The organism is Gracilimonas halophila (assembly GCF_042684365.1).
Taxonomy (GTDB): Bacteria; Bacteroidota; Rhodothermia; order Balneolales; family Balneolaceae; genus Gracilimonas; species Gracilimonas halophila.
The window spans coordinates 1-115343 of sequence record NZ_JBHULI010000022.1 but is presented as its reverse complement, the minus strand read 5'-3'; the positions used below and the strand labels follow the sequence as shown (position 1 = coordinate 115343).

At 42.6% G+C, this 115343-nt stretch carries 97 protein-coding genes and 3 tRNA genes (1 of these 100 running past the window's edge); 61 read left to right on the top strand and 39 right to left on the bottom strand.

Going from position 1 to position 115343, the window contains the following annotated elements; all coding sequences use genetic code 11:
• On the bottom strand, positions 1-178 hold the 5' end (the start) of the coding sequence (locus ACFSVN_RS05590) for a cryptochrome/photolyase family protein (protein ID WP_390299827.1). Its footprint begins 1391 nt before the window's first position; the window shows 178 of its 1569 coding nt (coding positions 1-178); the start codon lies at positions 176-178; the stop codon falls past the left edge of the window.
• Positions 179-288: 110 nt separating this feature from the next.
• Here ACFSVN_RS05590 and ACFSVN_RS05585 point away from each other — a divergent pair, with 110 nt between their 5' ends.
• From ACFSVN_RS05585 to ACFSVN_RS05560, 6 genes are all read left to right on the top strand, one after another.
• A complete protein-coding gene (locus ACFSVN_RS05585) occupies positions 289-666 on the top strand; it encodes a BlaI/MecI/CopY family transcriptional regulator (RefSeq protein WP_390299824.1) in 378 nt (125 codons plus the stop codon).
• A 1-nt stretch (position 667) separates the two neighbouring features.
• The gene (locus ACFSVN_RS05580; protein ID WP_390299821.1) at positions 668-2476 is read left to right on the top strand and encodes a TonB family protein; all 1809 of its coding nucleotides are present in this window, start codon (positions 668-670) and stop codon (positions 2474-2476) included.
• 127 nt (positions 2477-2603) lie between these two features.
• Positions 2604-2786, top strand: coding sequence for a PspC domain-containing protein (locus ACFSVN_RS05575; RefSeq protein WP_290876372.1), 183 nt, complete (start codon positions 2604-2606; stop codon positions 2784-2786).
• Positions 2787-2849: 63 nt separating this feature from the next.
• Complete coding sequence (locus ACFSVN_RS05570) at positions 2850-3704, top strand: Gfo/Idh/MocA family oxidoreductase (RefSeq protein WP_390299818.1); 855 nt, start codon at positions 2850-2852, stop codon at positions 3702-3704.
• Positions 3705-3802: 98 nt separating this feature from the next.
• Positions 3803-4153 carry a hypothetical protein gene (locus tag ACFSVN_RS05565; protein WP_390299815.1) on the top strand — a complete coding sequence of 117 codons (351 nt, stop codon included), beginning with the start codon at positions 3803-3805 and terminating at the stop codon, positions 4151-4153.
• Between the two features lie 62 nt (positions 4154-4215).
• Positions 4216-4371: a hypothetical protein gene (locus ACFSVN_RS05560; protein ID WP_390299812.1), complete on the top strand. Its 156-nt coding sequence runs from the start codon at positions 4216-4218 to the stop codon at positions 4369-4371.
• A 6-nt stretch (positions 4372-4377) separates the two neighbouring features.
• Here ACFSVN_RS05560 and ACFSVN_RS05555 read toward each other — a convergent pair whose 3' ends face one another.
• The 5 genes from ACFSVN_RS05555 to ACFSVN_RS05535 all read right to left on the bottom strand — a co-directional run bounded on the left by ACFSVN_RS05555 (position 4378) and on the right by ACFSVN_RS05535 (position 11111).
• Positions 4378-5232 carry an SDR family oxidoreductase gene (locus ACFSVN_RS05555; protein WP_390299809.1) on the bottom strand — a complete coding sequence of 285 codons (855 nt, stop codon included), beginning with the start codon at positions 5230-5232 and terminating at the stop codon, positions 4378-4380.
• 78 nt (positions 5233-5310) lie between these two features.
• Positions 5311-6489, bottom strand: a complete 1179-nt coding sequence (locus ACFSVN_RS05550) for a thiolase family protein (protein WP_390299806.1) — start codon at positions 6487-6489, stop codon at positions 5311-5313.
• Positions 6490-6522: 33 nt separating this feature from the next.
• Entirely contained in the window at positions 6523-6870 is a 348-nt protein-coding gene (locus ACFSVN_RS05545) for a four helix bundle protein (RefSeq protein WP_390299803.1), read from the bottom strand.
• A 34-nt stretch (positions 6871-6904) separates the two neighbouring features.
• Entirely contained in the window at positions 6905-9250 is a 2346-nt protein-coding gene (locus ACFSVN_RS05540; protein ID WP_390299800.1) for a 3-hydroxyacyl-CoA dehydrogenase/enoyl-CoA hydratase family protein, read from the bottom strand.
• Between the two features lie 73 nt (positions 9251-9323).
• On the bottom strand, positions 9324-11111 hold the full coding sequence (locus ACFSVN_RS05535) for an AMP-dependent synthetase/ligase (protein WP_390299798.1): 1788 nt from the start codon (positions 11109-11111) through the stop codon (positions 9324-9326).
• Between the two features lie 179 nt (positions 11112-11290).
• Between ACFSVN_RS05535 and ACFSVN_RS05530 the strand changes: the two genes are divergently transcribed.
• Positions 11291-11656, top strand: a complete 366-nt coding sequence (locus tag ACFSVN_RS05530) for a hotdog fold thioesterase (protein WP_390300156.1) — start codon at positions 11291-11293, stop codon at positions 11654-11656.
• Between the two features lie 60 nt (positions 11657-11716).
• Here the strand turns inward: ACFSVN_RS05530 and ACFSVN_RS05525 are convergent, their stop codons facing one another.
• From ACFSVN_RS05525 to hppD, 6 genes are all read right to left on the bottom strand, one after another.
• Positions 11717-13369, bottom strand: coding sequence for a class I adenylate-forming enzyme family protein (locus tag ACFSVN_RS05525; protein ID WP_390299795.1), 1653 nt, complete (start codon positions 13367-13369; stop codon positions 11717-11719).
• A gap of 98 nt (positions 13370-13467) precedes the next feature.
• On the bottom strand, positions 13468-14814 hold the full coding sequence (locus ACFSVN_RS05520; RefSeq protein WP_390299792.1) for a M24 family metallopeptidase: 1347 nt from the start codon (positions 14812-14814) through the stop codon (positions 13468-13470).
• Positions 14815-14963: 149 nt separating this feature from the next.
• On the bottom strand, positions 14964-16976 hold the full coding sequence (locus ACFSVN_RS05515; RefSeq protein ID WP_390299789.1) for an LVIVD repeat-containing protein: 2013 nt from the start codon (positions 16974-16976) through the stop codon (positions 14964-14966).
• 49 nt (positions 16977-17025) lie between these two features.
• Positions 17026-17754, bottom strand: a complete 729-nt coding sequence (locus ACFSVN_RS05510; RefSeq protein ID WP_390299786.1) for a DUF305 domain-containing protein — start codon at positions 17752-17754, stop codon at positions 17026-17028.
• Between the two features lie 205 nt (positions 17755-17959).
• Complete coding sequence (locus ACFSVN_RS05505) at positions 17960-19120, bottom strand: homogentisate 1,2-dioxygenase (protein WP_390299783.1); 1161 nt, start codon at positions 19118-19120, stop codon at positions 17960-17962.
• Between the two features lie 77 nt (positions 19121-19197).
• Positions 19198-20334, bottom strand: coding sequence for a 4-hydroxyphenylpyruvate dioxygenase (gene hppD / locus ACFSVN_RS05500; RefSeq protein WP_390299780.1), 1137 nt, complete (start codon positions 20332-20334; stop codon positions 19198-19200).
• A gap of 125 nt (positions 20335-20459) precedes the next feature.
• On the opposite strand from hppD, the gene paaA reads away from it, so the two are divergent.
• From paaA to ACFSVN_RS05375, 25 genes are all read left to right on the top strand, one after another.
• Positions 20460-21404, top strand: a complete 945-nt coding sequence (gene paaA / locus ACFSVN_RS05495; protein ID WP_390299777.1) for a 1,2-phenylacetyl-CoA epoxidase subunit PaaA — start codon at positions 20460-20462, stop codon at positions 21402-21404.
• 213 nt (positions 21405-21617) lie between these two features.
• Positions 21618-21917 (top strand): 1,2-phenylacetyl-CoA epoxidase subunit PaaB, encoded by a 300-nt coding sequence (gene paaB, locus ACFSVN_RS05490; RefSeq protein ID WP_390299774.1) that lies wholly within the window; start codon positions 21618-21620, stop codon positions 21915-21917.
• Between the two features lie 87 nt (positions 21918-22004).
• A complete protein-coding gene (gene paaC / locus ACFSVN_RS05485) occupies positions 22005-22790 on the top strand; it encodes a 1,2-phenylacetyl-CoA epoxidase subunit PaaC (RefSeq protein ID WP_390299771.1) in 786 nt (261 codons plus the stop codon).
• A gap of 74 nt (positions 22791-22864) precedes the next feature.
• Positions 22865-23374 (top strand): 1,2-phenylacetyl-CoA epoxidase subunit PaaD, encoded by a 510-nt coding sequence (gene paaD, locus ACFSVN_RS05480; protein WP_390299768.1) that lies wholly within the window; start codon positions 22865-22867, stop codon positions 23372-23374.
• A 373-nt stretch (positions 23375-23747) separates the two neighbouring features.
• On the top strand, positions 23748-24539 hold the full coding sequence (gene paaG / locus ACFSVN_RS05475) for a 2-(1,2-epoxy-1,2-dihydrophenyl)acetyl-CoA isomerase PaaG (RefSeq protein ID WP_390299765.1): 792 nt from the start codon (positions 23748-23750) through the stop codon (positions 24537-24539).
• A 169-nt stretch (positions 24540-24708) separates the two neighbouring features.
• On the top strand, positions 24709-25086 hold the full coding sequence (locus tag ACFSVN_RS05470) for a DUF4260 domain-containing protein (RefSeq protein ID WP_390299762.1): 378 nt from the start codon (positions 24709-24711) through the stop codon (positions 25084-25086).
• Between the two features lie 153 nt (positions 25087-25239).
• Positions 25240-26409, top strand: a complete 1170-nt coding sequence (locus ACFSVN_RS05465; RefSeq protein ID WP_390299759.1) for a 3-hydroxyacyl-CoA dehydrogenase NAD-binding domain-containing protein — start codon at positions 25240-25242, stop codon at positions 26407-26409.
• Between the two features lie 69 nt (positions 26410-26478).
• Positions 26479-26892 carry a PaaI family thioesterase gene (locus tag ACFSVN_RS05460; RefSeq protein WP_390299756.1) on the top strand — a complete coding sequence of 138 codons (414 nt, stop codon included), beginning with the start codon at positions 26479-26481 and terminating at the stop codon, positions 26890-26892.
• A gap of 39 nt (positions 26893-26931) precedes the next feature.
• Positions 26932-27282: a four helix bundle protein gene (locus ACFSVN_RS05455; RefSeq protein ID WP_390299753.1), complete on the top strand. Its 351-nt coding sequence runs from the start codon at positions 26932-26934 to the stop codon at positions 27280-27282.
• A gap of 19 nt (positions 27283-27301) precedes the next feature.
• A complete protein-coding gene (gene pcaF / locus ACFSVN_RS05450; RefSeq protein ID WP_390299749.1) occupies positions 27302-28516 on the top strand; it encodes a 3-oxoadipyl-CoA thiolase in 1215 nt (404 codons plus the stop codon).
• A 50-nt stretch (positions 28517-28566) separates the two neighbouring features.
• On the top strand, positions 28567-28941 hold the full coding sequence (locus ACFSVN_RS05445) for a four helix bundle protein (RefSeq protein WP_390299746.1): 375 nt from the start codon (positions 28567-28569) through the stop codon (positions 28939-28941).
• Between the two features lie 37 nt (positions 28942-28978).
• Positions 28979-29569, top strand: a complete 591-nt coding sequence (locus ACFSVN_RS05440) for an acyltransferase (protein WP_390299743.1) — start codon at positions 28979-28981, stop codon at positions 29567-29569.
• A gap of 89 nt (positions 29570-29658) precedes the next feature.
• Positions 29659-31701 (top strand): phenylacetic acid degradation bifunctional protein PaaZ, encoded by a 2043-nt coding sequence (gene paaZ / locus ACFSVN_RS05435; protein ID WP_390299740.1) that lies wholly within the window; start codon positions 29659-29661, stop codon positions 31699-31701.
• 39 nt (positions 31702-31740) lie between these two features.
• Complete coding sequence (locus tag ACFSVN_RS05430) at positions 31741-32508, top strand: enoyl-CoA hydratase/isomerase family protein (protein ID WP_390299737.1); 768 nt, start codon at positions 31741-31743, stop codon at positions 32506-32508.
• An 83-nt stretch (positions 32509-32591) separates the two neighbouring features.
• Positions 32592-35864 (top strand): amidohydrolase family protein, encoded by a 3273-nt coding sequence (locus ACFSVN_RS05425; protein ID WP_390299734.1) that lies wholly within the window; start codon positions 32592-32594, stop codon positions 35862-35864.
• Positions 35865-36020: 156 nt separating this feature from the next.
• Positions 36021-37601, top strand: a complete 1581-nt coding sequence (locus ACFSVN_RS05420; protein WP_390300154.1) for a DNA alkylation repair protein — start codon at positions 36021-36023, stop codon at positions 37599-37601.
• A 92-nt stretch (positions 37602-37693) separates the two neighbouring features.
• A complete protein-coding gene (locus ACFSVN_RS05415) occupies positions 37694-38386 on the top strand; it encodes an ABC transporter ATP-binding protein (protein WP_390299731.1) in 693 nt (230 codons plus the stop codon).
• A gap of 8 nt (positions 38387-38394) precedes the next feature.
• On the top strand, positions 38395-38769 hold the full coding sequence (locus tag ACFSVN_RS05410) for a hypothetical protein (RefSeq protein ID WP_390299728.1): 375 nt from the start codon (positions 38395-38397) through the stop codon (positions 38767-38769).
• 11 nt (positions 38770-38780) lie between these two features.
• Positions 38781-40313 (top strand): M20/M25/M40 family metallo-hydrolase, encoded by a 1533-nt coding sequence (locus ACFSVN_RS05405; RefSeq protein ID WP_390299725.1) that lies wholly within the window; start codon positions 38781-38783, stop codon positions 40311-40313.
• 162 nt (positions 40314-40475) lie between these two features.
• Positions 40476-40739: a hypothetical protein gene (locus tag ACFSVN_RS05400; RefSeq protein WP_390299722.1), complete on the top strand. Its 264-nt coding sequence runs from the start codon at positions 40476-40478 to the stop codon at positions 40737-40739.
• Positions 40736-41758, top strand: coding sequence for a serine hydrolase domain-containing protein (locus ACFSVN_RS05395; protein WP_390299719.1), 1023 nt, complete (start codon positions 40736-40738; stop codon positions 41756-41758). Before ACFSVN_RS05400 ends, ACFSVN_RS05395 begins: the two co-directional genes overlap by 4 nt.
• 181 nt (positions 41759-41939) lie before the next feature.
• Positions 41940-44402, top strand: coding sequence for an ABC transporter permease (locus ACFSVN_RS05390; protein WP_390299716.1), 2463 nt, complete (start codon positions 41940-41942; stop codon positions 44400-44402).
• 94 nt (positions 44403-44496) lie between these two features.
• Positions 44497-45831: an NfeD family protein gene (locus ACFSVN_RS05385; RefSeq protein WP_390299713.1), complete on the top strand. Its 1335-nt coding sequence runs from the start codon at positions 44497-44499 to the stop codon at positions 45829-45831.
• The gene (locus ACFSVN_RS05380) at positions 45818-46618 is read left to right on the top strand and encodes a slipin family protein (protein ID WP_390299710.1); all 801 of its coding nucleotides are present in this window, start codon (positions 45818-45820) and stop codon (positions 46616-46618) included. Before ACFSVN_RS05385 ends, ACFSVN_RS05380 begins: the two co-directional genes overlap by 14 nt.
• A 158-nt stretch (positions 46619-46776) precedes the next feature.
• Positions 46777-48474, top strand: a complete 1698-nt coding sequence (locus ACFSVN_RS05375) for a mechanosensitive ion channel family protein (RefSeq protein ID WP_390299708.1) — start codon at positions 46777-46779, stop codon at positions 48472-48474.
• Between the two features lie 18 nt (positions 48475-48492).
• Here ACFSVN_RS05375 and ACFSVN_RS05370 read toward each other — a convergent pair whose 3' ends face one another.
• The 3 genes from ACFSVN_RS05370 to ACFSVN_RS05360 all read right to left on the bottom strand — a co-directional run bounded on the left by ACFSVN_RS05370 (position 48493) and on the right by ACFSVN_RS05360 (position 54108).
• Positions 48493-48873, bottom strand: coding sequence for a response regulator (locus tag ACFSVN_RS05370; RefSeq protein WP_390299705.1), 381 nt, complete (start codon positions 48871-48873; stop codon positions 48493-48495).
• 130 nt (positions 48874-49003) lie between these two features.
• Positions 49004-51373 (bottom strand): penicillin acylase family protein, encoded by a 2370-nt coding sequence (locus ACFSVN_RS05365; protein ID WP_390299702.1) that lies wholly within the window; start codon positions 51371-51373, stop codon positions 49004-49006.
• Between the two features lie 215 nt (positions 51374-51588).
• On the bottom strand, positions 51589-54108 hold the full coding sequence (locus ACFSVN_RS05360; RefSeq protein ID WP_390299699.1) for a S9 family peptidase: 2520 nt from the start codon (positions 54106-54108) through the stop codon (positions 51589-51591).
• 546 nt (positions 54109-54654) lie between these two features.
• Here ACFSVN_RS05360 and ACFSVN_RS05355 point away from each other — a divergent pair.
• The 3 genes from ACFSVN_RS05355 to ACFSVN_RS05345 are packed head-to-tail and all read left to right on the top strand — an operon-like array spanning position 54655 to position 59725.
• Positions 54655-57687 carry a SusC/RagA family TonB-linked outer membrane protein gene (locus tag ACFSVN_RS05355; protein WP_390299696.1) on the top strand — a complete coding sequence of 1011 codons (3033 nt, stop codon included), beginning with the start codon at positions 54655-54657 and terminating at the stop codon, positions 57685-57687.
• A gap of 30 nt (positions 57688-57717) precedes the next feature.
• Positions 57718-59205, top strand: coding sequence for a RagB/SusD family nutrient uptake outer membrane protein (locus tag ACFSVN_RS05350; protein WP_390299693.1), 1488 nt, complete (start codon positions 57718-57720; stop codon positions 59203-59205).
• Positions 59206-59257: 52 nt separating this feature from the next.
• Positions 59258-59725 carry a hypothetical protein gene (locus ACFSVN_RS05345; protein ID WP_390299690.1) on the top strand — a complete coding sequence of 156 codons (468 nt, stop codon included), beginning with the start codon at positions 59258-59260 and terminating at the stop codon, positions 59723-59725.
• Positions 59726-59881: 156 nt separating this feature from the next.
• On the opposite strand, the gene ACFSVN_RS05340 is transcribed toward ACFSVN_RS05345, so the two are convergent.
• From ACFSVN_RS05340 to ACFSVN_RS05330, 3 genes are all read right to left on the bottom strand, one after another.
• A complete protein-coding gene (locus tag ACFSVN_RS05340) occupies positions 59882-60340 on the bottom strand; it encodes a BrxA/BrxB family bacilliredoxin (RefSeq protein ID WP_390299687.1) in 459 nt (152 codons plus the stop codon).
• Between the two features lie 107 nt (positions 60341-60447).
• The gene (locus tag ACFSVN_RS05335; protein WP_390299684.1) at positions 60448-60849 is read right to left on the bottom strand and encodes a four helix bundle protein; all 402 of its coding nucleotides are present in this window, start codon (positions 60847-60849) and stop codon (positions 60448-60450) included.
• 76 nt (positions 60850-60925) lie between these two features.
• Complete coding sequence (locus ACFSVN_RS05330) at positions 60926-61534, bottom strand: superoxide dismutase (protein ID WP_390299680.1); 609 nt, start codon at positions 61532-61534, stop codon at positions 60926-60928.
• Positions 61535-61765: 231 nt separating this feature from the next.
• On the opposite strand from ACFSVN_RS05330, the gene sthA reads away from it, so the two are divergent.
• Positions 61766-63226 carry a Si-specific NAD(P)(+) transhydrogenase gene (gene sthA, locus ACFSVN_RS05325; RefSeq protein ID WP_390299677.1) on the top strand — a complete coding sequence of 487 codons (1461 nt, stop codon included), beginning with the start codon at positions 61766-61768 and terminating at the stop codon, positions 63224-63226.
• Positions 63227-63379: 153 nt separating this feature from the next.
• Here the strand turns inward: sthA and ACFSVN_RS05320 are convergent, their stop codons facing one another.
• Positions 63380-64087 carry a DUF429 domain-containing protein gene (locus ACFSVN_RS05320; protein WP_390299674.1) on the bottom strand — a complete coding sequence of 236 codons (708 nt, stop codon included), beginning with the start codon at positions 64085-64087 and terminating at the stop codon, positions 63380-63382.
• Positions 64084-65868, bottom strand: a complete 1785-nt coding sequence (gene aspS / locus ACFSVN_RS05315; protein WP_390299671.1) for an aspartate--tRNA ligase — start codon at positions 65866-65868, stop codon at positions 64084-64086. The genes ACFSVN_RS05320 and aspS overlap by 4 nt, the downstream gene beginning before the upstream one ends.
• An 83-nt stretch (positions 65869-65951) precedes the next feature.
• On the opposite strand from aspS, the gene ACFSVN_RS05310 reads away from it, so the two are divergent.
• The 3 genes from ACFSVN_RS05310 (at position 65952) to ACFSVN_RS05300 (ending at position 70166) form a co-directional block, all read left to right on the top strand.
• Positions 65952-66383, top strand: coding sequence for a hypothetical protein (locus ACFSVN_RS05310; protein ID WP_390299668.1), 432 nt, complete (start codon positions 65952-65954; stop codon positions 66381-66383).
• Positions 66384-66667: 284 nt separating this feature from the next.
• Positions 66668-67321, top strand: coding sequence for a LuxR C-terminal-related transcriptional regulator (locus tag ACFSVN_RS05305; RefSeq protein ID WP_390299665.1), 654 nt, complete (start codon positions 66668-66670; stop codon positions 67319-67321).
• A 226-nt stretch (positions 67322-67547) separates the two neighbouring features.
• Entirely contained in the window at positions 67548-70166 is a 2619-nt protein-coding gene (locus ACFSVN_RS05300) for a T9SS type A sorting domain-containing protein (protein ID WP_390299662.1), read from the top strand.
• 1 nt (position 70167) lies between these two features.
• Here the strand turns inward: ACFSVN_RS05300 and ACFSVN_RS05295 are convergent, their stop codons facing one another.
• Together ACFSVN_RS05295 and ACFSVN_RS05290 are read right to left on the bottom strand one after the other, a co-directional pair.
• A complete protein-coding gene (locus ACFSVN_RS05295; RefSeq protein WP_390299659.1) occupies positions 70168-70791 on the bottom strand; it encodes a TM2 domain-containing protein in 624 nt (207 codons plus the stop codon).
• Between the two features lie 120 nt (positions 70792-70911).
• A tRNA-Met gene (locus ACFSVN_RS05290) sits at positions 70912-70985 on the bottom strand.
• A 139-nt stretch (positions 70986-71124) separates the two neighbouring features.
• On the opposite strand from ACFSVN_RS05290, the gene proS reads away from it, so the two are divergent.
• The 5 genes from proS (at position 71125) to ACFSVN_RS05265 (ending at position 76162) form a co-directional block, all read left to right on the top strand.
• Positions 71125-72591: a proline--tRNA ligase gene (gene proS / locus ACFSVN_RS05285; RefSeq protein ID WP_390299656.1), complete on the top strand. Its 1467-nt coding sequence runs from the start codon at positions 71125-71127 to the stop codon at positions 72589-72591.
• A gap of 71 nt (positions 72592-72662) precedes the next feature.
• Positions 72663-74210, top strand: a complete 1548-nt coding sequence (locus ACFSVN_RS05280; protein WP_390299653.1) for an NAD(P)H-hydrate epimerase — start codon at positions 72663-72665, stop codon at positions 74208-74210.
• The gene (locus tag ACFSVN_RS05275; protein ID WP_390299651.1) at positions 74211-74618 is read left to right on the top strand and encodes a VanZ family protein; all 408 of its coding nucleotides are present in this window, start codon (positions 74211-74213) and stop codon (positions 74616-74618) included.
• Between the two features lie 64 nt (positions 74619-74682).
• On the top strand, positions 74683-75327 hold the full coding sequence (locus ACFSVN_RS05270; RefSeq protein WP_390299648.1) for an energy transducer TonB: 645 nt from the start codon (positions 74683-74685) through the stop codon (positions 75325-75327).
• Positions 75328-75508: 181 nt separating this feature from the next.
• Positions 75509-76162, top strand: a complete 654-nt coding sequence (locus tag ACFSVN_RS05265; RefSeq protein ID WP_390299645.1) for an energy transducer TonB — start codon at positions 75509-75511, stop codon at positions 76160-76162.
• Positions 76163-76216: 54 nt separating this feature from the next.
• Here the strand turns inward: ACFSVN_RS05265 and ACFSVN_RS05260 are convergent, their stop codons facing one another.
• Both ACFSVN_RS05260 and ACFSVN_RS05255 read right to left on the bottom strand, forming a co-directional pair.
• Complete coding sequence (locus ACFSVN_RS05260; RefSeq protein ID WP_390299642.1) at positions 76217-76642, bottom strand: NUDIX hydrolase; 426 nt, start codon at positions 76640-76642, stop codon at positions 76217-76219.
• Positions 76635-76961, bottom strand: coding sequence for a DUF1844 domain-containing protein (locus ACFSVN_RS05255; protein WP_390299639.1), 327 nt, complete (start codon positions 76959-76961; stop codon positions 76635-76637). Before ACFSVN_RS05255 ends, ACFSVN_RS05260 begins: the two co-directional genes overlap by 8 nt.
• Positions 76962-77081: 120 nt before the next feature.
• On the opposite strand from ACFSVN_RS05255, the gene ACFSVN_RS05250 reads away from it, so the two are divergent.
• Together ACFSVN_RS05250 and serC are read left to right on the top strand one after the other, a co-directional pair.
• Positions 77082-78293, top strand: a complete 1212-nt coding sequence (locus ACFSVN_RS05250) for a DUF1015 domain-containing protein (RefSeq protein WP_390299636.1) — start codon at positions 77082-77084, stop codon at positions 78291-78293.
• 27 nt (positions 78294-78320) lie between these two features.
• Positions 78321-79400 carry a 3-phosphoserine/phosphohydroxythreonine transaminase gene (gene serC, locus ACFSVN_RS05245; RefSeq protein WP_390299633.1) on the top strand — a complete coding sequence of 360 codons (1080 nt, stop codon included), beginning with the start codon at positions 78321-78323 and terminating at the stop codon, positions 79398-79400.
• A gap of 16 nt (positions 79401-79416) precedes the next feature.
• On the opposite strand, the gene ACFSVN_RS05240 is transcribed toward serC, so the two are convergent.
• Positions 79417-80010, bottom strand: coding sequence for a rhomboid family intramembrane serine protease (locus ACFSVN_RS05240; RefSeq protein ID WP_390299630.1), 594 nt, complete (start codon positions 80008-80010; stop codon positions 79417-79419).
• Positions 80011-80091: 81 nt separating this feature from the next.
• Here ACFSVN_RS05240 and ACFSVN_RS05235 point away from each other — a divergent pair.
• Positions 80092-80164, top strand: a tRNA-Thr gene (locus tag ACFSVN_RS05235).
• 69 nt (positions 80165-80233) lie between these two features.
• On the opposite strand, the gene ACFSVN_RS05230 is transcribed toward ACFSVN_RS05235, so the two are convergent.
• The gene (locus ACFSVN_RS05230) at positions 80234-81922 is read right to left on the bottom strand and encodes a tail fiber domain-containing protein (protein ID WP_390299627.1); all 1689 of its coding nucleotides are present in this window, start codon (positions 81920-81922) and stop codon (positions 80234-80236) included.
• A gap of 16 nt (positions 81923-81938) precedes the next feature.
• Complete coding sequence (locus ACFSVN_RS05225; protein WP_390299625.1) at positions 81939-82451, bottom strand: T9SS type A sorting domain-containing protein; 513 nt, start codon at positions 82449-82451, stop codon at positions 81939-81941.
• A 337-nt stretch (positions 82452-82788) separates the two neighbouring features.
• On the opposite strand from ACFSVN_RS05225, the gene ACFSVN_RS05220 reads away from it, so the two are divergent.
• From ACFSVN_RS05220 to ACFSVN_RS05210, 3 genes are all read left to right on the top strand, one after another.
• The gene (locus ACFSVN_RS05220; RefSeq protein WP_390299622.1) at positions 82789-83445 is read left to right on the top strand and encodes a septal ring lytic transglycosylase RlpA family protein; all 657 of its coding nucleotides are present in this window, start codon (positions 82789-82791) and stop codon (positions 83443-83445) included.
• A 67-nt stretch (positions 83446-83512) separates the two neighbouring features.
• The gene (locus ACFSVN_RS05215; protein WP_390299620.1) at positions 83513-84991 is read left to right on the top strand and encodes a phytoene desaturase; all 1479 of its coding nucleotides are present in this window, start codon (positions 83513-83515) and stop codon (positions 84989-84991) included.
• Between the two features lie 103 nt (positions 84992-85094).
• Positions 85095-86189 (top strand): PAS domain-containing sensor histidine kinase, encoded by a 1095-nt coding sequence (locus tag ACFSVN_RS05210; RefSeq protein ID WP_390299618.1) that lies wholly within the window; start codon positions 85095-85097, stop codon positions 86187-86189.
• 37 nt (positions 86190-86226) lie between these two features.
• Here ACFSVN_RS05210 and ACFSVN_RS05205 read toward each other — a convergent pair whose 3' ends face one another.
• Positions 86227-88416: an acylase gene (locus tag ACFSVN_RS05205; protein WP_390299615.1), complete on the bottom strand. Its 2190-nt coding sequence runs from the start codon at positions 88414-88416 to the stop codon at positions 86227-86229.
• Positions 88417-88558: 142 nt separating this feature from the next.
• Between ACFSVN_RS05205 and ACFSVN_RS05200 the strand changes: the two genes are divergently transcribed.
• Positions 88559-88876 carry a hypothetical protein gene (locus ACFSVN_RS05200; RefSeq protein ID WP_390299612.1) on the top strand — a complete coding sequence of 106 codons (318 nt, stop codon included), beginning with the start codon at positions 88559-88561 and terminating at the stop codon, positions 88874-88876.
• A 72-nt stretch (positions 88877-88948) separates the two neighbouring features.
• Here ACFSVN_RS05200 and fsa read toward each other — a convergent pair whose 3' ends face one another.
• Positions 88949-89605, bottom strand: a complete 657-nt coding sequence (fsa, locus tag ACFSVN_RS05195; RefSeq protein WP_390299609.1) for a fructose-6-phosphate aldolase — start codon at positions 89603-89605, stop codon at positions 88949-88951.
• A 193-nt stretch (positions 89606-89798) separates the two neighbouring features.
• On the opposite strand from fsa, the gene ACFSVN_RS05190 reads away from it, so the two are divergent.
• The 10 genes from ACFSVN_RS05190 (at position 89799) to ACFSVN_RS05145 (ending at position 103695) form a co-directional block, all read left to right on the top strand.
• Entirely contained in the window at positions 89799-91169 is a 1371-nt protein-coding gene (locus tag ACFSVN_RS05190) for an efflux RND transporter periplasmic adaptor subunit (protein WP_390299606.1), read from the top strand.
• 8 nt (positions 91170-91177) lie between these two features.
• On the top strand, positions 91178-94306 hold the full coding sequence (locus ACFSVN_RS05185) for an efflux RND transporter permease subunit (RefSeq protein WP_390299603.1): 3129 nt from the start codon (positions 91178-91180) through the stop codon (positions 94304-94306).
• On the top strand, positions 94303-97494 hold the full coding sequence (locus tag ACFSVN_RS05180; RefSeq protein ID WP_390299600.1) for an efflux RND transporter permease subunit: 3192 nt from the start codon (positions 94303-94305) through the stop codon (positions 97492-97494). The genes ACFSVN_RS05185 and ACFSVN_RS05180 overlap by 4 nt, the downstream gene beginning before the upstream one ends.
• A gap of 117 nt (positions 97495-97611) precedes the next feature.
• Positions 97612-97932 carry a YtxH domain-containing protein gene (locus ACFSVN_RS05175; RefSeq protein WP_390299597.1) on the top strand — a complete coding sequence of 107 codons (321 nt, stop codon included), beginning with the start codon at positions 97612-97614 and terminating at the stop codon, positions 97930-97932.
• 127 nt (positions 97933-98059) lie between these two features.
• Complete coding sequence (locus tag ACFSVN_RS05170) at positions 98060-99349, top strand: aminotransferase class V-fold PLP-dependent enzyme (protein ID WP_390299594.1); 1290 nt, start codon at positions 98060-98062, stop codon at positions 99347-99349.
• Between the two features lie 45 nt (positions 99350-99394).
• A complete protein-coding gene (locus ACFSVN_RS05165) occupies positions 99395-99850 on the top strand; it encodes a Rid family detoxifying hydrolase (RefSeq protein WP_390299591.1) in 456 nt (151 codons plus the stop codon).
• Positions 99851-99856: 6 nt separating this feature from the next.
• On the top strand, positions 99857-100993 hold the full coding sequence (locus ACFSVN_RS05160; protein ID WP_390299588.1) for an amidohydrolase: 1137 nt from the start codon (positions 99857-99859) through the stop codon (positions 100991-100993).
• 63 nt (positions 100994-101056) lie between these two features.
• Positions 101057-101383, top strand: coding sequence for a rhodanese-like domain-containing protein (locus ACFSVN_RS05155; RefSeq protein ID WP_390299585.1), 327 nt, complete (start codon positions 101057-101059; stop codon positions 101381-101383).
• 162 nt (positions 101384-101545) lie between these two features.
• On the top strand, positions 101546-103090 hold the full coding sequence (locus tag ACFSVN_RS05150) for a M20/M25/M40 family metallo-hydrolase (protein ID WP_390299582.1): 1545 nt from the start codon (positions 101546-101548) through the stop codon (positions 103088-103090).
• A 266-nt stretch (positions 103091-103356) separates the two neighbouring features.
• Entirely contained in the window at positions 103357-103695 is a 339-nt protein-coding gene (locus tag ACFSVN_RS05145) for a DoxX family protein (protein ID WP_390300152.1), read from the top strand.
• Positions 103696-103815: 120 nt separating this feature from the next.
• Here the strand turns inward: ACFSVN_RS05145 and rpoC are convergent, their stop codons facing one another.
• From rpoC to ACFSVN_RS05095, 10 genes are all read right to left on the bottom strand, one after another.
• Positions 103816-108132, bottom strand: a complete 4317-nt coding sequence (gene rpoC, locus ACFSVN_RS05140; protein WP_390299579.1) for a DNA-directed RNA polymerase subunit beta' — start codon at positions 108130-108132, stop codon at positions 103816-103818.
• A gap of 30 nt (positions 108133-108162) precedes the next feature.
• Positions 108163-111978, bottom strand: a complete 3816-nt coding sequence (gene rpoB, locus ACFSVN_RS05135) for a DNA-directed RNA polymerase subunit beta (protein ID WP_390300150.1) — start codon at positions 111976-111978, stop codon at positions 108163-108165.
• A gap of 146 nt (positions 111979-112124) precedes the next feature.
• Complete coding sequence (rplL, locus tag ACFSVN_RS05130; protein ID WP_390299576.1) at positions 112125-112502, bottom strand: 50S ribosomal protein L7/L12; 378 nt, start codon at positions 112500-112502, stop codon at positions 112125-112127.
• Positions 112503-112553: 51 nt separating this feature from the next.
• Positions 112554-113075 (bottom strand): 50S ribosomal protein L10, encoded by a 522-nt coding sequence (gene rplJ, locus ACFSVN_RS05125; protein ID WP_390299573.1) that lies wholly within the window; start codon positions 113073-113075, stop codon positions 112554-112556.
• 16 nt (positions 113076-113091) lie between these two features.
• Positions 113092-113790, bottom strand: coding sequence for a 50S ribosomal protein L1 (gene rplA / locus ACFSVN_RS05120; RefSeq protein ID WP_390299571.1), 699 nt, complete (start codon positions 113788-113790; stop codon positions 113092-113094).
• 13 nt (positions 113791-113803) lie between these two features.
• Complete coding sequence (gene rplK, locus ACFSVN_RS05115) at positions 113804-114235, bottom strand: 50S ribosomal protein L11 (RefSeq protein WP_390299568.1); 432 nt, start codon at positions 114233-114235, stop codon at positions 113804-113806.
• A gap of 74 nt (positions 114236-114309) precedes the next feature.
• Complete coding sequence (gene nusG / locus ACFSVN_RS05110) at positions 114310-114867, bottom strand: transcription termination/antitermination protein NusG (RefSeq protein ID WP_390299565.1); 558 nt, start codon at positions 114865-114867, stop codon at positions 114310-114312.
• 2 nt (positions 114868-114869) lie between these two features.
• On the bottom strand, positions 114870-115052 hold the full coding sequence (secE, locus tag ACFSVN_RS05105) for a preprotein translocase subunit SecE (protein ID WP_103664885.1): 183 nt from the start codon (positions 115050-115052) through the stop codon (positions 114870-114872).
• A gap of 17 nt (positions 115053-115069) precedes the next feature.
• Positions 115070-115142: transfer RNA gene (locus tag ACFSVN_RS05100), tRNA-Trp, on the bottom strand.
• A 65-nt stretch (positions 115143-115207) separates the two neighbouring features.
• On the bottom strand, positions 115208-115343 hold a 136-nt coding region (locus ACFSVN_RS05095), incomplete at its 5' end, for an EF-Tu C-terminal domain-related protein (RefSeq protein ID WP_456237586.1).

The window sequence follows — 115343 nt, the reverse complement described above, 5'->3', positions numbered from 1 at the left end:
CATTTCCCTTGGCAGCTGATTCAATAAAAATGAGCAGGGGTTTTTCTTCCCGGACCCGGCTTGGCCAGGCATCAAGGTTCAACTGATCATGTAAAATGAATACGGCATTTTCATGTTCATTCAAACTTGGTTTAGAAATTTTGTCCTCGATATGTGATAGAAAAGTCTTTTTACTCATATCTATGAAATGAATTTTCAACAAAGAAGCGTTCCTGTGACCATATCAAAATATTTTCTTGGTTTTTAATTTAATACTATTATATTAGTACCAACTAATTCAGCTTTATTATGAGAAAATCACTGACACCACTTGGAGAATCGGAAATGGAAATCCTGCACCACGTGTGGGAATTAGGTGAAGCCACAGTAGCCCAGGTTAAAGAGCGCATCCTGAAAGAGCGCAAAGTTGCCTATACCACGGTCATGACTATTATGAAGAATTTGAATGACAAGGGGTACTTAAAGTATTACAAAGACGGAAATACTTTTGTGTACAGTGCCCGCAAAGATCCTCAGGAAGTGCAGTCCAGTTTGGTATCAGGACTGATAGACAAAGTATTTAAGGGATCAACCTCAGCCCTCGTACAGACATTGGTCAAGGGCGAGAACATCAGCGAAGACGAGCTGAAGGAATTACGAAATATGATCGATAATATGGAGGAATGAAATGTACGAAATCATTTACTATTTGAAAGAAATTGGGAACCTGAGCCTTGATGTATTTTGGTTTCCCATTATGGTATGGACCATCTGTTGTACAATCGCTTTTCTTGTCTTGAGAAACCGGGAGCGAATGAATCCTTTATTCCATTATCATCTTCGAACTGCAGCATTGCTTTCGTTACCCTTTGGGATCGGAGTATCTGCAATTATGAGTAGCATCCCAAATTGGTTTTCTTCTTCTAATATTGAAACGGCTTTTTTTGTGGTTCAGAATCCTATTGAGATAGTACCAGGAGGAAGTAATTCAGGAGCCGAAACGGTAGCCATTAACTGGATGGAACCGGCATTACTTATCGGCCTGGGCACACTGCTTATAGCGTTTATTTCAATTGGTATGATTGTGCGATTGATACGTAGTTATACAGCTCTTAAATCATTATACAAGAAACTTAACGTTAAGGATGCTCAGGAGATCTCAGCCCACATCCTACCCGGCATGTCTTCTGTAAAACTCGCTTTTCATGATCACCCGCTGGTTCCTTTTACCTTTGGGTGGAAACACCCCATCATAGTGCTTCCTAAGATCTTACAGAATGAACCCGAGAAACTTGAAATGGCATTACAGCATGAGCTTACTCACATCAAGCGGGGTGATTACCTATTGCAACTTGCCCTGGCTATGATCGAGTCCTTATTCTGGTTTCATCCTCTCATCCGTTATGGTAATAAAGAAATTGATACTTATCGTGAAATTTCCTGTGACCAGGAAGTACTTTCCAGATCCGACTTCTCCATAAAATCCTACGCCAATCTCTTGTATGAATTAGTTCCGCTTAACAACGGTGTAGGAAGGTTGTCAGTGAGTATGGCGGTCAAAAACTCAACCTTAAAAAAACGGATCAAGACCATGAAATATCACAAACTACATAAAGCGTCATTCCGGCAAAGCATCGCTTTCTTATTGCTGATGATCGTTGGAATTACCCTCCCCATTGCCTGCTCGGATTTACGCGGGACTGAAGATGTATCTAACGAAGAACTAGAAAACACTCAAATTATCATTCAGGATGCAAAACTTTCTGTAAATGGAGTTCCTTTGGATGATAAAAATTTAAAGAACGTCTCAGCCGGAGGCCTCGGATCAATAATAATCATGACTGGAGAATATGGGGCCTTTAATATAGCACCGCGACAGTTTGATGGAGCAATTAAAACAGGTAAAATTGCCGGGAATAAAATTTCCTTTAAGATCAATGAACTGAATGTAGAGTTAAATTCTTCATCAGAAATCTTGTCAGGCATTTCCAATTCTTCACTATGGGTTAAACATGTTCCCCCATTGGAAAGAGCTTCTAACACTTTTGGACCTATGCTTTTTGCTAATGAAAATGCCAATGCCCCAATGCCTCCAAGACCTCCAGCCGCACCAACAAAAGGATTTGATGAAGACCTTGGAGATTACTTTGTAGTGGTCGAAGAAATGCCCAAACTCATTGGCGGTATGGCTGGCCTTCATGCAAAATTAGAATATCCTCAAATGGCACGCCGAGCCGGTATTGAAGGCCGCGTAACTGTTCAGTTCATTGTGAATGAAAATGGGGATGTAGAAAATGCCCGGGTAGTTCGCGGAATTGGCGGCGGTGCCGATGAGGAGGCACTAAGGGTGGTTCAGCAATCGAAATTTGAACCGGGAATTCAACGGGGTAAGGCCGTGAGAGTTCAATATGCTATGTCAATCAATTTCAGACTTGAAGATTCAAATTATAGCTCAACCGAATCAACACCCCCACCTCCTCCTGAGGAAAACAATTAAATCAGAATCCTTACCTATTCAAAAGCGAAGCTTTAAGGGCTTCGCTTTTTTATTGAACTTTTTTGCAACATCTGTTTTTATATGGCGTACCAACACGGTAGATTATAATCAAACTAATTCTATCATCATGCCAGCTAAACTCAGAAAATCACGTACCGACAAAATGCTTGCAGGCGTTTGCGGAGGCTTTGCCGAATATCTTGGATGGGATGCTACCCTGGTTCGTATTATTTTTGCATTGATCCTTGTTTCAAGTTTTGGAACGGCTGTACTTGCTTATTTTATATTAGCTATTGTAATGCCTGACTAAGGCTACTCTTGTAAAATTCATCGCTCCTTAGCATCTTGAGCTCCAATCAATCATGGTTAGCTTATGAAAGTTGGAATTGTAGGAGATGCGAAACGTGCTGTAGCCTGGGAACAACATCTTCGGCCTCATCAGATTGTTCGCGAAGTAGAGCTTTGCCCTCACATACAAGAAGTTGGTGAAGTGGATGCTTGTTTCCTTGTCGATGAATCCGATCAAAACCTGGATATTTTATTGGAGGGTATTCGTCAGGGATTGAATTGCTTCCTTATCTCCAAGCAGCCTACCGATACAGCTAAATTAGAGAAGATATACCGTGCTACGAAGGAAGCAGGGGTTCATGTTCAATTTTCTCACTGGCCGACCTTAGCCCCTGCTACTCAATGGATGATGGATCGCATACACCGGCCTTCATTCTTAAGCATACGGAGAGCAATCAATTATACACAATTCATGAATTCAGAAGATGAATTCCGTCACTTCTGGATCGATGAACTCGGACTTTGTATGAAGTGGATGGATAGCGGCATTCATCATGCGGAAGCAAAACAAGTTTATCTTCAGGACACACATCCCGTGGCCATTCAAATATTCCTTCGTTTTGAAAATGGAGCTACAGCTAACATTAATATATATACGGGCGCATCCGAAAATAACCATCAACGTATTGCCTCTAACCGCCAGGAAATTTTGGAATGTAACGTACCTACCCAGGAGATCAGAATAGGACGGCTTAACTCCGGAGATCATCTGTTTTTTGAAAAACATGGTTTTGATCCGGCAAAATCTGCAGAAAAAGCAGCACTCATGTTTCTGAAATCTGTACAAATGAACCGGGAAACTTCCTATAACTCCTACGATGCCTACCAACTTTCATTACAAATAGATCAGTTGCAAAAACGGCTCTCACAGTTCCGTTGAGCGCAATGTTAACTTAATGTTAACTTTTAATTAACAATTCATTTACTTTCTCTTAACAATTCCTTAACATTGGGGTAGTCCAAACATGGAGAAATATTATGAAAACATTTATCTCAACAATTTTATTTGCACTGGTTTTAACAACCGGACTTTTTGCACAGCAAACTATCACCAATGAGAAACATCAGCGAATATTGACTAAAGTTGATGCCAATATTTACGATGTTCAGTTTTTGGATAAAGAAGGAAATGTGGTGCAGAAAGGTCAATATTGGAGAGATGGAGAGTCATTAAAACCACACGGGACATGGACATTGTTTGCCCTGAATTCAAATAAGGTAACCACTCGTTCCACTTTTGACAAGGGAGAGCAATTATCCGTAGAAACAATTATTGACGGAATGTTAGTCAGTGTTGACAAACAACAGCTTGTTGCCAAAAAACAATAAGCGAGAGAACTGACCACGATCTGCGAACACAAAAAAAGCACCAAAAAATAGGAGGTGCCACTATGAGAGCAAAATTATATGAAAAATATTACAAATTAGGATTTGATCACTACATCTTTAAGAACATCTTTGGGCTAAATAAGCCTGACAGAAATGTGAAACGTTTCTATTACGTAATTATCGCTACCGCAATGATGGTAGGATTCTTGATCTCTTAAAGATAGCTACTTAGCCTTCATGGCTTTGAATAACTTTTTCAGTTTACTTCGCGACATTAACCCGTCGATAAAATTAAACTGACCTGCCTGAAGCCTTTCACCTCCATCAATGACCACGCATTCACCGGTCATATACGAGGAAAGATCAGACATTAAAAATACTGCAAGATTGGCAAGCTCTTCGGGTTCGCCAACTCTTTTTAAGGGAATCTTTTCAATAAACTTCTTTTCCATAACCTTTTTAGGAACTAACCTTGACCAAGCACCCTCAGTTGGGAATGGTCCCGGAGCTATTGCATTCAATCGAATACCATATTCCGCCCATTCAAAGGCAAGCGACCTGGTCATGGCCAAAACTCCGGCCTTTCCGCAAGCAGATGGTAACACAAACGCACAACCTGTTCCTTCCGCATAGGTTGTTACCATATTGAGGATATTGCCTTCTTTCTTATTATCGATCAGGTAGTTGCCAAAAACATGGGTACAATTGAAGCTTCCGTGAAGCACAATATCTATGATGGCTTTAAAACCACCCGGGCTAAGATCTTCCGAGGCGGATAAAAAATTTCCTGCCGCATTATTTACCAAACCCTCCAAAGATCCAAAATCATCAATTATTTGTTCAAACATTGATGTTACTCCATCATAATCCCTGACATCACATTGATAGTATCGGGCTACAGCTCCATCTCTTTCTTTCTCGATCTCCTTTACCGCTTTCTCAAGCTTTTCTTCAGTTCTTCCACAAATGGCAATATCGGCGCCGGTATGTGCAAAAGCTTTGGCCATGGCTAAACCTAATCCACTTCCACCGCCGGTTATTAGTATAGTTTTACCTGATAGCGTGTCTTCTTTGAACATAATTTTTCCTGATGACGGAAGACAAAGACGACTGACCACAGACTATTGTGACTGGTCTTTCGTCAATTGTCATCCCAATTAAAGATTTTCAAATATTCCTGCGGCACCCATTCCTCCACCGATACACATTGTTACCAATCCATATTTGGATTTACGGGTTTTCATTTCATATAAGATCTGTGTGGTAAGTTTTGCACCGGTACAGCCCAGGGGATGCCCCATAGCGATCGCCCCTCCATTTACATTGGTGATCTGTTCGTCTAATCCCAGTTTCCGGATCACAGCCAAAGATTGTGAAGCAAAAGCTTCATTAAGCTCAATGAGATCAATATCCGATAATGTCAATCCTGCTTTACTCAGGACTTTTGGAACAGCTTCAATTGGGCCAATACCCATAATTTCAGGGGCAACTCCCGCCACTTGGAATCCGACATATCGAGCCATGGGTTCCAGGCCAAGTTTTTTCACCATCTCACCGCTCATGACTACAACACCTGCAGCAGCGTCATTCATCTGCGAAGAATTTCCGGCTGTAACACTACCACCGTTCTTAAACACCGGACGTAATCCGGACAAGGCTTCAACCGAAGTATCTGCCCGCGGACCTTCATCTTGTTTGAAGGTAAATGAGTTTTCAACTACTTCACCATCAGCGGTTACTTTCTTTTCATTCACTTCAACCGGGGTTATCTGCTCATCGAACTTACCTTCCTTCCAGGCATTGATCGCTCGCTGGTGACTTCGATATGCAAATTCATCCTGATCTTTCCGACCTACATCGTATTTATCAGCTACATTCTCTGCAGTAATTCCCATACTCACATAAACACCGGGTTTGTTATCAACCAAGTCAGGATTCGGCTGAACAGACATTCCCCCCATAGGTACTAAACTCATAGACTCCACTCCTCCGGCAATGATCACATCTGCTCCGCCTGCCATAATGCGCTCAGCCGCCATTGCAATGGTTTGCAACCCTGAAGAACAAAAGCGGTTTACAGTCACGCCGGGCACCGAGTCAGGCAATCCACCCAAGAGTGCAATTTGGCGCGCTACATTCAATCCTTGAGACGCCTCAGGGAATGCACACCCCATAATGACATCCTCAACCTTATCGGCTTCCAATCCATTTGTTCTTTTCAAAAGGTCTTTAACCACGGCTCCTCCCATTGAATCAGGGCGGGTAAACCGAAGCGATCCTTTATTAGCTTTCCCACAAGCGGTTCGTGCTGCTGCAACTATATAAGCTTCTCTCATAATAGTATTGAGTTTTGAGTAATGAGGTTTGAGTTACAATTTCTTCGAGAATGAATAGATCATTTTTTGAATTTGATCAATTTCTTCTGACAATTTTTTATGCGTTTGCTCATTTAAATAATCTAAATTTCTGGAGATCAACAATTGAGTTTCTAATTCATAAATAGAGCCATATGCAATATTCAGAAATCGTTTAAATTCTTTTTTACTTCCTCTTCCTGCCCCCTCAGCAATATTTGAAGGAACAGATACAGAGCATCTTCTTATCTGGGAAGTAATTCCATACTTCTCTTCTTTTGGAAATGATTTTGTTGCTGAATAAACTTCCGTAGCCAATGCTACAGATCTTTGCCAAATCTCTAAATTTTTATATTTATTCATTACAAACTCATTTCTCAATACTCACTACTAAAAACTAATTTCTAAGAGGTTTCCCCTTTTTCAACATGTGTTCCATCCTGGCTAAGGTTCTGTCGTCCCGTAGACACTCAAGGATGGCTTCCCTTTCTAATTTCAAGAGATAAGATTCCGGAACTTCCTGTTCTTCACTTAAATCACCACCTGCCAGTACATAAGCAACACGTTCTGCTACTACCTGATCGTAATCGGTAATAAACTTCCCTTCATGCATTACATGCAGCATTAATTTCATGGCAGCAAGAGCTGTTTTACCCAATACTTTGATTGGCGTTTCTGCGGGAGATCGGTACCCGGCCTGAACCAGGTTCAGTGCTTCTTCTTTTGCAGTTTTGATAAGCAGATCACGATTCATGACGATGGTATCGGAATTTCTGAGATAGCCCAGTTCTTTAGCCAGATGTGCACTTTCAGAGACTTTTGCCATTCCGATTCTTTTAAATACCTCGCGAATGAAAGGCAGCGGATCCGCTTCCCCCTCAAGTTTATTCATTGCACGCCGAAGTAATTCTGTAGTTCCTCCTCCGGCAGGGATCAACCCTACGCCTACTTCCACCAATCCCATATATAATTCATGGTGTGCAACCACTTTATCAGCATAGAGACAAAATTCTACACCGCCACCCAATGTTTTTCCAAATGGTGCTGCAACTATGGGGAAAGGAGCATATCGCAATGCGACTGCAGTTTTTTGGAAATTCTCAACTGCTTCAACCACACTGTCCCAATCATCATTTTGCTTAGCTGCCAATGCTTCTTTTAGATTCGCTCCAAAAGCAAAATTCTCAGCATCATGGCTGATCACTAAAGCGTTAAAATCCTTCTTAACTATATCGAGTGATCGATACAGAGATCTCACCAACTCTGCACCCAGAGTAGAATGAGGTGTGTGGAACTCAAATAATGCTACCCCATCACCCATATCATGAAGAGCGACGCTGTCATTTTCCAATATTGGTGTACGCTCTTTTCGAAGTTCCTCAACCTTTATCTCACTCTTAGCTTCCGGTGGAACTTCAGTCATAGATTTGGAGACCGGGTCATACACTTTTCCATTTTTGTAAAAGGAAGTGATCCCGGCATCCAACATTTCTTTAATGACATTCGGAACTTCTTTTCCTTCCCTTTCAATCCTATCAGCTGTTTCCTTAATGCCTAAAGCATCCCAGCGTTCAAACGGCCCCATTTCCCAATTAAAACCCGACTGCATGGCACGATCTATAGAAAGTGGTGAATCCGTTATTTCAGGAATCCTGTTTGCTGCATACATTAATAGGTCGCGATGTACGTTCCAGAGAAAATCACCGATCTTACTATCTGAATTCACCAGGAACTTGAGACGATCTGCCGTGTCTTTGATATCATTTGCCTCTTGCAAGACCGGGTCTTCCATCTTCTGCTGCGACTCATACTCAAACGTCTCTGAGTTGAGCACCAGATATTCCCCATCCTTCTTGGTATAAAATCCTTTACCGGCTTTATTTCCGATCATTCCCTCGTCTACCATTTTCTGGAATTCATCAGGTAGGTTGAAGGTCTCCTGCATTTCATCATCCGGAATGGAAGGGTTTAGGTTTTTTGCTACGTGATTGGTTACATCCAGTCCGGCCATATCAGCAGTCCGGAAAGTTGCTGCTTTAGAATAACCGGTAAGTGTTCCGGTTAGCAGGTCAATTTCTTCCGCCCGGAATTCATTATTAAAGAAATAGGGCATGATATTCGCAATGGAAAGTATCCCGACCCGGTTAGCGATGAAGTTAGGTGTGTCTTTACAAATCACCACTCCTTTGCCGAGCGTTTTTTCGCAGAAACGATGCATGAATTCTGTGACTTCATCCGAAGTAGATTCAGTTGGGATCACTTCCAACAACTTCATATACCGCGGGGGATTAAAGAAATGCGTTCCCAGAAAATGTGCTTTCAGCTCTTCACTGCAATCTTCTCCAATTTCGCTGATCGGAAGTCCTGAAGTGTTGGAACTCACGATCGTTTCCGGTTTTCGGATGTCATCAATACGAGACATCATGTCTTTCTTGATGTCCATTCTTTCGATGATCACCTCACAGATCCAGTCTGCATCCTTTAATTTATCAAAATCGTCTTCGAAATTTCCTATCTCAATTCGCTGGGCAAAATCAGGTTTCCCAAAAGGAGCAGGTTTCATTTTGGAGGCTTTTTGAAGGCTCTCTTCTGCCATTTTGTTAGGCCTGCCCTCATCATCTGATTTCAGATCGAGCAGAACCACATCGAGTCCTGCATTGATGCAATGGGCTGCAATTTGGCTTCCCATAACTCCTGAACCTAAAACTGCTACTTTCTTGATGGCATATTTTCCAGTACTCATTTCTAATCTCTTAATTTCGTGTTTGAATTATGACTCGTCTCTCTCCGTACTGATCAGTAAAATTCCGGAGAACTTATGTATCCTCATCGGCATAAATAGCATCGATCTGCTCTTTATATTTTTCATTGATCACATTTCGCTTCACCTTCAGTGTAGGAGTTATCTCTCCATCTTCAATGGTAAATTGATCTTCCAGAAGCTTAAACCTTTTTACTTTTTCCCATTTTGAAAGATCAGCATTTACCTTTTCCACTTCTTTTTCAATCCTTTTGATCACATACTCATTTTCAGTGATATTCTCCTCAGGAAATTCATATCCCTTAGTTTTGAATCTCTTCTTCATGTTTTCCCAATTCGGTACGATAAGCGCTCCACAAAATTTATGTTCACTGCCAACCACTACAGCTTGCTCTATGAAGCCACTGTTTACCAAGGCATTCTCTATTGGCTGAGGAGCTACATACTTTCCGGTAGATAATTTGAATAAAGATTTCTTTCGATCCGTCACAAAAAGCCAACCGTCCTCATCCAAATGACCGATATCGCCCGTGTGAAACCAACCTTCGCAGTCGATCGCTTCATCCGTCTTCTCAGGCATTTTGTAATATCCCTTCATGATATAGGGGCCTCTGGCCAAAATTTCGCCATCTTCGGCAATCTTGAGCTCTACATCGGTAATGGCCTTTCCGGAAGATCCGATCCTAAGCTCTCCTTTTGGAGGGCCCGTTAATACAGGTGAGGTTTCTGTAAGACCATATCCCAATCCGCAATAAATTCCGATCCCATTTATAAACCGAGCAATATTTGGTGAAAGTGCGGCTCCCCCTACATTAAATCCAACCATTCGTCCGCCGAATAATTCTCTTATCTTTGCGTACACCAGTTTATCAGCTATTTTCCATTTCCATTTAGCCGGAGGGTTTTCCGGGTCGTACTCTTCTGCCAAATTCACTGCCCAATAGTAAAGTTGTTTTTTAAGTCCGCTCATCTCCTGCCCTTTTACTTTGATACCGGTAACGATCTTCTCAAGCAATCGGGGAACTGTGACCAAGTAGATGGGTTTTACACTGGCAAAGTCATCACGAATATCTTCTACATCTTCGATATAATAAGGAGGGACACCTACATAAGCATATATATAGGATGCTGTCCGCTCAAACATATGGGCCAGTGGTAAGTAGGAAAGTACTTTTGGCGTTTCATAATCATCTGTATCAAATGGGAATATTTCATGTGCTGCCAGCGCGTTACTTGCAATATTATGGTGCGTAAGCATAACCCCTTTTGGCACTCCGGTGGTACCCGATGTATAAATAAGTGTAGCTAAGTCTTCAGGTTCAACCTCATTTCTGAGCTTCTCAAATAAAGCCGGGTCTTCCTCTCCTTTCTTATGTCCCAACTCAAGGATATCATCAAAAGTACGCAGCTTCTTATGATCAGAACCCAGGATCGAAATAATAGCCTTAACACTTTCAACCTCTTTAATAAGAGGCTTTATCTCTGCAAACACCTCATCATTTGAAACAAAATGAACTTTAGATTCTGAATTCTCCAGAATGTACTTGATCTGCTCTCCAGGCTGGGTTGTGTAGATAGGAACTACCGCGGCACCGACAGAAAGAATAGCCTGATCAATAACCAACCACTCTGTTGAATTCTCTGCGTGCAGAGAAACTTTATCTCCTTTCCGGACCCCTAATTCATACAGTCCAAGGGCAAGGTCTCTAACCATTTGTCTAAAGTCATCAATAGAAGTCTCGATCCATTCGCCGTCTCGCTTTACTGCAGAATAGATTCCCGTATGGTTTTTCTCGTAGCCTTGTTCAACAATTGATAAAATAGTGGTCGGTTCGTATTTCATAATATTTTCCTATCATGTTCACGGATATTGAATAAGATACACTTTCATCTTTCATTTGAAAGCGATTCCATACCTTTATTTTAATAACTTAACACCGTTAATCAAATTCAAGTTTTATGTTTGTTGATGATTCATTAAAAGAAAAAGCTAAAATCTACTTCAACTTTGAGCATAAGCACATGGGGCATGCTCTTGGGATAGAATTTGAGCATCTCTCAAAAGATAAAATTGTTGCAAACATGCCGGTGAATGAAAATTCTGTACAGCCATTTGGAGTATTGCATGGTGGAGCCTCAGTTGCATTAGCTGAAACATTGTGCTCAGTCGGTGGATGGTTTTTGCTCGAAGGTATGGACAAAACTGTGGTAGGAGTTGAGATCAATGCCAATCATATCCGGTCGGTGAAAATGGGAGGAAAAGTTACCGGGACCGCTAGGCCTATTAACACCGGGAGAAAGATACAGGTTTGGGAATGCGAAATACGGGATAAACGGGATAAGTTGGTTTGTACTTCGCGTTGTACGCTTGCGGTAGTGAATAGGTAATTTTAAATACAAAATGTTGAATGTTAAATGAGAGAGCTATTTAACATTCAACATTTAAAATTATTCATTTTTTTTAAACTGTATCTCTTTCCATTCGTCAAACAAATGCGCCACTTTGAGTCGCTGATACTTACCGGTGGAGGTTACCGGAAGTTCTTCCCCAAATACAACCACCTTGGGTGACTTTGAAAATGGCAGATGTGCCCGGAAATACTCTAAAATAGCTTCTTCGTCTTGCTCCGCTTCTTCTTTGAGCTGCACATACGCACCGACTTCCTCTCCGTACCAGTCGTTTTCAAATCCCACCGCAATTCCGGCTTTTACACCCGGGGCTTTATTGATCACTTCATCAATTTCCAATGGAGCCAGGTTAATGCCCCCGCGAATGATCAGCTCTTTCAGCCTTCCCGTAATGAAAAAGTAAGGATTACCCTCTTTGTCTTTTTTGATGAAGCCTTCATCCCCGCTTCGAAACCAGCCATTTTTAAATGCTGACTCATTCGCTTCCCTGTTATTGAAGTATCCTTTCATCACATTGACTCCGCGGATGATAATTTCTCCCCTTTCGCATTCCGGCAGGGAATTACCTTGTTCATCCTGAATGTCCATCTCGTTGGCAGAAACCGGGATTCCAATACTTGGATAGCTAAAATCCCGCATCCATTTATTGTGTTCTTTTTTGGGCTGATCTACCGGAATAAAGCAGGAATAGCATGTGGTTTCCGAAAGTCCATATCCATGAATGATGGGAATGCCGAATTTCTCCTCAAAGTTCTGAGCCACTTTCACTGTCAGCGGCCCCGCCCCGCAAATGATATGGCGAAACTGCTTCGATCCGGGAGCATCCTTTCCTTCATAGTAGTTGGTTAGATACTGCAGCAAGGTCGGCACTACACTAACGATATGAACCTGCTCTTCTTCAATGGCTTTGAAAAAACCTCCAGCACTGAACTTCTTATTCAACACCGTGGATCCGCCCACAAAAAACGGCGTGACCATGGTCACCACCGTGCCATTCACATGATGAATGGGTAAAACACACATCATTTTTGTTTGACCATCAATGTTATACCATTGACTGACCGCTCGGGCATCTTCCAGTAGATTACGCTGAGTTAAAACAACTCCTTTGGGGTTCCCGGTGGTACCGGAGGTAAATACGATCAGCGCTTCTGATTCAATATTGATCTTTGCTTCCCGTAGCTCGCCGTCTTGTGTGGAAAAAGAATCAACGGATTCATCACATATAACCACTTCTATGTTGCCAAGCTGTTCATTTTCGCCAATGACAGACTGAATTCGTTCTGCATATTCATCTCTGACCAGTACTAACTTCACTTCTGCGTTTTCCAGAATGTAGGTAATGCGATTATCATCTTCTCCAAGATTTACCGGCACCACCACCAATCCACAAAACCAGGCCGCAAAATAATGCACCACGGTATGCCAGTGGTTATGGGAAATAGTGGCAATTTTATCCCCTGGCTGGAGTCCTTTAGACTGATAAAATCTTGCTGTATTCAACACATACTCATAGAACCCACGATAGGTTATCTCTGTTCTATTCTGACTTTCATCCCTGTAGGTCAGATATACCTTTTCGGTCCCAATACCTCTTTTCAGTAGCTTTCTGAAATCTACATTCAAGTCAGGTAACGATTCAGAAATACTCCTTGCATGACTTATCTTTTCTTCTAAACTATTGAACTCCATTTTACTCTAACTGATTTTACAGATTATAGCAGATGCTCCCAAAAGATTTAAAAAGATATCAAGACCGTAGACTGTATTGCATTAACAGGTGGTCTACTTTACTGTTTAGCAGGCACACGAGGTACAGTCATGATCTCACGCTGTCGGCCATCAATATACCAGACACCAGTCTCATCAAAGAAAGCATCTTCTTCCAGCATAATGCGGATCTCTTTACCCCATTCTTCTATATAGGTGGCCGCATTCAATTCAATGGAATAAGCTGTGTTCAAATGTAGCGGGTAGTCACCATCTCCCGGCACGCCATCCTGGGCATCCCACATTCCTAATGTGGTTCCAGCAGCGTGACCGTGATATCCTAACGGATGAGTATAAATACTCGGCTTCAATCCCTCTTCAATGGCTTGTTCACGAGACATTTTAAGTACTTCATTCCCGGTACGTCCTTCTCTGAAATTGTTGGTAAATATATCCTGTACACGATTTCCATTTTCAAATGCTTTACGGAGATATTCGGGCACTTCTGTTTCACCGGGACGCAGTACATATGCGTGCTGCTGGGTATCTGTATTCAAGCGAAGGTATTTGATCCCGAAATCTACGTGCAGCAAGTCACCGGGAATGATGACATTCTCACCTGGACGACTATCAAAGGTTCTTAGATGATCAAAGGATTCCGGATCAGCTCGCTGAATAGATACACTGGGGTGAAACCATGTGATCAACTTCAGTTCCCTGATCTTCTCCCGATACCACCATACAACATCCTCGGTGGTTGTTACACCCGGTTGTATAACTTTATCCGAGAATCCTTCTGCAATGATATCATGTGCAATCCGGACAATTTGCGGATAGATCTGCATCTCTTTTTGAGTACGTGTTTCAAGCCAGCCTACTGCAAGCTTCTCAGCAGAGACCAAGCGGTTTGCATATTCTTCACCGATCGCAGCTTTCATTTCCTCGTGATCTGTAACAACTAAACCATCGGCATGCCCCCAGATCTCTGAAATATTTATTCCTATCTTTTCAGGGTCTCTTTCTTCTATGACCTCTGCCAGCCTTTTCCACTGATCAGGTTCTGATTCCGGGTCCCATGCTCTTTTAAACATTTCACCCACATCATATCTGGCTACAGCAAGTGTTTCTACTTTCCCATTTCCAAGATTATGCATTACCAAAATTGTTCTACGGCGAGCAGCATGCCATGTAGCAGGTAACAGCGTTTTGATCACAGGGTCTTCATTATATTCCCTTGAAACTACCACCCACATATCAATACCGGTACGTTCCATCAGACCCGGAAGTACATTTTGAACCTTATCTTTAAGCAGATCATCTATAACTTCAGCACGTTCTTTCATAGAAAGGATCTGCGGGTAATTTTGCCCAAAACTGTGAGTATACACTAATAAAAATAACAGAGGGAGAAGTAGAAGCTTTTTCATGTGAGCTGTTTATATATTAAAATTTTGGTCATGAATATGATTAGGAATCTTCAGAGGTGCAAGAGCTTATCAGATAAAGTCAGGAAAAAAAATCCTGCCCCGAAAAAACGGAGCAGGATTTAAATTTAACTCAGATTGTATGAATCCTGTTACATGGATGCCAGATCTCTCAGCGTTTGTGCCAAGGTTCGGACTTTCTCAGATTGTGAAGAAGAACGAGCTTTAGCTTCAATATTGCCGGCTAATTCATTCAACACATTCTTATTACCACGTTCAGCATTGCTGATACCTGCACGTAAAGACGCAATATCTGCATCACTTAATCCTTCATTTCTGTCAAGTTGATCCACATATGCTTTAGCTAAGGCAAAAGTAGTGGGCCATTCGAACTTTGGCTGTCCCTGAGCATTCAGGTAATCCAACTTAACTGTATTTGCAGCATCGATCTCGTTTTGAGTGATATATGGGCTTGGTTCTAATTCAAAAATATCCAACCCACGGGCTATCTCAGAGTTGATGATCAAACCATTGTACCAGTAAACTGACCAGCTTCCACCCATACCCATGCTTGTTGCATCTGTAGGTCCGCGATCATGAAAAGCAATCTCAACAGGGTTAGAGACATCTGTCCAGTCAAACACTGAGATACCTCCCTGATACCAAGACTGAACCATGATCTCACGACCAGGAACAGGAATCAAAGAACCATTGTGAGCCACACAATTTTCTAACTCAGTTTGTGGAGCAGAAAGCTTATAGTAGCTTTGGAATTCCATTTCTCTGTCATCATTAATAGTGAATAAAGCGTTTGCTCCCCACTCATAAGGATCTGTCTCGCGACACTTAGGCTGTCCGCCTCCGCCCCACTCATCCGTAAACAATACTTTTTTACCATCATTGCTGAAGGTAGCAGAGTGCCAGTATGAGAAGTTAGAATCTGCAACTGCATCAACACGTTTTGGATTTACCGGGTCAGTGATATCAAGTAAAAGTCCATAACCTTCACAAGCACCACCCGCCAATCCAATTTCAGGATACAATGTAATATCATGGCACTGGTTAGGGCCTCGTTCTTCAGCGTCATCACCGCCACCAAACATTTGAGCGATCATGTCGGGCAGTTGTTCTCTGAGCGCAGCGCTGTCAGCAGCAGTAGGTTCGCCGGTTTCGTTGCCTCGTTCTTGCATGACGTTACCCATCAACTGACTTACAAAACGATCAGGAAGCACACGTGGTGTTCCTCCAATTTCTACTATAAAAGCTCCACTTTCCTCAGCTTCCCGAACTCTTTCAAGGTCGGCAGGAGCAAGACCGTGAGTTGGAGGAGCTTTGAGGTCTTCAAAAATTCTCGGAGAGCTTGCAATCGCAGCTTCTTCGGGATTATCTAATGGCACCTTAATAACCTCTATTCTGAATAGAGATGAATTTGGATCATCTTCAGGCATTGCATTAACACATTCAGGCATTTCCTCAGCAGGACGTACAGGAGCAGAACCTGACACATAGATGTATACATTTTCATCATCTTCAGGGTCTTTTAATACAGAATGTGTGTGTGAACCGCGACATGTTTGCACATTTGCGATGTACTTGGGTTCTTCAATATTAGTAATATCAAAAATTCGAATACCGCGAAGTCTATCCTTACTTACTGCTGTTTGAACTCCTTCAGTACCACAGTCGAGGCGTCCGCCAAATCCTTCCCCGGAAACAAACATTAAGTTCCCGTAGACAGAAACATCACTTTGTGAGGCCGGGCATAAATAATCGACCACCAATTCCGGAGATCTTGGGTTTGACACATCCCAAACGATCACACCATTATAATTACCCTGAAAAGCATAATTATCTTTGAAAGCAAGGTCTGAATTGGTAACACCTACAAAATTTTCAGGTGGCGGAGTTTGAGAAAGCATATTCAGGTTCCAAATTGCTTCTTCAGCATCAAATAGTCCGGCTTTTAATCCTACCCTGGGATCCGGGCTTGGCGGTGTTACTTCCGTCATTGGCTTAGGCTCAATGGATGGAACTGTTGCTGAGGTATCATCCATCATAGAAGATGAAGAACACCCATAAGCACCCACTGCCAGAGCCAACATAAATAGTATTTTGAATGAGCCGGTAAAAGTAGCCGGGCTCTTAATTGTATCTGATTTCATCATAAATTTTAAGGGTTGGTTTCTGTTAAAATAAAATTTTTAATTTTTTTGGTTACTTGGATGCAGTCATTTCATCCAGCATAAGCTGCATACGTGCAATCTCTGTTTTTTGGTCCACCTGTATATCTGTGGCTAAACGGAAAGCGCCTTCATCCTGAGCTGCCCCATCAGTACTAAAAAGCTTTTCAACCATAGTTACGGCACCTTTATGGTGATCGATCATATATTTTAAATAAAGCCGATCAAACTCCTGGCCTTTGGCTTCTGATAACTCTTTGAGCTGAGCCGGAGATAACATTCCTGCCATGTTGGTATGATCCATTTTCATATGATCATCTCCCAGACCGTGTATCATGAGATTAAGACCTTCAATATGTACTTCGGGAACCGGTTGTTCACGGTCACGAAGCCACTTTTGCATAGATTTGATCTCATCTTTTTGGGCATTTATGATTCGGGCCGCTAAAACTTGAATTTGCGAACCGGCATTATTTTCGGGGGCCAGACGAGACATGATCAATGCTTGAGCATGATGAGCTATCATTCCTGTCATAAACTCAGCGTCAGCTTCTGTGAAGTTCATACGGGCACTGTCTTGCCGGGCCCAAAACAACTCCTCCAACTTATCATCTGCATCCGAAGTCTCTGTTATCTCTTCGCTATTTTGCTCTGTTGCCTTTTGGCTGCTCTTACAAGCCGACAACCCCGCTACTAAACAAAGAATCAATAATAACTTACTTCCTTTAAATAACATGTTACTTTTCAAATCTAAAATATCCATAACGTTTTTGTAATACACCAATCTTGAAATCTTTGATTTTATGATAAGAGCAAATTAAATGAAAAACCATTCCAAATATAACAGATGGTTAAATCACATGCTTGCTACGACTAATTCATGAATTTGTTGTACTTATTTAAAGCCACTTCAGATAACATATCTAAAATTTAACTAATGAAGACTAAACTCTATGTAAATCCTCTCCTCAGTCTTTGTCTTCCAACCAGGAATACGGATAGCTTGAATCATCTAATCGCATTGCATCTTCTGTGACATACATTGGGTGAAAGGTGTCGATCATTACGGCGTATTCATCCGTTTCTTCAGCCCCGATACTGGCTTCAGCTTTCCCGGGTTGAGGTCCGTGTGGAATACCCCCCGGATGCAGTGTGATATCTGCATATCCAATTCCTTCACGACTCATAAAATCCCCTTCCACATAATAGATCATCTCATCGGAGTCCACATTGGAGTGATTGTAAGGTGCCGGAATGGATTCGGGATGATAATCGAATTTACGCGGGCAAAAACTGCACACCACGTAATTGTGCCCTCTGAATGTTTGGTGAACCGGAGGCGGTTGGTGAATGCGTCCCGTAATAGGCTCAAAGTCTTTAATATTGAAAATCCATGGGTAGAGGTAACCGTCCCATCCTACTACATCGCAAGGATGATGATCGAAGGTATAATGATGGAAACGCCCTCCTTTTTTAATACGTACCTCGAACTCCCCTCCTTCCGGGAAGAATAATTGCTCGGATGGTAATCTGAAATCCCGCTCACAAAATGGTGAATTCTCCATAAACTGGCCCATTTCCGATAGATAACGTTTCGGGAAATCGACCGGCCCGGTGGAATCAGCAAAAAGAAAACGACCTTCATCGGTCTCAAAATTCATTTGGTAGGTTGTTCCGCGCGGAAGGAATATGTAATCACCATACCCAAAATCAAGGCGACCAAATACGGATTGAATGTGCCCTTCGCCTTCATGTATGAAGAGCAATTCATCGTGTTCTCCATTTCGGTAGAAATAATCCATGCTGTCGGTAGGGCGGGCTACACCGATCTGAATGTCATTGTTGAACATCAGCACTTTACGGCCTGAAACCGGATCCCCTCCGGCAGGAATATCCTTAGTCTTCAGCAAGCGGTGTCGAAGCATTTTCTCGTCCGCTTTCTTTACTTCATACTTAGCACCTTCCGCGATCTTGATCACCCGGGTTGGCATGTTGTGATGATACAACAGCGAACTATTTCCGTGGAAGCCCTCAGCTCCAAAAAGTTCTTCAGTGTACAATTCGCCATCCGGCCGGCGAAATATGGTATGGCGTTTGTGAGGGATCTTTCCTAATGCGTGATAGTACATATTTTTAAATTTTGAGTTTTAAATGTTAAATGGTTTTGTGGCCATTTAACATTCAACATTTAAGCATTTAAAATTAATCAGAGATTGCCTCTCAGGTCTTGTTCGCGTTCTATAGCTTCGAAAAGGGCTTTAAAATTTCCTTTTCCAAAACCACGGGCGCCTTTACGCTGAATGATCTCATAAAATAAAGTCGGCCGATCAACCACCGGCTTGGTGAATATCTGTAGCAGATATCCTTCATCATCACGATCCACTAAAATTCCCAGGTCTTCAAGTTTATCTACAGGCTCATCGATCTTTCCAACCCGATCTTCCAATTCCTCATAATACGTTGTCGGAACCTTTAGAAATTCTACACCCCGATCACGCAGTTTAGTTACGGTATCGATGATATCTCCGGTAAGCATAGCAACATGTTGCACTCCGGGACCTTCAAAGAAATCAAGGTATTCTTCGATCTGGGATTTTTTCTTCCCATCTGCAGGTTCGTTTATGGGAAATTTGATCATTCCTCGGCCACCGGCCATCACGCGACTCATTAAAGCAGAATATTCTGTAGAAATGTCTTTGTCGTCAAAGCTGATGTATTGAGTAAAACCAAGAACATCCCGATAGAAATCAACCCAGCGTTCCATCTGTCCCAGTTCCACATTTCCAACACAATGATCCACAAACTGAATGCCAACAGATTCTGATTTGACCAAGCTTTCTTTAGGCTGAAATCCGGGCATGAATAAACCATCATAACCGGAACGATCTATAAAAGAGTGGATAACATCCCCGTAGGTTTTGATCGCTGCCCTCCGGATAGTCCCATGTTCGTCTTTCATGTCATACGGTTCCGTAACCGGTTCAGCTCCACGTTTTACGGATTCGTTGAACGCACGATCCACATCCTCCACGTGCATGGCGATATCTTTAACTCCATCTCCGTGCTTATGCACAAATTTTGAGATCGGCGAGCTACTGTTTAACGGAGCCGATATTACAAACCGAATATTTCCCTGCTCCAGATAATACGAAGCCCGGTCCCTTACGCCCGTCTCTAATCCGGAGTAGGCCTTCAGTTCAAACCCAAAGGTGGTAATGTAGTAGTGTGCTGCTTGCTTGGCATTGCTTACATAATGCTCTACATAATCTACATCCTGAAGCCCAAGATGATCATCAAATTTTTCTTCTACGGGTCTTTTGAGGGTGTTTTCCAGTTCAGCCATTTTACTAATCCCTTTAATTTTTTATTCTCACTTAACCACTCAGAGATTTAATTAGATTTAAAGTATCTTCTGAATGATTGTAAATATCGATTTGTTTAATTTACAAAATAAAAAAGCGCTTCCATATGGAGAATCAAGAAAAGTTAAACGAATTTCAAGCTCGCATTGATGCGGGCGAAAAAATTGAACCTAAAGACTGGATGCCGGAACGGTATCGCCAGCAATTAATTAGGATGATGAGTCAGCATGCGCACTCTGAAATTGTGGGTATGCTACCCGAAGGTAACTGGATCGAGCGGGCTCCATCCCTGAAAAGAAAATTAGTGCTTTTGGCCAAGGTTCAGGATGAAGCCGGGCACGGACTTTATTTGTACAGTGCCACGGAAACGCTGGGTATTGAAAGAGATGAGCTCGTAGATCAGTATCTCTATGGCAGTGCCAAGTATTCAAGTATCTTCAATTATCCTACTATGACCTATGCTGACATCTGTGCTATCGGGTGGTTAGTGGATGGGGCTGCAATCGTAAATCAAACCATGCTTGCCCGCTCATCATATGGTCCGTATTCCCGAGCCAATGTCCGTATCTGTAAGGAAGAAAGTTTCCACAAGAAGCAAGGATATGAGATGCTCGCCAAAATGGCTGACGGCACCCCTGAGCAGCAAAAAATGGCTCAGGATTCTGTTAATCGCTGGTGGTGGCCAAGCCTGATGATGTTCGGGCCGCACGATTCTGATTCTCCAAACAGTGCTGAGCTCATTAAATGGCAAGTGAAATTAAAAACCAATGATGAACTGCGTCAGCATTTCGTTGATCGTATGGTAATGGAAGCCGAAGCCATTGGACTTACCCTTCCCGACCCGGATCTGGAATACAACGAAGAAACCGGACATTGGGATTTCGGTGATATCCCCTGGGATGAATTCTGGAATGTGGTAAAAGGTAACGGCATCATGAATCGCGAGCGAATGAAAGCAAGAAGAGCTGCCCATGAAAATGGCGAATGGGTTCGCGAAGCGGCTAATGCATACGCTCGAAAGAAAAAATTACAGCAAGAAAAAGCATCGTGACGATCCTCCCTGCAAGACGCAGCGAGCTGCACTTGCTGTCCCTCCGAAGGGACACAGGTTCTAGCCAATGGCTAATATCTTGATTTCATGAACAGAATATGAATTAACAAGAACCTGTCTCTCTTTGGAGAGAGACCGATTTCAGCTTTGCTGGAAATCAGAGAGAGGAAAGTGTTGGATACGAAATCAAATTCATAAATCGACAAAACATTCATGACAGATAACAATAAAGACAACTGGCCTCTCTGGGAGGTTTTCACACAACCGAAATCAGGAAAGCCCCACGAACATGCCGGAAGCCTTCACGCTGCCGACAAGGAAATGGCTTTGCAGAATGCGAGAGATACCTATGCCCGCAGAAATGAGGGCGTGAGCCTTTGGGTGGTAGAATCAAAACATATCACTGCTTCTACTCCGGAAGATATGGGTCCGTTCTTTGATCCTGCTAATGACAAGCCGTACCGGCACCCGCAGTTTTACAGTGTACCAAGAGCCGTTAAGAAGAGGTCTTAGTTATTGGTTAATGGTTATTCGTGATTGGGATCAACACTAATAATCATTACACAAATAACGATTAACAAAAAGTAATTGATTACAAGAATGACTGCTGAAACTAAAGAATTGACGAAAAAAGAAGCATTTCTAAATTATCTGCTCCGTCTTGCAGATGACCGACTCATTTTGGGGCAGCGAATGTCCGAATGGTGTGGGCACGGACCTCAGCTTGAAGAAGATCTGGCTATGGCCAATATGGCTTTAGACCTCATTGGGCATGCCACAACACTGTATGAATATGCTGCAGAGATCGAAGATGAAGGACATGATGAAGACTATTTTGCTTACTTCCGTGATGACCGCGATTTCACGAACCTCCAGCTATGTGAACTACCCAAAGGCGATTTCGGATTTACCATTGCCCGGCAATTTTTATTCAGTGCATTCAGTTATTTCCAATACGAAAGGCTGAAAGAGGCAAAGGACGAGCAATTTGCAGGAATGATCAATAAGCACCTGAAAGAGATCAAGTATCACCTTAGACATTCCCGCGAGTGGGTCCTTCGTTTGGGTGATGGAACTGAGGAAAGTCATAACAGAATTCAGGAATCATTCGATGAGCTCTGGATGTATACCGATGAACTTTTCTACATGGATGAAGTAGATGATCTCATGATTAAAGAAGGAATGGGTGTTGATTCATCAGAATTCAAAAAAGAATGGAAAAAATTGGTGGAAGAAACGTTATCAGAAGCGACACTTACGGTTCCCGATTGGGATCAATTTATGATGAGTGGCAGCCGAAATGGAATTCATACTGAGCATTTAGGTCACATGCTGGCACAAATGCAGTTTTTACGCCGCTCTCATCCAGATGCGGAGTGGAAGTAACTGAGTTTTGAGTGTTGAGAGTTTAGTTTTTAGTTACTCAAATCATCACTCAAAACAATAACTCACATGCTATAATGTCAACCATTCAACTACATACCGAACAGCAGATCTGGGACTTCCTGAGGGAAGTGACTGACCCTGAGATCCCGGTGCTCAACATCGTGGAGATGGGAATTGCCCGGAAAGTTGAAGTGGATAAAGCCGGTAAAGTTCTGGTTAAGATCACACCCACCTACTCCGGCTGTCCGGCTATGAATGCTATTGAAAAGCTGGTTAATGAAAAGTTAGAGGAGCGTGGGGTTGAAGAATTTAAGGTGAAGCTTGACTTCGCTGAAACATGGACCACCGACTGGATGACGGAGGAAGCTAAAGCCAAACTCAAAGACTATGGCATTGCTCCTCCAGAGAAAACGGAAGAAGAAGGGGATTTTCTGAAAAGCTTGTCCAGCACTAAAGTTATTCCCTGTCCTTTTTGTGAATCTTTTGAGACGAAATTGGTCAGTAAATTTGGTTCAACAGCTTGTAAGTCTCAATATTTTTGCGATAATTGTGATCAACCTTTTGAACACTTCAAATGTATTTAAAATGAGGGCACTATTAATCACCTGCCTTTTATTTATCTGCTCTACTACTGTACGAGCACAGTTTATAAAACCGCTTCCCCCTTCAACTTTGGACAGCCTGTCAACAGAAATTTCATTTATTCCTAACAATTTTCTAAGCTATAGTTTGGAAGTCAACATTCCTGAAAATTCAACCTTCGATCAAAAGTTCGACAAGACACTTAGAGTAACCGGGCGGCTACTAAAAGATATACTCCTCAGAAATAAGTTTGATGGTACCGGATTTTATCCATACACCAGCAGATTAAATGTTGACACCTACACAGTCACCCAATACAATTCTTTGTACCGGAACTACCCTTTTTCTTATTAACCGAAAACCTCCTGCTCCCTTATGAGTGATTCAATGATCCTATCTAACTTAGAAAACGGTGTTTTAACGATTTCTTTGAACCGACCTGATAAACTCAACAGCTTCAATTTCAAGATGGGTTCTCAGATAAAAGAAGCATTGATGGAGGCTGAATCAAGCCAGGATGTGCGGTGCGTACTTTTAACAGGAGTCGGGCGTGCTTTTTGTGCCGGGCAAGATCTCGCTGAAGCCACAGAAGTCTCAAATGACCCCGATCGCGATCTAAGTGAAATTGTACATCATACGTACCTGCCCATCATCAAAGGAATTCGGGAACTGGAGAAGCCGGTAGTTTGTGCTGTAAACGGAACTGCTGCCGGAGCCGGGGCAAATATAGCACTCGCTTGTGATATTGTAATTGCCAGTGAGGAAGCCAAGTTCATACAGTCCTTTTCACAGATTGGATTGATTCCCGACAGTGGTGGAACCTATATCTTACCAAGGCTGATCGGGCTGGCCCGCGCTACTGCTTTGACTTTTTTAGGTGAAAAGATCACCGCTAATGATGCCGTTGAAATGGGCCTGATCTGGAAGTCATATCCAGCTGATGAATTTATGAAAGAAGCCCAAGCTATTGCCTCAAAACTAGCTAAAATGCCTACCCGGGGATTTGGCCTAACCAAACGTGGATTCAACGCCGGCTTTTCAAACGATCTCGAATCTCAACTGAAACTGGAAGCTAACCTGCAGGCAGAGGCAGGAGAAACCCATGATTATAATGAAGGGGTTCAGGCTTTTTTAGAAAAACGGAAGCCGAAGTTCAAGGGTAATTAGGATCGCTGATTACACTGATTTTAGGATTTCACAGATGCTACAGATTATAAGTAACGAGTAGCTTCTAAATAAAATTTATCACCATTTGCTGTGTAATAAGCGAAATCTGTGATCAACTTTGCGCGCTCTTTTGCGTACTTGCAATTCCACATCAAAATTGTAACCCGTCATGAATATTGAACCCACGAAAAACCTCAGAACCCTTCTCACCCTCGAAGAATTAGCCCTTTTCATTGGCTCTGTCATTTTATTTGGTTTGATCACAGAATATAATTGGTGGATGTTCGCTTTGCTCTTCTTTCTACCGGATGTTTCTTTTGCGGCCTACTTTATCAATACAAAGGTCGGTTCTTGGGTTTACAACCTCCTTCACCATAAAGGAATCATGATCGGACTGATCTTAGCCGGATACTTTGCTGAAATGGAATGGTTGTTAACCGTAGGAATTGTGTTCCTTGGCCATGCTGCTTTTGATCGGGTTTTCGGGTACGGACTCAAATTTCCGGATGATTTCAAGCATACGCATCTTGGAAGAGTTGGAAACTAAATCTCATCCAATAATTTAATACTTTCTCTTAGCTAATTATTTTTCAGGCTATTAAAAGCTCTTGTTTCAAAAATTTAGAGCAATTTACAACGCATTCCATTTCAGATTCCTTATCTTGGAAGCGATTTTTCAGACGATAAACAAAGAAATTCTATGATATCTAATGAAGCTAAGATCGGCGTTGTTGGCGCCGGAACAATGGGAACAGGAATTGCTCAGGTAGCAGCTACCCAGGGACACCAAGTCTATTTATACGATGCCTATCCTCAACAACTAGAAAAATCCAAAGCTGGATTGAAAAGCATCCTTGCCCGACAGGTGGAAAAAGAACGAATGACCCAGGAGGAAGTGGATGGTATTCTGAATAGAATTGAATTCGTAGATAACATTACCAACTTTAGCGAATGCGGTTTTGTGATAGAAGCGATCGTTGAAGATCTGGCTGTTAAAAAAGACACTTTCGCCAGACTTGAAGGAATAGTTTCTAAAGATTGCGTTCTTGCTTCTAACACCTCTTCCCTTTCCATTGCAGCGATCTCATCAGCCCTTAAAAAACCAGAGCGTTTTTTAGGAGTACACTTTTTTAATCCCGCACCTTTAATGAAACTGGTAGAGATCATATCGGGGATTGCGACTGATGATAAGGTCTTTAATTCAACCAAAAAATTTATAAAAAGCTGGAATAAGATCACGGTTTCCGGTAAGGATACACCGGGATTTATCGTGAATCGTGTGGCCCGACCATTTTACGGAGAAGCCTTGCGTATTTTTGAAGAAGGCATTGCTGACGCCGCCACTATCGATTGGGCTATGAAAGAGATCGGAGGTTTCCGAATGGGGCCCTTTGAGCTGATGGATCTGATAGGTCACGATGTGAACTATGAAGTCACGAGCACGGTATTTGAGGCTTTTTATTATGATCCTCGGTTCAAACCATCCTTTGCACAAAAGCGAATGGTTGAAGCAGGATGGTTAGGGAGAAAATCAGGACGTGGATTTTATAATTATAACGATGACTCCAAGAATCCAGCTCCGGAAAAAGATCAAGAACTTGGACAAGAAATTTTTGACCGGATACTGACTATGCTGATCAACGAAGCTTGTGATGCTGTATTCATGAATATTGCCTCTACTGAGGATGTGGACCTTGCTATGCAGAACGGAGTTAATTACCCCAAAGGTTTGCTGAAATGGGCGGATGAGATCGGACTCAAGAATGTGCTTGACAGAATGACCGCACTGCAGGTTGAATATCGTGAAGATCGTTATCGGCCAAATCCATTATTGAAGAAAATGGTGGCAGATCAAAAGAGTTTTTATTAAAAGAAGTCAGAAATCAGAACTCACTTTAGAAAATTCTGACTACTGTATTCTGAGTTCACATATAGACATATGAGTAAAAAAAATCACCCCATCATCAACAACATGTTCCAAAACGACCCCTTCTCCCAATGGATGGGAATTGAGATCTTGGAATCTGAGCCCGGATATTGCAAACTTTGCATGAAAATCCGCGAAGAGATGACGAATGGTTTTGGAGTTTGTCATGGCGGAATTACATTCTCTTTTGCGGATAGTGCCCTCGCTTTTGCATCCAATTCCAGAGGTACCATTTCCCTTGCTCTGGAAAACAATATAAACTTTACAAAAAAAGTGAGTGTTGGTGATAAACTGATAGCTGAAACTGAAGAACTCCAAAATGGACGAACAATCGGTGTTTATAAAGTCCGCATTTCAAATCAGGATAACGAATTAGTAGCAGAGTTTAGAGGCACGGTTTACAGAACTGGTAAGTCACATCAATAGAGATGTAAGACTATAGATTAAAGACGAAAGATTTTAAGAATGCATAATTACAAGCAATTAGACGTTTGGGGAAAAGGAATTGAATTGGCAGTATCAATCTATGATCTGACTAGAAAATTTCCTGCTGAGGAAAAGTTTGGAATGGTGTCTCAAATGAGACGTTGCTCAGTCTCAGTCAGCTCTAATATAGCTGAAGGTGCTGGAAGAAACTCTGATAATGAATTTCGTCATTTCTTAAACATTTCTTTCGGCTCTTGCTCTGAACTTGAAACACAATTATTGATTAGCCAAAAGCTTGGTTATATATCTTCTGATCAACTTAAAACCATTTCGTCTGACTTATCAGAAATTCAAAAGATGATTTTTACTCTAATCAAAAAATTCTCTTAAATCTTTTATCTAACATCTCATGTCTAATAAACAAGCATATATCATAGACGGAATCAGAACTCCAATTGGAAAATTAAAAGGCGCACTGTCTTCGATCAGAGCCGATGACTTGGCTGCTATCCCGATCAAAGAACTTATTAAAAGAAACCCTGAGATCGACCTGGAAGCAATTGAGGATGTCATTTTTGGATGTGCAAATCAAGCCGGTGAAGACAACCGGAATGTGGCTCGTATGGCTTCACTTTTAGCCGGAATACCGGTCTCTGTACCGGGTGAAACAGTGAACCGATTGTGTGCCTCGGGAATGAGTGCCACAGTGAAAGCCTACCATGCCATCAAGGCGGGTGAAGGAGAGCTTTTTATTACTGGCGGAGTGGAACACATGACACGGGGACCGATCGTTTTAGGTAAGGGATCTTCTCCATATTCAGGCACCACGGAAATGCATGACTCTACCTTTGGATGGCGTTTTGTTAATCCAAAAATGGAAGAAATGTACGGTACCGATGGAATGGGTATGACAGCTGAAAATGTAGTTGAAATGCATAACATCAGCCGCGAAGATCAAGATAAGTTTGCGGCCTGGAGCCAACAAAAAGCCGGAGCCGCAAGAGACTCAGGCCGTCTTGCTAAAGAAATTATACCGGTAGAAATTCCCCGCAGAAAACAGGATCCATATCTGTTCGAGCATGATGAATTTATGCGTCCGGATACCACAGCTGAAGTATTAGCAAAATTACGTCCCGCTTTCAAAAAAGACGGTTCCGTAACAGCAGGTAATGCTTCCGGATTAAATGATGGCGCAGGTGCTTTGTTAGTTGCTTCGGATAAAGCAGTCAAGGATTTTGGCTTGAAACCTAAGGCAAGAATTTTGGCACATGCTGTGTCGGGAATTGAACCAAGAATTATGGGACTGGGCCCGGTGGAAGCAGCTCAAAAAGTATTGAAACGCGCCGGATTGAAATTGGCTGATATGGACGTCATTGAGTTAAATGAGGCCTTTGCAGGTCAATCTCTCGGCGTAACCCGAATGCTGGAAATGGATGATGCTGATCCACGGCTCAACCCTAACGGCGGTGCTATTGCATTGGGACACCCACTGGGAATGACCGGGCAACGATTGTTACAAACGGCCACGGTCGAACTTCACGAAAAAGAATCTCACAAATATGCGCTTTGCATGTTATGTGTTGGGGTTGGACAAGGAATGGCTGTTATTCTGGAGAAAGTGTAATGGTTTTTAGGAGATTAAGTTATTGAGTAATTAAGTAACTACGGCGGGTCATGTATAAACTATCTGAATTAGAATCGTGGAAATCTGCCCGGGAATTGAGACAAATGGTATCAACTTTGGTAAAGGATTTCCCTAAAGACGAAAAATTCAGATTAAAAGATCAGATCATTCGTTCTTCAAGATCCGTTCCGGCAAACATTGCAGAAGGATTTGGGAGGTATCATTATCAAGAGAACATTCAATTCTGCAGAATGGCTCGCGGTTCACTCTATGAAACACAAGAACACTTAATATGTGCACTTGATGAAGGATATATACAACAAAATGCCTTTGATGAACTTAACAACCAGATCTTGCATTGTTTGAAAATTTTAAATGGATATATCGCCTATTTGAAAAAATCAAAACAAGGCTCAAAGAAATGAGAACTAAATTTCTCAATAACTTAATCTCCTAATCTCCATGATCTACGAATTTAATAGATATAAACCTGTCATTCACGAAACGGCTTTTGTGCATCCCCAAGCAGCGGTAACGGGGAATGTGATTATCGGAAAGGATGTCTATATCGGTCCGGGAGCAGCTATTCGGGGCGATTGGGGTAAAGTCGTGATCAAGGATGGGTGTAATATTCAAGAGAACTGCACTATCCATATGTTTCCCGGAGTTACGGTTACTTTGGAGGAATCCGCTCATGTTGGACATGGTGCGATTATTCATGGAGCACATCTTGGTGAAAATTGCCTAATCGGGATGAATGCTGTAGTTATGGATAATGTGAAAGTCGGAAAAGAATCGATTATTGGAGCCTTAGCTTTTGTTCCTGAAGGGATGGAGGTTCCTGATCGAAAAGTAGTGGTTGGGAATCCGGCAAAGATCGTTAAAGATGTTACCGATGAAATGGCGGCATGGAAAACCAAGGGAACCGGTCTTTATCAAAAACTACCGAAAGAGTTACATGAGACCTTAAAAGAATGTGAGCCACTTAGAGAAGTTCCTGATGGTCGAAAAGATCAGGAAATGGGATATGAGACATGGGGAAGTAAGAAGTAAGAAGTAAGAAATCAGAATACAGAAAACAGGATTCAGATTAGAACATACTGAGTTCTGAACCCTGTTTTCCTTTATTTTAAGAAGAAAATATGATGAAAGTACAAAGCTTTATAAAAGGCGAATGGTTAACAGAAGGTAAAGAAACGGAGCTGCTCAGTGCGGTTACTGGTGAACCGGTTGCTCAAATGATTGAGGCTGATATTGATTACAAGTCAGCGCTCGAATATGCCCGAAAAGTTGGCGGGCCAAAACTTCGCGAGATGACCATCCATGAACGAGCGTTCAAGATCAAATTTCTTGGCCAATACCTGATGGAGCGCAAGGAGAAGTATTACGAGATCTCCACTCATACCGGGGCAACACGAGCTGATTCCTGGATCGATATTGAGGGCGGTATCATCACTGCTTTTGGGATCTCCAGTAAATCACGACGGCATCTATCTGACCTTCCGTGGCATGTAGAAGGTGACACCGAGCGCCTTTCCCGCAAGGGCTCTTTCATAGGGCAGCATATTTGTGTGCCCAAACATGGAGTGGCTGTTCACATCAATGCGTTCAATTTTCCGATCTGGGGCATGTTGGAGAAAATGGCTCCTGCTATCATCTCAGGAATGCCGGTTATCGTTAAACCATCTCCAGTTGGATCCTATCTCTCATGTGAAGTTTTTAAAGATATAATCGAGTCAGACATTCTTCCTGAAGGAGCGGTTCAGTTTATTGCTGCTGATAAACCAGGCGACCTGCTCGACCACTTAATAAGTCAGGATTCCGTAGCTTTTACCGGCTCAGCCCTGACCGGACAAAAACTGAAAGCCCATCCAAATATCATCGCCAATAATGTACAATTTAACCTGGAAGCTGATTCACTGAACTGCTCTATTCTTGGGGAAGATGTTACTCCAGACATGGAGGAATTCGATCTCTTCATCAAAGAAGTGGCGAGGGAGATGACCGTAAAAACCGGCCAGAAGTGTACGGCCATTCGCCGAACGATCGTTCCGGAACATCTGGAAGATGAAGTTATTGAAGCACTAAAAACCCGACTGGGGAAAACCACCATCGGTGATCCCGGAGAAAAAGAAACCCGAATGGGGCCATTGGCAAGTTCCCTTCAAGCCGAAAGATTTGAAGAACAGCTTCAACAACTTTCTGAAATCACCGAAACCGTTTATATGTCAAATGATGATCTAAATGGAGCTTACACGAATTCACGTGTATTGGTCTGTCATCAGCCCATGCAGGTAAATGAGGTTCACCGGCTTGAGGCATTTGGTCCAATGACCACCGTAATGCCCTACAAAAATACACAAGAAGCCATTGATATTGCCAACAAAGCCAACGGGTCGTTAGTGGGCTCTTTATTTACAGCTGATGATGAGCTTGCTCATAAAATCACCATGGGTTGTGCCCCCTATCACGGACGGTTTATGGTGATCAACAAAAATTCAGCTGAAGAATCGACCGGGCATGGATCACCGATTGCATCACTGGTCCACGGAGGTCCGGGGCATGCCGGCGGTGGTGAGGAATTGGGTGGTGCCCGCGCTGTACTGCATAATATGCAACGGATTGCCTTACAGGGATCTCCAACTACACTCCGGAATATAGTGAAGCAGCATATCAGTGGAGCTGAAACCACTGAATCGGACAAACATCCTTTCCAAAAATATTTTGAGGAATTGGAGGTCGGAGAAGCAATGACCACCAAGAAGCGTACCGTTACTGAAAAAGATGTTGAAGAATTTGCCGAATTGAGCGGAGATCACTTTTACGCCCATACAGATCCCAAAGCTGCGGCTCGGTCACTGTTTGGCAAGATCGTAGCCCACGGTTACTTCGTGCTTTCTGCAACGGCCGGTTTGTTTGTGGATCCGGATGAAGGTCCTGTGATGCTGAACTATGGTTTGGAGAATCTGCGGTTTGTAGCCCCTGTTTTCCCGGGTGATACTATTCAGGCTAAACTGATACTGAAAAGAAAAAATATCCGCCAGCAAAAGAAAGATGACAAATTCCCATTCGGTGTTGTGTATTGGGATGTAGAAGTAACGAATCAGGATGAGGTTTTGGTGGCAGAGTACACGATCCTCACTTTGATGAAGAGGAAGAATAAATTACCTATAGACGAAGTTTAGGAAATTTTAAATTTTGAATTTTAAATGTTGAATTAAGTAATGAGTGAACAAAACGGATCGGTAAATTTATCCATCGAAAATAATATTGGAACCATTGAATTCTTTCATCCCAAAGGAAATTCTCTGCCGGGAGCCATTCTTCGAAAGTTAGCGGAAACTATTACTTCTGCCGGCGATAACCAGGATATAAAAGTTGTCGTAATAAAAAGTCGTGGTGATGGCGCTTTTTGTGCCGGAGCTTCTTTTGATGAACTGATCGCAATTGATGACTATGAAACCGGAAAAGAGTTCTTCATGGGTTTTGCTCTTGTATTAAACGCAATGCGTACCTGCCCAAAATTGATCATCGTAAGAGTTCATGGTAAAACCGTAGGCGGTGGAGTAGGAATTGCTTCAGCCGGAGACTATACATTCGCCCATAAAGATGCCGCTGTTAAATTGAGTGAACTGGCATTGGGAATTGGCCCTTTTGTGGTTGGTCCTGCAGTAGAACGAAAAGTGGGGAAAAGTGCTTTTTCAACCATGTCTGTGGATGCTACCAATTGGTATGACTCCGAATTTGCTGAGCAAAAGGGGATGTTCAACAAAGTGCATGAAACTACAGAAGAATTAGACAGGTCCGTATCGGAACTTGCAGCTCAACTTGCGAAAAGCAGCCCTGAAGCTATGCGTGACCTGAAAGCTGTTCTATGGAAAGGAACTGAAGACTGGGATCTTCTTTTGGAACAAAGAGCTGAGATAAGTGGACGATTAGTACTCTCTGATTTTACTAAGAACTTTATCAGAAAGTTTAAAAGTAAAAGTTAGACTAAAGGGAATCTACAGACTCAGTATCACAATTAGTTTCAACAATTAGTATAATCCGTTGCAACCTAATTAATTTACTGCTTATGAAATTCTCTAGCTTATTCCTCGCATTTCTATTTGTTTCAACCACATTGTTTGCCCAAGATAAGTGGGATGTTTCAAACCCGGACTTGGGAGAGACCACAGACCTCACCATTACAACCGATGAGGGAACCTGGATGAATCTGGATGTAAGTCCTGATGGACAAAACATTGTATTCGACCTCTTAGGCGACATATTTATTATGCCTATCGCAGGTGGACAGGCAGAGCTATTACGTGGAGGCCTTGCCTATGAGATCCAGCCTCGATTCAGCCCTGATGGAACGCAGATCCTTTTTACAAGCGATGCCGGTGGCGGGGACAATATTTGGGTGATGGACCAGGACGGAAATAATGCCCGGCAAATTACTGATGAAAGTTTTAGGCTTCTAAATAATGCGGTTTGGACACCTGATGGAGAGTATATCATTGCTAAAAAACACTTTTCATCTACCCGCTCCTTAGGAGCCGGCGAGATATGGATGTACCATAAGAGCGGGGGAGCAGGAATTCAACTCGTAGAAAAAGCAAATGATCAACAGGATATCGGTGAGCCTTGGGTTTCTCCTGATGGTCGTTACATCTATTACAGCCAGGATGTATATCCCGGTGGTTTTTTCCAATACAATAAAGATCCCAATAGTCAGATCTATGTGATTCGTCGTTATGACCGTGAAACCGGGGAGATCGAAACAGTAACCGGAGGAAATGGAGGAGCAATCAGACCACAGATCTCTCCGGATGGTGAAACACTGGCCTTTGTACGAAGGGTAAGAACAAAGTCTGTACTGTTTTTAAGAGACCTCGATACTGGAAGAGAGTACCCGGTCTATGAAAACCTTAGCAAAGACATGCAGGAGGCTTGGGCTATTTTTGGACCTAATGCAAACTTCAACTGGATGCCCGACAATCAACACATCATCATTTGGGCCAACGGTAAAATCAATAAAATTGACACAGAAACCGGTGAATCTGAAGTTATTCCCTTTGAAGCAGAGTCCAGCCATGAGATTGCCAAAGCTGTTAGATTTCAGCAGGATATTGCCCCTGAAGAATTTCGTGTGAAAGCGGTTCGCCAGCTAAGAACCTCTCCTGATGGGCGAACACTGGTTTGGAGTGCAGCTGGTTATCTTTGGAGTAAAATGCTTCCGGACGGAACACCAAGAAGGATCACCAACTCAACTGATTTCGAATTTGAACCTTCCTTTTCCCCTGATGGCGAATCTATTGTATTTGTTTCATGGAGTGATGAGGATATGGGAGCGGTGAATGTGGTAGAATTAAATGAAAGCCCCCAGCCAGCTACCCCAAGAAAATTGACTGATGAGAAAGGGATCTACAGAGAACCTTCTTTCAGTACTGACGGCCGGACCATTGTTTTCAGAAAAGAAAGCGGAAACGGTCAACAAGGGTTTGTTCATACTTTAGATCCCGGAATTTACACGATTCCCGCAAATGGCGGTTCTGCAACAATGATAACTGATGAAGGAGCTCTCCCTAAATTCAGCCCCGATGGCGAGCGAATCTTTTACCAAACCGGTGGATATATTTTTGGTGCCATCAACAAATCCTATAAAAGTGTAGATCTTTCAGGAAACGATGAGCAAACTCATTTTACTTCCAGCTACGGACATGAGTTTGCCCCAAGCCCTGATGGTAAATGGATGGCTTTCTCAAACCTTCATAAGGTCTATCTTGCACCAATCCCAAAAGCCGGGAAAACGATCGAGCTAAATCCTAATACCCGTTCAATTCCTGTAAAACAGATTTCCTCTGAGGCCGGTTATCATATGCATTGGTCTGCTGAAAGTGATAAAGTTCACTGGACACTCGGCGAGGAATATTTCACCGTGAACCTGGAAGATACCTTTGAATTTGTTGAAGGCGCTCCTGATTCACTTCCCGAACCCCCAACCGAAGGTGTCAACCTGGAAATGGAGCTGGAAACCTATGTACCTGAAGGCATGATCGCTTTCACTAATGCCCGCATCATCACTATGAGAGGCGATACCGTTATTCAGAGTGGAACTGTGTTAGTAGATGGAAACCGAATTGCCGGGGTTGGGGAAAATGTGGAAATACCATCGAGCGCGAAAGTCATCGATGCTTCCGGAAAAACAATTATGCCCGGTATTGTTGATGTTCATGCCCATGTTGGTAATTTCAGATTGGGAATAAGTCCACAACAACAGTGGGAGTACTTTGCGAATCTGGCTTATGGTGTAACAACGGTTCATGACCCATCTTCAAACTCTGAGATGGTCTTTTCCCATTCCGAAGCCATCAAGGCCGGACATATGATAGGACCACGTGTATTCTCAACCGGAGTAATCCTCTATGGTGCTGATGGTTCTATTAAAACGGAGATCAACAGTTATGAAGATGCATTATTTGCTTTGAACCGAACCAAAGCGTGGGGTGCTTTTTCGGTGAAGAGTTATAATCAGCCCAGAAGAGAACAAAGACAGCAGGTGATCAAAGCAGCTAAAGAATTAGAAATGATGGTAATGCCGGAAGGTGGATCAACCTTCACCCATAATATGAGTATGATATTGGATGGGCATACCGGAATTGAACATAATGTTCCTGTTGTCCCTCTTTACAAGGATGTCCGCGAACTTTGGGCCGCCAGTGAAACCGGTTATACACCAACTCATGTGGTAAACTACGGAAGTATGAGTGGAGAGTATTACTGGTATCAGAAAACCAATGTTTGGGAAAACGACCGGCTCCTGACCTTTACTCCAAGAAGTGTGATCGATCCTCGTTCCCGTCATCGTACCATGATTCCTGATGAAGAATATGAAAGTGGACATATTTTGACTGCTGAGTCTGGAAAAATGCTAACAGATGCCGGAGTAAAAGTAAATCTTGGAGCCCATGGACAGTTGCAAGGCCTCGGAGCTCATTGGGAGCTCTGGATGTTCGAACAGGGCGGCATGACCAACATGGAAGCATTACGTGCTGCAACACTGAATGGTGCTCATTACCTGGGTATGGATCATGAGATCGGTTCCATCGAGGTAGGAAAACTGGCTGACTTAGTAGTGCTCTCTGAAAATCCACTGGATGATATTCAGAATACTGACTCTGTAACCCATACCATGGTTAACGGGCGCTTATTTGATGCTTCCACTATGAACGAAGTAGGAAATCAGGAACGCGAGCGACTACCTTTCTGGTGGGAACGTGACGGATACGATGAGCGCTTCGACTGGCATGCAAACTCCATTGCCCCAGCCGGATTACAATGCACTTGCTTTGGAACCCATTAATAATTCATTATAAAACTAAATAGGTTATTCAACTCCGGCATCAAGTGTCGGAGTTTTTTTATTTGGTTAATTAAATTGATTTGAAATGACTGCCGATCTCATTATAAAGAAACTCAAAAATAAAGCCGATCCAGAAAAGGCAAAACACTCCGTCCGATTTTTAAGACCGGCCCGGGAGAATATGGGGAAGGAGATGAGTTTCTTGGCATCAAAGTACCTGAACAAAGAAAAGTAGCAAAACTTCATAAAGACTTACCTGCTGCTGAGATCCGGGAACTACTTCAAAGTAAGTATCATGAAGTTCGGCTTACTGCTTTAATGTTGATGGTATATAAAGTTGAGAAAGGCAGTTCTGAAACACTGACTGAAATGACAAAACTGTATCTCGACAACCTTCATTCTATTAATAACTGGGACCTCACAGACAGTTCTTGCCATCATATTTTAGGACGATATCTCGAAAACCGGGACAGGGATCTCCTTTATAAATTTGCTCGTTCCGAAGATCTTTGGAAAAAACGCATTGCGATAGTGACCTGCTATCGGTTTATTAAAAATAATGATTTTACTGACGCATTAAACATCGCTGAGATACTGATGAATGATGATCATGACCTTATCCATAAAGCCGTGGGCTGGATGGATAAGGATCTTGGCTTTTCCGCATCGGATGTACTTACTGTAGAACTGAATGTTAAAGACCAAGAAAAAGCATACCAAATTTCGAACCTTTTAAGTACTGAAATTCGAAGTATACCGGGTGTAGAAGAGGTATCTATTATTGCCAGTCACTATCGATCCGACCCGAGGATGATTGAACACAGGTATGGTATTGGCATGGGATCTATGAAAGCCTCAACCACACTGGAAAGCGTGGCTGATAATGGCGGTCTAACTTTAGAACTTGTAGATGAGAACTATCTAGAAACCATGGATATAGAATTATTACAGGGAAGGGATTTTGCTCTCGATCGTCCATCTGATATTGAAAATGGAATCCTTGTTAATAAATCATTTGCCGACAATATGGGTTGGAAAAACCCAGTGGGACAAATTATTGAGGATAAAGCAGGTTGGGGTGAATCTTCCATTCACGGAAAAGAAGTGATCGGAGTGGTAGAGGACTTCCATTTTGAGCCACTTTATAAACAACTTCAGCCTATTGTACTTAAGCATTTAGAAAGCGATGAGAATTCTTACCCGGGAACCGTACTCGTTAAAACTGCTTCTGGCTCAATGAGTGAAACAATTTCCAAAATTTCTGGGATGTGGAACCAAATCGCCCAGCAAGAACCCTTCAGCTATAACCTCCTCGATGAAATGGTAGCACTCCAATACATGGAAGAACAGCGCTGGCGGAATATCATTCAGTTTGCTTCCTTTATGGCTATTGCCTTGGCATGTTTTGGGCTCTTTGGCCTTGCCGCCTTGTCTGCACAACGAAGAACCAAAGAGATTGGCATCCGAAAAGTAATGGGAGCAACGTTAACGAATATTATTACATTGCTTTCAAAGGATTTTGTTAAGCTGATTATTGCAGGGTTTGTAATCGCTATCCCCATCGCATGGTACGCAGTCCATCAGTGGCTTAGTGAGTTTGCCTACCGCATTGAACTCGGCCCGGGCATTTTTATATTTGCAGGACTAACTGCATTTATCATTGCCCTGCTAACCGTTAGCTGGCAATCCATTAAAGCTGCGGTAGCAAACCCCGTAGAAAGTTTAAGAAGTGAATAAATAATAGTGTTGCAGTGCTAGGGTGTCACGGTGTTAAGAAAACATCGGTAACACCGTAACACTGAAACACCCTCGCACCATAACACCAAATTATGATCCAACTAAGAAACATAGACAAATACATCGACAAACGGTTCCAGCGAACCTTCATCCTTAAAGGAGTCGATCTTGACATCAAAGAAGGGGAATTCGTAACCATTATGGGGCCAAGTGGCGCCGGAAAATCTACCTTACTAAATATCCTGGGGTTTTTGGATGATGCTTCGGAAGGTGAGTATAAATTTCTGGGCGAACCAGTTCACAATCTCAGTGAGAAGAAGAAGTCTGAGTATCATAAATCTCATATTGGTTTTGTATTCCAAGCTTATCACCTGCTCGATGAATTAACCGTATATGAGAATATTGAGATGCCGCTTTTGTATCGCAAGGTATCCGGAAAACAGAGAAAAGCTATGGTGGCCGATATCCTGGATCGATTCAATATTGTAGCTAAAAAAGATCTGTTTCCTCCTCAGCTTTCCGGTGGACAGCAACAGGTGGTTGGAGTTGCACGAGCCATTATCGGCAATCCAAAGTTAATACTCGCTGACGAACCAACCGGTAATCTTCATTCTGAACAAAGTGAGCAGATCATGGAGATGTTCAAAAAGTTGAACGATGAAGGTGTTACTATCATACAGGTAACCCATTCTGAGAAAATGGCAGCTTACGGAAACCGTATCATAAATCTGAGGGACGGTGCATTGGTTCAGGAAGATCCTTACGAGGGAGAAACTGCCGGGTAGCAGCATTCATGGGATTTTTAAATAACTTGCGTACCCTCTTATCAAAGCCCAAAGAACCTGAATCTCCTCCTCCCGACCTTAATGCCGTGTTGCGGAAGATCAAGCAAAAAGAAGCTGATTCTAAGATCGAACCCGGTCGTAAAATCCATGCTTTTGAATACGGCTTGCTTGAGATCAGGTTTGATCGTGACATTACATTAAATGGCAGGATATGCATTTTCAGTGGCAAAGAGCGTCTATTCACATTTACTGTATTTGCGAAGCAGGGAGATTATGATATCTTGAAGCAGGCTTTTGTTGCCGTCATTGAGTTTCTTGAAAGCGAAAGAAGCTTTAAGAAATTACCAAACAATAATATCCTGAAAGGACATATCAATCATTAAAGTATCTCCCAATGTATAAAGTTACTGCTCTTTTCTTCTCGCTGATCTTGTTTCTCCCTTTAATTTCGACTGCACAAGTTCCCGCAGTTGAGGCTGCCCGGGAATTCAAAGATGCCAACGCCCACCAGATCTTATCGGATTACTTTGAACTGCTAAAAATTCCCAATGTCGCCGGCGACATTGAGAATATTAATAAAAATGCAGATTTCCTGATCTCAGCTTTTGAGAAAAGAGGCGCTTCCATGGAGTTGTTGACCTTGCCCGATAAACCAAATGTACCCCCTGTTATTTACGGAGAAATAAATACTCCCGGTGCCAACCGAACACTTATCTTATATGTGCACTATGACGGACAGCCTGCCGATCCTAAAAACTGGACACACGCTCCCTGGGAACCGACTTTATATTCAGCTTCTATGGAAAATAATGGTAACCCGATACCCTTCCCAAGCGTGTCTGAACCTATAGATCCGGAATGGCGTATTTACGGTCGTTCTGCTTCGGATGACAAAGTGCCTTTTCCTGCAATACTTGCAACTTTAGATGCTTTAAATGAATCTGATATCCCCCTCACTTCTAACATTAAATTCTTTTTTGACGGGGAAGAAGAAGCAGGTTCACCCCATGTAAGAGAATTCCTGGAGCGATACAAAGAAAAGTTTGAAGGTGATCTATGGGTTTTCCTGGACGGACCAAAACACCAAAGTGGCAGGCCACAGGTTGTTTTTGGGGTAAGAGGAGTGACCGGAATGGAGGTTACTGTCTATGGCCCTTCAAGGGCATTGCATAGCGGGCATTATGGAGGATGGTCGCCGGTACCGGGACAAATGCTGGCTGATCTTTTGGTAAGCATGAAAAATGAAACAGGTGAAATTCTGATCGAAGGTTTTAATGATTCCACGGCACCTATCACAGAAGCAGACCGTAAAGCCTTTGCCACTCTACCTGATTATGACGATCAGATCCGTGAAGAACTTGGGTTAAGCTGGACCGAATTTGAAGACCGCTCCCTCATCGAAAGTTTTATGTATCCCACCCTAACCATTAAGGGGTTAAATAGCGGAAATACAGGTGAACTTGCCAGAAATGTCATCCCAATATCAGCAACAGCTTCTCTTGGAATTCGACTTGCAAAAGGAAATGACCCACAAGACATGCAGGATAAAGTAGAAGCTCACATTCAAAAACAAGGATACCATATAGTTCGTGAAGATCCTGATAAGGAAACCAAACTAAAACATAGAAAAATTGCTAAGGTTACACGTAGCGGAGGTTATCCTGCCATGCGTACTTCAATTAATGATCCCATGGCTCAGCAAGTAGTAGATGCTGTTGAGCGTGCTGCTTCTGAAGAGGTTATACTTTATCCATCTTACGGCGGTACTCTTCCGATCTATCACTTTGAAGAAGTGATGCAAACTCCCATCGTGATCGTTCCTATTGCCAATCATGATAATAATCAGCATGCTCCGGACGAAAATATTCGTATTGGAAATATCTGGTACGGTATGGAGATCTACTCCTCTATCTTCACAATGCAGTAAATAGTAGACTAAACACTAATGTACATTTTTGAACATCATCTGTATGAAATCGGACACAAACAACTTGATCAAGTCTATTTAGAACTGATTTATTGAGGATTACTAAGGTGGCACACTTCTTGATGGTATAAAGCTATCACTGCTAACTAAGATAAAACCGCCATGCATAATGTTCGCGTACAATTCACCGTCCCCAATGTCGAAAACGTGGTTAACCTGGATGTTTACGTAAACGGCGAGAAACGAAATTTAAAATTTAGAGTAGAAACTTTTGAATGGAATGCAGATAATGGAAGTTCAGCAGATCTGGTATCGATATTGAGAGACCGGATCATGAATTATGATTCTGAGTGGGAACTCTATCACATTGGTACTCCTTTTGATGATAAGATCCCTATAACTTTTAAGTTTAAGCATACTGCATGATTTCTGTTTTAAGGCCTACTGTTCTTGTTTCACTTTTAATCCTGTTAATTCCTCTTGGTACACAGGCACAATCTGCTGGCATTAATCCCGAAATTGAACAGGTTTTTCAGCAAGCGGAATCCATCTCATCTTTAAGAAGTATACTCATTCAGAAAGACGGTCAGCTTTTGGGTGAAGAATATTTTCGAAATGCGTCAGCTGACCATCCCTACAATATTAAATCTGCTTCCAAAAGTATCATTACGTTACTAACAGGTATTGCTGTTGATCAAAACCATATCTCTTTAGATGAAACCTTAGCAGATTATTTCCCGGAATATTTTGAAGCGAATCAGGATCCACAAAAAGAAGCAATTACAATACGGCAGTTACTTTCTATGCAGGCAGGGTTAGAGACTACCAGTTTTCAAAATTACGGTCGTTGGGTGATCAGTGATAACTGGGCTGAATTTCAGCTGGATCAACCTCTTGAAGAAGAGCCCGGCGGAAAAATGGTCTACAGCACCGGGGTCTCTCATTTGCTTTCCGTCATCATAACCAAAGCAACCGGAAGAAGCACACGCAGCTTTGCAAATGAACACTTATTCAGGCCAATGGATATAAGGGTCGGGGGTTGGGATCGAGACCCTCAAGGATATTACATGGGAGGAAATAACCTGGCTATGACTCCGCGTGATTTGCTTAAGATCGGCCAAATGATGCTGAATGGTGGAAGCTGGAACGGAGAACGCATCGTTTCCGGGGAATGGGTAGAAGATTCCTTTGGAAGCTATACCCGCAGTAATTTTAATCCTTATGATTACGGATATATGTGGTGGAACCGCCCCGTGGGCTCTTATCAGGTATATTTCGCGTGGGGATTTGGCGGTCAATATATATTCATGATCCCCGAACTTAATGCTACCGTAGTAATGACATCAACTTTAAACGGCGCGAATCAAAGACGCACCTATAAAGAACCTGTTTTCGACCTCCTGGAAGAGCAAGTAATCCCTTTTCTGGAATCCAATAATTCCTGAGTTATTATATAATTAATTTCGGTTATCTACTTCCATTCAATAATATTAGATGACGCTAATCTTTTGTAACAAATGATAATTCCATTTCTCTTTTATTCAGATACGTAAGGGTATTAAAGATCAGCCTCTTCATTTATAGAATTGAATAATTTATCAGTTGGCTGAGTAAAAGAGTAAAGTAATGCTCAAAAATTATATTAAGATCGCAATAAGGAATCTCCTTAAAAAAAAGGTGTACTCCTTTATAAATATTTCAGGTTTGGCAATTGGATTAGCCACTTGCATACTCATCATTCTTTATGTTAATAATGAGTGGAGTTATGATAAATTTCATACTACTTCAGACCGGGTCTATAGGGTAGTACAAACCACAACTTCACCTGACCAGGAGGAAGAACAAGCTACTACTCCTTTTCAGCTAGCCCCCGTTATTGATGCTGAATTCCCCGACTTAGTACAAAGCTCAATTCGTTTTTTTAATCGGCAAGAAGAGAAACATTCCATCATTAACAGGAAAGACCGTATCGCATTTCGGGAAAGCAATTTCTATTTCACCGACTCCACGTTCTTTGAAATTTTCCCGGCTGAATTGGTTCGCGGAAACCCTGATGAAGCCCTTAAAAACCCACTTACGATAGTGATCACAGAAGAACTTGCTGATAAATATTTTGGCGATGAAGATCCTATGGGTAAGTCCCTTAATTATAATGGAATCCGGGAGTTTACTGTTACAGGAATCATGAAACCCTGGCCTGAAGAATCTCATATGGATATCGACCTTCTGGCTTCTTACACCAGCCTGGATGAGATCTACTCAAACAGCCCGAATTATGATCAAAGCTGGCTGTGGAATCCGATCTGGACCTATGTCTTATTGGATGAGTCAGCGAACCCTGCACAACTTAAAGAACAGCTGAATACCCTTACTGAAAGATATTATTACGCATATTCAGGATGGCCTTCGGACGAAACGGTTCAAATAGAATTACAGCCTGTAACTGATATCCATCTCTATTCAAACAGAGATCAGGAGATGCAACCCAACAGCTCTTATCTATACATTTACATTCTGCTTGCTGTAGCCGGATTTGTACTCATTATTGCCTGCATCAACTTCATGAACCTATCTGTCGCAAGGTCTCTGGAGCGCAGCAGAGAGGTTGGCCTTCGTAAAGTATTGGGAGGATATCGCAAACAGCTTTTTAATCAGTTTATTGGCGAATCTTTCTTTATTTCATTCATCGCAATATTATTTGGATGTTTATTGGTATACCTTGCCCTCCCTTTCTTCAATGATCTAACAGAACGAAACCTCACTTTCAGTCTGACCGGAAGTATATTCACCATTCCTGCTCTACTCCTTTTAACGGTAATTGTAGCTTTCTTTTCAGGTTCTTACCCTGCTTTATTTTTGTCGTCTTTTAATCCTTCTGATGTTCTTAAAGGCAAAATATCAAACAGTACAAAAGGAAGTTTATTCAGAAAAACACTGGTTACTTTTCAATTCACCCTTTCCGTGATCCTGCTGATAGGAACTGCCGTGATCTTTTTACAGCTGCAGTACATTCAAACCAAAGATCTTGGTTTTGATAAAGAGAATATTCTCTTGCTGCCAACCAATCAAAATCTCATTTCCTGGGAATTTGAAACGTTCAAAGAACAAGCCTTAAGTCAGGCTCAGATTCAAACTATAACCGGCCTTGGTAAGATCCCCGGAACTCAGGAACAAGAGTTCTACCGTTATGTCCCCGCCGGAACCGGTGAAAGTGAGGATGCAACTAACTTAGTGCTGCATGTTACTCACGATTTTGTCGAAACTTTTAATCTTGAAATAGTAGCCGGAAGAGCTTTTTCACGGGACTTTCCTTCAGATTCAGACCAGAGTATTCTCATTAACCGAACTATGCTCCGGAAATTGGTGGCTGAAACTCCGGCCGAAGCTATTGGGGAGATCTTCTATTATTACCCTCCCAACGGTGAACGAGAATCTTTTACAGTGGTTGGAGTGATCGAGGATTTCAATTATACATCCCTCAAAAAAGAGATCGAGCCTTTGGTTATTAAATTAGTAGAAGGCACCCGATCTATACTTGGCTCAGTAGAACATACAGCCGTAAAGATAGCTCCCGGAGACCCCACATCTGCACTGAGTCACCTTGAAACGGTTTGGAAAGAGATCAATCCAATAGACCCGTTTGAATACCGCTTTCTGGATGAACGCCTTGCCGAGATCTATGAGGCAGAGCAGACTATGAGTACACTTGCTACTGCTTTCTCAATTTTATGTATCATCATTGCTTGTTTAGGCTTATTGGGCTTAGCCTCTTATTCAGCCCAAATTAAACAAAAGGAGATCGGAATTCGGAAAAGCCTGGGAGCTTCCGTTGGAAATATCGTATCGCTGCTTTCAAAAGAATTTCTGCTATTAGTTGCTTTGGCAAACTTGATCGCCTGGCCTCTTACCTATTTTGCAGCAGCAAGATGGCTTGAAAATTTCCCCTATCGGTTCGACCTGGTTGTTAATATACCGATCATATTTTTAGCATCTGCCGGTATTATTATTTTCATTGCTCTTATAACAGTAAGTTATCATTCACTTAAAGCCGCGAACATCAATCCTGTAGATGCTATCCGCAGTGAATGACAATTAGCTGATATTGCTTCGGTTTTTCTTTAAAAATTCACATCCTTTGCTTACAATGATGGAACCTTTCAAATCAGGCAATCATTGAGTTAGCATGAAGTGGATAACAAATATAATTTTGGTATTAACTTGGGCAACGGTCTCTGCAATGCCATTAAATGCAGGAACTGTCCAACAAGATACAACCGGTGAAACTAACGTCACGGTTATCACTATAAAAGGTGCCATTGGGCCAACCACTACCAATTATATTACTCGTGGGCTTGAGAATGCCATTTCAAATAATTCTCAGGCTCTGATCATCGAGCTTGATACGCCGGGGGGATTACTAAATTCAACTCAGGATATAGTACAGGAAATGCTGGCTTCTGAAATGCCTATTGTAGTTTATGTAACACCTTCAGGCGGTAATGCCGGAAGTGCCGGAACTTTCATCACTCTGGCAGCCCATATAGCAGTAATGGCCCCAACTACTACCATAGGTGCGGCTTCGCCTGTTTCAATGGGTGGTGGGCAACAAGACACCGTGATGCAGAAAAAGATCTTTAATTACTCCGAAAGCTTCATTGAGAATATCGCCAAAGAAAGAGATCGAAATGCCGAATGGGCTAAATCTGCCGTAAGAGATGGAGAAGCTATCACCGAAACAGAAGCACTGGAACTAAACGTTATTGATCTCATTGCTTCAGACCTGAATCAGCTTCTGGTGCAAATTGACGGTATGGAAGTGGAAGGGAAAACACTTGTAACTGCACAGGCAACCATCAAGCAACTGGATGAAAGCTTTGCAGAAAAATTCTTCGGTTTCATTATGCGGCCCGAGATCATGCTGATCCTGACGATGGTCGCTATTTATGGGATCGTGGGTGAAGTTACCAATCCCGGAGCCATCGTTCCCGGTGTGGCAGGCGTTATTGCACTGATATTGTTACTTTACGGGTCAGCAGCCATGCCTATTAATGTAGCAGGATTTATTTTGATAGGGCTGGCGATCGTTTTATTTGTATTGGAAGCTTTCACCCCAACATTTGGAATTCTTATGACCGGAGGCGCAGTATCTTTCTTTCTGGGAGCTCTCATGCTTTTCCAGGATTTCCCCCAGGAAATGCAGCTGGATTGGTATTGGTTGGTTCCGGCTACCATATTGATGGTAATATTTTTCGGATGGATCGCCACATCCGGAATCAAAGCACAGTTTACCGGACACCGGACAGGATTGGAGTCTCTGATCGGCAAAAAGGCAAAGGTAATAGACAAAGTAAATGAAAAATCAGGCCGGGTAATGGTATCAGGAGAATATTGGAATGCCGTTACCGAAGGCGAAGAAATTAAATCTAACGAATGGTGCGAGATCGTCCGTTTTGAAGGACTTACCGTCACCGTTAAACCATACACCCCAAAAAAGGAGATTGACCATGGAGTCAGCTGAAGTATTTTCAGGATATATAACCTGGGTAATTACGATCGTAGTTTTTCTTGTGCTTTTAGCACCTCAGATCTTTAAGATCTTGCGTGAGTATGAACGGGCTGTGGTATTCAGGCTTGGTAAGTTCCAAAGTGTGAAAGGCCCCGGCCTTATCGTACTGATCCCGTTTATTGATAAAGTAGAACGGGTTGATCTTCGTGTACTTACCATCAATGTGGACCGCCAGGAAGTGATCACAAAAGATAATGTTACCGTAAACGTGGACGCCATTACCTTTTTCCGTGTAGTGGATGCTGAAGCCGCCGTAATACAGGTTGAACGCTACATCCACGCCACCTCCATGCTTGCCCAAACTACATTGAGAAGTATCATCGGTCAGGTTGAATTAGATGAACTACTTGCCAACCGAGAGAAGATCAACAAGCAGATTCAGCAAAATATTGATACCCAAACCGACCCATGGGGGATTAAAGTGGTTTCAGTGGAAGTTCGTGATGTGGTGCTTCCCGAGAATATGAAACGTGCTATGGCACGTCAGGCTGAGACAGAGCGTGACCGTCGTGCTAAAGTCATTAATGCCGAGGGTGAGTTCCAGGCAGCTGAGAAATTAGTTGAAGCAGCTAAGATGATCGAAAAAGCACCGGCCGCCTTGCAACTTCGCTTCCTGCAAACCATGAATGAGATCAGTGAAGAAAATGCCACTTTTGCTTTCCTTCCATTACCAATGGATTTCCTTGAGGCCTTTAAAAAAGTGGCTCCGTCTGATAACATTCAAAAGAAAGATGAGTAAATAGTCCTGAAAAATACCGGATCAAACAAATCGAATAAACCCCGTTGTTTTAAGCATCGGGGTTTTTTAATGAAGTTTTTCATAGAACATTCTTTTTCACCTATCACCCTAACATTTCTTAGATTTCAGCCTCTCAACCAATTAATAAAATACTATACATGGGGCGAATTAAATCAGCTTTACTCGTTTTAGTAACCATTCTCTTTTATTCAGGAACCGCTTTCGGATTTCAGGATCAAGAACCTCAATCTCGTGATGCTGCCTTACTGGCTAACCCGCAGCGTGCCGTTCATACCTTCTTACACTGGCAACAGGCCGGACACAAGAACCCTGACCACGTAATAAAGACCATGAAACTGGCTGAAGCAGACCGGGAAGGAAAAATTGAATTAGCGGATCGACTTCTTAAAGTATTTGATGCCCGGGGACTCCTCATTGAATATGATAAGATCCCGACAAACCCCAATTATACTGACAGCCTTTCAGGCCTTTCACAGTATATTTTATTCCCTTCGCTCCCTGAAGTATATCTAACCAAAACAGCACAAAATGAATGGGTTTTCTCTGAAGCAACCATTCAAACAATTCCTGATCTATACCAAAATACGTTCTCAAGCTGGTTTACATTTATTGTAGATAACTTACCCGAATGGGCTCACAATGAATGGATGGGAATTAAAGTATGGCAGTACCTGGCTGTATTTATGTGGCTGCTTACGGGACTTATACTAATGAAGATCTTTACTTTCTTTCTGGACAATTATGTCAGAAGAGTTGCACAGAAAACAAAGTTCACCTGGGATGATGATCTTGTTGACGGAGTAGAAAAACCTGCAGGCTATATCTTCCTTGTCTCCTTTTATTTCTTAACGTTTTCAAATCTTCAGTTTTCCGTAAGTATCAGTCATACTCTGAGTATTACGCTGGAGATCATGTTATCCGCAGCTGTTATCTGGCTTTTATACAATCTTGCTGATGTATTCTCCAAATACCTGGGAGTGCTGACAACTAAAACAGAAACAGAACTGGATGATCAGCTTATTCCGCTTATCCGAAAAACGCTGCGATTTTTTGTAGTGATCTTGGGAGTCATCGCCATACTGCAAAACAACGGTTATAATGTAGCTTCTCTTATTGCCGGACTTGGAATTGGTGGTTTGGCGGTAGCTCTTGCTGCAAGGGAAACACTCGCTAATTTCTTTGGCTCCATTACCATCTTCCTGGATCGCCCTTTTAAAATTGGTGATTGGATCAAAACCGGGGATGTAGAAGGAACCGTGGAGGAAGTAGGCTTTCGTTCAACCAGGGTTCGCACATTCTATAATTCACTGGTGAGTGTCCCGAATTCCAATCTTGCTAATACAGATATCGATAATCTGGGCTTGAGAAAGTACCGGCGACTCAAGACCGTGCTCAATCTTACCTACTCAACAACTCCTGAACAAATGGAAGCGTTTGTGGAAGGCATCAAGGCCATTGTGAAAGCCAACAAGCATTTTCGGCAAGACATGTATGAGGTGCATTTTAATGCTTTTGGAGCACATTCATTAGATGTACTCGTCTATGTATTTCTTGATGTCCCCGACTGGAGCACAGAACTGCAACAGCGCCACAACTTCTTCCTGGAAGTACTGAGATTAGCCAAAGATGTGGGCGTTGAATTTGCCTTCCCTACTCAAACCTTACATATGGATAGTTTCTACAAAGATGAGCCTCGAAAAGTTGGAGAAGAACGAAGTGAAGAGGAATTAGCTGCTGCCGTTCATGAATTTGGTCCTGATGGACAGAAAGGGAAACCGGAGGGCATTCGAATTTTCAAAGATGGAGAAGAAGTGGATTTTGGAGCAAATAAGTGACCATTTTTCCGACAGGACTCACACTTTCGGGGTTGAAAGTAAGTAATCAACAGCTTTCTTTAGCTTATCCTCTGAGATGGGTTTTCTAAGAAATTTAGTATTCTCAATCTTCTTTGCTTTTTCCAGGTGAACCATATCTGAATTCCCGGTTATAAAAACAATGGGGGCTTTAGAAAATTTTCTGATTTCTTCAGCCGCCCGGATTCCATCCATTTTGCCTTCCAGCATAATGTCCATAATTACAATATCCGGCACATATTTTTGTACCAATTCCACTGCTTTCTCACCGCTGCTGATTTCACCTACCGTTTTAAAAACCATTTCCTTAAGGTAATTCTCATACAGAAGAGAAAGAATCAAATTGTCTTCAACAATGATTGCTTTTTTTGAAATATCCATTTTTAACCCATTGCCAACGTAATTCGCTGCCAGAATGTAATATTTCAAAATCAAAAAGCCTATTTTTGAATTTTAGGAGCCACCTTAATAAAAAAAGGCCCTCAAAAATTACTGTAATGCTCTTTAAAATTTAATTTTCAGGCTGTAATTTAAGGTGTTCATATGTGACCCCTTCTATCTTATCTCGGGAGAAGAATGCAGGAAAAACTTTATCATTAGCCCAAAGTGCAAAAAGATTATCATAAAGCGGGCTATCCGGATCTCCCACCTGCCCCGGGGTATTCATCCCCAGTGTGTTATCCCAATTCCGGGTATCCACAAATATGCGGAAAGAAGCGCCTGAAGTCTGATTATCTCCGCCACCTGTACTTCCAACAGTATTCCCATTGCCACCGCGCGGAACAGGACCTACATTTAATTTTTTGCGGGTTGATTCATCCACAGCAGGCGACAAAGGATGTCGAATTAGTGCGTGCTTATAATCTTCCTGACCATACACCCAGTCTTCTATTTCCGGACCAAGTTTTTCCCTTAAGCCTTGAACACCTTCAGCCAGTGCATTAAGCAAAAAATCATCCCTTCCTGACATGGGATTTGGTCCAAAATCTTCATCGGGCGCAAGCAAAAATTCTATATTACGTTTCATGCCCAAACCGATATATCTCTGAGCTTCCTCAGGTATTTTCAGCTCTTCTAAGTTATCATCAAGTACTCGTTCAAAGGCTACATAAATTCCTGCTTCAATTGAGTTTTTATCTAATACAAAATCCCAATTTAGCAATAGTTTACGCGCTTGCTCCACTTGCTCATCCTCAGCTTTAAGACCAGCGAACAAGGGAACGATGGTTCGAGCCGGCACCGATAGATAATCATGCTGCAGTTTGATCATATCCATCATATTGAATTTACGGCCAGAGCCTAAAACCTCACTGGCTCGGGCCCAGCGGTAAGGATCTGCCCAGCTGTATCCTATTGCATCCATATATGGGTAATCCGGTGAAGTATAATTTTGATTGGAGGTCTCGATATACCCACGGTCAGGATTATATTCATGTGGTTTTGCTTTGATGGGCAGATAACCATCCCACTCATACCTTCCATCCCCCGGTACAGGAACCATGCCGCTGAAATTTCGACGAATGGGCGCAATGCCTACTGCCTGATTCCCAATATTGCCTTCTCTATCAGCCCATACCATATTTTCACCGGGAATATTGCTGTAACTGCAAGCTTCTCTAAATTCCTCCCAGTTCTTTGCCTGATTCATGCGCAAGGATGCCAAATAGGGAGCGCCCCCTACCTCCATCCACGCGGGCCGAACCGCATAAGCAAGATTTCGTTCATCGTCATGAAAAGTCACCGGGCCATGACGCGTATATCGTAGTTCTACGGTAACCGGATCAGACCCTTTAACTTCAATAGTTTCTTCAAGAATGCGCATCTCTTCCCACTCTCCTTTATACCAATATTGATCTCGGTTATCGGGATTAGTTTTATAAACGTAGAGATCTTCTCCATCGGTTGAAAAAACTGTTAAACCCCAGGCTCCATACTCGTTATGGCCTATGGATACGCCGGGAATCTCGGGTTCTCCCCCACCAATCACATTCCATCCCGGGCCATTCAAGTGAACCCAATACCGCAGTGAAGGAACCGATTGCCGACGATGAGGATCATTGACCATCATAGGGTAGCCATCTTGAGTCAAATCCCCACTTACTACCCAATTATTGCTGCCAATATCTTTTTTCTCATCCTTTTCAAGCCGCTCTTCCTCTTCTATAAGTGTTGCAAGCATTTTTTGATAATTCTCAGTGTCGTTTCGAAGGTCGGCCATCATAACATCGTCTGGACTGAAACGAATACCACGCCTGTAGGCATAGTATAAGTCAAGGATATCATTCTCTAAGAGGGACTCGCAATTCACAGGATCTACTATTTCCAAATCCGGCTCCTCCGGATGATAGTAGTTTAGTTCTTTAACCTTTTCCGCTCCAATTTTACACACGGCCCTGGCTGTAGCCAATTCAGTTCCAATATTTCCCAAAAGCCCCTGATGCCGTGAAATAACTACTTCCGGAGTCCAAAGTTTTGGTTTAATACCAAGAATCTGAAATGGTAACGGAAGGTCTTCCGGTTTTTTCAACGCTTCCTTGATATATGCATTCACCCCATCCACATAAGCAGGTATAATCTGGTCCCCTCTGGGATGATAATGCTTCATTTCCTGATCCATATCACCCCTGAATTTAAACAACCGGGTTCCATGATCACGCTTTATTGCACGAGGGCCTATAATTTCAGCTGTAGTACCTGTAGCTTGTGCTCTCCATATTTCAAACTGAAACAAACGGTCGCGGGCGGCATTATACCCTTGTGCAAAGAAGAGGTCATACTCTGTATCCGCATAAATATGAGAAATTCCCCATTTATCCTTCAAAATTTCAACAGGTTCTTTGAGTCCTTCTATAGTCAACTGCTCAGATTTTTGAGCTTTCACAAATTCTGTGCAAACAAAACTTAGAAGAATACCTGCAATAAAAATAAATCGGAGTTTAAATATTGATCGGTACACTGGGGTCATTTCATGATTCATTGATAGTACTTTTGTTTATAGAATAGATAATACATCTAATCATTTAGGTTCAACAAACTTTCAATGCCTGAACTTGCAGGCTTTTTATACTCAACTAAAAACCAGGTAAAAAACGATAGCTACTCTTCTGCAGCATTTAATTCTGCTTCAGTGACATGTTCTCCCAAGTTTTTCACATAGTGATCCATCCAATTTGACCATCGTGTCCATAAGTCAAGCAATGTTTCTTCAGAAGCCGGTCCGTGTGCTTCATGGGGGTACATATACATTGCAGCAGTTTTACCTATACCGTTCAGAGCATGAAACATTCTCTTAGAGTGTATCGGCCAGGTCCCTACATTTTGATCAGCTTCTCCATGATACATCAACAAGGCACCATCTAACCTATCCGCCCAGAATATCGGAGACATTTCCAGATATTTATCCAGGCCTCTCCAAAGATCATTAGGCTCGCGTTGAAAACCCATTGGAGTAAGGGTACGGTTGTAGTTACCGTCACCTGCTATTCCGGCCTTAAAGAAAGAGGTATGAATCATAGCATTTGCTGTACCAAAGGCACCGTAGCTATGTCCTCCGATCGCCAAACGATCACGATCTATATATCCACGGTTTGCAGCACTGTCGATAACAGCAGTACTATTCTGGACAATACTCCAAACAAATGCTTCATTTGAAGAACCGCGCTCTGCTGCAATAGGCCAATCGGCATCGATAACAGCATAACCGCGCTTCACTAATATCTCTGTTGACCTCCTGTAAATACCCGGGAAGTCATTCTTGTTATAATCACGGATACCCTCATTGTAATCCTCTTGATCATCATACTCTCTAGGATAGTGCCAAATCAATCCTGGAAGTGGCGAACCATCCCAATCTGAAGGGAGGGTTACTTCAACCCAAAACTCAAAACCATCCGCTCTTTTTACCTTGAACCGGTCGCGACGAGCTTGCGTAACGGCTTCATTATAATCAACATTATTTGTCAACTTGGTACGATTTTCAGAAGCGGAATCATATAACCAAAAATCAGGATGCATGCTTGATGACTGCCTCTCAATCACCAAATTTGAAGCTTCTTCATCAAGTAGTGCTGTAACCTCTTCATAAACATCCGATGAACTTTGAAAGACACGTTCTTTTTCACCTGAACGAATAGCCACCCGATCTAAAAATGGTTGGGGAGCTGCTTCTGAATAGTTTTCATGATATTGTGTACCTCTTAGATAAACCTGGCTTTCATCCCCCGTTGTATAAACAATATTCCTGCCACTTCCTGGTATGTATACCAAGTTCCCGGGGTCATTATAAAAATCATCCTCTTCATGTTTATAGATCGTAAATGTTGTATCCGCTTCACCGGCAAAAATTGCATAAACATGTTCGGTATCATCATCTTCCCGGACAAAATAAATATCTGCATCCTCGTTATAAGAAACAGATTCCATTTCATCTTTGGTTTCATAAAGTATCTGCAGGTCATCTTCACCAAATGGTGGCAGCCATTGAGCTATCTTATAAAGCTTTTCTTCTTTATCCTTTTCTTTGTCAGCTTCCTCATCATTATTGGTATCTCCTCCATCTTCTTCATCCTCATTTTCATCATCTGGAGTAATAATTAAGCTCAAACCTTGGCCATCAGGGCGCCACTTAATATCCTCGCGACCTTGATCAGTTACCTCATCGTGATCCGGGATACCGGTATCAACCTCACTTGTACGCAGTTCAGTTACCATATTACCGTCCATATCCCAAATTTGCTCAGTCCACCCAAACCTGTAATAAGGCACGATATAGGAAAATGGTTTCTGCATGGACCGAACAATCAGGTAATCGTTGTCCGGTGAGGGATCAACGGTTTGAATCATTGCAGGCTTTCCGATCTTGCGAATTTCTTCATTGCGGAGATCTATTCTAATCAACTGGCCGGTCACATAATATTCAAGAAGATCCCCTTCATTTCGATTCTTTAGCAAGCTCTGGTAAGTCCGTAATCGGTTTTCATCTGTAGTTGTTTTTCGAACTTGTATGGTATTTGGCGTAGAAGGCTTGACAGGTTCAATCCCCCGGTTTTCAGGAACAGTCACCGTAAAGATAAAACGCCCATCGTCCGACCATTCTATCGAACTATTTAAGGTAGCTAAAACTGGCCGGTTGGTCACACGTTGCAAGCCATCTTCATTCCCGAGGTTAGCAACATAAATATGAGTCGCATCTTCAAAATGAGCAAAATAAGCCAAACTTGAACCGTCCGGTGACCACGTAGGATCAGTAATGCGGGCGTTTTCCGGGGTTTCTATACTTGTCACTGCTCCTGTACGCGAATTGATCAGCTCTAAACCAACAGTTGCCCCGGTTGTCATCCTCCGGTTACGATTTCCCAGATGATCAATCTGTAACCCGGCTAAATTATAATATGGCTTAGCATAATATGACAGAGGAGACATTTGCGAAGCCTCAATGGTATTAACAAAATATTCGCCATTGGGAGATATATCATTATCGCTTAACGACACATTTTGATGTCGCGGTGCAAGCACTTCTTCCGCAATAGATTCAGGAGGAGTTAGATAACCTTCCCTTAATTCAGAATTATTTATCCCCTGAGCATTTGCCACTAATGAAAAAACAAAAATACTCAAAAAAAGCACTGGTGCTACACATGATACAAACCTTTTCATTTGATCCCCTTTCCTATTCATTGCTGTTAATGATTGAAACATAAAGTGAAAGTTCAATAAACCTATATATTTAATTTATTACCAGCTCCCTAAAGCATAATATTTGTTAAAAAATGTATTTTTACACTAAAAAAACCATGTTTTTGCCCATCAGTTAGTTGCTATTTCAAAATATAAAATAACTTTACGGGGCCTCTATGGATAGGCATATCTGATCTTTAAATAGGTACATAATCCAATAAAAAATCATTATTAACTAAACTTGTAATTAATATTCAGTAACAAAATCTCATCTTGTTCGAAGATTTAACTAATCAACCCTTGACGGAATACCTTTTAAAAAATATATTGCCAGCACTATTCTCATCTAATTTCATTTCAAGATGAAGGATTAAATGAATTGAATTTCATCAGTAGAATTCATTGGATAATTTCAGATTTCGATAACTGAAATTATAATCTATCTAAATGATATAATTTTAAATAGAAAACTCTAGGTGTTTACTCATGATTAAAAAGCTACTATCCACATTATTGTTTTTCGGAATATTTGTACCTGCCCTTTGGGCTCAAACCGGAACTTTGGAAGGTACAGTTACCGAAGCTGAAACCGGGGAAACCATCCCCAGCGCAAACGTTTATTTGTTAGAATTAGAACGAGGTGCGGCAACTAATATCGATGGTGAATTTACTGTTAGTAATATTCCCGTTGGTACTTATACTGTGCGTATAAGCTTTGTAGGTTATCAAACCTATGAGGAGCAGGTTAATATTCAGGCAAGTCAAACGACCGTACTCAATGTTGAATTAGAATCTGGAGCCATTGGCCTTGATGAAGTAGTAGTTACAGGTTATGGAACCCAGATTAAGCGTGAAATCACAAGTGCAATTTCGGCCGTAAGCTCATCAGATTTACGGGATGTTTCCCTTCAAAGTCCGGAAGCGCTGTTACAAGGCCGTGCTTCAGGTGTTCAGCTTACCACTTCAAGTGGTAACCCCGGAGGTGGATTTGAAGTCCGTGTCCGAGGAGAAGGCTCGATTAATGCGGGAAATTCTCCTCTGTGGATTATTGACGGAGTACCGGTAAATTCTAGCGGAACTTCTGAAAGCAATGACCTTTCCCCTTTAAGTAGCATCCCTGCATCAGATATCGAATCTATTGAAGTTTTAAAGGATGCTTCTGCTTCTGCAATTTATGGAGCTCAAGCTGCCAACGGAGTTGTTCTGGTAACTACCAAACGAGGACGTCAGGGCGACGCAGAAATTCGCATTAATTATGAAACAGGTATCAGAAAAGATATTAAACGTCTTGAACTCATGAACTCCCAGGAGTGGATAGAATACCATTTTGAAGCCCAGGGAGAGACAGAAACACGGGGTGATGTTGAAGCTTTTGGCTATCCCTCCGGTTTTGACCCCGCAGATCTCCCCACATTTGATTGGCAAGAGTTTATTTACCGGGACGGTAACTCTCAAAACTTAAATTTTTCTGTGAGTGGCGGTACCGATCAATCCCAGTACTATATATCAGCCGGATGGGAAGAAACACAAGCTCAGGTAAAACAGGTGAAATTCAGAAGGTATAACTTCAGAACTAATTTTGACCATCAGTTTAACTCAAAATTTGCCACAAGTCTTAGTGTTAACCTGAGCAATACTGCTGCCCCGGGTGTCTGCCAGGATGGCTTTTATGTAAACTGCCCTTTTTACCAGTCTATTGAAGAAGTCCCTATGTCTTTCCCATACCTGGATGCGGACGGCAACCTGACCGGAAGAAATACCCTTGATGAAGGTGGAAGCTATAATCCAAATACAGAACAGGGATCCAATAATAACCCTGCAGTTGTATTTTACGAGGAATCTCGTGAGACCGACATGACGAATATACTTGCGAATATAAATCCCACTTATAATATCAATTCCTGGCTTTCACTTCGAGGTACATTGGCCATTGATTACCGCCTGGAAAAAGAAAGGGATTGGGAGCGTCCGCTGGCAGACCCGGGTAATGACGGAAGTGTAAACCGCCGGTTTGCCACGAGCAGTAACATGACAACTAATTTGTTATTGAACGCCCGCCAAACCTTAGCCGAAAATCATAATGTCTCCGGATTTATTGGGACGGAATACCGACGTCAATATTTTGATGAAGTAGAGGCTACCCAAATTGGACTCGGAAATCCCTTTTTAGGTGTTATAAGCGCCGGAGCGGAGCCCTCATTTACTCAGGGATTTAATACCGAGTTTCGAATTGCAAGTTATTTTGGACAAGCCAAGTATAACTATAACAACCGATATTATACTACATTCACTGCACGATATGATGGATCTTCACGCTTCGGAGAAGATGACCGTTGGGGATTCTTCCCATCTTTTTCAGCAGCCTGGAGAGTTAGCAACGAGGATTTCTTCAACGTAGACTTTGTGGAAGATTTAAAACTACGTGCCGGTTATGGAGTAACAGGAAACGCTGCAATAGGTGATTTCGAAGCACGAGGCCTTTTTGGAGTATCCGGTTCTTACAGAGGCATCTCCGGCTTAGCACCTTCCAGATTAGCAAACTCCTTGCTTACCTGGGAAGAATCCAAAGAAATAAATCTTGGTGTAGATTATGCTCTATTCAGCAGCCGGATATCCGGTAGCATAGACTTTTATCAGCGAAACAACACTGATTTATTGTTAGACAGGCCTTTGCCCACAACGAGCGGTTTCAGTTCAATTACTGAAAACATCGGTGAAGTTGAAAATAAAGGTATCGAATTTGAGATCAGAACGATCAATTTAGACAGAGGTGATTTCTTCTGGTCCAGTAATTTTAACGTAGCCTTCCAAAAGAATGAAGTTATTTCGCTTCAAGGGGACGCCGAAATGCTGGATCCCGGTGACGATGACCCCATTGCAGTCGGTCAATCACTCGAGACGTTTTGGATGCCAAGATGGGCCGGTGTAAACCCTGCGGACGGACGCCCAATGTGGTACGATGCCAACGGAAACATTACTTACAAGCCAACTACTGATGATAATATTTTCCTTGATGGAGGTGAGCAGGATGCCATTGGCGGTTTTGGAAATTCCTTTAGATACAAAGGACTTTCCCTGGATGTCTTCTTCCAATTCAGCTTTGGACAAACAGTTCAGCCTCAAACTGAATTCAGCTATTTGTTCGCAGACGAAGAAGGTGTGTTGCGAGAAGTTCATACAGACCGCTGGAGAAATCCCGGAGATATTGTAAAGTACCCTGTCGCGCGTGAAAATGGGACCGGTTATTTTGAAGCTGATGGTTGGTCAAGCGTAAATAGCAGCAACAGTCTTTTTGATGCAAGCTACATACGGCTGAAAAACATAAGCCTAAGCTATAACCTTCCTACCGAGATTGTTCAAAAACTGAATCTATCAGGTGTTCGAATTTACGCCTCTGGATTAAATCTCAAGACCTGGACTGCGTATCCATATGTTGATCCTGAAACTGTTGGTAATGAATCATCTGCTTCTTTCCCAACAGCTCTGCAGTTTAATGGCGGAATTCAACTCAGTCTCTAAAATAATTTTTAAACAGAAATGAGATCTATTATGAAAAATTTAATAAAACTCACCTTTTTTGCAGGCCTGCTGATGATAACTCATCAAGGTTGTGATAGTATACTAAGTGGAACAGAACCAAGCACTGCAATTTCTCAGGAAGTTGCCCTGAACAGCCCGGAAGCTGTACGCGGGTTGCGTGCACGGATGTATGGAAGACTGCATGCTGCCCCTGATATGAGTACTACCTGGTTATTGGGCCCCAGTGCATTGGCTGATAACACCGATATCGGTTCAGGTACCCGCTTCGAAAGTTTAAATAATAACGAAAGAAGAGCGGGACTTGGAACCGGTGCATGGAATAATCTCTACGATTTGATAAATGATGCAAATACACTAATCGAAGGAATCCCGGATGGCGTAATAACTGAAGCTAACCGAACCAAGTTTATGGGAGAGGCTTACTTTATGCGAGCACTTGCCCTGCACCACCTGGTTCGAATTTTCGGATATGAACCTGGCATGGCTCCTACCCAGGGTGAAGCTGCCAATTTTGACCTTGGAGTCATTATTCGTACTCAACCAACATTGACACTGTCAGATGTTGGTGAAGAGCCCAGAAGTACTGTTACTCAGGTTTATGACCAAATACTCGATGATATTGATTCTGCTCTTACTGCATTGAATCAAGAATCCGATAGCGGTCCTTTTTATGTAACACCTGCTGCGGCTTATGCTCTTTTGGCTAGGGTTCAACTCTACCAAAGAAACTATGCAGAAGCAGATGCAGCGGCTCAAGATGCCATCGACAACTCAGGAGCTCGATTGGCTACAACGGCAGAGGTTGCAGGCTTATTTGATGAAACTCAAACCAACCCGGAAGCAATTTTTACTGTTGATGTAGATCCCACTACTGAATCAGGAGGAGTTAATAATAGTCTTGCTGTCTATACTTCAATGTACTGGTTTGGTCAAATCCCAACAGATGACCTTATTAATTTGTACGAGGCCGGAGATGCACGACTTGATGCCTGGTACGCTCCTTGTTTCAATGATGTAAATGATAGTCCGGAAAATATTTGCTCTAATGTTAATGCAGATAACCTCGAATTACATAAATATGCTGCTGAACAAGGTTCATATGCTGATGATTATGTGCATTTCCGGTTCTCCGAAATGCTGTTGATCCAAGCAGAAGCAAGGCTTGATACCGATGGTATTCCACAAGCAATCAACAGGTTGAATGATTTACGAGCCGAACGCAATGCAAGTACTTTGCTCGCCATAAATTATACAACCGAAGAAGAAGTGCTTGATGAAATACTTGACGAACGCCGTCGTGAACTTTCCGCTGAAGGCCATCGATTTTTTGACCTGAAACGACTGGGAAGAGATTTACGCAAAGTAGACTTCGATCAAGGCACCGGAACTACTACTGTCAGCTTCCTTCCATACGAATCATATGTGTATCTGGATGATATACCCGATTCAGAAGTTCAGCTCAACCCAAACCTTGTTCAAAACCCTTTCTTTGATTAGGAACTTGAATAGGTAATTAGACAAAAATTTAACGACTTAAGTAATTAACACCATGAATAATAAAAGATATATTGAATTACTTGTACTGCTCTTGATTTCAGTTTCCTTAAACGGATGCTTAAATGATCTTTTTAGTCAAAAGGATCTTACCTATCAAGATGACCCTCAATTAGAGTTCAGACCTCTAAATGCTACTGAAGCAGAGGACGCAGGCGCTGTTGAAGTTTTGGTTCAGCTAATAGGGCCACAACAGGATTCCGATATTCCCATTTCATTTTCCGTCAACTCAAGCGAAACAGATGCTGTTGAAGGAACCCACTATGATTTGGCTACCTCCTCTCCGGTTACGTTGGCAGCAAACTCAAGTGCTGCAACTATTACCATTAATTTAAATGGTACGACTTTAAATGATGGAGAATTCCGGACTTTGGTTTTAACCCTGAATGAAAGTAATGAAATCAAGCCAGCGGAAAACCTAAAGACCCACACTCTTATCATTGAAGGAGTGGATGGAAACTAAACCTTTAAATATTACCTAGAACTCATATTACTAAATGCCAATCTGCCAAATTGCAGGTTGGCATTTTTTTATGATAGAATTGAAATTTTACAGCATAAAAAAAGCCACCTCAACCGAGGTGGCTTTTTCTTTTTCAATCACTTTTAAAAGTAGATTCTACTCTTTCTCAGCTTTCTCTTGTTCTTCTTTCCCAAAAGCTTCGAATACCATTTTCAGATCGGTAGCTACTTCATCTTTTGTACGGCCTTCAATGCGATGGCGGGGAATCATAGCTTTGATTTCTCCATCTACAAAATAGGCGAATGCCGGTGAGGAAGGTGGATATTCGCTGAAATATGCACGTGCATGGGCCGTAGCCTCTTTATCCTGCCCGGCAAATACCGTAACCATATGATCTGGTTTTACTTCAGACTGCTCCAAAGCAATTCCAAGTCCCGGACGGGCATTTCCTGCCGCACACCCACATACCGAGTTGATCGCCATAAGCATAGTGCCTTTGTATTCCTTCATAGCACGATCTACATCTTCAGGAGTCTTAAGTTCTTCCACTCCGTACTTGGTCAGCTCTTCTCTCATCCAGGACGTATCAGGTCCCATTCCAAATCCAAATTGCATAGTATTTCCTCTTAATTTTTTATTCGTCTAAATATACAAACTATCACAGTAAATATTTTAGGCTGAGTGTTGACGACGAAAGACCAATGACGATTGACCGTTGAATGTCAATCTTCAAGGTTGAAGTCTTCACCCTCTTCATTAACGTTATAATTTTTTTGCAAATAATTCTTCATTGCAAACAATTTAGCAGATAGCTTTTCTGCATCAGAATATAACTCATCATATTTTTCTATGGCTAAATAGTTCCTCTCTTTCATCAATATTAGGCAACCCACAACTTCCATAAGTGATCGATGAGCATATCTTAGAAATCGAACTTGTTCAGAGTCACTTTGACCGGTAGATCCTTCCGCAATATTTAATGAAATTGAAGTTACAGCTCTTCTTATCTGAGAACTGAGATTAAATTCTTCTGTCTTGGGCATATTTCTAATTAGATCATATACCTTATTTGACAAGTCCATTGCAAGTTGCCAAACTTCTAATTTCTCAAATTTAAAAGGCATAATATCTCACATAAAGAAATGACGGTGAACAAAAATCCACCGTCATTCGTCAACTGTCGTTGGTCAATCGTCGTACTTACTTCGCTGCTTTGTAGTTTTTAGCAACCTGATCCCAGTTCACTACATTCCAGAAAGCAGAAACATAATCTGGACGACGGTTTTGGTAATTCAGGTAATATGCATGCTCCCAAACATCAATTCCCAGGATCGGAGTATATCCATCCATTAGCGGGCTGTCTTGATTTGCAGTAGAATGCACTACCAGGTTACCGCTTCCATCTACTGAAAGCCATGCCCATCCTGAGCCAAATCGACTTCCGGCTGCATTTGAAAATTCTTCTTTGAATTTGTCGAAGCTGCCAAAGGTTTTCTTGATGTCTTCAGCTAATTCGCCCTCCGGATTTCCGCCTCCGCTTGGAGAAAGAATGGTCCAGAATAATTTGTGATTAGCGTATCCGCCACCATTATTTATAACAGCTTGCTTCTTATCGGCAGGTACTTCATCAATTCTTCTAAGTACTTCTTCAATATCAAGATCTGCAAACTCATGGCCTTCAAGTGCTGCATTTACTTTATTGGTATAACCTTGATGGTGCTTGGTATGGTGGATCTCCATCGTGCGTGCATCAACGGTAGGTTCAAGTGCATCGTAATCATATGGTAGATCGGGAAGAGAATATGCCATTTTCTTTCTCCTTTTTTAGTTTCGGTTTATTGACGCTTATAAATTGTGCGCCTTTCATTTATCGTTCCCAAATATAAGCAAAACGGTACTAAAATTCGTTCCTGTACCCCATCAATACAATCTATCTTTTAGATATGTTAACACTATCAGTGAATGTTAAACTGAAATCCTCTTAGAATTGAAGTATCTTTAGCAGACACACTCACTTATATTTTCTCACTCAACTTATTTATGAAATACGACTACGACGTTATAATCATCGGAAGTGGACCTGCCGGTTTTTCCTGTGCCATGCAGAGCTCAAAATTCGATAAAAAAACGCTGGTTATTGAAGCCAATGAAGAATCTTTTGGCGGAACCTGGATCAACTCAGGAACCATTCCCAGCAAAGCACTTCGTGAAACAGCCCGCATCATACAGCGATTCCAAAGTCAATTCGATGACCTTTCACAGGAAAAAGCCTATCAGCATCATCAGATGCAAGAATTACTGAAGTACAAGAACGAGACCCTCAAGAGTAAGAACTCCAAAGTTGAAAACGATTTTAAGAAAAATGAAGTGGATACCGTCCGCGGGTTTGGTGTACTCAAAGAAAAAAATACGGTTGAGGTAACCTCAAAAGACGGAGAGAAAACCGAATATACGGCGGAGTATATTTTTGTGGCGCCGGGCAGCAATCCATTAAAGCCCAAGGGATTTGATCTGGATCATAATAAAGTGATGGACTATACGTCGGTACTGAACCTTACACACATCCCAAGAAAATTACTGGTGATAGGAAGTGGTGTTCATGCATTGGAATATGCTACTACCTTTTCCAATTTAGGAAGCCGTGTTTCTATACTGAATGAAGCCGAATCCTTTTTACCATTTTTGGATAATGAGATCTCGGAGCAACTCTTTAAGCTGTTAGAAAAACAAAAGATCGAGATTTTTTCTAATGCTGAGAATATTGAGATCGATACCAATTCCATCAGAAATACCACCGAAGTTCGGTATAACCTCAGAAACGACAACGAAGGAAATCGCACCCGCGTCATCGAAACGGAGCACGTGCTTTATCTTGGAGGAAAGATCCCGAACACAAAAGGACTTGGACTCGAAAATATTGGGGTTGAAATGGATGATGGAGGTAATATCATCGTAGATAATGATTACAAAACCAATATCGACAATGTTTTTGCAGGCGGAGATGCCATTGGATTTCCCGCCTTGGCTTCAGCCTCCTTTTCTGAGGGTCGATTGGCTTCCTGTAATATGTTCGGGATCAAAGCACTGGATGTACCCCCTGAAATTCCGTTCGCTATTTACTCCATTCCGGAGATCTCAAGTATCGGCCTTACCGAGAAAGAAGCCAAAGCACGAGGTTATGATGTTACGGTTGGGCGGGCTTATTATAAGAATATTACCCAGGGAGATATCAGTAACCAACAAGACGGATTACTGAAATTGGTATTTGAAACCGAAAACCTTAAGCTCGTCGGTATCCACATTATTGGGGAACGCGCCAGTGATCTTATTCACCTTGGACAAGCCGTGATGTCATTGGGAGGAGATGTACGCTACTTCATCAATCATGTACTAAATTACCCAACCTACAGCGAGGCATACCGAATCGCTGCATTCAATGGAATGAACCGGGTGTATAAAGCAGGCGTGAAGTACAAGAAGATCCTTAAAAATAAGGAATAGAGAGGACATCGAACAAGGAACCTGCTTTTTCCGTTAGATAAGCATCGAAGGCAGAAGGGGTCGCTCCAACGCAGAGCGTGTGGAGCGAGAAAATCACAGCCCTCACTTGTTCCTACGCTCTGTGTGGGAACAAACCTGTTCGATGTTGGATGTTCAAACGTAGTGAATGGCTTTGCGCATGCCTTCGGAATCGTACTCGAATTCTTCAGGTAAGGTCTTGATCCCTTTTTCTTCGGAGATCTTTGCAGAATAGGCAAGCACCATCGCATCTACGATATCATCTTCCTCAACTTCATTGCGGCGGAAGTCTTCTTTGATATCCCGAAAGAAATCATCGGCGATGGGTTCCCGGTCTTCGATCAGCTTCAGACGATGCTTGATTCCCTTTTTCAGGTTCTTCTTCTGATAGATCATCCCACCATTAATGGTTTGAAAAAGCAACTCAGGATGCGACTCCAACACTTTATCTCTCAGGCTTTCATCGGCCCGCAACAACTCATCTACCATCTGTATCTTTGGGGTGATGTTCCATGCCTGAAGGGTTAGTTTTTTCTCCGTGTACTCGTGGCTTATCATATTGGCTTCTACATAGGATGGAGCCATAAGTGCAGGACGTATCGGAGGACTGAACACACTGGAGGCATACTCCCCTCCTACTTTTTTTCGGAGTAATTCATCCGCCTTCCGGGTGTAATCTTCATCTTCAAGGCCTATCGGCATGTCAATGAAAATACGGTCGTATTCTTCAAAAGCTTGTTTCAGTGCTTCACGATCCCGAAGCACTTCATATTTTTCTTCCCCCTCATCAAAGGTGATGAGGATCCATCCTGCTTTACAACCGTCTATTCCTGCTGTTTTCACTTTAACTGATCTTTAATGTTTTTCTTGAGTTGAATGTGCAACTCATCCAACTGATGTTCATCCACCGTATCGGGAGAGTTGTCCATCAAGCTTTGTGCTTTCTGGTTTTTAGGGAAAGCAATGACATCACGAAGACTTTTCGCTCCGGTCAGTAACATCACGGCCCTGTCAACACCAAAAGCAATTCCACCATGTGGAGGTGCTCCGTATTTGAAAGCATCCAGCAAGAACCCGAATTTTTCTTCGGCTTCCCGGTCGCCAATTCCCAGCAACTCAAATACCTTGCGCTGCATATCCTGATCATGGATACGAATAGAACCACCACCCAGCTCATTTCCGTTCAGCACCAGATCGTACGCCCGGGCTTTCACTTTACCGGGGTCAGAATCCATCAGTTCCACATCCTCAGCTCTTGGAGAGGTAAATGGATGGTGCATGGCATGATATCTTCGGGATTCCTCATCCCATTCAAGTAATGGAAATTCAGTTACCCAGAGGAAATTATAGATGTCCTCATTGATAAGACCAAACTCTTTACCCATCATCAGTCGCAGCTGACCAAGTTGTTTCAGTACATCCGGTTTTGGTCCGGCCAGGATCAGCACGAGGTCGCCTTGCTTCGCTTCTGATTTTTCAACCATCTGCTCTACGATCTCATCGGTCAGGAATTTTGCCACGCTGCAAAGCGGTCCATCTTCCTGCATCTTGATGTAGATCAATCCGCCTGCGCCCGTTTCCTGCTTCACGCGATCGGTGAGGCGGTCAATGGCTCCACGCCCCATATCTCCTTGACCGGGAACCGTAATACCGACTACTCCCCCGCCATCTTTTACCGTTCCTGAAAATACTTTAAACTCTGCATCCCGAACGATCTCAGAAAAATCTTTGAACTCCAGTCCAAAACGGATATCCGGTTTATCAGAACCGTAGGTATTCATGGCATCCTCGTAAGTCATGCGCAGAAAGGGTGTTTCTACTTCATAACCGATAGTATCCTTAAACACTTTTTTCATTAGGGCTTCGTGAGTTGAATACACATCTTCTTCATACACAAAACTCATTTCCACATCTATCTGAGTAAACTCCGGCTGGCGGTCGGCTCTGAGATCTTCATCCCGGAAACACTTCACGATCTGAAAATAGCGGTCGTAGCCGGAAACCATTAATAGCTGTTTGTAAGTCTGAGGACTTTGCGGAAGCGCAAAGAATTTTCCGGCATTAACCCGACTGGGAACGAGATAATCACGTGCACCTTCCGGAGTGCTCCGCATCAAAACCGGAGTTTCTACTTCAGCAAAATTCAGGTTGTGGTAAAACTCCCGCACCGACTGATAGAATCTGGACCGCAGCAACATTCTTTGCTGCACCTCCGGTCGACGCAGATCGAGATAGCGATACTTCAGCCGAACTTCTTCATTCGTAGGAATTCCATCTTTGATCTCAAACGGCGGGGTATCTGCCTCAGAATAAATAACCAGATCCGTGGCTTCGATCTCAACTTCCCCTGTTGGCATATTCTTATTAATGTTCTCTTCTCCACGGGTGATAACCTTTCCCTTGATCCCGATCACATACTCAGCTCTGAGTTGCTCAGCCTTTTCGTGAAGCTGGTCATCATCCTCCTTGAATACTACTTGAGTTACGCCATAGCGGTCTCTCAGGTCAATAAAAATTACACCGCCCAAGTCGCGCCGGGGACCTACCCAGCCATTTAAAATTACTTCTTCGCCAATATTTTCTGCAGTAAGTTCTCCGCAGGTGTGTGTTCTTTTAAGGGTCATTCTTTTTGATGAATCGTAAAGTGAAAACTTTTGGTTATTAAGGCGCTAAAAATACGCATAATGTAAACGAATCGCTTACTTCAATGTCATCTGAACTTATTTTTCTGCTTAACACTTTTGCATCCTTCTTTTTGACGGGTCTTATCTGGGTCGTTCAACTGGTACACTATCCGGCATTTCATCATGTGAGTGATGGGACTTTTGCACAATTCCAGAAGCATCATGTGAACAGCATTGATAAGATTGTGATCCCTGTAATGGTAACAGAGATCACTACTTCCTTTGCCCTTGCCTGGTTTAACGGGTTCTTCTCACTGGATGCCATTGGATTTTATCTCGTATTGATGATCTGGATCTCCACCGGGTTGTTTTCCGTTCCGGCTCACTCCATTCTGGAAGACCATAAAGACCGAAATGCCATAAACAGACTGGTTTCCACCAATTGGATCCGCACGATTTTATGGACCATTAAGTCGGGGCTGAGTTTCTATTTATTGATGAAGATGATCGTATGATTTGTTGATCTCTCCTCAAGGAGAGACTTTCCGTTGTGGCTTTTTTGATACCTTAAAAACATAAAAAGTGAGACAAAACTAGGAATAGTCCTCCCTTGAGGGAGGTGCCGGGGTGAACGAATGTGAAGCCGGGCGGAGGGTGTCTGCCATGGGTTGGGAGGTATTTCCCCCTCTAAAAGCCTCCTTAATAAATAAAATTGGCATACTTACCCCTTTTTTAACTACATTATCTGTCCTTTCTCCGCGTGGGTCGGAGGAAAAACCATTCTGCCTGGGGAGGTAAAATGAATATCATCGACACAATTGTTGCTGACGGCAACGAAATTTTCAGATACGGACTTAGTTCCATCTTGCGCGATCACGGTGCATTCAATATTTGCAGCGAGGTTGACAATGGAGCGTTGGTGCTTACCGCCTTTGAAAGCGTAAAGCCCAAATTGTGCATCCTTTCTTTTTCTATGCCGGAGATGGAAGGCATTATCATTGCCAAAAAGATCATCGACAAAAGCCCGGATGCCAATATTCTTCTACTGGCTGACAATACCGATCAAAAGACCCTCAACGAATTCCTTGATTCAGGCGCATTTGGGTTGATCCATAAATCCGCTCACCACCTTGAACTACTTGATGCAGCTGAAAAAGTGGCAAAGGGTGAGCGATACCTGGGTAAACAATTCTCAAAAATGATGACCGAGGAATACAAACGGCTCGCAAGAAAGAAAAAACATCCCGACCCCATCAAATCCATTACCAAGCGGGAACGGGAGGTACTTGGATTACTCACCGAGGGACTTACCAGCTCGGAGATCGCTAACAAGCTCTATATCAGTCCCCGCACAGTTGAAAAACACCGAACCAACCTCCTCAAGAAGCTCGATCTTAAAAATACAGCCGCTTTAGTTCGGTTTGCGATGGAGAATGAGCAAGCCCTTCTATAAGCTCAGCCTTTATAAATTATCAACTACGTATTTTTACGTATGAAAATTACGTAATTCCCTCCATTGACGAACAGCCTACTTAAAGGTAAGTTAGTTGTGCAAATGGGGTAATAGCCGTCTGTAGATGATATCTGCCACCGCTCATTGATTTGAGGGTGGCTTTTTTTATGTGCTTTTCTGTCGAATTATTTTTTTATTCCGTGGTTATTTTGATCAAAAATAAGACATGGATAGAAAAGATTTTTTAAAAGCGGGGCTCACTATTGTAACAGGCTTACCTTTTGCCTGGAGATTTTCACCCCACTCTTCCAACACTAAAAAAATTACTGAACGTTCTCTTGATAGCTGGACTAAAACAGGCGGGCCAATTGGAGGCTTAGGTTATAACGTCCGTTACCGTACGGATCAGCCTGAAAGTATGTTTGTGACCGATGCATGGACAGGTCTTCAAAAAACAGCTGATGGAGGTCAAAACTGGAGTGATGCCAATGAAGGAATCGGTTTTAGGGAAGGGCCTTCTGACGATGCAATTCCTGTTTTTGCCTTTAAGATCGATCCTAATAACAATGATATCATGTGGGCCGGAATGGAATTCGGAGGAGGTCTCTATAAGTCTATCGATGGAGGAAACAATTGGGCAAAGAAAGACAATGGCATCAATTTAGATCCCATTCCTGATGCTTCCCTACTTACAATACGTCATATTGAAATTACTCCGGGAAATTCGGACTCCATATTTATAATGGGTGAAATTCATACAGGCGAATGGGGAAATGAGTTTGAAAGAGTAAAAGGATTTGTTTACCACTCTTCTGACGGTGGCGATAATTTCAGCCTGCTGGAAGAATTCAATAGTTTAACAAGATGGATGTTCATCAATCCTGACAACACAGATCAAATATTACTTGCAACCGGAATTTTTGATCGTGAAGCCGACACTGACGATCCCGGTGAAGTTTATGCTTCTGGTTCCGGTATAGGTATGTATAGATCTGAAGATGGAGGAAATTCCTGGATCCCAAGTAATCAGGGAATCACCGAAAGTAACAGTATGTTTATGGGGGGAGCTGACCGTGACCCAGACAACCCTGGTACTGTCATCGTAGCCTCCGGAAATAATAATGACCATAATAAAGGCACTTTCGGAGCAATTTACCGTTCTACTGATTTTGGCAGTAACTGGACGGATGTAACTCCTGATCTTGCTTATGATGCGGAACCTTTTACAGCCATCGCTTTTGCTCCTTCTGATCCTGACATTGTTTATGCAGGTTCTGCACAAGCTATTTATCGCTCCACAGATAATGGACTCTCCTGGACTAGATACGCAGGCCAAAATGGAGCTCCCTATGGCCCACCGGGCATAAGAAGCGGTGTTCCTATAGATATGGTAGTACATCCGAAAGACCCCAATATCCTGTATGTAAATAATTATGGAGGAGGAGTATTTAAGTCAGAAGACGGTGGGCAGAACTGGGTAAGCTGGAGTAAAGGGTACAGCGGGGCTGATATTCATTCCATCGCCGTGGATCCTAATGAACCTGGACAGATCTTAGCAAATGGAAGAAGCGGAATTTTCAAAAGTGATGATGCCGGTGATAACTGGAGCGGCATCAGTTATGGATACGCTGCTTTCCCTGAAGGATTCGGTTCGGCTTTCGACCCAGTTGATCAAACAGGTAAAACCTTGCTGTGTTCTGATGAACATGAAAGCTTTCTGTTGCGTAGTGTGGACGGTGGGTTAAATTGGGCTCCTGTTTTATACCTTGAGACAGGTGAAGTAGGTAACCGGCACGGTGCCCGTACTATATTATTCACCCCATCTGATCCAAATACCGTTTATGCCGGATTTATGGCAGCCGGGTTTCACTCCGATCCCCATAAGGTAGATTTTGCTGAAAGCATGGGCATATACCGGTCTGATGACGGTGGGCAGAACTGGCAAGAGATCAATACCGGTTTACCCTCCGGTGCTCAATCAAGAAATGTAACGGATATAGCCATTAGTCATCAAAACCCCGATCTGGTATATATTTCTTTGCGGGAAGGAGGTATTTACAAAACTAGTGATGGCGGCCAAAACTGGCAAGATATCAAAGGAACTCTTCCTGCAGGGGAAAACTGGAATGATGTCTGGAAACAGAATGACCCCATCCCGCGTAACTCTTTACTTTCTATAGCAGTACATCCTGAAAATGATCAAACGATATTTATTGGAGGTAACAGTTTTGGAATTTACCGGTCGCAAGACGGTGGAGCTAACTGGTCTCAGGTTCTAACCCCACAAACACTTATTGATAATGGCACAAGAGATCACGGACATATTACTTCTATTGTCATAGATCCGGCAGAACCTTCAAATATGTATGCCGGTGAATGGCATGGAGGGGTATATCATAGTTCTGATAGCGGAGAGTCATGGAACTTAATGAATGATATGCTATCCACACGCTCTGTAGCTATGCTAAAAATGTCGTCCCAGGGAGAGTATTTATATGCGGCTACTCAGGGAGAAGGTGTATTTCGATATCAGTTAAAAGAAATTACTACTTCAAATGATGAGTTATATCTCGATATCCCTGCAGAACTCAAACTCAAACAAAACTATCCAAACCCTTTCAATCCAAATACTACCATTAATTATTCCATTGCCAGATCAGGATTTGTTACACTGTCAGTTTATAATATAAACGGGCAAAAAGTGATGACTCTCGTACAAAAAAGACAGGCTGCCGGCGATCACTCAATAATGTTCGATGCAAAATCACTTTCAAGTGGGGTATATATTTACCGCTTACAGGCCAATGGAGCTGAAGTAACCAAGAAACTAACCCTGGTTAAATGATCTATTTTCCGGTGAGCTGCTTTATCTTAGCTGCCCGAAGCTGGTTATATACATTTTGTTCTTCTACCATCTTTGGTAATGCGATAAGGTCATAAACTGCGCCAAATCCTAATAATCCACCAGTAAGCAGCCAGCCAATTCCCGTGCCTGTTCGCCCCAAATAAAACCGGTGCAGCCCAAGTATCCCGAAAAAACTAAGTACCCAAAAAATATATGCCGTGGCGGTAGACTTCTTTTTATACCCTATATCCCCCTCCTGAATAAGTGCTAACTTTTTCTTCCCGCCTACTGTTGAAATAAAATCTTCATAGCTGGAAAGTAGTTTTTTGGCAAACTTCTTTATCCTGGCCGATTCCTGATTCCTTATCTCGAGTTCAGCTTTGAGAACTTCATATTCAAATACAAACTCATCCAGTACCTTTTCCATTGGGATCATTTCCTGAAAGTAGGCCGTGATCTTACGTTTCAAATTCCTGATCGAATCATGGATGGTTTCGATCAGGTCTGAACGGGCAGCATCATTTTCCTCTTTAAGTTCAGCACTCAGCTCCTCATACTTGTGCAGGGCTTTGCTCAAAGCCTGCTCCGCTACAAGAGCCATTTCATATTCTTCCGATTTACGCATTGGTATCCAATAAATCTGTAATTTACTACCGGTTCGAAATACGGGAATTTTTGTTCCAAAAAGAAATCTATATAAATAAAAAAAGCCCAATTCATTTCTGAACAGGGCTTAATGATATAGTACCGTGGGGCGGAATTGAACCGCCGACCTCACGATTATGAGTCGTGCGCTCTAACCATCTGAGCTACCACGGCATCGGTCTCTTTCAAAGGGCATCAAATATACGGCATTATCTTACAAAGGGTAAAACATTTTTTCGCATTCCTCTCCTTATTCTCTACGCTAAGTTTCTTAACTTCCACGGTTCATATAAAACCAAACTAAAACAGGTTCATGGCTAAAAACATTACTTCACAGGAAAAAGATTATTCACAATGGTATCTGGATGTGATACGCGAAGCTAAACTTGCTGAGCACTCACCGGTGAGAGGGAGTATGGTGATTCGCCCCAATGGAATGGGACTATGGGAAAATATGCGCAACGCCCTCGACCAGATGTTCAAGGATACCGGCCATGAAAATGCCTACTTCCCGCTTTTTATTCCTAAATCATTTCTTTCTAAAGAAGCACAGCATGTGGAAGGCTTTGCCAAGGAATGTGCGGTAGTCACTCATAGTCGCCTGAAAAGTGTTGATGGCGGAGTGGAAGTGGATCCGGAATCGAAGCTGGAAGAAGAACTGATCGTCCGGCCTACCTCTGAGACTATTATCTGGGATACCTATCGCGGATGGATCCAATCTTACCGTGATCTTCCTATTCTGGTGAACCAGTGGGCAAATGTAGTTCGCTGGGAAATGCGTACGCGGCTTTTTCTGAGAACGATGGAGTTTTTATGGCAGGAAGGACACACGGCTCACGCAACTAAAGAGGAAGCCGTAGAAGAAACACGCCGGATGCTGGATGTGTATGCAACTTTTGCCGAAGAATTTATGGCGATGCCGGTTCTTAAGGGGGTAAAAACAGCCAGTGAGCGTTTTGCCGGCGCCGTTGACACCTATTGCATTGAAGCATTGATGCAGGATGGGAAAGCCCTCCAGGCCGGAACATCTCACTTCCTGGGCCAAAATTTTGCAAAAGCTTTTGATGTGAAATTTCAGGATAAGGATGGCGAACACAAACTGGTCTGGGCCACAAGCTGGGGCGTTTCAACCCGACTCATCGGAGGATTGATCATGACACATTCCGACGATCAGGGATTGGTGCTCCCCCCAAAACTGGCTCCTAAGCAGGTTGTGGTAGTGCCCATCTACAGAAGTGATGAACAACGTAAAGCTGTGCTGGAATATGCCGATGGCATCTATGATGAACTGACTGCCCTTGGTATTCGCATTAAAGTGGATGACCGCGATAATTATAATCCCGGTTATAAATTTGCCGAACATGAAGCAGCCGGAATCCCACTTCGAATCGCCGTTGGGCCCCGTGATCTTGAAAACAACAATGTGGAACTTGCCCGAAGAGATCATAATTCCAAGAACATTGAATCTCGGGAAGGATTGGGCGAGCGCGTGAAAAAATTATTGGATGACATTCAGAATGAACTCTTTGACAAGGCTAAGAAGCGCCGGGAAGAAATGACTTCAGAAGTTGATTCTTATGATGAGTTCAAAACCGTATTAGATGATAAAGGCGGTTTCATATGGGCACATTGGGATGGCTCGCCGGAAACCGAGGAGAAGGTCAAAGAAGAAACGAAAGCAACCATCCGCCTCATTCCGCTGGAGGAAGGTGAGGAAGGTAAATGTATGGTAACCGGTAAACCATCGAAGCAGAAAGTACTCTTTGCACGATCGTACTAATAATTTTTTCAACTTAGATTCACCATTTTCTGTTGTCATCCTGAGCGCACATTTGATAGATTAGGATTCAAATGTCTTACGCGAAGGATGTCAACATTGGAGAGAATGAATCATTATATATGCTAAAGATCCCACATCCATATTATCTCTGCTCAGCTGAACAATCCCGATTCATGGATGAGAAAACCATTACGGAATTTGGGATCGATGGGTTTACACTAATGGAGATCGCAGGAACCAGGGCCGCTGATTTTATCATGTCTGAGATACCGGCCAATTCACATGGTGTTTTCTTTTGCGGGAAGGGTAATAATGGCGGAGATGCATTGGTCATTGCCCGTTTATTATCTCAGCAAGATTTTAATATCACCGTCTGTTTTTTGTCAGGGACCGAAGATCTGAGTCCTGATGCTGATAAGAACTTCCGGCTCCTCCAAAAACTTGAAACGGACATTCAGGTCCTGAAATGGGAAGACTTCACCCCGGAAGACTATGACTTTATAGCAGATGGAATGCTGGGAACCGGATTGAATACCGAAGTTCGAGCTCTCTATTCGGATGCTATTGAGTACATCAACAAACAAAAAGCCCCTGTATTTTCATTGGATGTTCCAACGGGATTGAATGCCGACACAGGTCAGATCATGGGGTCGGCTGTTCAGTCTGACTTCACTCTTAGCTTCGGGGCATTAAAAATAGGTTTCTACCTGAATGAGGGATTTGATACGGCGGGCGAGGTTATTTTATGTGAACTTTCATTTCCAAATAAATACAAGAACCCTGCTTCTTACCTGATCGATGAGGAATGGGTGGATGCTAATTCCCCATCCCGTGAAAAGAAAAAACACAAATATGATGGCGGTGTCTTATACATCATTGCAGGGTCGGAAGGCTTGACCGGCGCCGCTGTATTGGCTGCTAAAAGTGCATGGTCAACCGGACTGGGAGCCGTTGTCCTGATCACTCCAAAAGGATTGCTTGAAGTGTATGAAAAACAGCTGGTGCAGATCATTAAAAAACCGATCGGTGATCATGATGATGTTTACTTTAAAGAATCACATCTTGCCGACGTTCTTGAAGTGCTGAAAGAAAAACCCGGAAAGCTGTTGATCGGGCCCGGAATAGGGCGGCATGAAGAGACCATCCGATTCACTCAGAAATTATTGACTGCGTTTGAAGGAGATTCCCTGATTGATGCGGATGCTTTGTTTGCTTTATCAAAATGGGAAAACTGGGATATACCGGACTCATCTGATTTGATCCTGACTCCACATCCCGGTGAATTAAAAAGCTTATTAAACAAAGAACTAAGCAATGATCATGAACGAATGGAAGCAGTTATAACATTCGCTAAGCAGAATGGACTTACGATTTTATCTAAGGGAATGCCTTCGATTGTTGGAACAGAATCGGGAGTTCCGTATTTAACGGGATATGACACACGGGTTTTTTCCCGGGCAGGATTTGGCGACGTACTCGCCGGAAAGACCGGGGCTTTTTGGCTTAAATATTCATCAGCTGAACTAGCTTGTTTTCAAGCTCTTTTAAACGGTTATAAAGGATCTAAACAATATTTTGCAACGAACTCCGGTTCTTTAGAACCCATGGACATTATCTAAATGACAAAAATTATTAAGATTCTTACCCGTTCGGTCAAGCCCTATCTTGGATTGTTGATCCTTTCTACCGGAGCTATTCTCTATGGAACTCTTTTTCCTGTTGACTATGACGTCCCCCAATCATTTATGGGTTTAGACAAAGTTGTACACTTTATAATGTTTGCAGCATGGACATTTTTTTATGGCCTGGTCCGCTTCCTGAAGGATAAATTCACTCTCTTTCCCGTGTTTTTGGTAGGGAGCTTATTTGGACTTGTCATTGAAGTATTGCAGCACCTGTTACCCACCGGCCGAAGCCCCGAACTTTTAGACTTTGCAGCGGATATCACAGGTACAGCAGCAGCAGTATTACTACTATATGTCTTAGCTCAAAAAGTATCTGCGTTTAAAACAGAGACCGCATCATAATGCGATTATCATTTATTTGAGACTTCTTTAATTAAAGGCGAACCCTTTAATTAATCTTAAGCGAATGAAACTTTCCCGCAGAAAGATCGATCTTCGAAAGAACTATCCTATCTTTTTTGAGCTGGGACTTATAGGTGCACTTTTAATTTCTATTGCAGCATTTAGATTTCACCTTCCCTCAAATTCCCAATCTTCATCAAATATTGAAATTAAAGAAGAGCCTCCTGTAACACTCTCCCCCATCACCATACAGAAAAAGCCTGCTCCCCCGCCTGTTTTAGCTCGTATCCCTGTAGAAATACCCAATGATGACCCTATAGATCCTCCTGCAATTGATTTTGCAGATTTTAATGATCCACCCTCCGCACTTGATCTTCCACCTGAAACCGATGATAGTGATGAGCTGGAAGTCCTGGAAATAGCAGAATTCATGCCCAAAATGGAAGGTGGCCTGGAAGCTCTTTACAATGATATTAAGTATCCGGAATTAGCTAAAAGAAATGGTATTGAAGGAATAGTCATTGCTGAATTTATTATAACTGAAAAAGGTAAGATAGAAGATCTCAAAATAGTTCGCGGAATAGGCGGTGGTTGTGATGAAGAAGTTTTAAGAGTTATTAAACTTCAATCCTTTACCCCGGGTATTCAAAATGGTAATCTTGTAAAAGTGCGCATGAAACAAGTGGTTCATTTTAGACTTCAACGGTAATGAAATCAGCTCGTTTACAAAACTTATCATTACTCAATCCATCTTTAAAATTACTAATCCAAACTTTTCACACTAAAATTATGTTTAAACAGTTAAAATAGTGTTCTACTACTTGCACACTAATGATAAAATCCCGTTATTTTCACCGATACAAAAATCTATTTAATACCGTACTTGAATTATGATTAACGAAAGAAAGACACCAAAAGCAGATCTCAAGAGATCATATACTGTCTATTTAGAGGCAGGATTGATCATTGCGCTTGTTATAATGCTGACTGCTGTGAAATTGAATTTAGAAACTGAACCACCAACTGTTGTTCAATTAGACGAACAGGAAGTAGTGGAAATGGAAGAGATTGTTCAAACAAAACAAATTGAAACTCCTCCTCCTCCCCCTCGTCCACCGGTCCCCGTTGAAGTTCCTAACGATGAGATCATTGAAGATGAAATGATCGATCTTGATGCGGAACTTGATATGGATGCTCCAATGGACTTACCTCCTCCACCTGAAGAAGAAGAAGCAGAAGAAGATTTCTTTGTTGTGGTAGAGGAAATGCCGGTTCTTAAAGGCGGTATGGCAAAACTTCAGGCAAGTGTACAATACCCTGAAATGGCACGACGCGCAGGTATCGAAGGCCGTGTAACCGTTCAGTTTATTGTGAATGAGCAGGGTAATGTTGAAAATGCACGTGTTGTTCGCGGTATTGGCGGTGGCTGTGATGAAGAAGCTCTCAAAGCTGTTCAACAAGCTGAATTTGAGCCCGGAATGCAGCGCGGTCGACCTGTTCGTGTGCAGTACGCACTGTCTATCAACTTCCGTCTGGAAAACTAATTCAAGTATATTATTTTATCATTTAAAGGTGCGATCTCTCGATCGCACCTTTTTTTATGTCCAGTATTTTTTAAGAATTTCTTTCAGGTTTTCATACCCCGCTCTTTCTTTGGCCTCGGAAATATCTACCCATTCAATTTTTTCGATTCCCTCCTCAGTTTGTGGATCCAAGGTCTCGCTTTTTGTAAATACCATAGAATACCAATAAGTAGTCTTTCCCATTAGTTTCTCTTTTTCCGAGTATTCATGATAAGTAGTGCCTAATTTTTTCACTATGGCAGGTATTCCACTCCCCACTTCTTCTGCCACCTCTCTTGCTGCACACATTTCTATACCTTCGCCTTTTTCCAATTTACCTTTTGGAAGATCCCAAACTCCATTCCGGAAGATCATCAATACCTCGGGCTCTGTCTTTTCAGATTTCCATTGGAACACGATTCCTCCTGCTGCGCTGACAGGAATTGCATCAGAATTACTCATCCTGATCGGCTGCGTTGCCTTTAGATTCTGACTTTGCCTTTTTTGCTTCCTCTGCATAGTTCATACGGAGTGTGGTCAGTGTCTGCTCAAGGTAACCACCAGCCTCATCCGAAAGGTTACCTTTCGTATATTTCTTGAGCATAGCCAAAGTATCGATCGCATACTTGGCGGAGGATAGATCTTTTTCCATTTCCTGAGTAGCAGGATTTTGCAGTTTACCAAGCCCCATCATTGCTATTTGCTGATGTTGCTGGATCAACATCATAAATAGAAGTTGCTCTTGTTGTTCTTCGTTTAAGTTTTCGCCATTCTTGCTCATAGTAAATTTCCCTTAATTTCTTCTTATTTATTGCCTTTAATAGGTATACTGAAATTTAATAAAGTCCAATTTTATGTACCTTACATCAACCTGTAAAGATAACTAAAAAGTAAATTTTTTATGGCTATTCTAAAGCCCTTTAAAGCATGGAGGCCTAAGCCTGAACTTGCACCCCAAGTTGCCTGTGTCCCATATGATGTGGTAAACACACAAGAAGCAAAAGAACTTGCACGTGGTAATCCCAAAAGTTTTTTACATGTGATTCGTCCTGAGATCGGCCTGCCTGAGAGTACTTCAGTGTATTCTGCTGAAGTTTACGAAAAAGGGCGGGAGAACTTATATGAATTACTCAACTCCAGTGCTTTTATACAGGAAGAACAAAATTCACTTTACATCTATCGGCTTATTATGGATGGCCGTTCCCAGACTGGTATATATGGATGCGTAAGTGTAGAAGATTACGATAATGAGGTGATCGTAAAACATGAGCTCACCCGCCCCAACAAAGAGGATGATCGAACCAAGCATATTTTAACACAACAAGCTCATGCTGAGCCAGTCATGATGACGTTTAGAGACAACGCATCCATTACTTCTGTTATGAATGAGCATATGGAAAATAATGATCCGATCTATGATTTTACTGCCGAAGATGATGTTAAGCACACTATATGGAAAGCAGATAACAATGAGACTTTAGTCGAGGCTTTCAAAAATATACCTAACATTTATATTGCTGATGGCCATCATCGGTGTGCCAGTGCTGCACGTGCGGCTAAAGAACAAGCTTCTCAAAACCCAACTCATGATGGAACTGAAGCTTATAACTTCTTCCCTGCTGTGTTAGTACCGATGGATCAAATAAAGATTTTAGCCTACAACAGGATCATTTTTTCGATCCCTGACAACTTCCTTGAAAAACTACAGGAAGATTTTGATCTAGAAAGAAAGGCAAAGCCTGTTCCAACAGGAAAAGGAATGATCTCATTATATCTGAATGAAAACTGGTACGGCCTTACATTGAAGGATCCCGTTAAGAACGATCCTGCTTCTAAGCTTGACATCACACTTCTTCAAGATCAAATTCTTGAGCCACTATTGGGTATTAAAGATCAGCGAACCGATCCAAATATTGATTTTGTAGGTGGCATCAGGGGCACCGGTGAGTTAGAGAAATTAGTGGATAATGGAGAAGCCGCCCTCGGAATAAGCATGTACCCAACATCTATTGAGGAACTAGTGAAAGTTTCAGATGCCGGATTATTGATGCCTCCAAAATCAACTTGGTTTGAGCCTAAACTAAGGTCAGGATTATTGATACATACGTTTTAGAACTCACACTCATTACTTCCTAAACCTATGAAACGCGTACATAATTTTAGTGCCGGACCTGCAGCTCTTCCAACTGAAGTCTTAAAAACCGTTCAGGAGGAACTCCTTGATTACCACGGTGATGGTGTTTCCATTATGGAACAAAGTCATCGCGGGAAGTCCTATACTCAGGTTGATAGAGAAGCAAAAGAGCGCTTATCAAGATTACTGGGGTTGGGAAATGATTTTAAGATCATGTTTCTGCAAGGTGGAGCCAGTTCGCAGTTCATGCAGGTACCTTATAATTTTTTGAAAGAAGACCAAACCGCTGATTACATCAATACCGGCATTTGGTCAAAAAAAGCAATTAAAGAAGCCGGGCTTTTTGGGAAAGTAAACGTACCCTACTCCGGAGAAAGTGAACACTTCTCCAGAATACCGTCTCAGGATGAATTAAACTTTTCAGATAATGGACGCTATGTTCATTTTACCTCTAACAACACCATTTACGGGACACAATTTCCCAAAGAACCTGAAACAAACGGGGTCCCCTTGGTTTGTGATGCTTCTTCTGATTTTCTTTCCCGGAAAATAGATCTTGATAGATACGGTTTGATCTATGCCGGGGCACAGAAAAACCTCGGTCCATCAGGCGTCACTTTGGTTTTGGTACGGAATTCATTTCTGGAAACCGCTGATAAATCAGAGATTCCCACTATTCTCAATTATAAAACACACGCTGACCGAATCTTTAATACCCCCCCGACTTTCGCCGTTTATATGGTAAACCTGGTGTTAAAGTGGGTAGAAGAAAAAGGTGGTATCTCTTATTTCGAACAACTTAATGCAAAGAAATCTGACCTCCTTTATAGCGCTATTGATACTGATGATTTCTATAGTGGAACTGCTCAAAAAGGATCCCGCTCAAAGATGAATGTAACCTTTAGGCTGAGATCAGAACAAATGGAAGAGCATTTTTTAAATGAAGCTGAGAAACATAACCTTGTTGCCTTAAAAGGCCACCGAACGGTTGGCGGAATCCGAGCAAGTATTTATAATGCCTGCACCCTGGAATCTGTAGAAGCCTTAGTTGATTTCATGAATTATTTCAAAAGCAAAAACGGCTGATCTTTCCGATCACTTTTCAGATCAATCCAAATACAGATAAGAAGTGGTCTATCGTGTTGGGTACAAATATGATCAGGTACAAAAATCCCCAAATGGCACCTGCAATATGAGCTTCATGATTGATCTTCCCTTCTTTTTTGCTTGCATATACACTGTAAACTAAAAACAAGATCCCGAATATAATTGCAGGGATTCCTATTGGAATGAACATAATGTAAATAGGATCGAGTGGAAACAGCATTATAAATCCAAATAACACACTTTCCACTGCACCTGAAGCACCTACTGTTGCAAACTCCGGATTGTCTTTATGCTTGTAAAGCGAAGGTAAGCTTGAAACGATCAATCCGGTAAAATAGAGTCCAATAAAATGTTCCTGACCAATACTTCGCTCAAGCACCAATCCAAAAAAGAATAGGACAAACATATTTAAAAACAGATGTCCCAGCCCTGCATGAACAAAACCTGAGCTGATAAGTTCGTACCACGAATTTTCCCGTATCACTCGATAGGGGATCATCATAAATTTTTCGAAAAGCTTGGGAGCAGCATATAAGGTTACCAATGTCACTAAGACATTAGCCGCGATCAGGGAAAGGGTTACCGACATTTGGTTTTTCTTTTTAAGGTAAGATGAAAACGAATCTATTGCAGATGATTTAAAAAGAATCGTAACTTTGGTTTTATAAACGCCGAAGTAGCTCAGTTGGTAGAGCAACGCTCTCGTAAAGCGTAGGTCGTCGGTTCAAATCCGATCTTCGGCTCAAGCCGGATAATAAAAAACCCCTCATGCAAACATGCATGAGGGGTTTTTAGTTGAATACAAAGAACTCTTATTTGTCCTTACGAAGCTCTTCTATTTCTTTTTTGAGTCGTTCAATCTCAGCTTGTTGCTCCTGCATTCCCTTGATCAACACCGGGATCAACTCAGTATAATTCATGGTCTTGTATTCCATGGTTTTCTTGATCTCCGTTTCTGAATTAGCATTAGGCCCTTGCCCTTCTATACTCATTTCAGTGTAAGTATGAATATTATCCTTAACCAATGAAGGCAGAACTTTTTCTACTTCTTGAGCGATTAAACCATAGTGCAAACCGGTGGAAAGTTTGAGTCCGTTATATTCCCCATTGCCGCGGAAATTATAGGTTGTTGGGTTAAGCTTCATAATGGTTTCCAAACCGCTATTCAGTGGTTGAATGTTTTCCTTAAGACGACGATCGGAGGTATTGTTAAGAGCTCCTGAGTAATTCAGGTCTCCGTTAACATATACGTTTCCATTGAGTTCAGCAGCTGTTGCAGCATTAACAATCATACCAATATTTGAGTTACTGCCACCAGATACATCTAAAAACATTCCTGTACTATTTATGGAGCTCCCATTGATATAACCCCTGATACCATAATTATTATCACTCGTACTATTACTGACATCCAACTCAACCCCAATATTGTTTGCCGAAGTATTTCCCGATCCAACATCAATCATTAATGCCTGAAATCCCATATTGTCTGATTGTGAACTATGTACAAGAGATTGTACTCCAACATTTCTTCCTGTCCCTGTTGTAACAGCTTCAGCAGAAACCCCTCGGTTTTCTCGAGCACCTTCAGTTCCATACACATATCCTCGGATTCCAATATTTCCATTCAGGTTGTCTCTTGCAAAACCAACCAATCCAATATTAAAACCACCAACATTGAAACTCCCGCTTGCAAACTCACCTCCAAGGGCGATTATCTCCCCATCTCCTGGTCCAAGACCAACACCATAACCTCCAATATTCTCCCTTGCCTGAGACCTGGCCTGTCCTACAAGCCCGTATCGTCTATTACCGGTTCCATTATCATTTACGGCCGAGCCAAGTACACCAATCTGAGTACCTGTACCTTCACCAGGTGCGGTCCCAAAAACACCATACATGGTATTGGAATTAGAGGGGGTAGAGTTAGCAGTACCTATCATACCGTAATTCACTCCATCAGTACTCGAGTTTCCTCTAATGGCAGCCAATCCTGAAGTTCCGGTCGCATTCACGATGAAGGAAGTATCCCCTTCCGTTGAATTTAGATTAAACTCAGTTGTGAGTTCACCTATACTTCCACCATTCACTACATCATGGGCAAGCAATGCATACGGAACTGATAATAGTCGTGTCGTCCCCAATTCTTCATAGCTTGTTCCTCCGGCCGGATCTATTTCTAACTTGACATAATAGTTATCAGACGACCAGTCGATACCTGCAAAGTTGTCTTGTGAAGTCCCTTCACCAATAACGATCTGGAACGAGCCTGATGCATTTGTAGTAGAAGTTTGAGTCTCAGTATAAACTGCGGTACCTGTTTCAGAACCAGAAAGAACGGTAACCTGAACGCCTAATGTTTGTTCAACAAGCAGTTCTCCGTTTGCATCCCTGGCTACCGCCTGAAAGTTGAATCCCTGCGGAACCTGCGCCATAACCTCAGCTGTGAATAGTACAGCTAAAAGCGTAAATATTAATTTCGATAGTATCTTATTCATCATTGTAATCCTTCTATTTTTATTTAATCAATAGCATTTTTTTTGTTGATATAACTTTTCCGGCCGCAATGAAACGGTAGAAGTACATGCCACTGGCATAGCCGGAAGCATTAAATTTCACAGTATGTGTTCCAGCTGATCTGTACCCTTCAGTTAGTACGGCTACTTGTGCTCCAATCGCATTATACACTTCCATTCTCACCTGTGATGCTTTAGGCAGGTCATAGGTAATGTTGGTGGTGGGATTGAATGGATTGGGATAGTTTTGATTTAACCGAAATACAGTAGGAAGTGCATCGGTTATCTGTTCATTGGAAGTTGCTATTACATCTTCGCGACTGGTGAATCCCCCGGCCAGGCTTATGGTTGACCCTGAAAACCCTCCGGAAATAACCTCCCCGGCTGAGAAATTCAGTTTCATGCTGGGGCTGTTAAAATCCCCTCCCATAAATGATACCACACTTTGGGCGTGGAGCTCAGTGAATACACACATACACAGAATAAGTAAGCCAGCATAAAGTATGTTTTTCATTTTTGTTTTGATTTGATTGGTATGCAACAAGAGGTCTATTGTGCATCAGTTCCAATCACGATAGTGAATAAGCTCTAATATTCAACCGCCCGTTTATGCAGTCTTTCATTAGATTATCTCTCCAAAAGAAAAGCCCGAAGAAGTTGTCTCCTTGCTTCGATAATTATCAGTAAAAACTGGAAGCTTTTACCGAGACTTAAGCTTTTCCAGCCTATCCACCAATAGATCTTTGTTTAATGTTCCAATAAACCATTCCTCACTCCCATTATTTACAGAACTATATGGCATTTCATAGTCAAGCAGGATATATTTTAAGCGTTCATAAAAAATCATCTACATGTATTCCTTCAAACTGTTATCGCTTGCATTGCTATGCATAGTTTTTGTGTCTGCCTGCGGTATTTCCAGAAAAAGTGTGAATTATGCTTCTACGGAAAATGCCCGGGCCATTGAAAATGGGATGGCCAGCTGGTACGGCCCCAACTTTGATGGTAAACTGACCGCCAATGGTGAAGTATATGACATGAATGGGGTGACTGCCGCTCACCGAACATTGCCTTTCGAAACTATCCTCCTGGTTGAGAATCTGGATAATGGGAAGACAGTGCAGGTCCGCATTAACGACCGTGGACCTTATGCCAAAGATCGCATTATAGATCTCTCTAAAGGAGCGGCGGAAAGAGTTGATATGATTGGTCCCGGAACAGCACGGGTTCGGCTTTATTTATTGGAAGGGGACCTCGAAAATTCTCGCATCACGGATATAAAAGTACCCACCTATACAGTTCAACTTGGTTCTTACAGAGACCGAAGTCAGGCAGAGAAGCAAACTGCTGATATCAGTGGGAGTCGGGTTGAAGAAGTAAGTACTTCCGGGGAAACTTTCTATCGTGTCTATTATGGCACGTATACCGATCCTGAGGATGCGCGAAAAGAAATGCAGCGGCTTAATAATATGGGCTTTGCCGGTTTCGTGAAACAGATTGAAAATTAATTGATCAGCCGGGATTGATTCTTGTTCTTTTTACGTTTTCCGCACAGAACATAAAATCATTTTATCCATGAAGAAAAAGATCATTGTTATTGGAAGCGGATTTGGCGGACTTGGTGCTGCTTCCCGACTTCTCTCTGCCGGCCACGATGTTACCATCCTTGAAAAAAGGGATAAACTTGGCGGACGTGCCTACGTGTATGAAAAAAACGGATTCAAGTTTGATGGGGGGCCAACCGTTATCACTGCACCGTTTATGTTCGATGATATCTTTGAAGCCGCAGGCAAAAAACGGGAAGATTATGTTGAATTCGTACCCTGCGATCCATTTTACCGAATTTTCGATGCTGAAGGTAAAAACTTCGATTACAATAACGATCATGAATTTACTCTTGAAGAGATCAGGAAACGAAACCCTGATGATGTAGAAGGCTACGAGAAATTCATTAAGACTACGAAAGCCATTTTTGATAAGGGATTTGTGGAACTTGCCGACCAGCCTTTCCTGAAATTCACCGATATGCTGAAAGTCGCTCCTGACCTCATTAAGCTGCAATCCTATAAAACCGTATATAAATATGTAGCACAATTCATTAAAGATGAATTTCTTAGGCGGTGTTTCTCATTCCACCCTTTATTAGTGGGTGGAAATCCTTTTGATACTACTTCCATATATGCCATGATCCATTACCTGGAACGTGAATGGGGAGTTCATTACGCAATGGGTGGAACCGGAGCTATTGTGAATGCCCTTGAAAAACTAATACTTGAGCAAGGGGGTAAGATCCACACTGATACTGAAGTGGATGAGATCCTTATCACCAATGGGAAGGCTACCGGAGTTCGTCTAAAGAATGGAGAACAGTTTGAAGCTGATGAGGTAGTTTCGAATGCTGATGTTGCCTTTACCTACAAAAACCTTATCAACCCAAAACACCGGAAAAAATATACCGATCGTAAGATCGAGCGAACCAAATACAGCATGTCACTTTTTGTGATCTACTTTGGGACCAAGAAACGATATCTGGATTCAGGCCTTGCCCATCATAACATCATTCTGGGTGAGCGGTACAAAGGATTATTGGAAGATATTTTCCATAAGAAGAACCTTTCCGAAGATTTCTCACTGTACCTGCATATGCCTACTATCACCGATCCTTCCATGGCACCTGAGGGTTGTGAAGGTTTTTATGTGCTTTCTCCCGTCCCCCATTTGGACAGTGGCACTGACTGGAATGAAATGGCTCCAAAATATCGGGATGCCATCATGAATTTCCTTGAAGAAAATTATCTTCCTGATCTTCAGGAAAACATCATTGCCGAACATTACATAGATCCTCTGCATTTTCAGAATGTACTTAACAGCTATAAAGGATCTGCTTTTTCCGTGGAACCGATCTTAACTCAATCGGCATGGTTCAGACCTCATAACAAGTCAGAAGATGTAGATAATCTTTACTTTGTAGGAGCCGGAACTCATCCGGGAGCCGGATTGCCCGGTGTGCTTTCATCTTCCATTATTGCTCAAAACCTGATCGGTAAAGCTTAGACCTTTCTGCTGGTATAATTAGCATCTACAAGTAAAGAATTCCTAATAGCTTTTATGGCTTGGTTGACCTAATTTTATTTATATATAAAAATTAGATTTCAGCATGAGTTTTAAGGACAACTCCAATTCAGAGAAAGGCAATGAATATTCTCTGTGGCCATTTTTTGAGCAGACCACAGACTTACTGTGTATTGCAGGTTTTGATGGATTTTTTAAAAAAGTGAACCCGGCTTTATCTAAACTTTTGGGATACAGTGAAAAAGAGTTATTGGAAAGACCTATCGACTCGTTTATTCATGAAGATGACCTTAAGCTCACACAGCAGTACCGTGATAATGTCCGCAAGGGAATTCCACTCCTTAATTTTGAGAACCGCTATGTATCAAAGGAGGGTAAGGTTATTTGGTTTTCATGGACTTCCATACCTCGGGAGGATGATAACCTGGTCTATGCCATCGCTAAAAATATCACTCACCTAAAAAAACATGAGGAAGAAAGGAACCGGCTTTTAACTTCGTTATCCAAAAGCAATCAGCGGCTTAAGCAGATCAATTATACCACTTCTCATGACTTACGAGCTCCGGTAAGTAACTTGTTAGCCGTCTGTGATCTCATCGATATTACTACGATCAAGGATCCTGAAACTTTGGGGTTTTTCCATCTTTTAAAACAAGTATCTGAAAACTTGAAAAAAAGCATCGATAATTATGTAGATAACATGCATAAAGACCAAGCTCTGCAGATCAAAACAGAGCAGGTTACTTTGAACGATATCCTCTCTTCAGTTACAGACTCCCTGCATACACTGATCCAGGATTCCAAAACGAAATTCAAAGTAGATTTCGAAGCTTTTGATACCATAAATTATAATCGTGGCTATTTGGAGAGTATTTTTCTGAATCTCATTTCGAACTCCATTAAGTATGCCCACCCAAACAGAACACCTGTCATTGATATAAAAACCAGCATTGAGGATGGCAGAAAACAACTGATCTTTTCTGATAATGGGTTAGGCTTTGACAGCAAAAAAGAAAAAGATAAGGTTTTTGGGCTCCATCAAAGATTTCATGATCATGAGGACAGTAAAGGTATTGGGCTGTATTTGGTTTATAATCATATTACCGACTTAGGTGGTACTATAACCGTTGAAAGTGAAGTAAATGAGGGAACTTACTTTACCATTACTTTTAAAGATTAGTACATTTTTCCGGCAATGAAATGATCGAGAAGTAACCTTATCGTTCTCCCGGCTTATACCTTTCTTCTGCACGTGCCTCAACTTCATTCCGGTAATACGCCACATCTTTAAAGTTTACATTTACGTAGCGTTCAGCCTGATCAAAAAAGTGCGGAGAATCAGGATCACCGCTTTGTCCACCGGCCAGCAGACTCTTTGCTTTCACGGTATCACCGAATTCTACTACCGCAATAAAACTGTTGCCGGATGTGCCGTAGAGTTTTTTAGTGCCGTAGGTACGGGCTCCATAGGATGCGAGTGCTCCCCACCTTCCTGATGCCAAACCAACCGGGAGGCTGGGCTCATTATCATCAAAGTTCGGGTCAATGGAACCATCCAGTCGCTGAAACCTATTTATATCTCCCCATGGAGTGTTCCAGCTTCCAAAGTCTTCATTCAATTCCTCCAGAGTCTGTTTAAAAATAGTTAATCGCTCTTCCTCAGGTGATCCCTCCCCATAATAATCCATACGTTCCATAAAATTCATGCCTTCGGGTGTCTCTCCATTTCTCAAATAATTCATTCCATAGAAATGAGCCAAAGACATTCCAACCGACTCTTCAGAAGTCGTAAAATCCCACTTCCTCATCACTTCAATTGCTTCAGCCATTGAATCATCTTTAGGGGATGATCGATCATAAGCCTGAACCAATCCGGGAATCATTTTCTCAAAAGCGGGAAGGCGTGGGTCATATCCCAATTCAATCATACTATCCAGCGTCAGGTTTTCTGCTTTTGAAAGTAGATCAATGGCATGAACCGCTCTGAAATTCTCAGAATCGATAGACATATATCGGGGGTAATTTTCCTTTTTGGGGCTATACTCAGCAGCAGAGGTAAATGGGGTGGAGTTTGTGTTTTGAATCCATCCATTACCGGGATTTAAAACCGTGATCGCTTCGTCTACGGGATGTAATCCTTTCCAGTCCGTAGCGGGATCGCTGCCATCTACCGGCTGGGTATAATCAAATTGGGTATCTCTTACCGGTATAAAATTCCCGTGGTAGTATGCAATATTTCCTTCAGCATCGGCAAATACCGTATTATTTGATGAGTTAGTTCGGATATCCATCATTTCCCGGAATTCATCATGATTATTTTTCTTGGTTCGGGTATATGATTGCTCAAGGGCTTTTACAGGCTCCCACATCAGTGCAGTAGCCACCCACTGATCATCTATCATATGTGTGACAGGGCCATGATGTGTTCTGTATATCGGAAAGGTTTTCTCTTCAAGTGAATTTTCATTTCTATATTTCAAAGTAACTTCAGAAACTTCTACCGGGCGCCATTCCTCCCCATATTTATACATCAACTCCCCATTACGTTCTTCAATAACATGTTTAAACTCATCGATCACATCCGTATAAGTTGAAGTATGCATCCACCCTGTTTTTTCGTTGAAACCCTGATAGATAAAGAACTGCCCCCAGGTAACAGCACCATATGCATTCAGCCCTTCTTCACTGACGGCATGCACTTCCCCTCTAAAGTAAAATGATGTGTGTGGATTGATGAGCAGCATCGCATTTCCTGATGCAGTAAGTTCTCCTGAAACAGCAATTCCATTAGAACCTTTGGGTTCTTCATATGGATCGGTTACCGTTAAACCATTGCCAAATTCATTTAATGCAAGAGCTTCCCTATTTTCATAAAAAGCCTGAATTCTGCGGGTTGAAACACGCTCAATATCTCCCCCAATAGAGCCTTCACTGAAATACATCGGCATCCACGGCTCAAACCTATTTAAAAGTGCCGGTTCCACATCCGGATTAGTATGAAGATAATAATTCAAGCCTGCGGCCCATGCATCGCATAACTCTTTAAGCCATTGAGGAGCATTTTCATAATACTCAATGGCTTCTTCTTTACTCATAAAAAGTCTCGCCCGGAGATCACTGTACAATGCTTCTTCCCCTTCCACTTCTGCCAGCCTTCCTATCGCCCAAATATAATTTCGCTCTACTCTTTTGAAGTCATCTTCAGCTTGAGCAAATATCAACCCAAAAACTGCATCGGCGTCTGTCTTGCCGTAAATATGAGGCACACCGAAATCATCCCTTATGATCTCAACATTTGAGGCTTGCTGCTCCCAACTTTCTATTTCATCGGCAGAAAATGGAGACTGGGGCTGACAACCGACAAAGATGAATAGAATTATAAAAGAGAAATAATGGAGCTTTTTCATGAAAGATGGATTGATTAAAAAGTCTTGAAATGTAGGTTAACAGAATCATAAAGGAAAAGAAGAAAATGTAAATCAATATAATCTTCATTGAATCTACATGATGATACCTTAAAATCTACCCTACAACTTCCGGAGGTTTATTATGAAGACAGCATTCGCGCTATTCATTGTCATCCATGGGTTGATCCATCTGCTTGGGTTTCTAAAAGCATTTGAACTTGCCAAGGTCGAAGAACTTAAAATGCCCATCAATAAGGCCTCAGGCATGATCTGGCTGCTTGCTTCATTCCTCTTTATTTCGATGGCTATTTTATATCTGGGAAATTCACCTTATTACATCGGTGTTGGAGTATCAGGAGTTACCCTTTCGCAAACATTGATATGGAAAGACTGGGAAGAAGCAAAATTTGGCACTATTCCCAACATCATTTTTGGGCTTTTTTTATTCCTTTCCATTTAAAAGAGCATAAAAAAGCGAAGGAATTTACTCCTTCGCTTCAATGTCCGAATAAAAACATCTTCGATCAGGTGATCATTTCAGGCTATTCTGAAGATCTTCCCAATCCTGAAGAAAACGCTCGAGTCCGCTGTCAGTAAGCGGATGCTTCAGCAATCCTTTTATCACACTCAGTGGCATAGTTGCTACATCTGCTCCCTCTTTCGCACATTCAAGTACATGCATTGGGTGACGTATACTCGCTGCAAGAACTTCGGTTTGGTACCCATAATTATCATAGATCTGTACAATGTCTCTGATAAGTTGCATTCCTTCCGTGGAAATATCATCTAATCTTCCCAGAAATGGAGAAATATAAGTAGCACCTGCTTTTGCAGCGATCAAAGCCTGTGTTGCAGAGAAGCAAAGCGTACAATTCGTCTTAATTCCCTCTTCAGAAAATGTTTTAATAGCCTTGATACCATCTTTGATCAATGGCACTTTCACTACTACGTTATCTGCGATCTCAGCGATCTTACGACCTTCCTCTACGATCTCGTCATAAGTTGTAGACACAACTTCTGCAGATACATCTCCCTCAACAATATCACATATCTTGGCTATATGCCCCTCAAAATCTTTAACTCCAATTTTTGCACAAAGACTTGGATTCGTTGTAACCCCATCCAATACACCAAGATCATTGGCTTCTTTGATTTCGTCTAGGTCAGCTGTATCGATAAAAAATTTCATGTATGAGCAAAAGTTTAATGAATGATTGACATCTAAGATAAAGATAAGCATTCATTTCCTTTCATTCATTGCAAATAGAAACATATAATTTCTTTTTTTTACATAATTAACCCTTGTAAAAACAAACTTTCTGCTGAACTTATATGTATAAGTTCAGAAGCATTTTAAGATTCAAAAATTCAAAATCGATCAAGTGAAAAAGACAGCATTCCTATTATCCTTTTTAAGCATATTCATCATAAGCTGCGGGGGAAATAACTCGGGCGAAAACGGCCAATCCAACTTCTCAAGGTTTGGGGGACAAGCCGGGCAGAGAACTACCAGTGTAGAAACCAATGAAATTGAGATCGGCAGTATTGCTGAACAGGTTCGTTCATATGGAAATGTGAAAGCACAGAATGTCATTTCCGTACAACCTCAGGTAAGCAACAGGATCACAGAATTTTACGTTGACCTTGGTGACACTGTTCGTCAGGGACAAGCTCTTGCCAAGATCTACGATGCCACTTTCCGGGATCAATTAACTCAGGCCCGTTCTCAAGTTGAACAAAGCCGCATTGCATTACAACGAGACAGCTCAGAATATGTTCGCCAACAACGCCTTAATGAGCGTGATCTTACCAGCGAATCTGAACTTGATATTGCACAAGCTTCATATCAAAATTCAATAGCTCAATTCGAGTCTGCCCGGTCTTCTCTAACCCAGGCTCAGGAGAACTTCAATAACACTGTAGTTAAATCGCCGGTTAATGGAGTGGTTGTTTCGAGGGCTCTTGAAGTGGGTGACATTGCAAGTACAGGTACAGAACTATTTCAGATAGCAAGCACAAATGGGTATGAGTCCAGAATCTATTTACCTGTTCAGGACTGGAGGGCTGTTAAGATCGGGCAGGAAGTAAATATGCGTATATCTAATGAAAGTGAGGTGAATGCCCGCGGTATTGTATCCCGAAAAAGTCCTCAGCTTGACCCAACTACCGGCTTAGGAGAGGTTGTGATCACGTTAACTCAAACCGGAGATGCCATTTATCCCGGTGTATTGGTTGAAAATGTCATCAATATCACCAGAAAAGAACAAGCCATGATCGTACCACGAAGTGCTCTTGTAGAGCAAGTGGAAACGGTCATCAATCCTGAAACCAATACCATCGACCTTGAAAGAACCTATTCTGTATTTGTTTCCCGAGGCGATTCAGTAGCCGAACGCCGGGAACTTGATCTCGGGATCGAGCAAGGTGACAGGATCGAAGTACTTGCCGGCCTGCTTCCGGGTGATAAGATCATTGTTACCGGACAAAGTGGACTTGAAGACGGCGCACGAATCTCTGTTGCTTCCGGTGATCGCTTTCAGGCCCCTGAAGAACGTCAAATTGGCGGTAATGAGGACCAACCTGCAACTAATAATGGTAGAGCGCCCGGGCAAAACCCTCTGGCAAATATGAGCGAAGAAGAACGTGCAGAAGCACGTGAGAAAATGCAGGGTATGTCGCGTGAAGAACGTATGGCCTATCTCCGGGACCTTAGAGAACAACAAGCCGAGAACGCTGATTCAACTTCAAACTAAAGGAACCAATGGGATCTTTGTCCAAACTGGCGGTTGACCGTCCAATTACATTTTTGATGACTACTCTGATTCTGTTGGGCTTTGGTATGTATGGCCTGCAGAATTTGCGACTTAATCTATACCCTGATGTCTCCTTCCCTACGATCACTGTATATACCAGTTACGAAGGGGTAGCCCCAGAAGATATCGAAACCCTGGTTACCCGGCCTATTGAGGAATCTGTTGGAAGTATCAGCGGTATCCGTCGAGTCCGGTCTCTATCCAGTCAGGGAGCATCGGTTGTTAAACTGAATTTTGAATGGGGAACCGATCTCTATCAAGCTGAAAATGATGTTCGGAAAGAACTGGGTTTTGTGGAACGACAAATTCCGGATGATGCCGAAACGCCCCTGGTGTTTTCATATGATCCAAATCAGGAACCCATTGTGGTTCTTACCGTAACATCTAATGCCCGCAGTGCACGAGAGCTTAGAACCTATTCCAAGCAAGTGCTTGAACAAAGGATCGAGCGGATCAATGGCATTGCATCTGCTGAAACTTCCGGTGGTCTGGAAAGACAGATTAACGTCCGGATCAACAATCAGCAGATGAGACTTTACAATCTGACGATTGCTGAAATTTCTCAAAAACTGCAGCAGGAAAATATTCAGGTTCCGGCAGGGCAGCTTACCGAAGGAAATACCAATTATTCCCTGAGAACAATTGGTGAGTTCAAGAATGTAGATCAAATTCGTAATACCATTATCACTGTTCGTGACGGACAGCCGTTATTGCTCAAGGATGTTGCAACTGTTGATGACGGTATTGCACAGCCCATTGGTAATGTTCGGGTGAATGGCGAAGATGGTGTAGTACTGAATATCTACCGGCAAAGTGATGCCAATGTGGTTACTGCAGCAAACGCCGTAGTTGATAATCTTGAAGAAATACAACGCAGCCTTCCTAATGATGTTCGTGTTGGGGTACTGACCAATAAAGCCGATTTCATCGAGCAATCCATCAGCAACCTGCTCATGACCGGAGTTCAAGCTATTATATTAGTTGTATTGATCTTATTGGTCTTTTTAAGAAGCGGCCGTTCTGCTATGATCATTGCTATATCCATCCCTGTTTCCATTATAACCACTTTCTTGGTGATGGATATGGCAGACCTTAGTCTGAATATCATTTCCCTTTCCGGCCTCACCCTTGCCGTTGGGTTAGTGGTTGATAATGCGGTAGTGGTATTGGAAAATATATTCCATTTCAGGGAAGAAGGAGCCAACCGTGATGAAGCATCCATAAATGGAGCTAAAGAAGTTGCCGTACCGGTCGTTGTTTCCACCATCACCACATTGGTGGTTTTCTTACCCATTTTATTTGTTCCGGGCATCGCCGGCTTTTTGTTCCGGGATCTTGCCCTTACAATTTCTTTCTCACTGGTCATTTCAGCACTGGTTGCCCTTACCCTGATCCCATTGATGACCTCTCAGTTCTATAAAGAGAAAGCCGTTGATTTTCAGGCCAAGAATAAAGTGGCGACATTTTTCACAAACATGCTCCAGAAACTTGAAAAAACGTACCACGATCAATTGCAGAAAGTGATCGACCGCAGTGGTTTAGTTGTGATAAGTGCTGTCCTCTTATTTTTGGCCAGTCTTCCACTATTCTATGTGATCGGCGGAGAATTCTTCCCCAGGGTAGATGAAAATGCATTTGTACTGGAAGTTCAGCGGGAACCGGGAGTAAATTTATTTGAACTCGAACGTTCTATGGGTCAAGTTGAAGCCATCGTTCAGCAGGAAGTACCCGAAGCCCGGCTTATCGTTTCCGATTATGGCGACAAAGAAGGAATTGAAGGTGCCGATGATCCGGGAGGATTTACCGGAACCGTCCGGGTTGAACTTGTCTCACAAAATGACCGGGATCGTTCACAATCTGAGATCACCAATAGTCTGATCCGTGAACTTCAAGTAGTGCCCGGAGTTGAAATTCAGGAAGTGATCATTGACCCTCTCAGCCCTGATGGTGAAAATGGGTTGATCGTCCAGATCTTTGGGTATGACCCTGACACCAAGCAAGAACTTGCGGAAGGCGTAAAAGAAGATCTCCTTGATATTGAAGGGATCAACAGCGTATTCAGCTCTTCCGATCAGGGACGTCCGGAATTAAGGCTTATTATGGATCGCGAGCGCATTTCACGAGTAGGAATGAACACCAATCAGGTTGCAAGCGCCGTAAGTAATGCCGTAAAAGGAAATATAGCTACCGCCTTTGTTGATCAAGGTGTAGAGTTTGAAGTTGTAGTAGAGCTTGCTCCGCAAGATAAAGCTCAGTCAGTGGACCTCGAAAATATTCAGGTTCAAACACCGGCCGGAGAGTGGATGCCACTTAAAAACTTGGCTCGTGTTGAACGTTACACAGGTCCTACCAACGTACTCCGAATTGACCAGGAACGTGTAGTTGAAGTTACTGCCGAGCTTGCCGGAATTGACCTTGCTGCAGCATCTTCACAGGCACGCGAACAGTTGGATCAGGTAAACTGGCCCGATGAATATCGCTATGAGATCTCCGGTACTGCTGAGGAACAAGCTGAGTCTTTCGGCTTCCTCATGATCGCATTTATGATCGCCGGTATACTTACTTACATGGTAATGGCCTCCCAATTCGAAAGTCTGGTAGAACCATTCATCATCATCCTTACGATCCCCCTTGCTTTAACCGGAGTATTGCTAATGCTTTGGGTAACCGGTACTTCCATCAGTGTTACTTCAATGGTTGGGCTGATCTTACTCACCGGTATTGTAGTAAACAACGGTATCGTAATGATCGATTACATCAAAATTTTACAAGCCCGGGGCACCAACCGTAAAGAAGCTGTTGTTGAAGGAGCAACACGACGTCTCCGTCCTATTCTTATGACCGCATTTACCACCATTCTATCGATGGTTCCACTTGCACTGGAACTTGGTACCGGCTCCGAAACCTGGAGTCCAATGGCCAGAACCGTAATTGGCGGACTCACCATGAGTACCCTGCTTATGCTGTTTGTTGTGCCTTGTTTTTATAATATTATAAATGGCTGGGTTGAAAAACTTGGTTTTGATGCCGTTCACAAAGAAGACCCGTTAGCTAAACCTCAGGAGGTATTGGCATGAAGCAATTCAGTGTAGCCGGAAGTATTCTAAAACGCCCTATCACGGTTATCATGATGACCCTGATCGTGATCGGATTCGGGATATTTTCATTGACAAACCTAAAGATCACCCTCTACCCTTCCTTTAATATTCCGGTATTAGCTGTATCCACTGGATATCAGAACGTAGCCCCGGAAGACATCAACCGGATCATTGTAAATCCCATTGAAGGTGCACTTTCTGCCATCGAAGGCATTGAAACCCTCGAAGCCCGCGTTAGCCGGGGAAGTGCCTTCATCATACTGCGTTTACGTGACGGGGCGGATATCCGAAAAACGGAACTCAAAGTTCGAAAAGCATTAGATCAGATACGTGGAGACCTTCCCCAGCAAGCCCGTGAACCGGTTATTTTTCAGTTTGACCCTGAGAACCGGCCTATTATGCGGCTCAGTATTGATGCAGAAAATCGTGGTCTGGATGAATTGAGAAACATAGGTCTCGAACTGGTTGAAACCCGTCTCGAGAGAATCGAAGGACTCGCTTCTGCTGAAACTCAAGGTGGTCTGGAACGACGTATTTATGTGGACGTATCGCCTATGTCGCTGGCACAATACAATCTTGTTCCAGCTGATATCGAAAATGCACTCCGTTCAAATAACGTACAATTACCTATTGGAAATATTGTCTCTGATAAAATCAATTACAGTATCAGAGCGCAATCTACTTATCAAACTGTAGAACAGATCTCCAACACCATTGTTCGGGTCTCGGAAAATGATATTCCCATTCGGGTTGAAGATGTAGCCGAAGTCAGTGACGGATTCACGGATATTGAAAGCCTTGTTAAAGTAAATGGCAAGAACAGCGTTTCGGTAGAAGTTCAGAAAAACTCCGATGCTAACACCCTCGATGTAGTAAATGATGTGAAGGCGTTAGTTCCTGAGATCAACGAGATACTGCCTCCCGGTGTTACCCTCAGAGTGCTTTCCGATGAAGGGAAAACCATTGAAGATTCAATCAATAATTTAGCTCAGTCAGCATTAGCCGCCCTTGTAGTTGTGATTCTGGTGATCCTCATTTTTATGGGCGGATGGAGAATCTCGTTGGTTGTGGCTTCAACCATTCCCGTTTCAATCGCGGCCAGTTTTGCGGCCATGTACGCAGCAGACCTGACTCTTAATATCCTTACCATTTCTGCCCTCGCTCTGGCCATCGGGCTTTTGGTGGATAATTCCATTGTGGTAACCGAAAGTATATCCCGTAAACTTGAAGAAGGACTTTCCAGATTCGAGGCTGCCCTCAAAGGAACTAATGAAGTGATCGGTGCACTGCTCGGTTCAACCCTTACCACACTTGGTGTATTCATTCCTATCATTCTGATATCGGGAACACAGGGAGCTTTCTTCAGGGAATTTGCTTACGCCATCTGTTTCGCGATCGGATTTTCGTTTTTATCCTCCATCATCCTCGTTCCCGTTATTTCTTTGCTGATCCTGGATGCCAAACAATTCAATACCAAAAATCTTGCCTTCAGAGGAATTGCAAAGCTTGAAAGAATTTATATCAGTTCCATGCGATGGTTATTTCACCACAAATGGATTCCACTGTTAAGTATGGTGGTGATAGCTGTCAGTACCTTCTTCCTATATACTAATATCAGTAAAGAAGGATTTCCTGAAGCAGATTCCGGGCAAATTGATATTAATATAAGTCTGCCGGAAGGAAGTCAGCTCATCAGAACCGCAAATGTATTAGATGACTTCAGTCAGCGTGTAAGTGAGCTCCCTGAAGTTGAGACCATGATCACTACCATCGGGAGAAGCCGTTGGAGCGCTCAATCCAACCGCGGTGAGATCAGTATAACGCTCGTTCCGGAAATGGAGCGGGAACAAACCAGTACGGAATTTGCTGTTTTACTTCGGGAAGAATTAACTGCTCCCGGCGTAGATGTAAGGGTTCGGGTTGAGGGCGGAGGATTGAACTTCGGCCGGGGCTGGGACTCAGGCGGTAACTCCATTCGCTTAAGTTTGATCGGTGCTGAAATTGAAGAACTCCTCGCCATCTCTAACCGAATTGAAGCCCGGTTAATGGAAGATCCCACCGTTATTGATGTGGATAATGGAAGAACCGACCCCACTCCGGAATTACACTTTATTGCAGATCGGGAACGGCTAGCGCGAATCGGTACAAACTTAAATACCGTAGCCGGTAATTTGAGAACACAAACGCTGGGTAATCAGGCAGGATATTATATCAATGAAGGCCGCGAGATCCCCATAGAAGTACGCACTCAGAAACAGGCCCTTACCAGCCGTGAAGATCTTTTTGATCTGGAAGTATTTGAATTTGAAGGTCAAAGAGTACCTATTCAGGCCATTGGTGAGTTTGTCCCTGTTCGCGGTGTAGATTCCTTCCAGCGACGTGACCGTGAAACCGTGCTCGATGTAAACATTCAGGTACAGGGAAATGCGCTGGAATATGAGCAGGTGATACGAGACTTTGTAGAGCAGGAAATTGTACTCCCGGACGGTTATCGATATGAGTTCACCGGAGGAACCGCCGAGACCCAGCAGGGGCAATCCGAATTTGGATTCGCACTCTTAGCTGCATTGGTACTGATGTTCATGATCATGGCTTCCCTCTTCGAGAACTTCCGTGATCCCTTTGTGATCTGGCTTTGTATTCCTTTGGCTATGTTTGGTGCGCTTGCATTCTTATTCCTTATTGGTGATGCCCTGAGCACCACGGCACAGATCGGAATATTTATGCTGGTGGGTATTATCGTGAACAACGGGATTGTACTTGTTGATTATATGCATCTTTATACCAAAGACACCGATTATGATCTGCTGAATCGCAAATCCGTAAGCTGGAGGAACCTCTTTATCCCGGTGTTCTTCTGGAAGGAAAAACCGACCGTAAAAGATTCGGAACTTCTTTCACAAATACTGGAGGCCTGTCGCCGACGGATGCGCCCGATATTACTGACCGCCATCACCACCATCTGTTCCATGATCCCGCTCTCTTTGGAATTAGGCTCCGGAGCAGAAACATGGTCACCACTGGCCAAAGCCGTTATTGGCGGGTTGATGTTCGGATCGATACTGACTCTGTTCATCACTCCGGTATTATCCGTTTCATTAAGCATGACCATCGAGTGGTTTAAGGAATTATTCCGTAGCAAAAAGACTGAAACAATTCAGGCTTAAAATCATACGACTCACTCTAGTACAAAGAAAAAAATTAGGGTGAAATCCTCTTTCAAATATGGAAATTGGAACGTGTTTAGCCTATACTTGTTTAAATAATAAAAACGGAGAACTATCATGAGCAGATCATCAGATTTTTTATCAGGAATTATTTCAGGGGCACTTGTTGGCGCTGCATTTGCATTGCTTTATGCTCCGGATACAGGCAAGAACACCCGCGACCGTCTTTCATATAAACTCAGCAATTACTATGATGAGCTGAATGACCTGATCGACCAATTGCGGAAAGAAAAAGAACTATTGGTTTCCGAAGCCAAGGAAAAAGGCGATAAAGTAGTCCTTGAAGCGAAAGAAAAAGCAGAAGGACTTATCAAGGAAGCCGAAGATCTTTTGGAGTCTATTGAAACTGCAAAAGAGAAGTCAGCGAAGAAAGGCTGATCTTATACCTTTTGCAATCCGAAATTAAAAATCCCGAACATAACTGATGTTCGGGATTTTTTTATGCCTTGCATTTTTGCTTATCAATGGCTAATTCCCGATAGCCTCTAATCAAGACACCGGGAATATGGAATCACGCAAAGAATTTTTAAAGAAACTGGGAACAGGAGCCGCTGTGTTCGGAGCAGGTGCTTTTTTCAGTCCTCTGCAAGCCAAAGACATTACTCAAGACCTGCAACGATTTTCAGGCACCCCTAATGAGCTAGCCAGAAATGAGGATTACTGGGCTCGTGTGCAACAGGCTTTTACCGTAGATCGCAGTCTCATTAACCTGAATAATGGTGGGGTGAGTCCGGCCCCTGAATATGTACAGGCTGCCATGAAACGCCATCTCGACTATTCCAATGAAGCTCCCGTCTATACCATGTGGAGAATCCTGGAACCTCAGCGCGAAGGTGTTCGAAAACGTATTGCCCGCAACTTCGGGGTTGATGCTGAAGAAATTGCCCTTACCCGAAATGCCTCCGAAAGCTTACAGATCTGTCAGTTCGGCTTTGACCTGAAAGCAGGTGATGAAGTACTTACCACCGATCAGGATTATCCCCGAATGATCAACACCTTTAAACAAAGGGAACGTCGTGAAGGCATAAAACTGAAGCAATTCAGTATTCCTGTTCCTGCTGAGAATGACGATGAAATTGTTCGTCTGTTCGAAGAAAATATCACTCCAAAAACCAAACTCATTTTGATGTGCCACATCATCAATATTACCGGGCAGATACTGCCGGTCAAAAAAGTGGTAAATATGGCACGCAAAAAAGGAATTCCTGTGATCGTGGACGGTGCTCACGCCTATGCTCATTTTGATTTCGATCACTCCGACCTTGATTGCGATTATTATACAACGAGCTTACATAAATGGTTGTTTGCTCCACATGGCACCGGCATGTTGTATGTTAAAAAAGACAAGATCAAAGAACTATGGCCACTAATGGCTGCTCAGGAATCACAGGATGAGGATATCCGTAAGTTTGAGGAGATCGGTACACATCCGGCCGCAAATTATTTAGCCATTGCCGAAGCACTCACCTTCCATGAGGGAATCGGCCCCAAGCGTAAGGAAGCTCGCCTAAAGCACCTTAACGATCTATGGATCGATGAACTGGTAGATGGTGATAAGGTAGTTCTGCATACCAGTCGTGATCCCAAATATGCATGCGGGATTGCCACTGTAGAGATCAAAGGCATGGAGCCGGGTGAATTGAACAGTGCTCTATGGCGAGATTACCGGATCATAACCACTCCTATCGTTCATGATCAGTTTCAGGGTATTCGGGTCACGCCGAATGTTTATACCACTCTGGAAGAGGTTGGAAGATTCGTAGATGCAATGAAGGAGCAGATTGCTAAGGTGTGAGGAGCATAGGGATTGAACCGCAATAAATTAACCCAATACTATAACATGACGAAATCATTTACCCTCCTATTATTATGTACTTGCTTTGTACTTTCCTGTACAGAAAAAAAGCAGGAACCGGTTGAAAAGAAGTTCATTTATACGGAAAACGCTCCGGCCTCTGTTGGGGTGTATTCACAGGCAGTTCAACTTGGGAATGCATTATATCTTTCCGGACAGATAGGACTGGTACCCGAAACCCGCGAACTGGCTGGGGATGACCTGGAATCTCAAACCCACCAAACCCTGAATAATATCGAAGCTGTTTTGGAGGCTGCAGGATTCACACTGGCTGATGTAGTAAAGGCCCAGGTCTTTCTCGATAACATGGATGACTATGAAGCTTTCAATGAGATCTATATTCAGTATTTCCCTATCGATCCTCCCGCTCGTGCAGTGGTTGAAGTGAGCCGTATTCCATTAGATGCAAAAGTTGAAATAATGGTAGAGGCTATAAAATAATATCCTATGTCTGACCTACAAGATTTTATCAACCTCCGACGAACCCTGCATCGATATCCTGAACTTTCTAAACAGGAATACGAAACTTCTAAACGGATCTCAGAATTCATGAAACAGTTTGAACCGGATGAAGAAATTCCGGTGGCGGGAACCGGAAAGATGTTTGTTTTTGAGGGAAGCGAAGCCGCTGAAACGATTGTCTTTCGTTGTGAGCTGGATGCCCTGCCTATTCAAGAACGTTCTCCCAACCTTGCTTACCGTTCATCCATAGATGGAGTGGCACACCTTTGTGGGCATGACGGACATATGGCTATCATCGCTTACCTTGGAAAACTGATTTCTGAAAATCGCCCAAAGAAAGGTAAAGCGGTTTTGCTATTTCAACCTGCTGAAGAGACAGATCTCGGCGCAAAAGATGTGGTGCAGTCTCCTGAGTTTCATGCCCTTTCACCGGACTACATGTTTGCTCTTCACAATATACCGGGGCAGGCCAAGAATAAGGTCTTGGTGAAAGAAGGTACTTTCGCTGCAGCTTCCTGCGGAATGACCATCAACCTGCAGGGAAGAACTTCCCATGCGGCTGAACCTGAGAAAGGAAATCCGCCTTATCCCGCTGCCCACAAGATCATCGAAGAGATACAGGAATTAACCCGATCTAAGACCGGATTTAGTAATCATGTGATCTCAACTTTGATCTATATTCGTATGGGAGAGATCTCGTTTGGGGTATCACCCTCTGATCTGGAAATGGGAATCACACTTCGTGCTTATGAAAATAATGACCTTGAGCTATTATGCTCAAAAGCTGAAAACATCCTCAGAAGGCATGCAAATGAATATGAATTAGCATATTCGCATAATTATACCGAAATATATCCTGCTACCATTAACGCAAAAGAGTGTGTGGAGCTCATTGAAGAATCTGCCAGGTCTCTTGACTATCAGCTTGAGGAAATGTCAGATCCAAATAACTGGTCTGAGGATTTCGCTTATTTCACTGCCACTAATAAGGGGGCTCAATTCGGTTTTGGTTCCGGACTTGAAACACCAAATTTACATGATCCCGAATACGATTTTCCTGATGATATCATAGAGCCCGCAGCTAAAGTATTTTATGATATCTATACTAAGAGATTGATCTGAATGTCACGAAGCTCTGATTTGTTATTAAGGTGAAGTAAGAAGTAGAATTTAATCTTTAAGATCATGACTGCTTTAGCAACACTTCAATCCATAGACGCAGAAACTTTACATCGAAAAATGACGGGTGAACATTCCCCGATCATTATAAATGCTTTGGCTAAAGACGCTTTTCTGGCCAAACATATTCCCGGTTCTATCAACATCCCGACCGAAAACGCCGAAATAGCTAAGGAGATCATTCCATATATGGACGCAGAAATCGTAGTTTACTGCGCAAATTCAGATTGTGACGCATCTCCTAAGCTGGCCCAGAAGCTTGAGGAAATGGGATATACTCATGTCAGTGATTTTGAAGAAGGATTGGCAGGATGGAGAAAAGCCGGATATTAATTAGTTGGCACTGATGGCTGAGCCAAGTCATAATATTTTTAATTAATAAAACCGTCTCGCATGAGGCGGTTTTTTTTCGTAAAAATAAATTTCAAAAACTCTTTTTTATGTACAGATAGAATATATTCTTCGGTCAATTTTTAACAGATCGGAGAATGGTACATGAATCGTTTATTAAAATTTTTATTCCTTTTGCTGGTAGTTCCGGTGGGATCAGTATTTGCTCAAGAAAGTGATCCTACAGTTGAAGCTATCATAAAAGAGGCAACAGAGAACTCTCAGCTTGAATGGCTTGCCCATCAGTTAACAGATGTTATAGGTCCAAGATTGGTGGGAACACCTCAGATGCAGCATGCTCACGACTGGGCTGTTTCTCAATTTGAGGAATGGGGCATTTCTGCAGAGAATCAAGAATATGGAGAATGGGACGGATGGGAACGAGGCATCACCCATATCGACCTCATTTCACCTCGTGTGGTTTCTCTGGAAGGTCAGCAGTTGGCCTGGAGTCCGGCTACCCCTGAAGGTGGTGTTACGGCTTCGGTTGATATCCTTCCAACCGTAGAAAACCAGGAAGAATTTAATGCATGGTTAAAGACCATAGAGGGTAAAGTGATCATGATCTCTCGGCCACAGCTTACCGGCCGGCCTGATTACAACTGGGAAGAATTTGCCACAGAAGAATCCTTTGCCAAAATGAGGGAAGACCGAAGTGCTCAAAGTCAGGCCTGGCGCGAAAATTTACAACGCATTGGTTATGGCCGTGATCTCAACAACAAACTTGAAGAAGCAGGAGCAGTTGGCCTTTTTCAATCCCGATGGTCTAATGGTTTTGGAGTTAATAAGATCTTCAGCGCCAATACTGAGAATATCCCTGTGATCGATCTTTCCCTTGAAGATTATGGGATGCTTCATCGCATGGTCGAATATGGAAGCGAACCTGAGGTAAAGATCAACGCACAATCAAAGCGGTTGGGTAAAGTTCCTACCTTCAATACCATTGCCACTATTCCCGGAAATGAAAAAGCTGATGAATATATTATTCTTTCCGCTCATTACGATTCATGGGATGGCGGAACCGGAGCTACCGATAACGCCACAGGGTCTGTTACCATGATGGAAGCAGCACGTATCCTTAAAGAAGTATATCCCAACCCAAAGCGAACTATTATTATTGGACTTTGGGGTGGTGAGGAACAAGGGTTGAACGGGTCTTCAGCATACGTTGAAGATAATCCTGAAATCGTAAACAATATGCAGGCACTCTTCAATCAAGATAATGGAACCGGACGTGTTGTCCGTATTTCAGGACAGGGTTTCTTACATGCCTATGAGTTCTTAGGACGATGGCTGGAAGCCGTACCTCGTGATATCACACAGCATATTGAGACGACCTTTCCCGGCACTCCCGGCGGTGGCGGTTCTGATTATGCATCCTTTGTTTCAGCAGAAGCTCCGGGATTTTCCTTGAGTTCACTGAGCTGGAGCTACTGGAATTATACCTGGCATACCAATCGTGATACCTATGATAAGATCGTTTTTGATGATGTTCGAAATAATGCCATCCTCACCGCCATTTTAACTTACATGGCGAGTGAAGATCCTGAGACTTTCCCTCGTGACAAAGCTGTTCTTCCTATCAATCCAAGTACAGGTGAGCGAATGGAGTGGCCAACACCACGAACCCCTAATCGCACAGGGAATTAGTTTTAGTTAGCACCAATGACGGTTGACTAACGACGATCGTCTTTTTAGTTAGGTGAGATTAAGCCATCCTGAGAAATTGGGGTGGCTTTTTTATTTCAAGCAAATTAGGTGGTTAGAATAGATTTTAGTTGAACATTAAACTTTATTTTTGATATTACCCTCATTTAAAATAGATTAAGACAATATTAATATCCAAAATGGAGGACATATGAAGAATAAAAACATAGCTGTATTACTACTTCGAATCGGTGTAGGAGTCATTTTTTATTGTAGCCGGATGGGGTAAACTTACCGGTATTGAAGGTGTTCAGGGATTTTTTGGGAATATCGGAATTCCACTTGCAGGTATTATGGCTTGGGTTGTAGCGCTTGTAGAGTTTCTGGGCGGAATCATGGTTTTGATAGGATATAAAGTTGAAGTTCCCGGCATTTTATTAGCCTTCACGATGCTTGTTGCTATTTTTACTGTAAAAATGGGCGGCGATGGGGGCTTCAGCGGTATGCGTTTGGAGATCATACTTATGCTAGCCAGTTTAGCTATAGCCATGATGAATACGGGAAGTTATTCTCTTGATAACATATTGGATAAACCTGCAGAGTCCTAGCCTGCTTAAAATTCAGGAAGCCATGCATTGTGAGATCTTTTCATCACTTTTAAACATATAAAAAAAGCCCCGCTCAATTTAATGAACGGGGCTTTAATTCTTTAAAAGGCTAACGAAGTGTTAGTCTTCGGCTTCGGCTGTTTCACCTTCGCCGTTACTGCTTCCGCCAAGTTCTTCAAATACTTTGGCGATCTCTTCGTCTCCTTCTTCCATGTCTTTCTTCGATCCAACCACGATGTCTTCATAGTCGCGAAGTCCGGTACCGGCAGGTACTTTATGTCCAACCACCACATTCTCTTTGAGTCCGCGGAGGAAGTCTTTCTTAGCTTCGATTGAAGCCTGAGTAAGTACCTTGGTAGTTTCCTGGAAGGAAGCTGCTGACAACCAGCTATCGGTTGAAAGTGCAGCTCTTGTGATACCCAACAGAATTGGCTTAGAAATAGCCGGTTCTGCTTCACGGGTTTCGAGCTCTTCTTTACCGTCTTTGATCAACTGATTGTTATGATCTCTTACTTCACGGCGATCAAGGATAGTTCCTTTCTTAAGTTCACTTCCACCTTGGTTGGTGACTACAAACTTACCGATCAGTTCGTCATTACGATCATTCACTTCAAATCGATCAACTTTATCGCCTTCAAGGAACATGGTATCACCGGGATCGGTGATCTCAACTTTCTGCATCATGGTTCGCACAATAGTTTCAATGTGCTTGTCATTGATCTTCACACCCTGTAGTCGGTAAACCTCCTGAATTTCATTCACGAGATAAGACTGCACAGCGTATGGACCTAAGATATTCAGAATATCCTGAGCCGGAATGGTTCCGTCAGAAAGTGGCTGACCTGCTTTCACAAAATCATTGGATTGAACCAAGATATGCTTACTTAGCGAGATCAGATATTTCTTCTCATCGGTTCCGTCTTTGGATTTCACAAATACCTCTTGTGAACCACGCTTACGTCCACCCATTTCAACAATACCGTCAATTTCAGTAACAACGGCAGGTTCACTTGGGGAACGCGCTTCAAATAGTTCTGTAATACGCGGAAGACCAGCGGTGATATCCTTAGATTTGGATGCAACACGCGGAATCTTGGCGATTACCTGACCGGCTTCCACTTTAGCGCCATCTTCTACCACAATGTGGGTATCAACCGGCAGTGTGCTTTCGCGGATTCGGTCTTTAGTTCCTTTGATCATAAGGGTTGGAACCAGCGTACGATCTTTGGAATCTGTAATTACTTTTTCACGGTGACCGGTTTGAGCATCGGTATCATCTGATGAAGTAACTCCGTCAATGATATCTTTGAACTCAACCGTACCTTCAATTTCAGAGAAGATCAGGGCGTTATATGGATCCCACTTACAGAGCACTGCTCCTTTAGGTACCATATCACCGTCTTCAACCAACATCTCAGAACCGTAAGGGATGTTGTAAGTGATCAATACTGTTCCTTCGTCGTTCACGATCTTAGCTTCACCGGCACGTGAAAGAACAACATTATGATCTTCTTCGCCATCGTTGTAAACCACAACGCGGACGTTTTCAAATTCAACTTTACCTTCAAACTTTGTCTTATGCTGAGATTCAGCCTCCAAACGAGAAGCTGTACCACCAACGTGGAAGGTACGAAGGGTAAGCTGTGTACCCGGCTCACCAATTGACTGAGCTGCAATAACACCTACTGCTTCTCCTTTTTCAACGAGTGTGCCACGGGCAAGGTCGCGTCCGTAACACTTGGCACATACTCCGCGAGGTGTCTCACAGGTAAGTACGGAACGGATCTCAACTTCATCGATTGAAGTTTCAGCGATCTTCTGAGCTACCGTTTCATCGATCACCTGATTTGATTCACAGATCAATTCATCAGAGATCGGGTCATAAATTTCATGTAATGATACACGGCCGAGAATACGATCTTCAAGACTTTCAATGATATCCTCATTGTCTTTCAGAGCCGTCATCTTGATACCACGGAGGGTACCACAGTCTCTTTCATTAATGATCACATCTTGTGACACATCAACTAATCGACGGGTAAGATAACCGGCATCGGCAGTTTTAAGGGCCGTATCAGCAAGACCTTTACGTGCACCGTGAGTAGAGATAAAGTATTCAAGAACCGTCAATCCCTCTTTGAAAGAAGAAAGGATCGGGTTTTCAATAACTTCATTACCCTGCTGCATGGAGCTCTTTTGAGGCTTGGCCATAAGACCACGCATACCACCTAACTGTCGGATCTGCTCTTTAGAACCACGAGCACCGGAATCAGCCATCATATAAACGGGGTTAAATCCGTTTCGGTCGTTTTGCAGTGCCGTGAATAATGTTTCAGAAACACGGTTTGTGGTACTTGTCCACTTATCAATTACCTGGTTATACCGCTCGTTATCAGTAATAAAGCCCATCTCGTAACGTCCTTGTACGTCGGTTACTTCGTCTTTGGCTTTATTGATCAATTCTCCTTTGGCATCCGGAATAATGATATCGTCAAGACTGAAGGAAAGTCCACCAATAGTAGCTTCCTCATATCCTAACCTCTTCATATCATCCAGGAACTTGGCTGTTTTAGCTGTTCCTACAACGCCATGGATTTCACCAATAAGGTTTCTCAGTTCTTTTTTACCGAGGGTCTTATTAATGAATGGAATTTCCTTAGGAGTGATCTCATTGAATATCACTCGTCCGGTAGAAGTTTTAATTACCTCGTATTCCGCTTCTCCTACCTCATTAATTACGGGAATTCGAACATTGATCTTAGCATGGGTATCAATTTGTCCCTGATCAAAAGCGATCAACACTTCTTCCGGAGAAGAAAATGTTTTTCCTTCACCTTTACGTCCATCATCTGGCTTGGTCAAATAGTACAGTCCAAGGATCATATCCTGTGAAGGAACTGCGATCGGACCACCATTTGCAGGTGCTAAAATGTTATGAGAACCTAACATAAGAACGGATGCTTCAATAACAGCATCGTGACTCAATGGAAGGTGAACGGCCATCTGGTCACCGTCAAAGTCAGCGTTAAACGCTGTACATGCGAGTGGGTGAAGCCGTATAGCTTTCTCTTCAATAAGTACCGGCTGGAATGCCTGAATACCTAACCTGTGCAATGTCGGGGCACGGTTAAGAAGTACGGGGTGTCCGTCGATTACATTTTCGAGTACTTCCCATACAACGGCATCGCGTCGGTCAACTACTTTCTTGGCGCTCTTTACTGTTTTCACATATCCACGCTCTATCAAGCGACGAATAATGAATGGTTTGTAGAGCTCAACCGCCATTTCTTTTGGCAGACCACATTCGTGCATTTTCAGCTCGGGTCCTACCACAATTACAGAACGGCCGGAATAGTCAACACGCTTACCAAGAAGGTTTTGACGGAAACGGCCACTCTTACCTTTCAGCATATCTGAAAGTGATTTAAGCGGGCGGTTGTTATTACGTACTGCGTTTGATTTTCTTGAGTTGTCGTAGAGTGAATCAACCGCTTCCTGCAACATGCGCTTCTCGTTACGGAGAATCACATCAGGAGCTTTGATATCTATCAATCTTTTCAGACGATTGTTACGGATGATCACACGACGGTACAGATCATTCAGATCAGATGTCGCAAAACGGCCACCTTCCAGAGGTACCAATGGTCGTAATTCCGGTGGAATCACAGGAATTACACTCTGTACCATCCATTCAGGACGGTTTTCAGTGTGCTTGTTGGCGGCACGAAATGATTCAATTACCTGAAGACGCTTCAGCTTTTTCTTCTTACGCATTTGTGAAGTTTCATTCTTCACCTCATAGCGTAACTGATAAGCCAATTCATCAAGATCAAGATCGGCAAGGAGTGCCTGCAAAGCATCCGCTCCTTCCTTAACGATGAACTTGTCGTCATCATCGTCATCCAGCTCCTGATTATCTTCGGGCAGTTGTTCTAAAATGTCCCACTTCTCTTCTTCAGAGATCTGATCACCTTGTGCATAACCTAAGTCTCGCGCAACACCCGGATTGATGATCACGAAAGTTTCGTAATAAACGATCTTATCCAGATTCTTGGACGAAGTTCCTATAAGGTAAGCGATCTTATTTGGAAGTGACTTGAAGTACCAAATGTGTACTACAGGAACGGTAAGGGTAATATGCCCCATACGCTCACGACGAACAGCTTTTCGGGTAACTTCCACACCGCAACGGTCGCAGATGATACCTTTATAGCGGATCCTCTTGTATTTACCACAATGGCATTCGTAATCTTTAACCGGGCCGAAGATCTTTTCACAGAAAAGACCATCCATTTCCGGTTTGAAGGTTCTATAGTTTATAGTCTCGGGAGTCAAGACCTCTCCGTGAGAGCGAGATAAAATCGTCTCTGCGGAAGCAAGGGATACCCCAATGCTATCGAAGTCTTTGGTGACTGTTAATGTCTTAGTTACTGGCAAGGATGTTCCTCCAAATTATTAACAGTGAAATTATTCAATGTGCATTTCAAGGCCGAGACCCATAAGCTCTCGTAGTAATACCTTGAATGATTCGGGCACGTCTCCATCGGGCAGGTTTTCACCTTTAACGATGGCCTCATATACTTTAGAGCGCCCTTTTACGTCATCACTTTTTACAGTGAGCATTTCTTTCAGGATGCTGGAAGCACCATAAGCATACAATGCCCAAACCTCCATCTCACCGAGTCGCTGACCACCAAACTGAGCTTTACCGCCCAATGGTTGCTGCGTAATAAGTGAGTATGGCCCAATAGAACGAGCATGCATTTTGTCCTGAATCAAGTGATTCAGTTTCAACATGTAGATATAACCTACTGTTGTTTTCTGTGCGAATGGTTCACCTGTACGACCGTCGTAAAGATTTACTCGACCGTCTTCAGGTAATCCCGCTTCTCTTAGTTTTTCTCTTACCTCATCCATAGAAGCACCGTCGAAAATAGGAGATGCAAAAGTAACACCCATTTTCTTAGCAGCCCATCCAAGGATGGTTTCGTAGATCTGTCCAAGGTTCATACGAGATGGTACACCAAGAGGGTTAAGACAGATATCTACAGGAGTTCCGTCTTCCATAAATGGCATGTCTTCGGCAGGTACGATCTTAGCAACCACACCTTTATTACCGTGACGACCCGCCATTTTATCACCCACTTTCAGTTTACGTTTCTTAGCAACATAAACTTTAGCTTTCTGAATGATTCCCGGTGGTAATTCATCTCCTACCTGGATCGCAAATTTACGACGCTTGGCTTCGGTATCAATTTCACGACGAAGCTCACGGTAGTTAGCAAACAACTTACGAACCATCTTCACTAGCTCACCATCAGTGGCCCAGTCAATGTTCTCGTTGATGTTTACCGGATCTAATTCTTCAAATACTGATTTCTTGTATTTCTCGCCTTTCGGGATCAGCTCTACATTACTGTAGTTCAACACACCCGGAGAGGTTTTGTCTCGAAGCAGGGAGTACATCTTGTCTGCCCATTGCTGATTCAATTCAGCAACTTTTTGTGCATGACGTTCTTCTTCCTGCTCAACACTTTTCTTCTCTTCCTTACGAGAGATAAGCTCATCTCGTTTACGGCTGAAGAGCTTGGTATCAATTACTGTACCTTCAACACTTGGCGGCACTTTCAGTGATGCATCTTTAACATCACCTGCTTTATCGCCAAAAATGGCGCGCAATAGTTTTTCTTCCGGAGTAGGATCTGTTTCTCCTTTAGGAGTGATCTTACCAACCAGAATGTCACCATGCTCGATCTTAGCACCGATACGTATAATTCCACGTTCGTCAAGATCAGACGTAGCTTCTTCACTTACATTAGGAATTTCACGAGTCAGTTCTTCTTCACCACGCTTGGTATCACGAACCTGTTGTTCGAATTCCGTTACGTGAATAGAAGTATAAATATCTTCCTGAACAATGCGCTCACTTACTACGATCGCATCCTCAAAGTTGTACCCTCTCCATGGCATGAACGCCACGAGCAAGTTACGGCCCAAGGCAAGCTCTCCTTTGTCAGTAGAGCAACCATCAGCCAAAGCCTGACCGGCTTTAACTTTATCTCCGATCTTAACAACAGGACGCTGATTGATCGTAGTATCCTGGTTAGTTCGGATGAATTTGTTCAGTTTATATGATTTAACACCACCATCAAAATAGCAATGTTGTTCATCTTCAGTACGCTTGTACTTAACTCTGATCTCCGTAGCACTTACATATACTACTTCGCCATCGGCGTCTGCAGTAATGATAGCTCTTGAATCACGAGCGGCACGCTGCTCCAGTCCGGTTCCCACTACAGGAGCTTCCGGGCGCAATAAAGGAACGGCTTGACGCTGCATGTTCGAACCCATCAAGGCACGGTTAGCATCATCGTGTTCAATAAATGGAATCAATGCTGCCGCCAAAGATGTGATCTGATTAGTGGCAACGTCCATGTATTCAATTTCTTCCGGCTTCACGCGGAGGTAGTTACCTTCACGGGTTCTGGAGAAGATGGCATCCGTTTCGAACATGCCCTTATCATCGATCTCGGCGTTAGCCTGGGCAATTACGGTTTCATCTTCTTGCTCAGCAGCCAGATATTCTACATCTTTGGAAACCTTTCCTTCCTTCACTTTTCGGTAAGGGGTTTCAATAAACCCGAAGTCATTTACTTTCGCGTGAACACACAGGGATGAGATCAAACCAATGTTTGGTCCCTCAGGTGTTTCAATTGGGCAAAGTCGTCCATAGTGAGTATAGTGAACATCACGAACCTCAAAACCAGCTCGCTCACGAGTCAATCCACCCGGTCCAAGCGCAGACATACGTCGCTTGTGAGTCAGCTCAGCAATCGGATTAGTTTGATCCATAAACTGCGAAAGCTGATTAGTACCAAAGAATGTGTTTATCACACTTGAAATGGTACGGGCGTTAACAAGATCCTGCGGTGTAAGCTGCTCTGCATCACGGGAGTTCATTCGCTCACGAATGGTTCTGGCCATACGAGCGAGCCCGATAGCAAACTGCTGACCTAACTGTTCGCCTACAGTACGTACACGACGGTTACTCAAGTGATCAATATCATCCACCTGAGATTTCATGTTCTTCAGACGGATAACTTCCTTCACAATAGCTACAATATCCTCTTTAGTCAGATATTGAAGGGTATTTTCCTGGTCCATCTTCAAACGCTTGTTGAGTCGGTATCTTCCAACTTCACCAAGGTCATATTTCTTATCGCTGAAAAATAATCGCTCTAGTATGGAACGGGCAGTTTCGGGATCTGGCATTTCACCGGATCGTATCTGCTGATAAATTTCTCCAAGTGCAGAAGATTCATCATAAGTAGGATCTTTACGCAGTGTATTCATCATCACTGAACGCTCTGATTCCTCAGCACTTATCTTCTGAACCAATACTTTTTCAACTTCGGCATCTTTCAATGCACCGTAATCATCTTCAGTCAATTCGTGATCACGTTCAAAGATGATCTGTCGATTAAGAGCTTCAGTTACTTCACCTGTCTCATCATCAACAACTTCTTCCATGCTTTCCACAACAATATTTTCAGCAAGTCTCTTACCTACTAATTTCTTGTTGTAATCTGCTTTGGAACCGAACTTGATATCCTCAGAAAGCTCAAACAAGCTTAATAATTCAATATCGGAGGAGTATCCGAGAGCTCTCAATAGGGTAGTGGCCGGTACTTTCTTCTTACGGTCGATATATGCCCAAAGGACGTCTCTGATATCCGTAGTAAATTCAATCCAGGATCCTTTAAATGGAATAACACGAGCGGAATACAGTTGTGTACCGTTCGGGTGTACGTTTTGTCCAAAGAATACACCTGGAGAACGATGGAGCTGACTTACAATAACTCGCTCGGCACCGTTCACTATAAAAGTACCTCGGTTTGTCATCCACGGAAGGTCTCCTAAGAACACTTCCTGTTCAATAGTTTCGCTGGCTTCATCGCTGTCATCAACAGACGATAATCTCAATTTGGCTTTAAGCGGAACAGAATATGTTAGGCCCCGATCCTGACACTCAGCTTCAGTATAACGAGGCACATCCACGTTAAAGTAAAGAAACTCAAGGATATGAGTTTCACGAGTATCCTGAATAGGAAAATTTTCATTAAATATACGTTGCAGTCCTTGATTTTGTCGCTCGTTGGGCGCAATATCAAGCTGTACAAATTTTTCGAATGACTCTAACTGGATATCCAGAAAATCTGGGTAATCCAATACATGTTTGGTCTTACCAAACGATAGGCGTTCCGTGTTCGGAATAGTTTGCATCTTCTTGCTCAAAAGGAACCTCTCCTCTTAGATTGAAGGTAAATGATACGGGTAAACCCCAAGGCATTTGGGGTCAATTTCTATAAGACGCCAATAGCCAATACCGTTTTCACGGCATTGGCTACCCACGAATTTGTAAGTATAAGTTACTTAAGCTCTACTTCGGCACCAGCTTCTTCAAGCTTGGATTTGATGTCTTCAGCTTCATCTTTCGATACAGCTTCTTTTACAGTGCCAGGAGCTCCGTCAACCAATTCTTTGGCTTCTTTCAGCCCAAGACCGGTGATGCCGCGTACTTCTTTGATAACGGCGATTTTCTTAGCACCAGCGCTTTTAAGAACTACGTCAAACTCAGTTTGCTCTTCTCCGCCACCGGCTTCTCCGCCACCGGCAGGTCCAGCTACTGCAACAGCAGCTTGAGCAGGTTTGATATCGTATTCTTCTTCAAGAACTTTAGCAAGTTCATTTGCTTCTTTAATTGTCAGGTTGACAAGCTGTTCAGCTAAATCTTTAACGTCAGCCATTTTATTTCTCCAGTTGTTTTGATATAAAAAATTCTAGTTGTGTAATAAGGGTTATTCGTCGCCTTTTTCAGCGATTGTTTTAACGGCACCAACAAGGTTAGATCCTTGTGAGTTAAGTGCACCAACTACATTTGATAGCGGAGCCATTAACAGACCAAGGACATCGCCAATAATTTCGTTCTTAGACTTCATAGCTGCCAGAACGTCCAGTTTATCCTCACCGTAGAAATCACCATCTACCATTGCGGATTTAAACTGTGGCTTATTATTATCCTTGATAAAATCTTTCAATACCTTGGCAGGTGCTGATAGTTCTTCTTCTACAAAAGCGAAAGCATTCTGCTCAACCAAAGAAGGAATGATATCATCATATCCACCAACCTTCTCCATTGCCAGCTTTACAAGCTTATTTTTGTATACTTTGAAGCGAATATCTCCCTTACGAAATGCACCTCGCAGTTCATTAACTTCAGGTACCGACATTCCGGAATAGTTAGTGATATATAAAGCACTAGAACTTTCCAGTTTTTCGGCAATCTCGTCTAAAACTGCTTGCTTTTCTGCAGTAGGCATAATTTAATTCCTCCTATTATAGGGATGTTACTGCGGTTCTGCTTAACGGGATGCTTGGTCCCATAGTACTGCTCATGAAAACACTTTTCACATACAGTCCTTTTGCGGAAGCCGGTCTTAAACTCATAACAGTCCGAAAGAATGCTTCTGTATTTTCTTTCAGATCGCTAGCGCTAAAACTTACTTTACCAACAGATGTATGAAGGATTCCGGCCTTATCAACACGGAAATCAATCTGTCCGGCTTTTACTGTTTTAACAGCTTCAGCCACATCCATTGTTACGGTTCCACTTTTAGGGTTAGGCATCAGTCCGCGGGGCCCTAAAAAGCGCCCAAGCTTACCGAGTTTACCCATTACGTCAGGTGTTGCGATAATCACGTCGATATCGGTCCACCCTTCTTCTATTTTCGTGATGTAATCATCAAGACCAACATGGTCGGCACCAGCTTCTCTGGCTTCATCTTGCTTACTCTCATTAACGAGTGCAAGCACACGAACTTCTTTTCCTGTACCATGAGGTAAACTCACAGTGCCACGTACCATTTGGTCTGCGTGACGAGGATCAACACCTAAACGGATATCAATATCCACTGAGGCGTCGAAGTTAGTGTTTGATGTTTTTTTAACCAGATCGCACGCTTCTTCCAAAGTGTAATCCACTTCGGGGTTCACGAGTGCCACGGCCTGTTGATATTTCTTTCCTCTTTTTGCCATGATCACAATTTCCTTACTTTTCGCGATTTACTCTAAGACCCATACTGCGAGCCGTTCCTGCAACCATCTCCGCACCAGCTTCGATGTCAAACGCATTTAAGTCTTCCATCTTTTCTTGTGCAATGTCTTTGCATTGGCTCCAGGTTACCGTCCCTACTTTATTTCGGTTTGGTTCACCTGATCCGGACTTGATTTTCGCTGCTTTCTTGAGAAGTACAGGTGCTGGTGGAGTCTTTGTTTTGAATGTAAAAGACTTATCAGCATAAACCGTAATCTCAACAGGAACAACAGTTCCGGCCTTGTCCTGAGTCTTAGCGTTAAAGGCTTTACAAAACTCCATAATATTGATTCCTGCCTGACCGAGTGCCGGTCCTACAGGTGGCGCAGGGTTTGCCTGCCCCCCAACAATCTGAAGCTTCAGGATTTTCTCAACTTTTTTAGCCATGGATTCTCAGGATCCTATAATTAATAACTTCTGTTTATGTGTGCGTAATAGCTAGTGTGCATCAACTAGGTTCTTTATGTAGCGGATTCAACTTGATTAACATCAACTTCAACCGGAGTTTTACGACCAAAAATACTGACCATAACTCTCAGTTTAAGTTTTTCAGGATTCACTTCCTGAACAGTTCCGTCAAAATCTTTGAACGGACCGGATATTACTTTAACCAAGTCACCTTCGCTGTACGGAATTTCAATATTCCGTGCTTCGTCTCCACTGTCTTGCACTCGCCCAATGATGCGTTTGACTTCGTGCTCTTTTAGCGGAGTTGGCACCGTTTCATTTTTACCTACCTTCAAAAAACCAAGGCAGGACGGTGCACTTTGTATCAAATTGTTTACCTCTTCATCATAATGAGTGTTCAAAAGGATATAGCCGGGGAAAAAATTCTTCTCCCTCGTGCGTTTCTTACCAGCACGTATCTCAACAACCGTTTCAGTAGGAATTAAAATCTCACTGATCTTATCCTCTAAACCTTGTTCTTCAATTTCACGCTCAAGAAACTCTTTAACCTTTTTCTCATGACTGGAAAAGCAGCGGACTACATACCAATCATGTGTTAGTTCTTTGCTCATTATTAATTGTAAATAGCTTCTAAGATTGTGCTGTAGAGTTGATCAACACCAAAAATAAAAACCGAAATTATGATTGAGAATACCACTACGATAATAGTGTTATCTATCAGTTCTTTTTGGGTCGGCCAGGATACCTTCTTGAATTCCTGCACAACACCATCAAAAAAATTATTAATCTTACTCATATTTTTAGATTTATCTGCACGGGTGGAGAGGCTCGAACTCCCGACACCTGGTTTTGGAGACCAGTGCTCTGCCAACTGAGCTACACCCGTATAAAGCGCACAAGAGCAGCCGGCTTACCGACTGCTCTTTGCACTGGCCTTATTTAGGTAATTGCTTAATCCAATATTTTAGTTACCACTCCGGCGCCAACAGTACGGCCACCTTCGCGAATTGCAAAGCGCAGTCCCTCTTCCATCGCTACCGGCTGGATGAGTTCCACGTCTAATTTCACATTGTCTCCCGGCATCACC

What these genes read in the sequence shown, in the direction of transcription:
- ACFSVN_RS05585 (WP_390299824.1), top strand. Translation starts at nt 289, where the DNA reads ATGAGAAAATCACTGACACCACTTGGAGAATCGGAAATGGAAATCCTG.
- ACFSVN_RS05580 (WP_390299821.1), top strand. Translation starts at nt 668, where the DNA reads ATGTACGAAATCATTTACTATTTGAAAGAAATTGGGAACCTGAGCCTT.
- ACFSVN_RS05575 (WP_290876372.1), top strand. Translation starts at nt 2,604, where the DNA reads ATGCCAGCTAAACTCAGAAAATCACGTACCGACAAAATGCTTGCAGGC.
- ACFSVN_RS05570 (WP_390299818.1), top strand. Translation starts at nt 2,850, where the DNA reads ATGAAAGTTGGAATTGTAGGAGATGCGAAACGTGCTGTAGCCTGGGAA.
- ACFSVN_RS05565 (WP_390299815.1), top strand. Translation starts at nt 3,803, where the DNA reads ATGAAAACATTTATCTCAACAATTTTATTTGCACTGGTTTTAACAACC.
- ACFSVN_RS05560 (WP_390299812.1), top strand. Translation starts at nt 4,216, where the DNA reads ATGAGAGCAAAATTATATGAAAAATATTACAAATTAGGATTTGATCAC.
- ACFSVN_RS05555 (WP_390299809.1), bottom strand. Translation starts at nt 5,232, where the DNA reads ATGTTCAAAGAAGACACGCTATCAGGTAAAACTATACTAATAACCGGC.
- ACFSVN_RS05550 (WP_390299806.1), bottom strand. Translation starts at nt 6,489, where the DNA reads ATGAGAGAAGCTTATATAGTTGCAGCAGCACGAACCGCTTGTGGGAAA.
- ACFSVN_RS05545 (WP_390299803.1), bottom strand. Translation starts at nt 6,870, where the DNA reads ATGAATAAATATAAAAATTTAGAGATTTGGCAAAGATCTGTAGCATTG.
- ACFSVN_RS05540 (WP_390299800.1), bottom strand. Translation starts at nt 9,250, where the DNA reads ATGAGTACTGGAAAATATGCCATCAAGAAAGTAGCAGTTTTAGGTTCA.
- ACFSVN_RS05535 (WP_390299798.1), bottom strand. Translation starts at nt 11,111, where the DNA reads ATGAAATACGAACCGACCACTATTTTATCAATTGTTGAACAAGGCTAC.
- ACFSVN_RS05530 (WP_390300156.1), top strand. Translation starts at nt 11,291, where the DNA reads ATGGGGCATGCTCTTGGGATAGAATTTGAGCATCTCTCAAAAGATAAA.
- ACFSVN_RS05525 (WP_390299795.1), bottom strand. Translation starts at nt 13,369, where the DNA reads ATGGAGTTCAATAGTTTAGAAGAAAAGATAAGTCATGCAAGGAGTATT.
- ACFSVN_RS05520 (WP_390299792.1), bottom strand. Translation starts at nt 14,814, where the DNA reads ATGAAAAAGCTTCTACTTCTCCCTCTGTTATTTTTATTAGTGTATACT.
- ACFSVN_RS05515 (WP_390299789.1), bottom strand. Translation starts at nt 16,976, where the DNA reads ATGATGAAATCAGATACAATTAAGAGCCCGGCTACTTTTACCGGCTCA.
- ACFSVN_RS05510 (WP_390299786.1), bottom strand. Translation starts at nt 17,754, where the DNA reads ATGGATATTTTAGATTTGAAAAGTAACATGTTATTTAAAGGAAGTAAG.
- ACFSVN_RS05505 (WP_390299783.1), bottom strand. Translation starts at nt 19,120, where the DNA reads ATGTACTATCACGCATTAGGAAAGATCCCTCACAAACGCCATACCATA.
- hppD (WP_390299780.1), bottom strand. Translation starts at nt 20,334, where the DNA reads ATGGCTGAACTGGAAAACACCCTCAAAAGACCCGTAGAAGAAAAATTT.
- paaA (WP_390299777.1), top strand. Translation starts at nt 20,460, where the DNA reads ATGGAGAATCAAGAAAAGTTAAACGAATTTCAAGCTCGCATTGATGCG.
- paaB (WP_390299774.1), top strand. Translation starts at nt 21,618, where the DNA reads ATGACAGATAACAATAAAGACAACTGGCCTCTCTGGGAGGTTTTCACA.
- paaC (WP_390299771.1), top strand. Translation starts at nt 22,005, where the DNA reads ATGACTGCTGAAACTAAAGAATTGACGAAAAAAGAAGCATTTCTAAAT.
- paaD (WP_390299768.1), top strand. Translation starts at nt 22,865, where the DNA reads ATGTCAACCATTCAACTACATACCGAACAGCAGATCTGGGACTTCCTG.
- paaG (WP_390299765.1), top strand. Translation starts at nt 23,748, where the DNA reads ATGAGTGATTCAATGATCCTATCTAACTTAGAAAACGGTGTTTTAACG.
- ACFSVN_RS05470 (WP_390299762.1), top strand. Translation starts at nt 24,709, where the DNA reads ATGAATATTGAACCCACGAAAAACCTCAGAACCCTTCTCACCCTCGAA.
- ACFSVN_RS05465 (WP_390299759.1), top strand. Translation starts at nt 25,240, where the DNA reads ATGATATCTAATGAAGCTAAGATCGGCGTTGTTGGCGCCGGAACAATG.
- ACFSVN_RS05460 (WP_390299756.1), top strand. Translation starts at nt 26,479, where the DNA reads ATGAGTAAAAAAAATCACCCCATCATCAACAACATGTTCCAAAACGAC.
- ACFSVN_RS05455 (WP_390299753.1), top strand. Translation starts at nt 26,932, where the DNA reads ATGCATAATTACAAGCAATTAGACGTTTGGGGAAAAGGAATTGAATTG.
- pcaF (WP_390299749.1), top strand. Translation starts at nt 27,302, where the DNA reads ATGTCTAATAAACAAGCATATATCATAGACGGAATCAGAACTCCAATT.
- ACFSVN_RS05445 (WP_390299746.1), top strand. Translation starts at nt 28,567, where the DNA reads ATGTATAAACTATCTGAATTAGAATCGTGGAAATCTGCCCGGGAATTG.
- ACFSVN_RS05440 (WP_390299743.1), top strand. Translation starts at nt 28,979, where the DNA reads ATGATCTACGAATTTAATAGATATAAACCTGTCATTCACGAAACGGCT.
- paaZ (WP_390299740.1), top strand. Translation starts at nt 29,659, where the DNA reads ATGATGAAAGTACAAAGCTTTATAAAAGGCGAATGGTTAACAGAAGGT.
- ACFSVN_RS05430 (WP_390299737.1), top strand. Translation starts at nt 31,741, where the DNA reads ATGAGTGAACAAAACGGATCGGTAAATTTATCCATCGAAAATAATATT.
- ACFSVN_RS05425 (WP_390299734.1), top strand. Translation starts at nt 32,592, where the DNA reads ATGAAATTCTCTAGCTTATTCCTCGCATTTCTATTTGTTTCAACCACA.
- ACFSVN_RS05415 (WP_390299731.1), top strand. Translation starts at nt 37,694, where the DNA reads ATGATCCAACTAAGAAACATAGACAAATACATCGACAAACGGTTCCAG.
- ACFSVN_RS05410 (WP_390299728.1), top strand. Translation starts at nt 38,395, where the DNA reads ATGGGATTTTTAAATAACTTGCGTACCCTCTTATCAAAGCCCAAAGAA.
- ACFSVN_RS05405 (WP_390299725.1), top strand. Translation starts at nt 38,781, where the DNA reads ATGTATAAAGTTACTGCTCTTTTCTTCTCGCTGATCTTGTTTCTCCCT.
- ACFSVN_RS05400 (WP_390299722.1), top strand. Translation starts at nt 40,476, where the DNA reads ATGCATAATGTTCGCGTACAATTCACCGTCCCCAATGTCGAAAACGTG.
- ACFSVN_RS05395 (WP_390299719.1), top strand. Translation starts at nt 40,736, where the DNA reads ATGATTTCTGTTTTAAGGCCTACTGTTCTTGTTTCACTTTTAATCCTG.
- ACFSVN_RS05390 (WP_390299716.1), top strand. Translation starts at nt 41,940, where the DNA reads ATGCTCAAAAATTATATTAAGATCGCAATAAGGAATCTCCTTAAAAAA.
- ACFSVN_RS05385 (WP_390299713.1), top strand. Translation starts at nt 44,497, where the DNA reads ATGAAGTGGATAACAAATATAATTTTGGTATTAACTTGGGCAACGGTC.
- ACFSVN_RS05380 (WP_390299710.1), top strand. Translation starts at nt 45,818, where the DNA reads ATGGAGTCAGCTGAAGTATTTTCAGGATATATAACCTGGGTAATTACG.
- ACFSVN_RS05375 (WP_390299708.1), top strand. Translation starts at nt 46,777, where the DNA reads ATGGGGCGAATTAAATCAGCTTTACTCGTTTTAGTAACCATTCTCTTT.
- ACFSVN_RS05370 (WP_390299705.1), bottom strand. Translation starts at nt 48,873, where the DNA reads ATGGATATTTCAAAAAAAGCAATCATTGTTGAAGACAATTTGATTCTT.
- ACFSVN_RS05355 (WP_390299696.1), top strand. Translation starts at nt 54,655, where the DNA reads ATGATTAAAAAGCTACTATCCACATTATTGTTTTTCGGAATATTTGTA.
- ACFSVN_RS05350 (WP_390299693.1), top strand. Translation starts at nt 57,718, where the DNA reads ATGAAAAATTTAATAAAACTCACCTTTTTTGCAGGCCTGCTGATGATA.
- ACFSVN_RS05345 (WP_390299690.1), top strand. Translation starts at nt 59,258, where the DNA reads ATGAATAATAAAAGATATATTGAATTACTTGTACTGCTCTTGATTTCA.
- ACFSVN_RS05340 (WP_390299687.1), bottom strand. Translation starts at nt 60,340, where the DNA reads ATGCAATTTGGATTTGGAATGGGACCTGATACGTCCTGGATGAGAGAA.
- ACFSVN_RS05335 (WP_390299684.1), bottom strand. Translation starts at nt 60,849, where the DNA reads ATGCCTTTTAAATTTGAGAAATTAGAAGTTTGGCAACTTGCAATGGAC.
- ACFSVN_RS05330 (WP_390299680.1), bottom strand. Translation starts at nt 61,534, where the DNA reads ATGGCATATTCTCTTCCCGATCTACCATATGATTACGATGCACTTGAA.
- sthA (WP_390299677.1), top strand. Translation starts at nt 61,766, where the DNA reads ATGAAATACGACTACGACGTTATAATCATCGGAAGTGGACCTGCCGGT.
- aspS (WP_390299671.1), bottom strand. Translation starts at nt 65,868, where the DNA reads ATGACCCTTAAAAGAACACACACCTGCGGAGAACTTACTGCAGAAAAT.
- ACFSVN_RS05310 (WP_390299668.1), top strand. Translation starts at nt 65,952, where the DNA reads ATGTCATCTGAACTTATTTTTCTGCTTAACACTTTTGCATCCTTCTTT.
- ACFSVN_RS05305 (WP_390299665.1), top strand. Translation starts at nt 66,668, where the DNA reads ATGAATATCATCGACACAATTGTTGCTGACGGCAACGAAATTTTCAGA.
- ACFSVN_RS05300 (WP_390299662.1), top strand. Translation starts at nt 67,548, where the DNA reads ATGGATAGAAAAGATTTTTTAAAAGCGGGGCTCACTATTGTAACAGGC.
- ACFSVN_RS05295 (WP_390299659.1), bottom strand. Translation starts at nt 70,791, where the DNA reads ATGCGTAAATCGGAAGAATATGAAATGGCTCTTGTAGCGGAGCAGGCT.
- proS (WP_390299656.1), top strand. Translation starts at nt 71,125, where the DNA reads ATGGCTAAAAACATTACTTCACAGGAAAAAGATTATTCACAATGGTAT.
- ACFSVN_RS05280 (WP_390299653.1), top strand. Translation starts at nt 72,663, where the DNA reads ATGTCTTACGCGAAGGATGTCAACATTGGAGAGAATGAATCATTATAT.
- ACFSVN_RS05275 (WP_390299651.1), top strand. Translation starts at nt 74,211, where the DNA reads ATGACAAAAATTATTAAGATTCTTACCCGTTCGGTCAAGCCCTATCTT.
- ACFSVN_RS05270 (WP_390299648.1), top strand. Translation starts at nt 74,683, where the DNA reads ATGAAACTTTCCCGCAGAAAGATCGATCTTCGAAAGAACTATCCTATC.
- ACFSVN_RS05265 (WP_390299645.1), top strand. Translation starts at nt 75,509, where the DNA reads ATGATTAACGAAAGAAAGACACCAAAAGCAGATCTCAAGAGATCATAT.
- ACFSVN_RS05260 (WP_390299642.1), bottom strand. Translation starts at nt 76,642, where the DNA reads ATGAGTAATTCTGATGCAATTCCTGTCAGCGCAGCAGGAGGAATCGTG.
- ACFSVN_RS05255 (WP_390299639.1), bottom strand. Translation starts at nt 76,961, where the DNA reads ATGAGCAAGAATGGCGAAAACTTAAACGAAGAACAACAAGAGCAACTT.
- ACFSVN_RS05250 (WP_390299636.1), top strand. Translation starts at nt 77,082, where the DNA reads ATGGCTATTCTAAAGCCCTTTAAAGCATGGAGGCCTAAGCCTGAACTT.
- serC (WP_390299633.1), top strand. Translation starts at nt 78,321, where the DNA reads ATGAAACGCGTACATAATTTTAGTGCCGGACCTGCAGCTCTTCCAACT.
- ACFSVN_RS05240 (WP_390299630.1), bottom strand. Translation starts at nt 80,010, where the DNA reads ATGTCGGTAACCCTTTCCCTGATCGCGGCTAATGTCTTAGTGACATTG.
- ACFSVN_RS05230 (WP_390299627.1), bottom strand. Translation starts at nt 81,922, where the DNA reads ATGATGAATAAGATACTATCGAAATTAATATTTACGCTTTTAGCTGTA.
- ACFSVN_RS05225 (WP_390299625.1), bottom strand. Translation starts at nt 82,451, where the DNA reads ATGAAAAACATACTTTATGCTGGCTTACTTATTCTGTGTATGTGTGTA.
- ACFSVN_RS05220 (WP_390299622.1), top strand. Translation starts at nt 82,789, where the DNA reads ATGTATTCCTTCAAACTGTTATCGCTTGCATTGCTATGCATAGTTTTT.
- ACFSVN_RS05215 (WP_390299620.1), top strand. Translation starts at nt 83,513, where the DNA reads ATGAAGAAAAAGATCATTGTTATTGGAAGCGGATTTGGCGGACTTGGT.
- ACFSVN_RS05210 (WP_390299618.1), top strand. Translation starts at nt 85,095, where the DNA reads ATGAGTTTTAAGGACAACTCCAATTCAGAGAAAGGCAATGAATATTCT.
- ACFSVN_RS05205 (WP_390299615.1), bottom strand. Translation starts at nt 88,416, where the DNA reads ATGAAAAAGCTCCATTATTTCTCTTTTATAATTCTATTCATCTTTGTC.
- ACFSVN_RS05200 (WP_390299612.1), top strand. Translation starts at nt 88,559, where the DNA reads ATGAAGACAGCATTCGCGCTATTCATTGTCATCCATGGGTTGATCCAT.
- fsa (WP_390299609.1), bottom strand. Translation starts at nt 89,605, where the DNA reads ATGAAATTTTTTATCGATACAGCTGACCTAGACGAAATCAAAGAAGCC.
- ACFSVN_RS05185 (WP_390299603.1), top strand. Translation starts at nt 91,178, where the DNA reads ATGGGATCTTTGTCCAAACTGGCGGTTGACCGTCCAATTACATTTTTG.
- ACFSVN_RS05180 (WP_390299600.1), top strand. Translation starts at nt 94,303, where the DNA reads ATGAAGCAATTCAGTGTAGCCGGAAGTATTCTAAAACGCCCTATCACG.
- ACFSVN_RS05175 (WP_390299597.1), top strand. Translation starts at nt 97,612, where the DNA reads ATGAGCAGATCATCAGATTTTTTATCAGGAATTATTTCAGGGGCACTT.
- ACFSVN_RS05170 (WP_390299594.1), top strand. Translation starts at nt 98,060, where the DNA reads ATGGAATCACGCAAAGAATTTTTAAAGAAACTGGGAACAGGAGCCGCT.
- ACFSVN_RS05165 (WP_390299591.1), top strand. Translation starts at nt 99,395, where the DNA reads ATGACGAAATCATTTACCCTCCTATTATTATGTACTTGCTTTGTACTT.
- ACFSVN_RS05160 (WP_390299588.1), top strand. Translation starts at nt 99,857, where the DNA reads ATGTCTGACCTACAAGATTTTATCAACCTCCGACGAACCCTGCATCGA.
- ACFSVN_RS05155 (WP_390299585.1), top strand. Translation starts at nt 101,057, where the DNA reads ATGACTGCTTTAGCAACACTTCAATCCATAGACGCAGAAACTTTACAT.
- ACFSVN_RS05150 (WP_390299582.1), top strand. Translation starts at nt 101,546, where the DNA reads ATGAATCGTTTATTAAAATTTTTATTCCTTTTGCTGGTAGTTCCGGTG.
- rpoB (WP_390300150.1), bottom strand. Translation starts at nt 111,978, where the DNA reads ATGCAAACTATTCCGAACACGGAACGCCTATCGTTTGGTAAGACCAAA.
- rplL (WP_390299576.1), bottom strand. Translation starts at nt 112,502, where the DNA reads ATGGCTGACGTTAAAGATTTAGCTGAACAGCTTGTCAACCTGACAATT.
- rplJ (WP_390299573.1), bottom strand. Translation starts at nt 113,075, where the DNA reads ATGCCTACTGCAGAAAAGCAAGCAGTTTTAGACGAGATTGCCGAAAAA.
- rplA (WP_390299571.1), bottom strand. Translation starts at nt 113,790, where the DNA reads ATGGCAAAAAGAGGAAAGAAATATCAACAGGCCGTGGCACTCGTGAAC.
- rplK (WP_390299568.1), bottom strand. Translation starts at nt 114,235, where the DNA reads ATGGCTAAAAAAGTTGAGAAAATCCTGAAGCTTCAGATTGTTGGGGGG.
- nusG (WP_390299565.1), bottom strand. Translation starts at nt 114,867, where the DNA reads ATGAGCAAAGAACTAACACATGATTGGTATGTAGTCCGCTGCTTTTCC.
- secE (WP_103664885.1), bottom strand. Translation starts at nt 115,052, where the DNA reads ATGAGTAAGATTAATAATTTTTTTGATGGTGTTGTGCAGGAATTCAAG.